This window comes from Inquilinus limosus, from assembly GCF_051487185.1.
Classification (GTDB): Bacteria; Pseudomonadota; Alphaproteobacteria; order DSM-16000; family Inquilinaceae; genus Inquilinus; species Inquilinus limosus_F.
Map to the genome: position 1 here is coordinate 1 of NZ_JAHVDK010000026.1, position 111,447 is coordinate 111,447.

General features: G+C 69.1%; 109 protein-coding genes and 1 tRNA gene (1 of these 110 only partly in view). 63 read left to right on the forward strand and 47 right to left on the reverse strand.

Annotation, left to right across the window (positions count from 1 at the left end):
• Positions 1-318: 318 nt before the first annotated feature.
• A complete protein-coding gene (locus KXR53_RS25755; RefSeq protein WP_437378161.1) occupies positions 319-936 on the reverse strand; it encodes a trimeric intracellular cation channel family protein in 618 nt (205 codons plus the stop codon).
• A gap of 181 nt (positions 937-1,117) precedes the next feature.
• Here KXR53_RS25755 and KXR53_RS25760 point away from each other — a divergent pair, with 181 nt between their 5' ends.
• The 3 genes from KXR53_RS25760 (at position 1,118) to KXR53_RS25770 (ending at position 3,817) form a co-directional block, all read left to right on the forward strand.
• On the forward strand, positions 1,118-1,876 hold the full coding sequence (locus KXR53_RS25760) for a sulfite exporter TauE/SafE family protein (RefSeq protein WP_437378162.1): 759 nt from the start codon (positions 1,118-1,120) through the stop codon (positions 1,874-1,876).
• Positions 1,877-1,944: 68 nt separating this feature from the next.
• Complete coding sequence (locus KXR53_RS25765; RefSeq protein WP_437378163.1) at positions 1,945-2,571, forward strand: HAD family hydrolase; 627 nt, start codon at positions 1,945-1,947, stop codon at positions 2,569-2,571.
• A 22-nt stretch (positions 2,572-2,593) separates the two neighbouring features.
• Positions 2,594-3,817 (forward strand): adenylate/guanylate cyclase domain-containing protein, encoded by a 1,224-nt coding sequence (locus KXR53_RS25770; RefSeq protein WP_437378164.1) that lies wholly within the window; start codon positions 2,594-2,596, stop codon positions 3,815-3,817.
• Here KXR53_RS25770 and KXR53_RS25775 read toward each other — a convergent pair.
• Positions 3,814-4,602 (reverse strand): metallophosphoesterase, encoded by a 789-nt coding sequence (locus KXR53_RS25775; RefSeq protein ID WP_437378165.1) that lies wholly within the window; start codon positions 4,600-4,602, stop codon positions 3,814-3,816. The genes KXR53_RS25770 and KXR53_RS25775 overlap by 4 nt on opposite strands.
• Positions 4,603-4,822: 220 nt before the next feature.
• On the opposite strand from KXR53_RS25775, the gene KXR53_RS25780 reads away from it, so the two are divergent.
• The 3 genes from KXR53_RS25780 to KXR53_RS25790 all read left to right on the forward strand — a co-directional run bounded on the left by KXR53_RS25780 (position 4,823) and on the right by KXR53_RS25790 (position 6,865).
• Complete coding sequence (locus tag KXR53_RS25780) at positions 4,823-5,128, forward strand: hypothetical protein (protein ID WP_437378166.1); 306 nt, start codon at positions 4,823-4,825, stop codon at positions 5,126-5,128.
• A gap of 166 nt (positions 5,129-5,294) precedes the next feature.
• Positions 5,295-6,326, forward strand: coding sequence for a methyltransferase (locus tag KXR53_RS25785; protein ID WP_437378167.1), 1,032 nt, complete (start codon positions 5,295-5,297; stop codon positions 6,324-6,326).
• A 71-nt stretch (positions 6,327-6,397) separates the two neighbouring features.
• Positions 6,398-6,865 (forward strand): heme-degrading domain-containing protein, encoded by a 468-nt coding sequence (locus tag KXR53_RS25790; RefSeq protein ID WP_437378168.1) that lies wholly within the window; start codon positions 6,398-6,400, stop codon positions 6,863-6,865.
• A gap of 2 nt (positions 6,866-6,867) precedes the next feature.
• On the opposite strand, the gene KXR53_RS25795 is transcribed toward KXR53_RS25790, so the two are convergent.
• Positions 6,868-7,899 carry a methyltransferase gene (locus tag KXR53_RS25795; RefSeq protein WP_437378169.1) on the reverse strand — a complete coding sequence of 344 codons (1,032 nt, stop codon included), beginning with the start codon at positions 7,897-7,899 and terminating at the stop codon, positions 6,868-6,870.
• A gap of 91 nt (positions 7,900-7,990) precedes the next feature.
• Positions 7,991-9,022, reverse strand: a complete 1,032-nt coding sequence (locus tag KXR53_RS25800; protein ID WP_437378170.1) for a glycosyl transferase family protein — start codon at positions 9,020-9,022, stop codon at positions 7,991-7,993.
• A 178-nt stretch (positions 9,023-9,200) separates the two neighbouring features.
• Between KXR53_RS25800 and KXR53_RS25805 the strand changes: the two genes are divergently transcribed.
• Genes KXR53_RS25805 through KXR53_RS25815 form a run of 3 tightly spaced genes read left to right on the forward strand, consistent with a single transcriptional unit; the run spans position 9,201 to position 12,050 of the window.
• On the forward strand, positions 9,201-10,814 hold the full coding sequence (locus tag KXR53_RS25805) for a GMC family oxidoreductase (protein ID WP_437378171.1): 1,614 nt from the start codon (positions 9,201-9,203) through the stop codon (positions 10,812-10,814).
• 10 nt (positions 10,815-10,824) lie between these two features.
• Positions 10,825-11,526 carry an SDR family NAD(P)-dependent oxidoreductase gene (locus KXR53_RS25810; RefSeq protein ID WP_437378172.1) on the forward strand — a complete coding sequence of 234 codons (702 nt, stop codon included), beginning with the start codon at positions 10,825-10,827 and terminating at the stop codon, positions 11,524-11,526.
• Entirely contained in the window at positions 11,523-12,050 is a 528-nt protein-coding gene (locus KXR53_RS25815; protein WP_437378173.1) for a class I SAM-dependent methyltransferase, read from the forward strand. The genes KXR53_RS25810 and KXR53_RS25815 overlap by 4 nt, the downstream gene beginning before the upstream one ends.
• 27 nt (positions 12,051-12,077) lie before the next feature.
• On the opposite strand, the gene KXR53_RS25820 is transcribed toward KXR53_RS25815, so the two are convergent.
• On the reverse strand, positions 12,078-12,542 hold the full coding sequence (locus tag KXR53_RS25820; protein WP_437378174.1) for a CHAP domain-containing protein: 465 nt from the start codon (positions 12,540-12,542) through the stop codon (positions 12,078-12,080).
• A 256-nt stretch (positions 12,543-12,798) separates the two neighbouring features.
• Here KXR53_RS25820 and KXR53_RS25825 point away from each other — a divergent pair, with 256 nt between their 5' ends.
• The 8 genes from KXR53_RS25825 (at position 12,799) to KXR53_RS25860 (ending at position 24,245) form a co-directional block, all read left to right on the forward strand.
• Positions 12,799-13,689 carry a proline iminopeptidase-family hydrolase gene (locus tag KXR53_RS25825; RefSeq protein ID WP_437378175.1) on the forward strand — a complete coding sequence of 297 codons (891 nt, stop codon included), beginning with the start codon at positions 12,799-12,801 and terminating at the stop codon, positions 13,687-13,689.
• Between the two features lie 65 nt (positions 13,690-13,754).
• Entirely contained in the window at positions 13,755-14,693 is a 939-nt protein-coding gene (locus KXR53_RS25830) for an ABC transporter permease (protein ID WP_437378176.1), read from the forward strand.
• Positions 14,694-14,698: 5 nt separating this feature from the next.
• Entirely contained in the window at positions 14,699-15,547 is an 849-nt protein-coding gene (locus tag KXR53_RS25835; RefSeq protein ID WP_437378177.1) for an ABC transporter permease, read from the forward strand.
• Positions 15,544-16,521, forward strand: coding sequence for an ABC transporter ATP-binding protein (locus KXR53_RS25840; protein WP_437378178.1), 978 nt, complete (start codon positions 15,544-15,546; stop codon positions 16,519-16,521). Before KXR53_RS25835 ends, KXR53_RS25840 begins: the two co-directional genes overlap by 4 nt.
• Positions 16,518-17,498, forward strand: a complete 981-nt coding sequence (locus KXR53_RS25845) for an ABC transporter ATP-binding protein (RefSeq protein WP_437378179.1) — start codon at positions 16,518-16,520, stop codon at positions 17,496-17,498. The genes KXR53_RS25840 and KXR53_RS25845 overlap by 4 nt, the downstream gene beginning before the upstream one ends.
• A 26-nt stretch (positions 17,499-17,524) precedes the next feature.
• Entirely contained in the window at positions 17,525-19,045 is a 1,521-nt protein-coding gene (locus KXR53_RS25850; protein ID WP_437378180.1) for an ABC transporter substrate-binding protein, read from the forward strand.
• A gap of 9 nt (positions 19,046-19,054) precedes the next feature.
• Positions 19,055-20,158 (forward strand): NAD(P)/FAD-dependent oxidoreductase, encoded by a 1,104-nt coding sequence (locus KXR53_RS25855; RefSeq protein ID WP_437378181.1) that lies wholly within the window; start codon positions 19,055-19,057, stop codon positions 20,156-20,158.
• A gap of 238 nt (positions 20,159-20,396) precedes the next feature.
• Positions 20,397-24,245, forward strand: coding sequence for a NahK/ErcS family hybrid sensor histidine kinase/response regulator (locus tag KXR53_RS25860; protein ID WP_437378182.1), 3,849 nt, complete (start codon positions 20,397-20,399; stop codon positions 24,243-24,245).
• A gap of 6 nt (positions 24,246-24,251) precedes the next feature.
• Here the strand turns inward: KXR53_RS25860 and KXR53_RS25865 are convergent, their stop codons facing one another.
• From KXR53_RS25865 to KXR53_RS25875, 3 genes are all read right to left on the reverse strand, one after another.
• The gene (locus KXR53_RS25865) at positions 24,252-24,923 is read right to left on the reverse strand and encodes a response regulator transcription factor (protein ID WP_437378183.1); all 672 of its coding nucleotides are present in this window, start codon (positions 24,921-24,923) and stop codon (positions 24,252-24,254) included.
• Between the two features lie 68 nt (positions 24,924-24,991).
• Entirely contained in the window at positions 24,992-26,659 is a 1,668-nt protein-coding gene (locus tag KXR53_RS25870) for an MFS transporter (protein ID WP_437378184.1), read from the reverse strand.
• 126 nt (positions 26,660-26,785) lie between these two features.
• A complete protein-coding gene (locus tag KXR53_RS25875; protein ID WP_437378185.1) occupies positions 26,786-27,205 on the reverse strand; it encodes a hypothetical protein in 420 nt (139 codons plus the stop codon).
• A 174-nt stretch (positions 27,206-27,379) separates the two neighbouring features.
• Here KXR53_RS25875 and KXR53_RS25880 point away from each other — a divergent pair, with 174 nt between their 5' ends.
• Positions 27,380-27,709 carry a hypothetical protein gene (locus KXR53_RS25880; RefSeq protein ID WP_437378186.1) on the forward strand — a complete coding sequence of 110 codons (330 nt, stop codon included), beginning with the start codon at positions 27,380-27,382 and terminating at the stop codon, positions 27,707-27,709.
• 6 nt (positions 27,710-27,715) lie between these two features.
• Here KXR53_RS25880 and KXR53_RS25885 read toward each other — a convergent pair whose 3' ends face one another.
• Positions 27,716-28,186, reverse strand: coding sequence for a GFA family protein (locus KXR53_RS25885; RefSeq protein ID WP_437378187.1), 471 nt, complete (start codon positions 28,184-28,186; stop codon positions 27,716-27,718).
• A 240-nt stretch (positions 28,187-28,426) separates the two neighbouring features.
• Between KXR53_RS25885 and KXR53_RS25890 the strand changes: the two genes are divergently transcribed.
• Both KXR53_RS25890 and KXR53_RS25895 read left to right on the forward strand, forming a co-directional pair.
• Complete coding sequence (locus tag KXR53_RS25890) at positions 28,427-28,705, forward strand: hypothetical protein (protein WP_437378188.1); 279 nt, start codon at positions 28,427-28,429, stop codon at positions 28,703-28,705.
• Positions 28,706-28,783: 78 nt separating this feature from the next.
• On the forward strand, positions 28,784-29,275 hold the full coding sequence (locus tag KXR53_RS25895; protein ID WP_437378189.1) for a hypothetical protein: 492 nt from the start codon (positions 28,784-28,786) through the stop codon (positions 29,273-29,275).
• A gap of 129 nt (positions 29,276-29,404) precedes the next feature.
• Here the strand turns inward: KXR53_RS25895 and KXR53_RS25900 are convergent.
• Positions 29,405-29,497: transfer RNA gene (locus KXR53_RS25900), tRNA-Ser, on the reverse strand.
• Positions 29,498-29,636: 139 nt separating this feature from the next.
• Between KXR53_RS25900 and KXR53_RS25905 the strand changes: the two genes are divergently transcribed.
• The 8 genes from KXR53_RS25905 to KXR53_RS25940 all read left to right on the forward strand — a co-directional run bounded on the left by KXR53_RS25905 (position 29,637) and on the right by KXR53_RS25940 (position 37,586).
• Positions 29,637-30,419 (forward strand): arginine deiminase family protein, encoded by a 783-nt coding sequence (locus KXR53_RS25905; protein WP_437378190.1) that lies wholly within the window; start codon positions 29,637-29,639, stop codon positions 30,417-30,419.
• A 74-nt stretch (positions 30,420-30,493) separates the two neighbouring features.
• Positions 30,494-31,708 carry a glycosyltransferase family 4 protein gene (locus KXR53_RS25910; protein ID WP_437378191.1) on the forward strand — a complete coding sequence of 405 codons (1,215 nt, stop codon included), beginning with the start codon at positions 30,494-30,496 and terminating at the stop codon, positions 31,706-31,708.
• Positions 31,709-31,716: 8 nt separating this feature from the next.
• Positions 31,717-32,484: a hypothetical protein gene (locus KXR53_RS25915; protein WP_437378192.1), complete on the forward strand. Its 768-nt coding sequence runs from the start codon at positions 31,717-31,719 to the stop codon at positions 32,482-32,484.
• Positions 32,485-32,735: 251 nt separating this feature from the next.
• Positions 32,736-33,521 carry a hypothetical protein gene (locus KXR53_RS25920; protein ID WP_437378193.1) on the forward strand — a complete coding sequence of 262 codons (786 nt, stop codon included), beginning with the start codon at positions 32,736-32,738 and terminating at the stop codon, positions 33,519-33,521.
• A 371-nt stretch (positions 33,522-33,892) separates the two neighbouring features.
• The gene (locus tag KXR53_RS25925) at positions 33,893-34,804 is read left to right on the forward strand and encodes a hypothetical protein (protein ID WP_437378194.1); all 912 of its coding nucleotides are present in this window, start codon (positions 33,893-33,895) and stop codon (positions 34,802-34,804) included.
• The gene (locus tag KXR53_RS25930; protein ID WP_437378195.1) at positions 34,797-35,690 is read left to right on the forward strand and encodes a hypothetical protein; all 894 of its coding nucleotides are present in this window, start codon (positions 34,797-34,799) and stop codon (positions 35,688-35,690) included. Before KXR53_RS25925 ends, KXR53_RS25930 begins: the two co-directional genes overlap by 8 nt.
• A 27-nt stretch (positions 35,691-35,717) precedes the next feature.
• The gene (locus KXR53_RS25935) at positions 35,718-36,638 is read left to right on the forward strand and encodes a hypothetical protein (RefSeq protein ID WP_437378196.1); all 921 of its coding nucleotides are present in this window, start codon (positions 35,718-35,720) and stop codon (positions 36,636-36,638) included.
• A 21-nt stretch (positions 36,639-36,659) separates the two neighbouring features.
• Complete coding sequence (locus tag KXR53_RS25940) at positions 36,660-37,586, forward strand: hypothetical protein (protein ID WP_437378197.1); 927 nt, start codon at positions 36,660-36,662, stop codon at positions 37,584-37,586.
• Here the strand turns inward: KXR53_RS25940 and KXR53_RS25945 are convergent.
• The 3 genes from KXR53_RS25945 to KXR53_RS25955 are packed head-to-tail and all read right to left on the reverse strand — an operon-like array spanning position 37,579 to position 40,332.
• Positions 37,579-38,577 carry a glycosyltransferase family 2 protein gene (locus KXR53_RS25945; protein ID WP_437378198.1) on the reverse strand — a complete coding sequence of 333 codons (999 nt, stop codon included), beginning with the start codon at positions 38,575-38,577 and terminating at the stop codon, positions 37,579-37,581. The two genes, KXR53_RS25940 and KXR53_RS25945, sit on opposite strands and share 8 nt — an antisense overlap.
• Entirely contained in the window at positions 38,577-39,587 is a 1,011-nt protein-coding gene (locus KXR53_RS25950) for a mitochondrial fission ELM1 family protein (RefSeq protein WP_437378199.1), read from the reverse strand. The genes KXR53_RS25945 and KXR53_RS25950 overlap by 1 nt, the downstream gene beginning before the upstream one ends.
• Before the next feature lie 22 nt (positions 39,588-39,609).
• On the reverse strand, positions 39,610-40,332 hold the full coding sequence (locus KXR53_RS25955; RefSeq protein WP_437378200.1) for a hypothetical protein: 723 nt from the start codon (positions 40,330-40,332) through the stop codon (positions 39,610-39,612).
• Between the two features lie 183 nt (positions 40,333-40,515).
• Here KXR53_RS25955 and KXR53_RS25960 point away from each other — a divergent pair, with 183 nt between their 5' ends.
• The 4 genes from KXR53_RS25960 (at position 40,516) to mak (ending at position 45,128) form a co-directional block, all read left to right on the forward strand.
• Positions 40,516-41,514, forward strand: a complete 999-nt coding sequence (locus KXR53_RS25960) for a lysophospholipid acyltransferase family protein (protein WP_437378201.1) — start codon at positions 40,516-40,518, stop codon at positions 41,512-41,514.
• 87 nt (positions 41,515-41,601) lie between these two features.
• Entirely contained in the window at positions 41,602-43,608 is a 2,007-nt protein-coding gene (gene thrS, locus KXR53_RS25965) for a threonine--tRNA ligase (RefSeq protein WP_437378202.1), read from the forward strand.
• A complete protein-coding gene (gene infC / locus KXR53_RS25970) occupies positions 43,601-44,137 on the forward strand; it encodes a translation initiation factor IF-3 (RefSeq protein WP_051249428.1) in 537 nt (178 codons plus the stop codon). Before thrS ends, infC begins: the two co-directional genes overlap by 8 nt.
• 85 nt (positions 44,138-44,222) lie before the next feature.
• A complete protein-coding gene (gene mak / locus KXR53_RS25975) occupies positions 44,223-45,128 on the forward strand; it encodes a fructokinase (RefSeq protein WP_437378203.1) in 906 nt (301 codons plus the stop codon).
• A 59-nt stretch (positions 45,129-45,187) separates the two neighbouring features.
• Here mak and KXR53_RS25980 read toward each other — a convergent pair whose 3' ends face one another.
• Positions 45,188-46,153 (reverse strand): zinc-dependent alcohol dehydrogenase family protein, encoded by a 966-nt coding sequence (locus KXR53_RS25980; RefSeq protein ID WP_437378285.1) that lies wholly within the window; start codon positions 46,151-46,153, stop codon positions 45,188-45,190.
• A gap of 145 nt (positions 46,154-46,298) precedes the next feature.
• On the reverse strand, positions 46,299-46,601 hold the full coding sequence (locus tag KXR53_RS25985) for an ArsR/SmtB family transcription factor (protein WP_437378204.1): 303 nt from the start codon (positions 46,599-46,601) through the stop codon (positions 46,299-46,301).
• A gap of 163 nt (positions 46,602-46,764) precedes the next feature.
• On the opposite strand from KXR53_RS25985, the gene KXR53_RS25990 reads away from it, so the two are divergent.
• A complete protein-coding gene (locus tag KXR53_RS25990; RefSeq protein WP_437378205.1) occupies positions 46,765-47,532 on the forward strand; it encodes an adenylate/guanylate cyclase domain-containing protein in 768 nt (255 codons plus the stop codon).
• A 6-nt stretch (positions 47,533-47,538) separates the two neighbouring features.
• Here KXR53_RS25990 and KXR53_RS25995 read toward each other — a convergent pair whose 3' ends face one another.
• From KXR53_RS25995 to amaB, 4 genes are all read right to left on the reverse strand, one after another.
• Positions 47,539-48,333: an ABC transporter ATP-binding protein gene (locus KXR53_RS25995; protein WP_437378206.1), complete on the reverse strand. Its 795-nt coding sequence runs from the start codon at positions 48,331-48,333 to the stop codon at positions 47,539-47,541.
• Between the two features lie 2 nt (positions 48,334-48,335).
• The gene (locus KXR53_RS26000) at positions 48,336-49,256 is read right to left on the reverse strand and encodes an ABC transporter permease (protein ID WP_437378207.1); all 921 of its coding nucleotides are present in this window, start codon (positions 49,254-49,256) and stop codon (positions 48,336-48,338) included.
• A 156-nt stretch (positions 49,257-49,412) separates the two neighbouring features.
• Positions 49,413-50,378 carry an ABC transporter substrate-binding protein gene (locus KXR53_RS26005; protein ID WP_437378208.1) on the reverse strand — a complete coding sequence of 322 codons (966 nt, stop codon included), beginning with the start codon at positions 50,376-50,378 and terminating at the stop codon, positions 49,413-49,415.
• Positions 50,379-50,490: 112 nt separating this feature from the next.
• The gene (gene amaB, locus KXR53_RS26010; RefSeq protein ID WP_437378209.1) at positions 50,491-51,993 is read right to left on the reverse strand and encodes an L-piperidine-6-carboxylate dehydrogenase; all 1,503 of its coding nucleotides are present in this window, start codon (positions 51,991-51,993) and stop codon (positions 50,491-50,493) included.
• Between the two features lie 200 nt (positions 51,994-52,193).
• On the opposite strand from amaB, the gene KXR53_RS26015 reads away from it, so the two are divergent.
• The 3 genes from KXR53_RS26015 to KXR53_RS26025 all read left to right on the forward strand — a co-directional run bounded on the left by KXR53_RS26015 (position 52,194) and on the right by KXR53_RS26025 (position 54,643).
• Complete coding sequence (locus KXR53_RS26015) at positions 52,194-52,892, forward strand: hypothetical protein (RefSeq protein ID WP_437378210.1); 699 nt, start codon at positions 52,194-52,196, stop codon at positions 52,890-52,892.
• 325 nt (positions 52,893-53,217) lie between these two features.
• Positions 53,218-53,628 (forward strand): RidA family protein, encoded by a 411-nt coding sequence (locus tag KXR53_RS26020; protein ID WP_437378211.1) that lies wholly within the window; start codon positions 53,218-53,220, stop codon positions 53,626-53,628.
• Between the two features lie 205 nt (positions 53,629-53,833).
• Positions 53,834-54,643 carry a class I SAM-dependent methyltransferase gene (locus tag KXR53_RS26025; protein ID WP_437378212.1) on the forward strand — a complete coding sequence of 270 codons (810 nt, stop codon included), beginning with the start codon at positions 53,834-53,836 and terminating at the stop codon, positions 54,641-54,643.
• 102 nt (positions 54,644-54,745) lie between these two features.
• Here the strand turns inward: KXR53_RS26025 and minE are convergent, their stop codons facing one another.
• The 5 genes from minE to KXR53_RS26050 form a co-directional block, all read right to left on the reverse strand.
• Entirely contained in the window at positions 54,746-55,024 is a 279-nt protein-coding gene (gene minE, locus KXR53_RS26030) for a cell division topological specificity factor MinE (RefSeq protein WP_437378213.1), read from the reverse strand.
• Positions 55,021-55,836, reverse strand: a complete 816-nt coding sequence (gene minD, locus KXR53_RS26035) for a septum site-determining protein MinD (RefSeq protein ID WP_437378214.1) — start codon at positions 55,834-55,836, stop codon at positions 55,021-55,023. The genes minE and minD overlap by 4 nt, the downstream gene beginning before the upstream one ends.
• 23 nt (positions 55,837-55,859) lie before the next feature.
• Positions 55,860-56,615 (reverse strand): septum site-determining protein MinC, encoded by a 756-nt coding sequence (gene minC / locus KXR53_RS26040; protein ID WP_437378215.1) that lies wholly within the window; start codon positions 56,613-56,615, stop codon positions 55,860-55,862.
• A 254-nt stretch (positions 56,616-56,869) separates the two neighbouring features.
• Positions 56,870-57,571: an RluA family pseudouridine synthase gene (locus KXR53_RS26045; protein ID WP_437378216.1), complete on the reverse strand. Its 702-nt coding sequence runs from the start codon at positions 57,569-57,571 to the stop codon at positions 56,870-56,872.
• A 7-nt stretch (positions 57,572-57,578) separates the two neighbouring features.
• The gene (locus tag KXR53_RS26050) at positions 57,579-58,187 is read right to left on the reverse strand and encodes a histidine phosphatase family protein (protein WP_437378217.1); all 609 of its coding nucleotides are present in this window, start codon (positions 58,185-58,187) and stop codon (positions 57,579-57,581) included.
• A gap of 125 nt (positions 58,188-58,312) precedes the next feature.
• On the opposite strand from KXR53_RS26050, the gene KXR53_RS26055 reads away from it, so the two are divergent.
• The 3 genes from KXR53_RS26055 (at position 58,313) to KXR53_RS26065 (ending at position 63,266) form a co-directional block, all read left to right on the forward strand.
• Entirely contained in the window at positions 58,313-59,197 is an 885-nt protein-coding gene (locus tag KXR53_RS26055; protein ID WP_437378218.1) for a polyphosphate kinase 2 family protein, read from the forward strand.
• Between the two features lie 85 nt (positions 59,198-59,282).
• Entirely contained in the window at positions 59,283-61,604 is a 2,322-nt protein-coding gene (locus KXR53_RS26060) for a glycoside hydrolase (RefSeq protein WP_437378219.1), read from the forward strand.
• 72 nt (positions 61,605-61,676) lie between these two features.
• The gene (locus KXR53_RS26065; RefSeq protein ID WP_437378220.1) at positions 61,677-63,266 is read left to right on the forward strand and encodes an ABC transporter substrate-binding protein; all 1,590 of its coding nucleotides are present in this window, start codon (positions 61,677-61,679) and stop codon (positions 63,264-63,266) included.
• An 18-nt stretch (positions 63,267-63,284) separates the two neighbouring features.
• Here the strand turns inward: KXR53_RS26065 and KXR53_RS26070 are convergent, their stop codons facing one another.
• Genes KXR53_RS26070 through KXR53_RS26100 form a run of 7 tightly spaced genes read right to left on the reverse strand, consistent with a single transcriptional unit; the run spans position 63,285 to position 71,197 of the window.
• A complete protein-coding gene (locus tag KXR53_RS26070) occupies positions 63,285-65,063 on the reverse strand; it encodes an ABC transporter ATP-binding protein (RefSeq protein ID WP_437378221.1) in 1,779 nt (592 codons plus the stop codon).
• Positions 65,060-66,004 carry an acetamidase/formamidase family protein gene (locus KXR53_RS26075; RefSeq protein ID WP_437378222.1) on the reverse strand — a complete coding sequence of 315 codons (945 nt, stop codon included), beginning with the start codon at positions 66,002-66,004 and terminating at the stop codon, positions 65,060-65,062. Before KXR53_RS26075 ends, KXR53_RS26070 begins: the two co-directional genes overlap by 4 nt.
• Entirely contained in the window at positions 65,994-67,616 is a 1,623-nt protein-coding gene (locus KXR53_RS26080; RefSeq protein ID WP_437378223.1) for an ABC transporter substrate-binding protein, read from the reverse strand. Before KXR53_RS26080 ends, KXR53_RS26075 begins: the two co-directional genes overlap by 11 nt.
• A gap of 34 nt (positions 67,617-67,650) precedes the next feature.
• The gene (locus KXR53_RS26085) at positions 67,651-68,571 is read right to left on the reverse strand and encodes an ABC transporter permease (RefSeq protein WP_437378224.1); all 921 of its coding nucleotides are present in this window, start codon (positions 68,569-68,571) and stop codon (positions 67,651-67,653) included.
• The gene (locus KXR53_RS26090; RefSeq protein WP_437378225.1) at positions 68,571-69,419 is read right to left on the reverse strand and encodes an ABC transporter permease; all 849 of its coding nucleotides are present in this window, start codon (positions 69,417-69,419) and stop codon (positions 68,571-68,573) included. The genes KXR53_RS26085 and KXR53_RS26090 overlap by 1 nt, the downstream gene beginning before the upstream one ends.
• Positions 69,420-69,422: 3 nt before the next feature.
• Positions 69,423-70,022 carry an ANTAR domain-containing response regulator gene (locus KXR53_RS26095; protein ID WP_437378226.1) on the reverse strand — a complete coding sequence of 200 codons (600 nt, stop codon included), beginning with the start codon at positions 70,020-70,022 and terminating at the stop codon, positions 69,423-69,425.
• A 2-nt stretch (positions 70,023-70,024) separates the two neighbouring features.
• Positions 70,025-71,197, reverse strand: coding sequence for a transporter substrate-binding domain-containing protein (locus tag KXR53_RS26100; RefSeq protein WP_437378227.1), 1,173 nt, complete (start codon positions 71,195-71,197; stop codon positions 70,025-70,027).
• Positions 71,198-71,423: 226 nt separating this feature from the next.
• Between KXR53_RS26100 and KXR53_RS26105 the strand changes: the two genes are divergently transcribed.
• The gene (locus KXR53_RS26105; RefSeq protein ID WP_437378228.1) at positions 71,424-71,666 is read left to right on the forward strand and encodes a hypothetical protein; all 243 of its coding nucleotides are present in this window, start codon (positions 71,424-71,426) and stop codon (positions 71,664-71,666) included.
• Between the two features lie 8 nt (positions 71,667-71,674).
• Here KXR53_RS26105 and KXR53_RS26110 read toward each other — a convergent pair whose 3' ends face one another.
• Positions 71,675-72,160, reverse strand: coding sequence for a Pycsar system effector family protein (locus KXR53_RS26110; protein WP_437378229.1), 486 nt, complete (start codon positions 72,158-72,160; stop codon positions 71,675-71,677).
• 147 nt (positions 72,161-72,307) lie between these two features.
• On the opposite strand from KXR53_RS26110, the gene KXR53_RS26115 reads away from it, so the two are divergent.
• A complete protein-coding gene (locus KXR53_RS26115; RefSeq protein WP_437378230.1) occupies positions 72,308-72,601 on the forward strand; it encodes a GYD domain-containing protein in 294 nt (97 codons plus the stop codon).
• Here the strand turns inward: KXR53_RS26115 and KXR53_RS26120 are convergent.
• Positions 72,598-73,899: an MFS transporter gene (locus KXR53_RS26120; RefSeq protein ID WP_437378231.1), complete on the reverse strand. Its 1,302-nt coding sequence runs from the start codon at positions 73,897-73,899 to the stop codon at positions 72,598-72,600. The two genes, KXR53_RS26115 and KXR53_RS26120, sit on opposite strands and share 4 nt — an antisense overlap.
• 179 nt (positions 73,900-74,078) lie before the next feature.
• On the opposite strand from KXR53_RS26120, the gene KXR53_RS26125 reads away from it, so the two are divergent.
• From KXR53_RS26125 to KXR53_RS26140, 4 genes are all read left to right on the forward strand, one after another.
• Entirely contained in the window at positions 74,079-75,593 is a 1,515-nt protein-coding gene (locus tag KXR53_RS26125) for a serine hydrolase domain-containing protein (RefSeq protein ID WP_437378232.1), read from the forward strand.
• 65 nt (positions 75,594-75,658) lie between these two features.
• Complete coding sequence (locus KXR53_RS26130; protein WP_437378233.1) at positions 75,659-76,177, forward strand: hypothetical protein; 519 nt, start codon at positions 75,659-75,661, stop codon at positions 76,175-76,177.
• A gap of 8 nt (positions 76,178-76,185) precedes the next feature.
• Entirely contained in the window at positions 76,186-77,091 is a 906-nt protein-coding gene (locus KXR53_RS26135) for a complex I NDUFA9 subunit family protein (protein ID WP_437378234.1), read from the forward strand.
• Between the two features lie 90 nt (positions 77,092-77,181).
• Positions 77,182-78,042 (forward strand): DUF1932 domain-containing protein, encoded by an 861-nt coding sequence (locus KXR53_RS26140; RefSeq protein WP_437378235.1) that lies wholly within the window; start codon positions 77,182-77,184, stop codon positions 78,040-78,042.
• A 489-nt stretch (positions 78,043-78,531) separates the two neighbouring features.
• On the opposite strand, the gene KXR53_RS26145 is transcribed toward KXR53_RS26140, so the two are convergent.
• The gene (locus KXR53_RS26145) at positions 78,532-79,014 is read right to left on the reverse strand and encodes a hypothetical protein (RefSeq protein WP_437378236.1); all 483 of its coding nucleotides are present in this window, start codon (positions 79,012-79,014) and stop codon (positions 78,532-78,534) included.
• A complete protein-coding gene (locus KXR53_RS26150; protein WP_437378237.1) occupies positions 79,005-79,451 on the reverse strand; it encodes a hypothetical protein in 447 nt (148 codons plus the stop codon). Before KXR53_RS26150 ends, KXR53_RS26145 begins: the two co-directional genes overlap by 10 nt.
• Positions 79,452-79,487: 36 nt before the next feature.
• On the opposite strand from KXR53_RS26150, the gene KXR53_RS26155 reads away from it, so the two are divergent.
• Both KXR53_RS26155 and KXR53_RS26160 read left to right on the forward strand, forming a co-directional pair.
• Complete coding sequence (locus tag KXR53_RS26155; protein WP_437378238.1) at positions 79,488-80,054, forward strand: hypothetical protein; 567 nt, start codon at positions 79,488-79,490, stop codon at positions 80,052-80,054.
• 260 nt (positions 80,055-80,314) lie between these two features.
• Positions 80,315-80,680 (forward strand): DUF6678 family protein, encoded by a 366-nt coding sequence (locus KXR53_RS26160; RefSeq protein WP_437378239.1) that lies wholly within the window; start codon positions 80,315-80,317, stop codon positions 80,678-80,680.
• Positions 80,681-80,848: 168 nt separating this feature from the next.
• Here KXR53_RS26160 and KXR53_RS26165 read toward each other — a convergent pair whose 3' ends face one another.
• Positions 80,849-82,891, reverse strand: coding sequence for an FUSC family protein (locus KXR53_RS26165; RefSeq protein ID WP_437378240.1), 2,043 nt, complete (start codon positions 82,889-82,891; stop codon positions 80,849-80,851).
• 231 nt (positions 82,892-83,122) lie between these two features.
• On the opposite strand from KXR53_RS26165, the gene KXR53_RS26170 reads away from it, so the two are divergent.
• A complete protein-coding gene (locus KXR53_RS26170) occupies positions 83,123-84,133 on the forward strand; it encodes an aldo/keto reductase (protein WP_437378241.1) in 1,011 nt (336 codons plus the stop codon).
• Positions 84,134-84,138: 5 nt separating this feature from the next.
• Here KXR53_RS26170 and KXR53_RS26175 read toward each other — a convergent pair whose 3' ends face one another.
• Entirely contained in the window at positions 84,139-84,426 is a 288-nt protein-coding gene (locus tag KXR53_RS26175; RefSeq protein WP_437378242.1) for a hypothetical protein, read from the reverse strand.
• A 389-nt stretch (positions 84,427-84,815) separates the two neighbouring features.
• Positions 84,816-85,277 (reverse strand): VOC family protein, encoded by a 462-nt coding sequence (locus tag KXR53_RS26180; protein WP_437378243.1) that lies wholly within the window; start codon positions 85,275-85,277, stop codon positions 84,816-84,818.
• A 206-nt stretch (positions 85,278-85,483) separates the two neighbouring features.
• Between KXR53_RS26180 and KXR53_RS26185 the strand changes: the two genes are divergently transcribed.
• The 7 genes from KXR53_RS26185 (at position 85,484) to KXR53_RS26215 (ending at position 94,312) form a co-directional block, all read left to right on the forward strand.
• Positions 85,484-86,422: a nucleoside hydrolase gene (locus tag KXR53_RS26185; RefSeq protein ID WP_437378244.1), complete on the forward strand. Its 939-nt coding sequence runs from the start codon at positions 85,484-85,486 to the stop codon at positions 86,420-86,422.
• A 341-nt stretch (positions 86,423-86,763) separates the two neighbouring features.
• Positions 86,764-87,792 (forward strand): amino acid ABC transporter substrate-binding protein, encoded by a 1,029-nt coding sequence (locus KXR53_RS26190; protein ID WP_437378245.1) that lies wholly within the window; start codon positions 86,764-86,766, stop codon positions 87,790-87,792.
• A gap of 91 nt (positions 87,793-87,883) precedes the next feature.
• A complete protein-coding gene (locus KXR53_RS26195; protein ID WP_437378246.1) occupies positions 87,884-89,074 on the forward strand; it encodes an amino acid ABC transporter permease in 1,191 nt (396 codons plus the stop codon).
• 2 nt (positions 89,075-89,076) lie between these two features.
• Positions 89,077-90,255, forward strand: a complete 1,179-nt coding sequence (locus KXR53_RS26200; RefSeq protein WP_437378247.1) for an amino acid ABC transporter permease — start codon at positions 89,077-89,079, stop codon at positions 90,253-90,255.
• A gap of 13 nt (positions 90,256-90,268) precedes the next feature.
• Positions 90,269-91,036, forward strand: a complete 768-nt coding sequence (locus KXR53_RS26205) for an amino acid ABC transporter ATP-binding protein (protein WP_437378248.1) — start codon at positions 90,269-90,271, stop codon at positions 91,034-91,036.
• Positions 91,037-91,539: 503 nt separating this feature from the next.
• Complete coding sequence (locus tag KXR53_RS26210) at positions 91,540-92,718, forward strand: porin (RefSeq protein ID WP_437378249.1); 1,179 nt, start codon at positions 91,540-91,542, stop codon at positions 92,716-92,718.
• Positions 92,719-93,145: 427 nt separating this feature from the next.
• Complete coding sequence (locus KXR53_RS26215) at positions 93,146-94,312, forward strand: porin (protein WP_437378250.1); 1,167 nt, start codon at positions 93,146-93,148, stop codon at positions 94,310-94,312.
• A gap of 37 nt (positions 94,313-94,349) precedes the next feature.
• Here the strand turns inward: KXR53_RS26215 and KXR53_RS26220 are convergent, their stop codons facing one another.
• The 5 genes from KXR53_RS26220 to KXR53_RS26240 are packed head-to-tail and all read right to left on the reverse strand — an operon-like array spanning position 94,350 to position 98,213.
• Positions 94,350-94,931 carry a GNAT family N-acetyltransferase gene (locus KXR53_RS26220; RefSeq protein ID WP_437378251.1) on the reverse strand — a complete coding sequence of 194 codons (582 nt, stop codon included), beginning with the start codon at positions 94,929-94,931 and terminating at the stop codon, positions 94,350-94,352.
• Positions 94,928-95,791 (reverse strand): 3-mercaptopyruvate sulfurtransferase, encoded by an 864-nt coding sequence (sseA, locus tag KXR53_RS26225; protein ID WP_437378252.1) that lies wholly within the window; start codon positions 95,789-95,791, stop codon positions 94,928-94,930. The genes KXR53_RS26220 and sseA overlap by 4 nt, the downstream gene beginning before the upstream one ends.
• Positions 95,788-96,513 carry an alanyl-tRNA editing protein gene (locus KXR53_RS26230; RefSeq protein WP_437378253.1) on the reverse strand — a complete coding sequence of 242 codons (726 nt, stop codon included), beginning with the start codon at positions 96,511-96,513 and terminating at the stop codon, positions 95,788-95,790. Before KXR53_RS26230 ends, sseA begins: the two co-directional genes overlap by 4 nt.
• Positions 96,510-97,538, reverse strand: a complete 1,029-nt coding sequence (locus tag KXR53_RS26235) for a cysteine synthase A (RefSeq protein WP_437378254.1) — start codon at positions 97,536-97,538, stop codon at positions 96,510-96,512. Before KXR53_RS26235 ends, KXR53_RS26230 begins: the two co-directional genes overlap by 4 nt.
• Before the next feature lie 39 nt (positions 97,539-97,577).
• Positions 97,578-98,213, reverse strand: a complete 636-nt coding sequence (locus KXR53_RS26240; protein WP_437378255.1) for an NUDIX domain-containing protein — start codon at positions 98,211-98,213, stop codon at positions 97,578-97,580.
• A 311-nt stretch (positions 98,214-98,524) separates the two neighbouring features.
• Here KXR53_RS26240 and KXR53_RS26245 point away from each other — a divergent pair, with 311 nt between their 5' ends.
• The 6 genes from KXR53_RS26245 (at position 98,525) to KXR53_RS26270 (ending at position 106,112) form a co-directional block, all read left to right on the forward strand.
• Positions 98,525-100,192, forward strand: a complete 1,668-nt coding sequence (locus tag KXR53_RS26245; protein WP_437378256.1) for an ABC transporter substrate-binding protein — start codon at positions 98,525-98,527, stop codon at positions 100,190-100,192.
• Positions 100,193-100,316: 124 nt separating this feature from the next.
• Positions 100,317-101,249, forward strand: a complete 933-nt coding sequence (locus KXR53_RS26250) for an ABC transporter permease (protein WP_437378257.1) — start codon at positions 100,317-100,319, stop codon at positions 101,247-101,249.
• Between the two features lie 10 nt (positions 101,250-101,259).
• On the forward strand, positions 101,260-102,153 hold the full coding sequence (locus tag KXR53_RS26255; RefSeq protein ID WP_437378258.1) for an ABC transporter permease: 894 nt from the start codon (positions 101,260-101,262) through the stop codon (positions 102,151-102,153).
• Between the two features lie 4 nt (positions 102,154-102,157).
• On the forward strand, positions 102,158-104,257 hold the full coding sequence (locus KXR53_RS26260) for a dipeptide ABC transporter ATP-binding protein (protein ID WP_437378259.1): 2,100 nt from the start codon (positions 102,158-102,160) through the stop codon (positions 104,255-104,257).
• Positions 104,258-104,426: 169 nt separating this feature from the next.
• On the forward strand, positions 104,427-104,867 hold the full coding sequence (locus KXR53_RS26265) for a helix-turn-helix domain-containing protein (protein WP_437378260.1): 441 nt from the start codon (positions 104,427-104,429) through the stop codon (positions 104,865-104,867).
• Between the two features lie 123 nt (positions 104,868-104,990).
• Positions 104,991-106,112 carry a DegT/DnrJ/EryC1/StrS family aminotransferase gene (locus KXR53_RS26270; RefSeq protein WP_437378261.1) on the forward strand — a complete coding sequence of 374 codons (1,122 nt, stop codon included), beginning with the start codon at positions 104,991-104,993 and terminating at the stop codon, positions 106,110-106,112.
• Here the strand turns inward: KXR53_RS26270 and KXR53_RS26275 are convergent.
• From KXR53_RS26275 to KXR53_RS26285, 3 genes are all read right to left on the reverse strand, one after another.
• A complete protein-coding gene (locus tag KXR53_RS26275; RefSeq protein WP_437378262.1) occupies positions 106,109-107,320 on the reverse strand; it encodes an RNA polymerase sigma factor in 1,212 nt (403 codons plus the stop codon). The genes KXR53_RS26270 and KXR53_RS26275 overlap by 4 nt on opposite strands.
• 46 nt (positions 107,321-107,366) lie before the next feature.
• On the reverse strand, positions 107,367-107,705 hold the full coding sequence (locus KXR53_RS26280) for a YciI family protein (protein ID WP_437378263.1): 339 nt from the start codon (positions 107,703-107,705) through the stop codon (positions 107,367-107,369).
• A 119-nt stretch (positions 107,706-107,824) separates the two neighbouring features.
• Complete coding sequence (locus tag KXR53_RS26285) at positions 107,825-108,436, reverse strand: LysE family translocator (protein ID WP_437378264.1); 612 nt, start codon at positions 108,434-108,436, stop codon at positions 107,825-107,827.
• 268 nt (positions 108,437-108,704) lie between these two features.
• Here KXR53_RS26285 and lpxA (KXR53_RS26290) point away from each other — a divergent pair, with 268 nt between their 5' ends.
• Positions 108,705-109,487, forward strand: a complete 783-nt coding sequence (gene lpxA, locus KXR53_RS26290; protein WP_437378265.1) for an acyl-ACP--UDP-N-acetylglucosamine O-acyltransferase — start codon at positions 108,705-108,707, stop codon at positions 109,485-109,487.
• A 5-nt stretch (positions 109,488-109,492) separates the two neighbouring features.
• On the opposite strand, the gene KXR53_RS26295 is transcribed toward lpxA (KXR53_RS26290), so the two are convergent.
• Positions 109,493-111,046 carry an amidase gene (locus KXR53_RS26295; RefSeq protein ID WP_437378266.1) on the reverse strand — a complete coding sequence of 518 codons (1,554 nt, stop codon included), beginning with the start codon at positions 111,044-111,046 and terminating at the stop codon, positions 109,493-109,495.
• Between the two features lie 181 nt (positions 111,047-111,227).
• Here KXR53_RS26295 and lpxA (KXR53_RS26300) point away from each other — a divergent pair, with 181 nt between their 5' ends.
• A protein-coding gene (gene lpxA / locus KXR53_RS26300) for an acyl-ACP--UDP-N-acetylglucosamine O-acyltransferase (protein WP_437378267.1) crosses the window boundary here: on the forward strand, positions 111,228-111,447 show its 5' end (the start). The gene runs 566 nt beyond the window's last position; the window shows 220 of its 786 coding nt (coding positions 1-220); the start codon lies at positions 111,228-111,230; its stop codon lies off the right edge, out of view.

The following is a 111,447-nucleotide window of genomic DNA, read 5'->3' on the forward strand; positions in this document are numbered from 1 at the left end:
GATGTCGCCGGGGCCAACGACAACGCCGGCTCGGCCGGTGACGGCACGACCGTCGCCGCTGATCTCAAGGCAGGACACGGCTGGCCTGAACAGCCGGACGCGCCCGAAGACGGCCGCCCGCCATCCAGGCCCGCGAAGCTGGACAGCAGCTGAGGGCTGCTGCGGATCACATCCAGCCATTCCATCTTTCTGCCAGCCTTCCACTCTCCCTCCCTTGCCGGAGGGCGGAGGGGTCTGCGCGCGTCCGCGCGCGATGGGCCGGTTCCGATATCGGCGGGCCTCATCGGCTCTTCGCCATCGCGCCAGGGAGGCGACGGCTCAGTGAAGATCCCGCGTATAGACGAATTTCGGCATGCTCCAGCCGAATCTGAGCGCGAGCAGGCGGAGCGCCAGGCCGATGACCATCGCGGCCGCCGTGACGAGATCGTGGCCGATCCCGGCGGCCAGCCCGGCGACGTAGATGCCGCCGGTCACCACCGACACGGTGGCGTAGAGCTCGCTGCGGAAGAGGAGCGGGATGTCGTTGCAGAGGACGTCCCGCAGGACGCCGCCGACGCAGCCGGTGATCATGCCCGAGGCGATGACGATCACGATCGGCAGGTCCAGCGCCATCGCGATATTGGCGCCGATCACCGTGAACACGACGAGGCCGATCGCGTCCAGCAGCAGGAACAGCCTGCGCAGATGATGCATGAGGCGGGCGGCGGGGATGGTGAGCAGGGCGGCGCCGCCCGTGATCAGCAGGTAGGACGGATGCTCCACCCAGGACAGCGGATAATGGCCGAGAAGGACGTCCCGCGCCGAGCCGCCGCCGAGGGCCGTGACGCAACCGAGAAGATAGACGCCGACCCAGTCCATGCTGCGCCGCCCGGCGGCCAGCGCCGCCGTCATGGCTTCGGCGACGATGGCGATCAGATAGAGGGAATGCAGAAGCATCGGCGGATCCTGACGGCTCGACCGGCGAAATCCCGAAAGTGTCGACGCGCGGTTCCGGGGCCAACCGCGGAGACCATGTCAGGCCCCCCGTTCCCGATCAAGCCAGCGGGGCCGAAATGCATTGCTCTCGGCGCAATCCGGCGGTTGAGCGAGGCGACCCGCATCGGCCATGGTCGCGGTGATGCCGACCGATCCCTTCGTCCTCGCCGTGCTGCTGGGCACCATCTTCGTCATCGCCTTCACCAAGGGCGGGTTCGGCGGGGGCTTCGCCATCCTCGGCATCCCGGCCCTGTCCTTCGTCATGCCGGCGGTGGACGCGGCGGCGGTGATCGCGCCGCTGGTGCTGCTGATGGACGTGTTCACCGTCTGGGCCTTCCCGCCGCGGACCTGGAGCCGGCCCAACTTGCGGCTGCTGATCGCGCCGCTGCTGTGCGGCATCGCTCTGGGCGGGCTGACCTTCGCCCTGGTCGAGCCGGCCTGGGTGACGCTGCTGATCGCCATCGTCACCCTGGTCTTCGCCCTGCGCTGGTTCGCCCGCCGAAAGCTCGACCGGCCGCGTGCCGCCCCCTCCGGTCGACGCGCGGCGCTGTGGGGCACGCTGACCGGCTACACCACCTTCGTCGCCCATTCCGGCGGACCGCCGCTGGCGATCTATCTGCTGCCGCAGCGGCTGGACAAGACCGTCTTCGCCGGCACCTCGGCGATCGTGTTCATGGTCTGCAACATCGCCAAGCAGGTGCCCTATCTCTATCTCGGCGTGCTGGAGCCGCGGAACCTCGCCGCCATTGCGGCAGCGGCGCCGGTGGTGCCGCTCGGCGTCTGGATCGGCCGCCGCTTCCACGACCGGATCGACGAAGCCCGGCTGTATTACTGGTTCCACCTGCTGCTGGTCGCGATCGGGCTGAAGCTGCTGGTGGACGGTCTGCTCGGCGTGCCGTGACCGCGGTTGCCGGTCCGGCTTGGCGGTACCATCCTGAACTGGACGGCAGGGACCGGCGGAGCCGCCGCATGATCACGCTCGTCCTGTTCGACATGAACGAGGTGCTGTGCCGCTACGACAAGGCGGCGCGGATCGCCGCCCTGGCGCGCCTGTCCGGTCGCAGCCCGGAGGCGATCGAGGCCGCGATCTGGGGCTCGGGCTTCGAGGATCGCGGCGATGCCGGCGAGCTCGACGCCGAGGCCTATCTGCGCGGCTTCGGCGAGTGCATCGGCCATCCGTTGAGCCGGGCGGAATGGACGGCGGCGCAGCGGGCGGCGATGACGCCGATGCCGGAGACGCTCGACCTCGCGGCCCGGATCGCCGGCGCGGCACGGGTCGCGGTGCTGACCAACAACAGCCTCTTGATGCTGCAGCAGATCGACGCGTTGTTCCCGGAGCTGCGGCCGATCTTCGGCGACGCGATCCATGTCTCGGCCGAGTTCCGCGCCCGCAAGCCGGACCCGGAGGCGTATCGGCGCTGTCTCGACCGGCTCGGCGCCGCCGCGGCCGCGACGCTGTTCGTCGACGACGGCGCCGGCAATGTCGCCGGGGCGGAGCGGGCAGGGCTGGCCGGGCACCGCTTCGTCGACGCGGCGGGCCTGGCCGCGGCGCTGCAGCGGCACGGCCTGCTGCCGCCGGCTGCGCGCTTGGTGTAAAGCTCTCCACGAAGGAGAATCGATGGACGACGCCAAGCTCACCGCTCTGGCCGGCTGGATCACCGAGGCCGGGCTGATCGGCCTGCCGGAGACCGAGCTTCTGGCCGGCTTCTGCGCCCGGGCCGTGTTCGCCGGCCTGCCGCTGGCCACCGGCCTGCTCGTGATCGACACGCTGCACCCGATCTACGAGGGCAACGCCGTGCGCTGGCGCCGCGGCGAGCCGGAGGCCAGCTTCACCGGCTATGGCCGCACCACCCCGGGCGTGAATGAGGAGAGATGGCGCGCCAGTCCGTTCTTCCACCTGATCGAGACCGGCCAGGAATGGATGCGCCGGCGGGTGACGCCGGAGAGCTGCGCCGAGTTCCCGGCCGTGGCCACGGTGGCGGAGGAGGGAATGACCGACTATCTCGGCATCCTCAACCGCTTCGAGGCGGAGGGCGCGATCGCCGACTGGGACGGGCTGTTCTCGGCCTGGACCACGGACCGGCCCGGCGGCTTCACCGATGACGAGATCGCGGCGATGCTGCGGCTGATGCCCGGCCTCGCCATGGCGATGAAGGCCACCACCCTGGCGCGGATGGCCGGCACGCTGCTCGAGACCTATCTCGGCCGCGACGCCTGTGATTCGGTGCTGTCCGGCCGCATCGCCCGCGGTGTTGCCGACCGCATCGACGCGGTGCTGTGGTTCAGCGACCTGCGCGGCTACACCCGCATCACCGACACCGCGCCACCGGAGCAGATCATCCCGTTGCTGAACGACTACGCCGACGCGGTGATCTCGGCGGTGCAGGAAACGGGCGGCGACGTGCTGAAGCTGATCGGCGACGGTGTGCTGGCGATCTTCCGGCCGCAGAACGGCGGGGCCGAGGGCCGCGCCCGGGCCTGCCGCGCCGCGCTGAAGGCGGTGCGCCGGGCCCAGGCGGCGATCGCGACGCTCAACCCGCAGCGCGCCGCGGCCGGCCAGCCGGTGACCGAGATGTATGCCGGCCTCCACATCGGCGAGGTGTTCTTCGGCAATATCGGCAGTGCCCACCGGCTCGACTTCACCGTGGTCGGCCCGGCGGTGAACGAGACCAGCCGGATCGCCGAGATGTGCCGCGCGGTCGACCAGCCGATGCTGGTCTCCTCCGCCTTTGCCGCGGCGGCGGGAGGGGCCGAGGCCGGCCTCGTCTGCGTCGGCCGCTACGCCCTGCGCGGCGTCCGAATGCCGCAGGAGCTGTTCACGCTTGAGCCGGAGTCTTCCTAGATCCGCCAGACCCTGAGGCCGCGCATCCGGTCGCCATGGATCAGCACCGCCGACAGGCAGCCGGTGGCGAAGGCGCCGGTGTCGACATCGATGCGGTGCGGATGGCTCAGATCCAGGGACTCGACCGGCGTATGGCCGTGGATCACCGCGACATTCTCCGGGAAGGGATGACGCCATTCCAGGAAGGGATCCCGGATCCACAGCAGGGTGTGGCGGTCCTGCTCCGCCAGCGGGCGCCGCGGGTCGATCCCGGCATGGACGAACAACAGGTCGCCGATCCGGTGGCTGACCGGACAGCCGCGCAGCCAACCCAGCAGGTCGGGCCCGATCGCCGCCCGCACCCGGCCGCGCCAGTCGCCGCTCAGCTCCGTGACGCCGCATTCGATCAGCACCCGCTCGCCGCCATAAAGCAGCCAGAACTCCAGGGAGCGGCGATCGGTGGCACCGTCCAGCAGCGCCACCATGCGGTCGTCATGGTTGCCCAGCAGCGTGATCGTCTCCACGCCCGGGATGCCCCGCCGCGCCAGGGCCAGGGCGCGCCGGTTTTCCGGGCCGCGGTCGACCAGATCGCCGAGATGGATCAGCGTGCAATCGGTGCCGGCCGGCAGGGCCGCGAACTCCGCCGCCACCAGCCGGTGCATGGCCTCCAGAAGGTCGGCCTGGCCGTGCACGTCGCCGATCGCCGCCACCGCGCGGCCCGGCGGCAGCGGCCGGATCGCCGGCCGCCAGGGATCGCGGCGCGGGTCGAGGTGGCGCGGCAGCCGGTCGAGGTCGTCCGGCCTCATGATGTCGCCTTGCGCGTCGGTCGGATCATCGGGCTCATCTTATCAACGGTCATTCGGGCTTGCAGGATGCGAAGCGCGGGTTACGTTCATGAATGCGGACGGCCGACATCGCACCACCTCCAGGTGGGAGGTCCCGCAACGCGCCGCGGCATGCGGCCCGGCGCGAGCCGATCGACAGGCCGCCCCGCCGAGGGGTGCGCCCCATCGACAGGAGCAAGCGATGAAGCTCAACACCGCGATGGTGGACCGGACCGTGACCCGGTTCGGGGCCCAACCCGTGCCCGACACCCATCCGGCCATGCCCCAGCTGAACACCATGTTCGGGGAGCACACCTTCTTCCTCGACGGTGACGGGCTCCACATCGTGGAGGCGGTCGAACTGGCGCCGACCGGCGCCCCGGCGGGGCAGGTGGTGAAGCTGGCCAGCTGGACGGATGCGGAGCGGACCACCCTGGCGCCGCACGAGCCCGAACCGACCGATGTCGTGATCGAGTTCGGTCCGATCGATCCAGAGGAAGAGGTCTGAGGATGACCGGGCGGCCGGGCGGGGATCCGGCCGCCCGGCCTCGCTGGAAGCGAGAGCCCGGAGGGAACTGGCGGGGCGCCGATAGGCCCCCCGAGTGGGGGGATTGTCGCGCCGTTCCGGCCCGGCGATCGTCATAGTGGTCACCACATCCGTGGGGAGGGCCGCCATGTCCGCAGACTCCGCCGGCCGGCATGCCCCGGTCACACCCGAGCTCATCATGCAGCTGGGGTTCGGCTTCTGGGCCTCGAAGACCCTGTTGAGCGCGGTCGAGCTCGGTGTGTTCACCGCGCTGGCCGACAGTCCGCTGGACGCCGAGGCCTTGCGGGTCCGGCTCGGCCTGCATCCGCGCAGCGCGCGTGACTTCTTCGACGCGCTGGTGGCGTTGCATCTGCTGAACCGGGACAACGGTCGCTATTCCAACACGGCCGAGACCGACCTCTATCTCGACCGCGGCAAGCCCACTTATGTCGGCGGTATTCTGGAGATGGCGAACCGGCGGCTCTACCCCTTTTGGGGGAACCTGACCGAGGCGCTGCGCACCGGCCGGCCGCAGAACGAGGCCAAGGCCGGCGGCGACTTCTTCGCTGCGATCTATGCCGACCCCGAAGGTCTCGCCGGTTTCCTCCACGCCATGACCGGCGTCAGCCTGCCGCTGGCGCACGCGCTCGCCGCCCGCTTCCCCTGGGCCAAGTACCGCAGCGTCATCGACATCGGGGCTGCGGCCGGATCGGTGCCGGTCGAGCTCGCCCTCGCTCATCCTCATCTCGAGGCGGGCGGCTTCGACCTGCCTCCGGTGCAGCCGGTGTTCGAGGCCTATGTGGCGCGGCGGGGCCTGGCCGGCCGGGTGCGCTTCCATGCCGGAGACTTCCTGCGCGAGGCGCTGCCCTCGGCCGAAGTACTGGTAATGGGCCACATCCTCCACGACTGGGACCTGGAGGAGAAGCGGATGCTGGTGGCCAAGGCCTATGCGGCGCTGCCGCAGGGCGGGGCGCTGATCGTCTACGACCGGATGATCGACGACGACCGGCGGGAGAACGCGGCCGGCCTGCTGATGAGCCTGAACATGCTGATCGAAACGCCGGGCGGCTTCGACTACACCGGCGCCGACTGCATCGGCTGGCTGCGCGAGGCCGGCTTCGCCTCCGTCCGCCAGGAGGCCCTGGCCGGCCCGTATTCGATGGTGGTCGGGGTCAAATAGACCATCGTATCTCGGGCCCATGCGGCTGAGGCTGTGGCAGGATCGGTCGCCGAGATTCGAGGAGGGGGACCATGACCGGGACCGACCACGCCGCCCGCACCGCTGAGCTTGAGGCCGAGGAAGCGCGGCTGGTCTTCGACCGCTTCGACTTCGCCGAGGCCTGGGCGATCGGCCGCACGCTGGTGGAGACCGCGCCGGCGCCGGTCGCGATCCGCATCCAGGTCGCCGACCGGGTGCTGTTCGCCGCGGCGCTCGACGGCACCTCGGCCGACAACCAGGTCTGGCTCGACCTCAAATCCGCCGCGGTCCGCCAGTTCGGCCGCAGCTCGCTGTGGCTGCATCACCGGCTGAAGGCGCGCGGCCGGACCCTGGCCGACAGCCCCTCGATCCGCACGCCGATGGCCGATCATGGCGGCGCCTTCCCGATCCGCATCGGCGCCCAGGTGGTCGGCGTCATCGGCGTCTCCGGCCTGCCGCATGAGGACGACCACCGGCTGATCACCAGCGCGATCGAGGCGTGGAAGACGGGCCGATCGTAGGCTCAGGCGCCGTCGGGCTGCGGGCGAGGCGCCGCCTCCAGAATGGTGACGGACGAAGCCGTCGGAATGGTGGCCGTGAGCTCGAATCCAGCGCCAGTGAGCAATTGGCTGAACTCAGCCCTGGTCCGCTCGCGGGCCCTGCCAAACATGGCCATCATCTGCATATCGATCAGATATTCGGTCGGCCGCCCCCGTGACGGGTCGGGCTCGAGGAGGGCCTCGACCACGAGCAATCGGGCTCCCGCTTCCATGGCCGAGCGGCACGAACGGAGAATTCGCAAGACGTCCTCGTCCGACCAGTCGTGCAGCACGCGGACGAGCAGGTAGAGATCGGCGCCGGACGGCACGCCGTCGAAGAAGCTGCCGCCACAAGGGGTGATGCGACCGCCGGCGAGCGCATCCGGCGGAATGGCGGCGACTACGTCGGGCCGGTCGAAGACGATGCCGCGCACCTCGGGACAGAGAGCCGATATGCGGCGCAGGGTCTCGCCGTTGCCGCCCCCGATATCGGCGATCAGGTGAGATTTCGAGAAATCATAGCCGGCTGCGATGGCGCGGTGACGGTCGTCCGAAAAGTTCGCCATGAACGCATCGAAGATGCGCGCCTCGTCGGGATTGTTTCGGAGATAGTCGAATCGGCTCACCCCCCATGCCGCCTCGTGCGGAACACCCCCATGGAAAGCGACATCGAGAGCTTCCCAGGCGCGCCAGGATCCGGCAGCTGTCCAGAAACGCGCCGAGTGATGCAGGCTGTTCGGCACATCGCTGCGCAGCAGCAGAGACCGTGGCGTATGGGCGACCATCCCTTCGGCATCGAGGCGGAAGATGCCGAAGGCGGCGAGAGCGCGCATCGCTCGGAAAAGCGGCTCCGGCAGGACCCCGCTTGCCAGCGCCAGCTCGGCAATGCTGGACGCGGCCTCCGGCGCGATCCTGTCGGCGATCCCCAGGTCGGCAACAAGCCGGATCGTCCGCGAGACCTGAAAGCCCCGGATGAGAAGATCCATCGCCTCGCGGTTGTCATCGGGACCGGCCATGGTCTTCGGAGCTCCAGCCGCAGGAGGGCGTGACGCAGCGAACCGACACAGGATATGCCAACGCCGCCTGAAGCTCCACCGCGAACCCGGCCTACGCGGTCCGCTCCCGCCACAGCGCCGCCGCCTGCTCCAGGCGGCGGGCATGGGCGCCCTCGCCGCTGTCGCCGGCGATCACGGCCAGCGCCACGGCGGCGGTGCCGATCACCGTCGCCTGGGCCGCCGGGTCCTCGGCGGCGCCCGACCACACCGCGCGGAAATGCTCCAGGTCGCTGCGCGCCAGCCTCTCGCCGCGGCCTTCGCCGGCGATCGGCGGCACCGTCTCGTCCAGCGCCTCGCCGGCCACCAGGCGCTGCAGCGCCAGCGCCTTCAGGGGTGTGCGCTCGGCTTCGCCGCCGGCGCCCTTGACCACGCACAGGTCGCTCTGGCCCAGGAGGCGCGCGGTGTCGCGGTGCAGGTCCTGATAGGCCGGGTGGAACACGCCGACGAAGCTGGCCTTGGCCGCGAACGGGTTCAGCAGGCGCGCCGCGGAATTGACCGGGCTGCGCAGTCCCAGCACCGGCCGCAGCTCCATCAGTTCGGTCAGAGTGCGGCTGACCGCGCGCAGCGGCAGATAGGCGAAGCGGGTGGCGTCCAGAATCCGTGCCGCCTCGGCCGGGGTCTCGGCCACCGGCAGGCCCAGCACCCGCACCGCGTCCTCGGTCTCGATCCCCTCGGTGACCCGGACGTTGATGCCGTGCATCAGCACCGGGTGGCCGGCGCGGGCGACCAGCAGGGCCGACAGCAGGAACCACGGCGCGCCGCGGGTCTTGCCGGCGGCATAGGAGGGCCAGTCGAGGTCCGGCCGGGTGGCCGGCGCCGCCGTCACCACGGCGCGGGCGGCGCGGATCATGCCGGCCAGCTCCGCCGCCGTCTCGCCGCGATAGCGCTCCAGCAGCAGGAAGGCGCCGACCTGCATCGGGTCGGCCTCGCCGGCCAGGATGATGGCGAAGGCGTCCTCGGCCTCGGCCTCGGTCAGCGGCCGCGACCGGCCGGGGCCGCGGCCGATCGCCGCCAGATGCGCCGCCATGCGCTGGCGCGGCTGCGAGTCCGGGGTGGCGGTCACGGTTTCGACGTCGCTGGCCATGCCGGTGGTCTCCCGCAGATCGGATGGCGAATGGTTAGCGCGGGCCGCGCGGCTCGTCGAGCGCCGCGGCGGCTCGCGCGCATTGTGCGGCCGCCGAGCTTGTAGGAAGATCGCCGCCCAAGACCAACAATCAAGGCGGATCGGGGATAGGGATGGTGCTGAAGAAGGCGTCCGGCCGATGACGCGAACGATCGGAACGTTCGACACTGTCATCGTCGGGGCCGGCTCGGCCGGCTGCGTGCTGGCCAACCGGCTGTCGGCCGACCCGAAGATGTCGGTGCTGCTGCTGGAGGCCGGAGGCAGGCCGGGCACCATCTGGGTCCATATCCCGGTCGGCTATCTCTACACCCATGGCGATCCGCGCCTCGACTGGTGCTTCAAGACCGAGCACGAGGCCGGGCTTGGCGGCCGGGCGATCAACTATCCGCGCGGCAAGGTGCTGGGCGGCTGCTCCGCCATCAACGGCATGATCTACATGCGCGGCCAGGCGCGCGACTACGACCAGTGGCGGCAGCTCGGCAATTCCGGCTGGGGCTGGGACGACGTGCTGCCCTATTTCATCAAGTCCGAGGACCATTGGCAGGGCGCTTCCGCCTTCCATGGCGCCGGCGGCGAGTGGCGGGTCGAACCGCAGCGCCTGTCCTGGAAGATCCTCGACGCCTTCCGTCAGGCGGCGGCCGAGGCTGGCATCCCGCCGGTCGACGACTTCAACACCGGCGACAACGAGGGCTGCGGTTATTTCCAGGTGAACCAGCGCCGCGGCATCCGTTGGACCGCGGCCAAGGGCTTTCTGAAGCCGGTGCTCAGCCGGCCCAACCTGAAGGTCGAGACCCATGCCCAGGTGCTGAAGCTGCATCTCGAGGGCAAGCGCGTCGCGGGCGTGGTGTTCCGCCGCCCGGACGGCACCGAGGCCTATGCCGCAGCGGGGGAGGTGATCCTGGCGGCCGGCGCCGTCGGCTCCCCCGCCATCCTGCAGCATTCCGGCATCGGCCCGGCCGACCTGCTGGCCGCGCATGACGTGCAGCCGCTGCACGACCTGCCGGGGGTGGGCGAGAACCTGCAGGACCATCTGCAGCTGCGCCTGGTCTACAAGGTCGAGGGCGTGCCGACCCTGAACGAGCGCGCGAACAGCCTGCTCGGCCGCATCGGTATGGGCTTCGAATACGCGCTGTTCCGCAGCGGCCCCTTGAGCATGGCACCCAGCCAGCTCGGCGCCTTCGCCCGCAGCGACCCGTCGCAGGAAACCGCCAATCTCGAATACCACGTCCAGCCGCTCAGCCTCGACCGGTTCGGCGAGCCGCTGCACAGCTTCCCGGCCTTCACCGCCTCGGTCTGCAATCTGCGGCCACACAGCCGCGGCTCGGTCCGGATCAAGAGCCCGGACCCGACCGCGGCGCCGGCGATCCGGCCGAACTACCTGTCTGAGGAGGCGGACCGCCGTGTCGCGGTCGACGCCATTCGGCTGACCCGGCGGATCGCCGCGGCGCCGGCCCTGGCCCGCTACGCGCCGCAGGAGGTGCGGCCCGGCCCGGCGCTGCAGGACGACGCCGAGCTGGCGCGGGCGGCGGGCGACATCGCCACGACCATCTTCCACCCCGTTGGCACCTGCAAGATGGGCCGGGATCCGCTGGCGGTGGTCGACGAAAGGCTGCGGGTGCGCGGTCTGGCAGGCCTGCGCATCGCCGACGCCTCGATCATGCCGACCATCACCTCGGGCAACACCAACTCGCCCACGATCATGATCGCCGAGAAGGCCTCGGCTATGATCCTGGAGGATCGTCGCTCCGCCTGAGGAGGTCCCGATGGAGTTCCAGGATCGTCACGTGGTGGTCACCGGCGGCACCGGCGCGCTCGGGTCGGCCGTGGTCGGGCTGCTGCTCGAATCCGGCGCCATCTGCCATGTCCCGGTCCGCGATCTCGAAGCCTCGACTGGCTTCGTCCATCGCGGCCATGAGCGGGCAGTGCTGGCGCCGGTGCCGGACCTGACCGACGAGGCGGCGGTGGCGGCGTTCTATGCGGCGCTGCCCTCGCTCTGGGCCTCGATCCATGTCGCCGGCGGCTTCGCCATGGCGCCGATCGGCGAGACCGATAGGGCGATGCTCCAGCGGCAGTTCGACACGAATCTCGTCACCGCCTTCCTCTGCTGCCGTGCCGCGGTCGGGGCGATCGGGCGCGGCGACGCCGGCGGCCGCATCGTCAATGTCGCGGCCCGGCCGGCGCTGGAATGGCGCCTGGGCGCCGGCATGACCGCCTACACCGCATCGAAGGCGGCGCTGGCCGCCCTGACCGTGGCCCTGGCGCAGGAGGTGGCGGGGCAGGGCATCCTGGTGAACGCGGTGGCGCCCTCGATCATGGATACGCCGGCCAATCGCGCCGCCATGCCCAAGGCCGGCCACGCCGCCTGGCCGAAGGTGGAGGAGGTGGCGGCGACCATCCTCCACCTGGCCTCCCCGGCCAACCGGGTCGGCCGCGGTGCGGTCGTGCCGGTCTACGGCAAGGCGTGACAGGGCCGATCTCTCCCCGGATCCTCGCCGCGGTCGATCTCCTGGCCCCGCGGCCCGGGGAGCGGTTGCTGGAGATCGGCTGCGGCACCGGCCAGGCGATCCAGGCCGTGCTCGCCCGCGCGCCGACCGCGACCGTCTTCGCCATCGACCGCTCCGAGACGGCGGTGGCGCGGGCACGCATCGTCAACGCGCAGGCAATCGCGGCCGGGCGGGTCAGCATCGCCAAGGGCAATATCGAACACGAGCCGGTCGAGCCGGGCGGGTTCGACCGCATCTTCGCCATCCGCGTGAACAGCTTCTGGACCCGCCCCGGCCTGGCCCTGCCGCATGTCGCCCGCAGCCTGCGCCCCGGAGGGGAGGTCTGGATCATCTACGACGGCCCGTCGGACCGGATCGTCAAGACGATCCGATCCTCCTTCGAAGCCTTCGGCCTGCAGCACGTCCGGATCGAAACGGCTGCCGACGCGCTTGCGGTCGCCGCCGCCTGGCCAGGCGGCCTCGCCCCCGCGCCGGCGGGGAGATGAAGGGCCGACCGGCTGGCCTGCCCGATTCTACTGGAGGCCGTGCAGCCAGCCGATTCTGTGATTGGGCGTCTGGAAGATGTCCGGGCCGGTGATCTGAATGGCATCCTTGAATTTCGTGTCATTGCCCTTGGAGCAATGAACGACATGACCGTTGTCGAGAATGATGCCGATGTGGCCCTGGCGGCCATTGGCGTCCGGGAAGACGATCACGGCCCCCGGTCTGCTCTGCGTCGGTTCGAAGATCCCCGCCGCCGAGCCGATGTCGGTCCAGACCGCGGTGGTCTCGAACCAGCCGCCGTTGAACCGGGCATAGAAGTGTTCGGTCAGCTTTCGGCTGAAGCCGAAACACCAGGCAACAAAACCGGTGCAGTCGCATTGTCCACCAGCGGCCGGCGTGGGCGAGCCCGGGTTCATGCCGCCCTTGCCCAGCTTGTAACGGATCCCCTGGCCGACAGCGGAATGCGCGCGCGCCAGAACGGCCTCCAGCATCATCGTATGTCTCCGTGGAATCGCTCTTGAGAATCAGGTTTGGAGCAAACAAGGCCGCATCATCGGTCAGTGCTGCGCCGTCGGCATCCTCCAAACATACGATGACGCGCGATTTTCCCCGGGGTCAGCCGGCGGCGCTGGTCACGAAATCGGTGCAGCGACCGACGGCAATTTTCTTCTTCTCTCGGCCGCCTTGTCTGATTTGTCCGATCAGTCTAGCGTTCGCGAACGCAAAAAAGATCATGACGGGGATGGCAGGATGTGGCGGGAGATCGCGCCGGACCGGCGGGACGAGGTTCGCGTCGACGGCTACAAGGTGGTGGCCTACAGCTTCGGCTCGGGGCCGGAGACGGTGCTGTGCCTCAACGGCGGCCCGGGGCTGCCCTGTGACTATCTGCGCGAGGCACATTCCTGCCTGATCGACCACGGCTACCGGGTCGTCGCCTTCGACCAGCTCGGCACCGGTGCCTCGGACCGGCCGACCGACCCATCGCTCTGGACCATCACCCGCTATGTCGCGGAGGTGGAGACGGTGCGCCAGGCGCTCGGCCTGGGCCGGGTGCATCTGCTCGGCCATTCCTGGGGCGGCTGGCTCAGCGTCGAGTACGCGCTGACCCACCCCGAGGCGCTGAAGACCGTGATCCTGGAGGACACCGCCGCCGACATCCCGCACCTGATCGGTGAGCTGGAGCGGCTGCGCGCCGCGCTCGGCCCCGAGACCGTGGCGATGATGCAGCGGCATGAGGCCGAGGGTACGCTGGACCACCCGGTGTACCAGGCGGCGATCACCATCCTGAACCATCGCCATGTCTGCCGGCTGGACGAGTGGCCGGCGCCGGTGCGGCGCTCGCTCGACGACTGGAACATGGGGCCCTACGGCACGATCCAGGGCCCGAACGAGTTCCTCTACACCGGCAATTTGAAGGACTGGAACCGGCTGCCGGACATGCACCGGATCACCGTGCCGGTGCTGATCACCTGCGGTGAGCATGACGAGCTGACCCCGGCCTGCTCGCTGCGCATGAAGCTGGCGCTGCCGAACGCCCGGCTGCACGTGTTCCAGAACTCCAGCCACATGCCCTTCTACGAGGAGCCGCACGCCTACTACCCGGTGCTGCTCGACTTCCTCGAGAAGCATCGGGCGGCCTGATGCCGGACTGTCTTCATGGTACAGTCTCGCCTCCGGTGCCACTGCGGCACCGGGGCTGACCGGCGATGCATCGCTTCCGCTTCGTCCTGACCCGTCCGCTGCAGCTGATTCCGGTGCTGTTCGGGATCAGCGTCATCACCTTCGTGCTGATCCGCTCGATCCCCGGCGACCCGGCGCGGGTGCTGCTGGGCACCAAGGCGACGCCGGATGCGATCGCCCGGATCCGCGCCCAGTTCGCGCTCGATGAGCCGCTGTGGACGCAATACGCCTATTTCCTCCAGAACCTCGCGAATGGCGAGATGGGCCGGTCGATCCTGTACAAGATCCCGGTGTTGCGGCTGATCGCGGAGCGGATCGAGCCGACGCTGCTGCTGGTGCTCGGCGCCGTGCTGCTGTCGCTCCTGATCGCCGTGCCCTTCGCCGCGATGGCCGCGCGCCGCCGCGGTCGGCTGGCCGATCACGCGATCCGCATCGTCTCGACCACCGGGCTCGGCCTGCCGCCCTTCTGGCTCGGCATCATGCTGATCATCCTGTTCAGCGTGACGCTCGGCCTCTTCCCGGTGGCGGGCTACGGCGACAACTGGGCCGACCGGCTGCACCATCTTGTGCTGCCCTGCCTGACCATCGCCCTGGCGCTGTCGGCGGTGCTGACCCGTACGCTCCGGGCCGCGATGATCGCCGAACTGCGCTCCGACCAGGCGACCGCCGCCCGGGCGCGCGGCCTGCCAGAGGGCATGGTGTTCTGGCGCCATGTCGTCCCGAACGCCATCGTGCCGACCATCAACCTGCTCGCCGTCAACATCGGCTGGCTGATCGGCGGCACGGTGATCATCGAGAACGTGTTCTCGATCCCCGGCATGGGCCAGCTTCTGGTCCGCGGCATCTTCACCCGCGACTACATGGTGGTGCAGGGCGTGGCGATGGCCTTCGCCGTCGCCAGCGTCACCGTGAACTTCCTGGCCGACGTGCTGACCGTCGCCATCGACCCGCGGGTCAAGCTGTGAGCGCCGTGGCTGACACGCCCGCCATCCGGTCGCGACTTCGCTTCAGGCTGCCGCGGGTGCCGGGCGCCCTGTGGTGGGGGGCCGGGATCGTCGGCTTCTTCCTCCTGGTGGCGCTGCTGGCGCCGGTGATCGCGCCCTACGACCCGATCGCGCAGGACACCGCGAATGCGCTGCTGCCGCCCGGGCCGGGGCATTGGCTCGGCACCGACAATGTCGGCCGCGACGTGCTGTCCCGGCTGATCTGGGGCACCCGGCTCGACCTGATGATGGGCGTGTTCGGCGTGCTGATCCCGTTCCTGATCGGCACCGCGGTCGGCTGCGTGTCCGGCTATTTCGGCGGCTGGGTTGACGCCCTGGTGATGCGCATCCTCGACATCGTCCTGGCCTTTCCCTTCCTGGTGCTGATGCTGGCGATCATCGCCATCCTCGGCCCCGGCCTCGGCAGCTTCTTCATCGCCATGGCCCTGGTCGGCTGGGTGTCCTACGCCCGGCTGGTCCGGGCCCAGGTGCTGGTGCTGAAGGCCAGCGACTTCGTTACCGCCGCGCGCAGCTTGGGCTACGGCCATCTTCGGATCATGGCCCGGCACATCCTGCCGAACGCGATGGTCAGCTCGATCGTGTTCTCGATGTCCGATGTGGTGCTGACCATGCTGCTCGGCGCCTCGATCAGCTATCTCGGCCTCGGGGTGCAGCCGCCGACGGCGGAATGGGGCGTGATGGTGGCGGAAAGCCAGAACTTCATCATCCGCGCCTGGTGGATCGCTGCCTTCCCGGGCATGGCGTTGGCGGTGATCGCGCTTGGCTTCAGCCTGCTCGGCGACGGCCTCGGCGAATGGCTCGGGGTGAAGGAATGAGCGCGCCGCTCTTGGAGGTCCGCGACCTGTCGGTAGCCCTGACCCGGGCGGGGGAGGAGACGACCATCGTCGACCGCGTCTCCTTCACGCTCGAGGCCGGGCAAGTGATGGGCCTCGTCGGCGAGAGCGGCTCGGGCAAGAGCGTCACCTGCCGGGCTTTGATCGGCCTGCTGCCGGGCGGCCTGCGCATCGCCGGCGGGTCAGTGCTGCTCAAGGGCCGTGACCTCGCGGCGCTGGATCCGGAGGCGTTGCGCCGGGTGCGCGGCCGCGAGATCGGCATGATCTTTCAGAACCCGTCCAGTCATCTCGACCCGGTGATGCGGATCGGCGACCAGATCGCCGAGGGCATCCGCCTGCACCGCGGCGCCTCGAAGCGCGAGGCACGCTCGGCCGCGATCGACCTGCTGCGCCAGGTCGGCATCCCCGACCCGGAGCGGCGGGCCCAGGGATACCCGCACGAATTCTCCGGCGGCATGCGGCAGCGGGCGATGATCGCCACCGCGCTCGCCTGCGACCCCGAGGTGCTGATCGCCGACGAGCCGACCACCGCCCTCGACGTCACCGTGCAGGCGCAGATCCTGCGGCTGCTGCTCGACCTGCGCGACCGGCGCGGCCTCGCCATCATCCTGATCACCCATGATCTCGGCGTGGTGGCGCAGAGCTGCGACCGCATCGCTGTGATGTATGGCGGCACGCTGTGCGAGGCGGGCGGCAAGCGGGCGGTGTTGTCGGCGCCGCGCCACCCCTACACGGCGCGGCTGATCGCCTGCCAGCCGGCCCAGGCCGGGGCCGGCCATCTGCTGCCCTTCATCCCCGGCCAGCCGCCGTCCCTGGCCGAGCTGCCCTCCGGCTGCCGCTTCCATCCGCGCTGCGACTGTGCCTTCGACCGCTGCACCGCAATGCGGCCGGACCCGTCCTGGCCGGAGCCGGGCCACATGGCGGCCTGCCACCGGGTGCCGGGGGACGCGGCATGACGCTGCTCGACGTCCAGGACCTCGAGGTCCATTTCCGCGCCGGCGGCCTGCCGCTGCCGGGTCGGCCGCCGCGGCTGGTGCGGGCGGTCAATGGCGTCTCCTTCACCCTGGCGCCGGGCGAGGCGCTGGGTCTGGTGGGCGAATCCGGCTGCGGCAAGAGCACGCTCGGCCGCGCCATCCTGCGGCTCGGCGAGATCACCGGCGGCAGCATCCGCTTCGGTGGGGCGGACGTGGCGTCGGGCGGCCGCGACGGCCTGGCCCGGCTGCGCCGCGAGACGGCGATGATCTTCCAGGACCCGTATGGCGCGCTGAACCCGCGCATGGTGGTGGGCGAGGCGATCGCCGAGGTGCTGCGGGTCCACCGCAAGGTGCCGCGCGACCGCGTCCCGGCGCGGGTGGCGGAGCTGCTGACCCTGGTCGGCCTCAGGCCCGAGCACGCGTCCCGCCGCCCGGCCGAGCTGTCCGGCGGCCAGTGCCAGCGCGTCGGCATCGCCCGGGCGCTCGCGGTCGAGCCGAAGCTGATCATCGCCGATGAATGCGTCGCCGCGCTCGACGTGTCGATCCAGGCGCAGATCATCAACCTGCTGATCGAGCTGAAGGCTCGGATGAACCTGGCCCTGATCTTCATCGCCCACGACCTCGCCGTGGTCCGGCGGCTGTGCGACCGGGTGGCGGTGATGTATCTCGGCCGGATCGTGGAGGAGGGGCCGGCCGAGGCGGTGTTCGCCGCGCCGAAGCACCCCTACACCCAGGCCCTGATCCGGGCGATCCCGGAGATCGACCCCGACCGCACGCTGCCGACGGATCTTCTGGGCGGCGAGCCGCCGAGCCCGCTCGACCTGCCGCCGGGCTGCGCCTTCCATCCGCGCTGCCCCTTTGCCATGGCCGAGTGCCGGGCCGGGGCGCCGCCGGCGCTGCGCCCGACCGAAGGCCGCTTCACGGCCTGCCATCTCTATCCTGCAACCCCCGCAAACTGAGACGGGGCAACAACCGGAGGCTCACGATGACACGGACCAGGAGACATCTCGGCATCGCTTCGGCCGCCTTCCTGGCGGCGCTGGTCGCCGGCGGCGCCGCGGCCGAGGCGGCGGGCGTGCTGACCATCGGCCGGCGCGAGGACGGCACCACCTTCGACCCGATCAAGACTTCACAGAACGTCGATTTCTGGGTGTTCTCGAACGTCTTCGACGTGCTGGTCCGGGTCGACAAATCCGGCCAGAAGCTGGTGCCCGGCCTGGCCGAAAGCTGGACCGTCTCCGACGACGGCACGGTCTACACCCTCAAGCTCCGCGACGCGAAATTCTCGGACGGCAGCCCGGTCACGGCCTCGGACGCCGTGTTCTCGCTGACCCGCATCCGCGACAACGAGGGGTCGCTGTGGAGCGACACCTACAAGGTGATCAAGACGCTGGAAGCCAAGGACAACCACACGCTGGTGATCACCCTGACCCAGCCGATGGTGCCGTTCCTGGCGACGCTGGCCATGCCCGGCGCCTCGATCGTCTCCGAGAAGGCGATGAAGGACATGGGCGAGGACGCCTTCGCCGAGAAGCCGGTCGGCTCCGGCGCCTTCGAGGTCGAGGAATGGCGCCGCGGTGAGAAGGTGGTGCTGAAGAAGAACCCGAACTTCTGGCAGGCGGACCAGGTCAGCCTCGACGGCGTCGAATGGATCTCGGTCCCAGACGACAACACCCGCATGCTGAAGGTGCAGGCGGGCGAGCTCGACGCCGCGATCTTCGTGCCCTTCGCCAAGGTGGCGGAGCTGGAGAAGGACCCGAACCTCGTGGTCCACAAGGATCCGTCGACCCGCGAGGACCATCTGCTGCTCAACCATTCGCACCCGCCGCTCGACAAGCGCGAGGTGCGCGAGGCGATCGACTACGCCATCGACAAGAAGTCGATCGTCGACACGGTGACTTTCGGTATCGGCACCATCGCCAACTCCTACGTGCCGAAGGGAGCGCTCTATTACTACGCCGACAACCTGCAGCGGCCGCGCGACCCGGCCAAGGCGAAGGAGCTGCTGAAGCAGGCCGGCGTCGACAACGTCCAACTGACCTATCTCGTCGACACCGGCGACACGGTGGCGGAGCAGGTGGCGGTGCTGGTGCAGCAGCAGCTCGCCGAGGTCGGCATCACGGCCAATCTGCAGAAGGTCGACCCCAGCCAGACCTGGGACATGGAGGTGGCGGGCGATTACGACATGGCGATGAACTACTGGACCAACGACATCATCGACCCGGACCAGAAGACGACCTTCGTCCTCGGCCACGACACCAACATGAACTACATGACCCGATACCAGAACGACCGGGTGAAGGCGCTGGTGGCCGAGGCCCGGGTCGAGGCCGACCCGGCCAAGCGCGAGGCGATGTATATCGAGCTGCAGAAGACGGCCAAGGCGGACGTCAACTGGATCGACCTGTACTACAGCCCCTACCTCAGCGTGTCGCGCAAGAACATCGAGAATTTCGGTCAGAACCCGCTCGGCCGGTTCTACCTGGAAGAGACGAAGAAGAACTGAGAGGTCGGAATGCCGTCCATCATCGTGATCGGCGCGGGCGTCATTGGCGCCTCGGTGGCGTACCGCTTGGCGCAGGGCGGGGCGTCGGTCACGGTGCTGGAGGCGACGCGGATCGGCGCCGGCACCTCCGGCACCAGCTTCGCCTGGGTCAACTCGCACGGCAAGACGCCGCGGGCCTATCACGATCTGAACGTCGCTGGGATGAAGGCGCATGCGGCGCTGCGCGAGGAGTTCGACGCGACGCCCTGGCTGCATCTGAATGGCTGCCTGGAATGGGCCGACGAGGCCGGGCAGGCGGCGCAGCGCCAGCGCTTCGAGCGGCTGCGCGACTGGGGCTATGCGGCCGAATGGATCACGGGCGCGCAACTGCGCGAGCTGGCGCCCGACATCGACCCGGCGGCCGTCGGCGACGCGCCGGTCGCTTGGTTCCCGGAGGAGGGCTGGGTCGACCCCGTGGTCTATGCCCAGGCCATGCTCGCCGCCGCCCGGCGGCTCGGCGCACGGGTTGAGATCGGCGCCAGAGTGGTGCGGGTGGAACTCCGGGCCGGCCGCGTCGCCGGCGTGACCACGGCGGACGACACGACGCATGCCACCGACCTCGTGGTCAACTGCACCGGCCGCTGGGCCGACGACGCCGGCTTCGACCCGGTGCTGCGCATCCCGCTGGCGCCGACCGCGGGGCTGCTGGCGTTCACCCCGCCGGTCGCGGTCGGGCTCGAGCACCTGTTGAAGACGCCGGGCTGTGATCTCCGGCCGGACGGCGCCGGGCGCCTCCTGGTCTGCCGCAACGACGACGAGTTCGACCCGGCCGCGGCGCCGAAGCCCAGCATCGACCTGCCGGAGCTGCGCGAGCTGATCCGCCGGGCCCGGGCGATCCTGCCGGCGATGGGGCCGGTGGAGCCGGAGGCGGTGCGGCTCGGCATCCGCGCCATCCCCAGGGACGGCTATTCCGCCGTCGGCCCGCTGCCGCAGGTTGAGGGCTACTACGCCGCCGTGACCCACAGCGGCGTCACCCTGGCCGCCTTCCTGGGCTCGGCCGTGGCCGACGAGCTGCTGCGCGGCGTCGCCCGGCCCGAGCTGGCGACCTTCCGCCCGGCCCGGTTCCTCGGCTGATCGCTTCGTTGCGGATGGGCCGGTGCCGCCCCCTCACCCGAAATCGCTGACGCGATTTCGACCTCTCCCCGAGGAGAGGTGAACATGCCCTCTCCTCGGGGAGAGGGAGGGGCCCGACGCCGAAGGCGGCGGGAGGGTGAGGGGGAGCCACGCCGCCGAAACGCTCGGCGCCGGGCTTTCATGGGCTTATGCTCGGGCATGACCGGGAGGAACGGGCGCAGGGGTCGGGGAACGGGCGGTGGCTGACTGGCTGCTCTGGATCATCGCGCTCGGCTATCTCGGCCTGCTCTTCGCCGTCGCCTTCGTCGGCGACCGCAGCCCGGGCTATTGGCGCTCCGGCCTGCGCGAGCCGCTGGTCTATGCCCTCTCGCTCGCCGTCTACTGCACCTCTTGGACCTTCTACGGCGGCGTCGGCCGGGCCGCGTCGCACGGGCTCGACTTCACGCTGATCTATGTCGGGCCGATCCTGGTGATCACCCTCGGCTTCCCGATGATGCGGAAGATCACCCGGGTGGCGCGCGAGCAGAACATCACCTCGGTCGCCGACTTCATCGCCGCCCGCTACGGCAAGAGCCGGGTCGTCGCCGCGGTCGCGACCGTGATCGCGCTGGTCGGCGTGCTGCCCTATCTGGCGCTGCAGCTGCAGGCCGTCTCGCTCAGCTTCGGCGCGCTCGCCACCGGGCCGGGACAGACGATCTCGACGCCGATCTGGGCCGACACCGCTCTGCACGTGGCCCTGACCATGGCGGTCTTCGCCATCCTGTTCGGCGTCCGGCACGTGCAGGCAAATGAGCGGCACCAGGGCATGATCCTGGCCATCGCCTTCGAATCCCTGGTCAAGCTGGGGGCGATCCTCGCCGCCGGGGTCTTCGTCACCTTCGTCATGTTCGACGGGCCGGGCGACCTGACGGCCCGGCTGCTGGCAGTGCCCGAGCTGCGGACGCGGCTCGAGGGTTTCGCCATCGGGCCGGAATGGCTGTCGATCATCGTCATGTCGGCGCTGGCCTTCCTGTGCCTGCCGCGGCAGTTTCACGTCGCGGTGGTGGAGAGCGGCCGGCCGGCCGATCTGCGCACCGCGCGCTGGCTGTTCCCGGCCTATCTCGGCGCCATCAACCTGTTCGTTCCGGCCTTCGCCATCGCCGGGCTGCTGCTGCTCGGCATCGCCGCGGACCCGGATCTCTTCGTGCTGGCGCTGCCGCTGGCGGCGGGCGACCCGCTGCTGTCACTGGCCGTGTTCCTGGGCGGGCTGTCGGCCGCCACCGGCATGGTGATCGTCGAGACCGTGGCGCTCAGCACCATGATCAGCAACGAGCTGGTGCTGCCGCTGCTGCTGCGCGGCGGCATGGCCGCGCGCGGCGACCGCGCTCTCGGCCCCACCGTGCTGCGCATCCGCCGGATCGCGATCTTCGCCATCCTGCTGCTGGCCTATGCCTATTACGCCGTGATCGGCGGGCGGCTGCCGCTGGCCGCGATCGGCTTGATCGCCTTCTGCGCCGTGGCCCAGCTCGGACCCGCCCTGATCGCCGGGCTGTACTGGCGCGGCGCGCACCGCCACGGCGCCTTCGCCGGCATGGCGGGCGGTTTCCTGGTCTGGATCGTGGTCTTCCTGGCACCGACCCTGACCGAGGTCGACTGGCTGTCCTCCGTGCCCCTGCTCGGGGTGGAGGGCGCGCTGTGGGGAATCGGCGATCATGTCGACGCCCTGACCCGAGGCGCGTTCTGGAGCCTGTCGGTGAACACTGCGCTGCTGGTCGGCGTGTCACTGCTGGCCCGGGCGGGCGAGCGCGACCGGGAGCAGGCCGAGGCCTTCGTCGGCCCGGCGGTCGAGGCCGGGCAGCGGCCGCAGGCCACCCATCGCGCCGCCGCCTTCGACGACCTCAAGACCCTGGTCGCCCGCTTCGTCGGGCCGGAGCGGGCGGAGGTGGCGTTCGGCGGGGCGGTGGCGGCGCTGCGCGACCGCGACCTCGCCGACCACACCGAACGGCTGCTGAGCGGCGCGATCGGTGCCGCCTCCGCCCGCATCATGGTCGCCGCCACGATGCGCCGGCACCGCACTGCCATCGGCCGGTCGCAGACCCTGCTGCGCGAGGCGTCGGAGGCGATCCTCTTCAACCGCGATCTGCTGAGCGCCACGCTCGACAATATCGGCCAGGGCATCGGCGTGTTCGACCGCGAGCTGCACCTCGCTGCCTGGAACCGCCGCTTCGTCGAGATCCTCGGCCTGGCCGAGCCGCAGGTCGCGATCGGCATGCCGCTGGCGGCGCTGGCGGCGCCGGGGCGGGGCGGGGCGTTCGGCCTCGACCTCTCGGTCCTGCTGGAGGAACAGCGCGACCCGGAACAGCGCAGACGAGCCCACAGCCATGAGCGGCGCGGCAGCGATGGGCGGGTGCTGGAGCTGCAGACCAACCCGATGCCGGATGGCGGCTTCGTCCTGGTCTGCACCGACGTGACCGAGCGGGTGAAGACGCTGGACGCGCTGCGCGACAGCGAGCGGCGGATCCGCATCTACACCGACAACGTCCCGGTCCTGATCGCCTATGTCGACCGGGAGGAGCGCTACCGCTTCACCAACCGGCCCTACGAGCAGGCGCTGGGGTTGGAGCGCGGAGAGACGAACGGGCTGCCGATCCGCGTCGCGCTCGGCGAGCACCGCTATGCCCGGCTGAAGCCCTATATCGACGCGGCGCTGGCCGGGCGGCGCCAGGTGTTCGAGATCGAGTTCGCCGCCGCTGGGGCCGAGCTGGCGCGCGGCACCTACATCCCGCACCGGGACGAGCAGGGCCGTGTCATCGGCTTCTTCACCCTATACCAGGACATCACCGAGCAGCGCCGGGCCGAGGCCGTGCTGCGCGAGACCGCCGAGACGCTGGAGCGCCGTGTCGCCGAGCGCACCCGCGAGCTGACCGAACTGAACGAGGCGCTGGCGGCGGCGAAGGCGGCGGCCGAGGCGGCGAATCTCTCCAAGACCCGCTTCCTGGCGGCGGCGAGCCACGACCTACTGCAGCCCTTCCACGCCGCGCGTCTCCTGACCGCCACGCTGGCCGAGCGGCTGGGCCGGCGGCCGGAGGCATCGCTGGTCGGCCATATCGACAGCTCGCTCGGCGCGGTGGAGGAGTTGCTGCAGGCGCTCCTGGAGATCTCCAAGCTCGATGCCGGCGCGTTCGAGCCGCAGCCGCGGGCGGTGTCGGCCGACGAGATCCTGCGCGCCGCCGTGCTGCCCTTCGAGCCGATCGCACGCCGCCGCGGCCTCCGCCTCAAGGCCGCGCACTCGACCGCGACGGTGCAGACCGACCCGGCCCTGGTCCGCCGCATCGTCCAGAACTTCGTCTCCAACGCTGTGCGCTACACCCGGCAGGGCACGGTCCTGGTCGGCTGCCGCCGCCGGGCCGGCGCCCTCGCGATCCAGGTCTGGGACACCGGGCCGGGGATCCCGCAGGAGCAGCTCTCCGCCATCTTCGAGGAGTTCCGCCGCCTCGGCTCCGGCGGCGAGGACGAGCCGGCGGGGCTGGGGCTCGGCCTCGCCATCGTCGAGCGCATCGCGGCGCGGCTCGGCCACCGGGTGGCGGTGCGCTCCTGGCCCGGCCGCGGCAGCGTGTTCGAGGTCGTGCTGCCGCTGGCGAAGGCCCAGGCAGCAGCACTGCCGCCCGAAGCGCCCCGGCCGCGCGTGCCGGCGATCGACTTGGCCGGGCGGCTGGTGCTCTGCGTCGACAACGACCGCTCCATCCTGACCGCGACCCGGCTGCTGCTGGAGGGCTGGGGCTGCACCGTGGTGGCGGCGACGGACGCGGCCGGCGCCGAGGAGGCGCTGCAGCCGCTCGGCCGGGCGCCGGACATGGTGCTGCTCGACTACCACCTCGCCGGGGCGGAGACCGGGCTCGACGTGCTCGCCGCGTTGGAGGCGGCGGTCGGCCGGCCGCTGCCCGCGGCGCTGGTCACGGCGGACCGCACCGAGGCGCTGAAGGCGGCCGCGCGCGCCCGCGGCCTGCCGCTGCTGCACAAGCCGCTGAAGCCGGCGGCGTTGCGCGCGCTGCTGGTGCAGCGCCTGGCGACGCGGCGGGTGCCCGCCGAGACGCCGCCGGCCGCCTGATGAGGATCAGCGGCCGCCGGCTTGGCCTGGGGATGAATCCAGGACGCCGAGCTGCCGCACCGCGATCACCGCCTGGGTCCGGTTCTGGACGCCGAGCTTGCGGAAGATCTGCGACAGATGCGCCTTCACCGTGGCCTCGGTGATCGACATCTCGAAGGCGATCTGCTTGCTCAGCTTGCCTTCGGTCAGCAAGGCAAGGACGCGGAGCTGCTGCGGCGTCAGCTCGGCCACGCGGCGGCTCAGCTCGCTGCGCTCCGGCGCGTCGGCGGACGATCCCGTCGCCGCCTCGGGGAACCAGACGCCGCCGCCCAGCACGCTTTCGATGGCATCGCCGATCTCCGCCAGCGGCGTCGATTTCGGCAGATAGCCGGAGGCGCCGAACTCCATCGCCTGTCGCATGACGCCGGGGTCCTCATTGGCCGAGACCATGACCACCGGCACGGCGGGAAACGAGGCGCGCAGCGAGGCCAGGCCGGTGAAGCCGTTCATGCCGGGCATCGACAGGTCGAGCAGCAGCAGGTCGACCGTGCGGTCGCCGAGCGTGTCCAGCACCTCAGGGAAGCTGCCCGCCTCGATGACGGCGGGGGCGGGCGACATCACCTCGGCCAGGGTCTCGGCCAGGGCGCGCCGCACCAGCGGGTGGTCGTCGGCTATCAGAACGACGGTGGCGTCAGTCATCTCGGCTCAAACAAGAAGGCCGCGCCATTCTGGGCGCGGCCTCCAGGAAGAGACAAGGTGTCTCCGGATCAATCCGCCCGGATATCGACCGACTTGGTCTCGCGGATGAACAGCGTGCCGATCACCAGGGTGATGCCGGCGACGATGATCGGGTACCACAGGCCGCTGTAGATGTTGCCGGTGGCCGCGACGATGGCGAAGGAGGTGGCTGGCAGGAAGCCGCCGAACCAGCCGTTGCCGATATGGTAGGGCAGCGACATCGAGGTGTAGCGGATCCGGGTCGGGAACATCTCCACCAGCATCGCCGCGATCGGGCCGTAGACCATGGTCACCAGGATCACCAGCACGGTGAGGATCAGCGTCACCATGACGTGGTTGATCTGGCCCGGGTCCGCCTTGGCCGGATAGCCGGCGGTCTTCAGCGCATCACCGAGGCTCTTGGCGAAGACTGGGGCCTGGGTCGCGGCATCCGCCGCCGTGCCGTCATAGGAGGCGATGCGGGTGCTGCCGACATCGACCTCGGCCTTGCTGCCGGCCGGCGCCGCCTGGTTGCTGTAGGGCACGCCGGCCTTCACCAGGGCGCTCTTCACGATGTCGCAGGAGCTGGTGAATTTCGACGTGCCGACCGGGTTGAACTGCAGGCTGCACTCCGCCGGGTCGGCGATCACCGTCACCGGCGAGGACGCCTGCGCCGACTCCAGCGCCGGATTGGCGTAATGGGTCAGCGCCTGGAACAGCGGGAAGTAGGTCAGGACCGCCAGCAGGCAGCCCGCCATGATGATCGGCTTCCGCCCGATCTTGTCGGACAGGGCGCCGAACACCAGGAAGAAGGGCGTGCCGATCAGCAGCGACGTCGCCACCAGGATGTTCGCGGTCTGGGCGTCGACCTTCAGCGTCTGGGTCAGGAAGAACAGCGCGTAGAACTGCCCCGTGTACCAGACCACGGCCTGGCCGGCGGTCAGGCCGAACAGCGCCAGCAGCACGATCTTCAGGTTCGACCAGCGGGCGAAGGATTCGGTCAGCGGCGCCTTCGAGCCTTTGCCCTCGGCCTTCATCTGCTGGAACAGCGGCGATTCGTTGAGCTGCAGCCGGATCCAGACCGAGATGCCGAGCAGGATCACCGACAGCAGGAACGGGATGCGCCAGCCCCAGGCGTTGAAGGACTCCGTGTCCATCGACAGGCGGCAGGCCAGGATCACCAGCAGCGACAGGAACAGGCCCAGCGTCGCAGTGGTCTGGATCCAGGAGGTGTAGGCGCCGCGCTTGCCGTTCGGCGCGTGCTCGGCGACATAGGTCGCGGCGCCGCCGTATTCGCCGCCCAGCGCCAGGCCCTGCAGCAATCGCAGCAGGATCAGGATCACCGGCGCGGCGAGGCCGATCTGGGCATAGCCCGGCAGGATGCCGACGATCGAGGTCGACAGGCCCATGATCACGATGGTGATCAGGAAGGTGTATTTGCGCCCGACCAGGTCGCCCAGCCGGCCGAACACCAGCGCGCCGAAGGGCCGGACGAAGAATCCGGCGGCGAAGGCCAGCAACGTGAAGATGAACGCCGCGGTCGGGTTGATGGCGGAGAAGAAATGCGCGCCGATCTGCACCGCCAGCGAGCCGTACAGGTAGAAGTCATACCACTCGAACACCGTTCCCAGCGAAGACGCGAAGATGACCTTGCGCTCCTCGGCTTTGTTCAGGGTGCGAATAGGTGATCGGACTTCGGCTTCCGATGCAGCTGTCACTGGTGCATCCTCCCTTTGGCATTATGGCTGTGCGCCGCATTTACCGGGGATGCTGTCCCCGATAATACGGCGCGTATTTGCGGAAAGTTATCAGCCGTCGAGCCGCAAGGGGTATTCGACGTTCGTCTATGCGCCCCGGACCGGCCGCGACTCCAGCACCTGCTTCAGCGTCGCCAGATCGCGCTCGACCCATTCGGCGTCGCGGGCGAAGCGGGCGTCATCCATCTCCGGCTGGCGGAAGAGATGGAACGTCACCTCGCTGCCGCCGCCATTCGCCAGCACCCGGATCGGCAAGGCGATCTCGGCGCCGCCCGGCAGGGTGACCCAATGGTCGGCGATGCGGAACGGGTTGGGCGGGGTGAAGCGCACCCGCGCGGTCCCCTCCGGCGTTTCGGCGATCCAGCCGTCGGCGTCACGCTTCAGCGAGTCGGCAAGGCCGCTGGCCCATTGCATGAAGTTCTCCGGGACCGACAGGAAGGCGTAGACGGCGTCGGGATCGCGGTCGATCCAGATGCTGAGGGTGCGGGAGGGCAGGGCTCGGCTCATCAAGATCCTCCATGGTCGATGCCCGCAGTCTGCGCCATCTCACGCCGTCCGGCTTGAACGGAACGGCCAGTTCCTGAAATGTTCTTAGTGCTGGACTCGGGCCGATGTTCCTTTTATGTTCTGTCCGTGTCGGGCCGTGGAGGCGTCGCGGCCTTGGGCAGAGGAGATCCGGGAATGGCGGTCACGCGCGAGGTCCGGGAACGGGATGGCCTGAAGCTCTACCGCAACGCCCTGTCGCGGCGCTTGCTGGCGGCGGAGGGCTCGGCGCCGATGCTGCAGGCGGCGCTGCGCGAGTTCCCCGACCTGCTCGGCTTCGACCTGTGGCAGCACCCCTCCGGCGCCCTGATGCTGTGCCGCACCGACAACCGGCCGGCGGCGCTGGCCAAGGACAAGGCCTGGGCCGCGGCCCGCCCCGACCTGCTCTTCGCCGCGACGCCGGAGGTGCCGGCCGCGGCGATGCTGCCGCACGGCTTCGGCGGAGGCGCCCGGCCGGCCTTCGCCTGAGGCGGCTCAACCGCCCAGGGCGGCGCGCCGCCGTTCCAGGCTGGCCTTCGGCCACAGGGCCTGCGGGTCGTAGTAGACCTCGAAGGCGGGGACGCCGTCCGGCAGCACCACCCAGGGCAGCTTCGACCGGGTGAAGATGTGCACGTCGGGCGGCAGCGCCGCGGGATCGTCGAGCGTGCCAACGCGGACGAAGCGAATCTGCGTGCGGCCGCCATAGATGCTCCACAGCGCCGTGCGGCAGGCCGGGCAGCGGTGGATGACATGCGGCCGGCCGCTATCGGTCGGCACGCCGACCGGCTCGGGCTCGCCCGACAGCAGCTCGACCCGATCCGCCTCGATCAGGGCGTTGAGCACGAAGGCGCTGCCGGTCTGCCGCTGGCAGTCGCGGCAGTGGCAGCAATGCACGAACATCGGCGGCGACAGCAGCCGGTACCGCACGGATCCGCAGGCGCAGCGGCCTTCGAGGGTGTTGGGCATTTCAGCCTCCGATTGGCCGAAGTCGCCGAGATTTTATCTTCGAACGGCGCGTGGCGGCTCGATCTTTTTTGAGATTGTACGGATCAGCATCGTCGATCGGGTTTGGGCGGATGAGGCCAGTTCCACGGGCCGAGAGGTCCTTCCAGCATTTCCGAATCGCGATATCGTGCAGACGTTAGCCTGCGGCTGATCGGTTGCTGGCAATAGTTGGTTGAGGATGAGATATGGGGACGATTTCAATTGAGCGCCGCAAGCGCGGCGTGTTCGGGTGGGATCATTGCGATCCTGTTCTGGGGTTTCAATGCAGTGATGGTCACGTGGCTGGTCAGAGGCATAGGCGCGACCTCAGAGCAATATGCGGGTGCTACGTCCGAAGCAGCTAAGGCTGGCACGGCAATCGGCGCCACTGTCGGCATTGGGATTTTGCTCACGATTTGGGTCATGGGCGCGATCGTGCTCGGATTGATGATGTTCTTTACCCGCGGTAAGAAAATCACCGTAACAAAGGATGTGCCGTAACGCCAAACCAAAACGAACAGAGATCATGACTGATCTAAATTGCAAGGACGCAGCGAAAAGATCTCGCAAGGTGGCAGGATGGTGGGTTTGCTAGAGGTGGCCCAATCTACTCTTGTGTCTGACAGCCGTGCCCGGCAGATCCATGTTCAATTATTTTCCGACAGGAGAGTTAATTTAGTGCGCGGATTTTGGTTCATTATTGCTGGCGCGCTAGCCGGCTGTGCCTATGCCGGAACAGATGATCTTGCGGAGAAGGGGACACTGCGAGTCCTCAATATAAAAGGGCAGGCGGCTCCTCTGGCGGATTGTCTGACAACGCAATTGGACAAGGATGACGTCAGGGGGATCAAAGTCACTCGTTCGCGCACGCTTGCAAACGGCGCCGTAGAACTACAAGCCGGGCACTATGAGGTGCCGCAGGTTTTGATGTGGACGGCCATGTTCACTCAGGTTGGGCAGGAATCTACGCGAGTGAATCTGATGACGCGGAACTTTGCCTACATTACGTTGTCTGGCAACGACATTGCTGCCAGGATCCAGAATATCTTGGCTCAATGCTCCGCGAGGTGAGGCGTATTCTCTGCAACGGCAGCCGTGTCACGACTGGATGTTGATTTCGCCAGAAGCGAGCCTAGCCCACTCCTGCTTCGCGATCGGAGAAATCCGTAATCCTGCGAAGCGCGTGAGCGCGAAGCAGGATGGCGGAGAGGAAGGGATTCGAACCCTCGATACGGCTCAACACCGTATACCCGCTTTCCAGGCGAGCGCCTTCAACCACTCGGCCACCTCTCCGCAGGCGGCGCGACAATAGCGGCGAGGGGCGGGCTCGGCAAGCAGCCGTTTGCATGACATGCACGGGCTTCCGGCATGGCCGCCCGCCGGTCCGCGCGATAGAGTCGGCCCGCACAAACTGGGAAGTCGGGAGAGACAGATGGCCGAGGTGTTCCGGTTCGATCGCGCCCTGGCGCGCCAGCCCGCCGGGGCCGCCGTCGACGGGCTGCGCGCCGTCGATCGCGGTGCGCCCGACATCGCCAGGTTCCGGGCCGAGCACGCGGCCTATGTGGCGGCGCTGGAGCAGGCGGGGGTGGCGGTCGAGGTGCTGCCGCCGCTCGAGGCCTTCCCCGATTCCGTCTTCGTCGAGGACCCGGCGCTGACCTTCCCCGAGGGCGCCATCCTGCTGCGCCCCGGCGCGCCGTCGCGGCTGGACGAGGCGGCGGAGATCGCCCCCGCCCTGGCCACCCGGTTCGAGCGGGTGCTGAGGCTTGAGGCCGGTTTTGCCGAGGGCGGCGATGTGCTGGTGACGCCGCGTGCCGTGATGATCGGCCTGTCCGCCCGCACCGACGCCCGCGGCGCCGGGGCGCTGGCAGCGCTGCTCGCCGAGCTCGGCCGCAAGGCGGAGATCGTCACGCCGCCGCCGGGCGTGCTGCATTTCAAGACCGCCTGCTCGCTGCTCGACACCGAGACGGTGCTGGCGACCGAGGCCCTGGCCGGCTTCTTCCCCGGTCTGCGCGTGGTGCGCGTGCCGGAGGGGGAGGAGGCCGCGGCCAACGCCCTCCGGGTCAACGACGTGGTGCTGGTCGGCGCCGGCTTCCCCCGCACCATCGAGGCGCTGGACCGGCTCGGCCACCGCGTCGTGCCGCTGCAGGTCGAGGAGACCGGCAAGCTCGACGCCGGCCTGTCCTGCATGTCGCTGCGCTGGCGCAGCCTTGCCTGACGATCCGGCCATGGCGCGCATCCGGCCGCTGATGTAGGGTGCGCGCCCCGTTCCGCCCGGTACGATCGGATCCCGTGACCGCTCATCCTCTTCCGCCCGACGACGCCACCGACGAACCGCCGACCACCCCGGTCGACCTGCGGGGCCGCACCATCCTGCAGGTGCTGCCGGCGCTCGGCACTGGCGGGGCGGAGCGCGGCTGCGTCGACGTCGCCGCGGCGATCGAGGCGGCGGGCGGGAAGGCGCTGGTCGCCTCCGAGGGCGGCGCCATGCTGCGCGACCTGGCGCGGACGGGGGCGGAGCACATCGCCCTGCCGCTCGTCGGCAAGAACCCGGTCACGATCTGGCGCAATATCCGCCGGCTCGAGGCGGTGATCCGCGACCGGGGCGTCGACCTGGTCCATGCCCGCAGCCGCGCCCCGGCCTGGAGCGCCTACGCCGCCTGCCGGCGCCTGGGAATCCCCTTCGTCACCACCGTGCACGCGCCTTACAACCAGCGTAGCGCCGCCAAGCGGCTGTACAACTCGATCATGGTGCGCGGCGACCGGGTGATCGCCATCTCCGACTACGTCGCCCGCACCATCATCGAGACTTACGGCGCCGATCCGGCGCGGATCCGCACCATCCCGCGCGGCGTCGACCTGCGGCACTTCGCGATCGAGGCGGTCTCGGCCGAGCGGATGATCGCGCTGGCCCGCGCCTGGCGCGCGCCGGATGACCGGCCGATCGTGCTGATGCCGGGGCGCCTGACCCGGTGGAAGGGCCAGACCGTGGTGATCGACGCGCTGGCCCGCCTGGGACGGCACGACCTGTGCTGCCTGATCGTCGGCAGCGACCAGGGCCGCAGCGGCTACCGGCAGGAGCTGATCGACCGGATCGCGGCGAAGGGGCTGAACGGCGTGGTGCAGCTGGTCGATCATTGCGACGACATGCCGGCCGCCTACATGCTGTCCGATGTGGTGGTGCACGCCTCGACCGACCCCGAGGGCTTCGGCCGGGTGGTGGTGGAGGCGATGGCGCTGGGCCGGCCGGTGATCGCGACCAATATCGGCGCCCCGCCCGAGGTGGTGGCCGAGGGCGAGACCGGCTGGCTGGTGCCGCCCGGCGACCCGGATGCCCTGGCCGCCGCGATCGGCCGGGCTCTGTCGCTGTCGCCGGAGGAGCGGGAGCGTATGGCGGAGCGGGCGGTCGCCACGGTCGCGGCGCATTACACCAAGGAGGCGATGACCGGCTCGACCCTGGCCGTGTACCGGGAGCTGCTGGGCGCCTCGCCCGCGGCGGCCGGGTAGGGGACGCGATGCTGCCGCTGCTCGCCAAGACCTATGCCCTGGCCGGGGCCCTGGCCGCGCCCGGCCGCACCCGGCGGATCATGCGGCTGAAGGACCGCCATCGCGGCGAGCGCTGCTTCCTGCTCGGCAACGCGCCGTCGCTGCTCGACTTCGACCTGTCGAAGCTGGCCGGCGAGCGCTTCTTCGTGGTCAAGAAGGGCTACAAGGCGCTGGAGCACGGCCTGCCGGCGCCGATTCCCTATTATGTGCTCAGCGATCTGCGCGGCTGGGACCGGATCAAGGCCGATGTCTCGACTCTGCCGGTCGAGACCTATCTGGTGCGCGACACCGTCGCCGCCCGGCCGGAGTTCCGGCCGTCCGCCGACCGGGTGGTGACGTTCCCGACCTATCGCGGGGGCCTGCGCAAGCAGGGCTTCCGGCATCATCCCTGGCAGGGGCTGGGCAATGATTCGACGGTGATCCTGTTCGCCGCCCAGATCGCCTATTACATGGGTTTCGCCGAGGCCTACATCCTCGGCGTCGACCTCGACTACAGCCAGGCGACCACCTACTTCTACGCGGCGGGGCAGAGCGAGACCAATCAGTACGCCCGACCCGAGGACGAGATCTATGCCCGGGAGTTCGGTATCCTGCGCCGGGCCTTCAAGGCGGATGGCCGGATCCTGCGCAATGCCGGCCGCGGCGGCGCGGTGATGGGGCTGGAGCGGGCCGATTACGACGCGGTGCTGGCCACGCCGAGACCGCTCTGCGGCGAGGTCCACCGCGTCGGGCGGTAGGACCGCTTTCGGCTGGGCGCCGGTGGCCCGCCGCGCCCTCGCGGTACTGGATCGGCGGAATACTGATCCAAAAGCCAGCACCATGGCTAAATTCCAGTCGCTGATACTTGCAGAACCCACTATGCTGGCCGCCAGTGGGGGTATTCTTAAAAGAAACGAGCATTATGACTTCTCGGGTTGCCGAGCATGGGCGCAGGTTCGCCGTGGTCACGACCTGCCATGAGTCAGGATACGAAGCCTATGGGCGGCGGATGGTCGAGACCTTCGATCGGCACTGGCCTGTCGAGGTGCCGCTCCTGCTCTATTGCGAGGGCTTCGCGCCCAGGCTTTCCGGCGGCCGGATCGTGGTGCGCGACCTGATCGAGAGCTCGCCGGAGCTCGCCGCGTTCAAGCGCCGCCACGCCAACAATCCGCTGGCCCACGGACTGACCCGGCGCCTGCGATTCCGGCTGAGCTACGATCTGGCCAGACTGCGCTTCAAACTGGGAGAGAAGCGCTGGGGGGAAGGCTACCGCTGGGACGCGGTGCGGTTCGCGCATAAGAGCTTCGCCATCTTCCACGCCGCCGCGACGACCGACGCCGACGTGCTGATCTGGATCGATGCCGACACCCGCTTCTTCGCCGATGTCGGCCGGGAGGAGATCGAAGGGTTCGTGCCGGCCGATTGCTTCGTCGGCTATCTGCGCCGCCGCATTCATTCCGAATGCGGCTTCGTCGCCTACAATCTGCAGCACCCGGCGACGCGCGGAATGCTCGCGGAATTCGAACGGCTCTACACGCGGGACGAGATGTTCCGCGAATACGAGTTCCACGACTCCTATCTGTTCGATCTCGTCCGCAAGCAGACCGAGCGCCGCGGCCACAAATCCTTCGACATTGCCGGGGGTCTCGGCCTCAAAGTTCCGCATGTGCTGATCAATTCCCGCCTCGGCCGCTTCATGGATCACCTCAAGGGCGGGCGGAAGGAGGAGGGCCGAAGCCGGGTCGACGACCTGGTCCTGGATCGGGAGGAGGCGTATTGGCGCGAATCCGGCTGAAGGCGGGGGCCGGGCGCGGTCTGCAAGGACCAGGTGCGTTCCCGTGCCGATGCATGGTGCGATTCAACGGCGCGGAATATGCTACAAGAATGTCATAATTGCTCCCTGTTGTCCCGGCAACGTGTCGTGACGGTGCCGAATCGGGCCGCTGGGGGAGCAGCAGATCGCCCGCCGGGCTCCGCCGGCGACGGGATGGTGAATCGGGATCGCTGGTCGGGCACCGACTCTCGCGGCCCAAAGCTAGTGTGACGACGAGCGCGGTGTGGTATTTCAAGAGCTGATAATCAGCTGCGGCGACACGGTTCTCTGGCCATGGATCGCAGATCGATGCGGCCGGCTTCTAGAGAGAAGCGTGTTTGGGGTAAGGTCTCATGGATGACGCTCAGCCAGAAAAGCTATCCCGCTGGTTTCTGGGGCGTCTTTTTCTCGCCGTCCTGTTCGATAATTTATTTGATGTGCGGGCGAAGCAGGCGATCAGAGATTATCACCAGAGGATCAAGGGAAATACACCCGGGGTCGGCGTGCCGGGGGTGGTCTTCTGCGGCTGCGACGACCACCGCTACAAGGCATTCGCCTCCGCATTCCTGCTGTCCGCGGAGGCCCTCGACCGGCCCTTGCACGTCCATCTCCACCTCTATGGCCCGTCGCAGGAGACATTGGACCATATCGATGAGATGAGGCGCGCGCTGTCCCAGGTGAGGCTGACCTTCACCTGGGAGGATGAGGCCCATCCGGCGTCGCCGATCTACGCTTCCGCCGCGCGCTACCTGGTCCTGCATCATCTGCTGTCGGCCTGCCGGGCGCCGGTCCTGTGCCTCGGCATCGACGGCGTCATGCATCGCTCGCCGACGGAGATCTTCGATTCGCTTCGACGCGGCGACGTGATGCTGCGGTTTCGGCCCGATGTGCACCGCTTCGGGCGCCGGGTCCTGGCCGGGGCGGTCGGGGTCGGTCACACGCGGGAGGCGCTCGGTTTCACCAAGAAACTGGCCGCGGGTCTGTGGAAGGGATTGCGGATGCGCCCTCGCAGCCGCATCGACCAGTTCGTCCTCTCCTATCTCTACGAGATTCGCAGCCGTCTGCGGCCGCGGCTGCGATGGCAGCCCGTTCCCGCCCAGCTGTTCGGCGGGCTCGACAACGACCGGGCTGTCTGGACGGCCGCCACGCCCCGCCTCGGCTACGACGTGATGCCTGCCCGCGGTGGCGTTTCGGTGCCCGGTTACGGCCGGGCCATCGAGGATCTCTACGTGGATAGGGCCTTGGGCGACGGCACCCATGGATAGGATTTTCGTGTTCTGGGGCATCTCGCTGGAGAAGCCCGGCTCGGCGCTGGTGGACGGCGCATCGCGTTTCGGCACTGTGCATATGCACACGCCCGCCCGGTTCGAGCCGGACGACGTGGCGATCATCTGGGCCCCGTTCCGCGGCACCTTCCGCAGCGACATCTATCGTCAGATCCGGGCCGCGGGAGGCCGGGTGATCATCAGCGAGAACGGGTGGCTGTCGCCGATCCGAGGGCGCCGCTACTACCAGATCGCGCTGCACGGCTGGAACGGGACCGGCCGGTTCCTCGAAGGCGATCACAACCGATGGGACGGCTGGGGGGTGGAACTGCAGGACTGGCGCCGCGACGGCGACACGATCCTGGTGGTGGAGCAGCGGCCGAAGGGCATCAACCATGATCCCCGCGCCATGCCGCCGGGCTGGGCGCAGAGCGTGCGGCCGAGGACGCGGCGGCCGATCATCCGCCGCACCCGCTTCTCGAACGCGCCGCTGGATCGGCAGATCGACCAAGCCTTCGCCACGCTGGTCTGGACCAGCAGCGTCGCGATCAAATCCCTGATTCGCGGGGTGCCCGCCTTCTACTGCGGCCCGCACATCAATTGCGGCGAGCTGATGCGGCGCGGCCTCGATGTCGAGCATCCGACCTATCCGGACCGCGAACCGGTGCTGCAGCGCTATGCCTGGGCCCAGTGGACGGAGGAGGAGATCCGGTCCGGCGAACCCTTCGCCCGGCTCCTGGAGCTGCCGCATGACGGCAGGCCGGAAGCGATCGAGGATCCGGTCGCTGTCCCTTCCCACTGGACCATGCCCGGCCGGATCAGGGCGCTGATGGCGCCTCATGACGGCAAGCCGCTGGCCCGGCTGGTGCGGCGGTTGGTGGGGTGATCCGTTCCAGCATCCACGGACAGTGTCTTGAGCATTCGGTTCTTCGTCTTCATACCGCCGGGCGGCCGCAACCAAGGCAATCCAAGGCCGCGCGGCCCGAAGCCCTGGCGGGAATGCGTCGCCGCCTGTCAGCGCATGGGGCCGACCTCGACGGAGCTGCCGGACCGGTTCGAGCCAGAAGACGTCCTGATCACCTGGTCTCCCTTCCGCGGATCCAAGCGGTGGCGGGCCTTCCAGGCGGCCAAGGCGGCCGGCAGCCGCGTCATCGTGATGGAGAATGGCTGGCTCTCTCCGATCGGTGACACCTGGTACTTCCAGATGGCCTTCGACGGCTGGAACGGGACGGGCCATTTCCCGGACGGCGGACCGGAGCGCTGGGCGTCGTGGAACGTTCCGTTGCGCCCCTGGCGGCGCGACGGGCGCCACGTGCTCGTGCTCGGCCAGAAGCAGCAACCGATGAGCGATCCCCGGCGCATGCCGCCGGGCTGGGCCCAGAGCGTCCGCCTGCCGACCAGGCGGCCGGTGATCCGCCGGATGCCGTCCGCCGGGCGGCCGCTCGCGGAGGATCTGCGCGACGCGCACTGCACCGTGACCTGGACCAGCACGGCCGTGTTCAAGGGGCTGGTGGCGGGCATCCCCGCCTTCCATTGCGGGCCGAACACGCTGTGCCCGGAGCTGTCGAAATTCGGGCTCGACGTCGAAGCGCCCATCTTTCCGGATCGCCAGCCCGTGTTCGAAAGGCTCGCCTGGTGCCAGTGGAGCGCGGCGGAGATCGCAACGGGAGAGCCCATCGCGCGCCTCCTGGCCCAGCCGCATGATGGCCTCCCGGTCCAGGTCGAGGACCTGCCGGCCGTGGCGTCGCAGTATACGGCTCTGGGCCGCCTGCGCGACCTCGCCCTGCACCTGCCCGGCGGCAATCCGGTCCGCCGCTGGCTCGGCATGTCCTGAGTCATCGAAAGAGGATACGCGGTGAGTCAGAACACTCCGGTCAAGCGGCTCATTGTCCAGGTCTTCGACCCGACCGGCGGCAAGCCGGTGCAGGACATCCACGCCGGGGCCCGGCGTTTCGGGGCGACCACGACGGAGCTGCCCGACCGGTTCACGGCGAATGACGTGCTGCTCACCTGGTCGCCGTTCCGGGCCAGCCGCCGGGCCGCTATCGTGGCCGCCGCCAAGGCGGCCGGCAGCCGCGTGGTGGTGATGGAGCGGGGATGGCTGTCGCCGATCCGCGGCGCACCCTACTTCCAGGTCGCGCTCGACGGCTGGAACGGCACCGGCCGGTTCGATCCCGGCGGGGTGGAACGGTGGCGGTCCTGGGGGGTGACGCTGCGCGATTGGCGGCGGGACGGCGAGCATGTGCTGGTGATCGGCAACAACCGGCGGCACAACACCCGCGATCCTCGCCGCACCCCCATGGGCTGGGCGGAGAGCGTGCTGTTCGACAGCCCCCGTCCGGTGGTGCGTCGCCTCACGCGCAACAAGCGGCTTCCGCTGCAGGCGCAGTTCGAGAACGCCTGGTGCACCGTGGTCTGGACCAGCACGGTGGCGATCAAGAGCATCCTCGCCGGCGTCCCCGCCTTCTATTGCGGACCGACCCTGATCGGGGCGGATCTGGCCAAGCAGGGCCTCGACATCGAGCATCCGGCGATGCCCGAGCGCGAGCCGGTGCTGGAACGCATCGCCTGGAGCCAGTGGAGCAACGCCGAGGTGGCTGCCGGCGAGCCCTTCGCCCGTCTGTTCGACCTGCCGCATTCCGGCGAGCCGGAGACGGTCGAGGAACTGCCCCCGATCCCCTCGATGTGGACGCTGGCCGGGCGGTTCCGCGCCGTAGGTGCCAGGGTACCGCGATGGAGCGGGCTCAACGGGATCGTCAGCCGGGCCTTCGGCATCACCTGAGGGACGGCGCGGCGGAGTCCTTCCTGCGCTCGAGCGCCAGCCCAGGGTGCTCCAGCCAGGCCCTGAGCTCCGGCAGGAACTGCTGGATCGTCCGGTCCTCGATCTGGTCGCTCTCCAGCGCCTGGAGAAATTTCTGCTTCTCCTCGACCAGATAGGGCTTATGGCGGGCGCGGCCGTGCTTGAGCTTGGTCTCGAACTCGCGGCGCGACCGCGAATAGTAATGGTTGATCCGGAGGAGGCGGGAGCTGTGGACCCGAGCGGCGTCGCCTTCGACAACCGGCGTCCGGTTCTCGTCACAACCGGCCACGGGATACTGGTCGAAGCCGAAGCGATGGGATCCCCAGACCGAGCGGACCAGGGCGGGGTTGACGATCGACTTGTGCAGCAGGTTGCCCGGGAAGGAGTCGACGGCCCTCATCCGGTAGCTTTCCGTCACCAGTCCGGCCGGCGGATCGCGATGGCCCGAGGTGCCGAAATTGACCCAGTAGACGATGACGGCGGGACAGGCCTCGTAGTCACGAAGGATATCGGGAAGCGGCGTGCCGGTCGGGGAGAACAGGAACTCGTCGGCGTCGATCAGGGCCAGCCAGCGCGTGGTCCGTCGCGTGTAGACGATCGCATGGGCCATGCCGGTCTTCTGGAAATCCGTGCGATCGATGAAGTGCGGCCAGGGAATGATCTCGACCACGCCCAGGGCGACGAAATCCGCCAGGACGTTGGCGAGGCCGTCGGTGCTGCCATTGTCGTAGATCAGCAGCCGGTCGACCCCCACGGCCAGATGGAACGCCACCCATTCCCGCATATAGGGGGCCTCGTTCCGCACGACGGCGGCGATGGTCAGATAGTCCTTCAGCGGTGCGGGCGGCACATCGTGGACTTCGGCGGGAATGTCGAAGGCCAGCTTGTCGAAATTCGTATGGCCCCGGGGGGAGGGGCGCGCGGCCTGGTCTCTCCGCTTCGCCCAGCGCGGCAACAGGCGCTGCAGCCGCATCACGAGCCCCGGCGCTGCCGTTTGGCGGCGAGGCGCTCCCGGACGATGCCGGCAATGCGGCCGGCTTCGTCGAGCGGAGCGTAGCCGTAGGGCTCGATCGCGCCGGTGAAGGGGCGCGTGACCCCCAGCGTCTCCTGCATGTCGCGATGGAACCGGCGGAACTTCTCGAGATAGGGGCTGGGCTTCTCGTCGAGCGGTATCGAGAACACCGGCTTGCCGGTCGACGCCGCCTCGCAGGTCATGGTGATCGAATCCGCCGTCACCAGCACCACGTCGGCGAGGGCGAGGTACTGGAAATAGGGGTTCTCGCCAGTGCGGTCCCAGACGAAGCCGCGATCGCCGTGCAGCGCCTGCTGCAGCCGCGGCAGCGCGGCGGGGTCGGAGCGGCGCGAGGTTGTGACCAGCAGGCTCCACCCCTCCGCCTGCAGCGCCCGCAGCTGCGCGACGATGGCATCGAGCCGTTCGGGGGAGAAGGTGTAGCAGCGATTGGGCCCACCGATCATCACCGCGGCCCGGCGGGCGGGCGGGGCGCCGAAGCGCTGTTCCGCCGCCGCGCGGTGGTCCGCCACCCGCGCCGCGTCGACACGGTGCGGCGCGCCCACCATCGGCAGCACGTCGTCGCGGCCGTCGAATTCCGGCCGCCAGTCGTGCCGGCCGACGAAGCACAGGTCGAAGCGGTCGAAGCCGTCGGCCGGGACCTGCAGATGGACGGTGAAGATGGACCGGCCGGACCGGCGCGACGCTTCCATCACCACGGGTTCCGCCCGCCCGCCGCAGGAGATCGTGAGATCCGGCCAGGGCGGCCGGATCCGGTTCAGATGGACGTTGCGGATATGGGCCCAGCCGGACGCCAGGCGGCGGGCCAGCTCGGTCTTCCCGCCATGCGGCTTCCGCACCAGGCGGGTCTCGGTCGCGGCGCCCAGCTTCTCGGCCACGCCGCGGCACTGGGCGATGGTGCCGGCCTTGCTTTCGCTGACGATCCAGCAGCGGAGCGCGGACCCGTCGGTCATGGCGGCGTCTGCCGGGATGGCCTTAGCCCCAATGCTCGGCCACCCACGGGGTCGGGCGGACATGCTTCGACCAGCGGCCCGGCCAATGGCCGTTGATCGCATATTCCGGCTTCGGGTCGCCGTGAAACACGATGATGCGGGCGCCCTCGGGGCGGCGCGGCGTCATGAACCAGTTGAACACGCCGAACGGGCCGCCGGGCATGCAGTGCTTCTTGAAGCTCTTGCACCAGGCGTCGGGCCACCAGGTGATGTCGCCGATATGGTCCGAGACATAGGTCTGGGAATTGCGGTAGCGGGCGAAGATCTGGCGGTGATTGGCCACCAGGTTATCGAGCACGTCCTGATGCGCCCCGATCTCGAAGCGGTAGACCGAGGTGTTGCCGACGCGGCGGTCGGGATGGGTCCAGTTGTGGATGACGCAGAACCGGCCCGGATGGTCGAAGAACGGATCCAGGGAGTCGACGATGACGATGTCGAGGTCGAGGAACAGCGTCGGCCCTTCGAGGTCGCCGAGCGGCTGGCCGAACAGCGTCACCTTGCGCCAGGGCAGATTGCGGTGCGGCTCCGGCACCTGCAGCACCGGCATCGGGAAATGCTCGACATCGGGGGCGAGGCCGGTCGGGTCGTCGGTGAAGCAGATGAAACGGTGCGGCCGCGTCAAGTTGCGGCTGACCATCGACTTCAGCCGATTGACGTATTCCGACCCGTATTTCGGGCCCCATTTCGCGCAGATGACGTTGACCATCAGGGAGTTTCCGTTCACGTGACTGCCGAGTTAGCATGCGGGTTCGGTCGGCTCAAGCGACGTGCCGCCGCGCCCCGGATGGCAGGACTTCTCCGCATGGCTCCTCGAACTTGCCTTTATCCGGCAACATTCCCAATTTTCGGCCTGAGCGAATCCCGATCCCCGATTTCCCCGATGAGCCGATTGCACGACAGACTGAACCGATGGCAGAAGGCCGTTCCGCGCCTGGTGCGGTCCTATGTCGTCCATCCGCTGCAGGCGGCCCTGGCCTATGCGGCCTATGGGCTGCTGCGCTGCGTGCCGATCGACGTCGCCTCGAACATCGGGTCCTGGGTGGCGCGGACCATCGGCATGCGGATCGGCGCCACCCGCCACGGCGACCGCAACCTGCAGCTGGTGATGCCGGAGCTGTCGGCGGCTGAGCGGCGCAAGATCCTGGCCGGGATGTGGGACAATCTCGGCCGGGTGATCGGCGAATATCCGCATCTGCGGGCGCTGGGCCGGGCCGAGACGCGCCGTGCCGACCGGATCACCGTCGACGGGTTCGAGAACTACGAGGCCGCGCGGGCCGGCGGCCGGCCGGTAATCATGGCGCTGGCCCATTTCGGCAACTGGGAGGCCGGGCCGATCGTCGCCACCCGCCACGGCGCCCCCCTGACCATCTTCGTGCGGCCGCTGAACAACCGCTTCGTCGACCGGCTGGTCCGCGGCGTGCGCAGCTCGCTCGGCACCGGCCTCTTGGAAAAGCGCATGGCCGGCAACGACGCGCGCCGCGCGCTCGGCATCCTGCGCAACGGCGGGGTGCTGGGGGTCATGGTCGACCAGCGCTACACCGGCGGGCTGAAGGTGCCGTTCATCGGCCAGGACGCTCTGACCTCGCCGGCGGCGGTGGAGATGGCCTATCACTTCAACTGCGCCCTGCTGCCGATGCGGGTGGAGCGCACCCGCGGCGCCCGCTACCGCGCGGTGATCGACCCGCCGCTCGATATCCCCCGCACCGGCGACCGCAAGGCCGATGTGGAGGAGGGGGTGATCCGGCTGAACCAGGTGGTCGAGGGCTGGATCCGCGCCCGGCCGGAGCAGTGGCTGTGGCTGCACAAGCGCTGGCGCCTGACCCCGAAGCGGCCTATCAAGCCGCCGCGGGTGATGCGCCAGCCCGCGCCGCCCTCGCAGGCCGCATGAGTGCGCTGTTGCCTGGCCGGGTTGACAGGCCTTGCCCGCCCCGTACAGTGCCTCGCCCCTTCCGGAAGACTGAACGTGGATAGACTCATGGCCGAGCCCGCCGGCATCGCCATCACCCTGCCCGACGGCGCGGTCAGACGCTTCGACCGTCCGATGTCGGGCGTCGACATCGCCGCCGACATCTCCAAGAGCCTGGCCAAGGCGGCGATCGCCATGACCATCGACGGCAAGCTGTCGGACCTGGCGACCGTGGTCGACCGGGACGCGAAGGTCGGCATCGTCACCCGCAGCTCGCCCGAGGCGCTGGAGCTGATCCGCCACGATGCCGCGCATGTCATGGCCGAGGCGGTGCAGGAGCTGTATCCCGGCACCCAGGTCACGATCGGCCCGGCGATCGAGAACGGCTTCTACTACGACTTCGCCCGCGACGAGCCGTTTACGCCGGATGACCTCGAGAAGATCGAGGCGAAGATGCGGCAGATCATCGCCCGCAACGCGCCCTTCACTCGCGAGGTGTGGGATCGGACCGAGGCGATCGAGTACTTCAAGAACAAGGGCGAGAAGTACAAGGCCGAGATCATCCAGGACTTGCCGGAGAGCGAGTCCATCTCCATCTACCGCCAGGGCGAGTGGCTCGACCTCTGCCGCGGCCCGCACATGCCGTCGACCGGCGGGGTGGGGCAGGGCTTCAAGCTGACGAAGGTGGCCGGCGCCTATTGGCGCGGCGACCACCGCAACGCCATGCTGCAGCGGATCTACGGCACGGCCTGGCGCGACCGACAAGAGCTCGACGCCTATCTGCACCAGCTGGAGGAGGCTGAGCGCCGCGACCACCGCAAGCTGGGCCGCGAGATGGACCTGTTCCATCTGCAGGAGGAGGCGGCCGGCAGCGTGTTCTGGCACCCGAAGGGCTGGACTCTGTTCCGCGCGCTCGAATCCTATATCCGGGCCAAGCTGGACGCTGCCGATTACAAGGAGGTGCGCACGCCGCAGCTGGTCGATTCCAGCCTGTTCAAGGCCTCCGGCCACTGGGACATGTATGGCGACAACATGTTCAAGGTGGCGGTCGGCCGGAAGGAGGACGGCTCGCCGGAGCGGATGTACGGCATCAAGCCGATGAACTGCCCTTGCCATGTGCAGATCTACAAGCAGGGCATCGTCAGCTACCGCGACCTGCCGATCCGGATGGCGGAGTTCGGCTGCTGCCATCGCAACGAGGCCTCGGGCGCGCTGCACGGGCTGATGCGCGTGCGCCAGATGACCCAGGACGACGCCCACATCTTCTGCACCGAGGACCAGGTGACGGAGGAGGCGCGGCGCTTCTGCGAGCTCTTGGAGGAGGTCTATGACGACCTCGGCTTCGACAAGGTCTCGGTCAAGCTGGCGACACGGCCGGAGGTGCGCGCCGGCACCGACGAGATCTGGGACAAGGCCGAGAAGGGCCTGGCCGACGCGGTGACCGCGGCGGGCTGGGAATTCGAATACTCGCCGGGCGAGGGCGCCTTCTACGGCCCGAAGCTGGAGTTCCATCTGAAGGACGCGATCGGGCGGTCCTGGCAGTGCGGCACCCTGCAGCTTGATTTCGTGCTACCGGAGCGGCTCGACGCCACCTATGTCGGCGAGGATGGGGCGAAGCACCGGCCGGTGATGCTGCACCGGGCGATCCTCGGGTCGCTGGAGCGCTTCATCGCCATCCTGATCGAGAACTACGCCGGCCGGCTGCCGCTGTGGCTGGCGCCGGTGCAGGCGGTGGTCGCGACCATCACCAGCGAGGCCGATTCCTATGCGCAGGAGGTGCATGCGGCGCTGGCGGCCGCGGGGCTCCGCGCCGAGATCGACCTGCGCAACGAGAAGATCAACTACAAGGTCCGCGAGCACAGCCTGAAGAAGGTGCCGCTGATGCTGGTGGTCGGAAGGCGCGAGGCGGAGACCCGCAGCGTGGCGCTGCGTCGTCTGGGTGGAGAGGCGCAGGAAGTCCTTGCCCTGGATCGGGCGCTTCATAAACTTGTGGCAGAGACGCGATCCCCGTTGACATCCAAGAGGGGGGAGGTGCAGACGGGGGCGCAGCAATTGACGGAGGCTATCCATAGCTAGACTACCTACAAATGCCCTGCCGACCCGCGAAGGGCCGAGGGTGAACCGCGAGATCGACACGGCCCAGGTGCGGCTGGTCGGCGCGGATGGCGAGATGATCGGGGTCGTGCCCCTGCGCGAGGCCTTGTGGGCCGCGGAGCAGGCCGGGTTGGACCTTGTCGAGATCTCGCCCAACGCCGTGCCGCCGGTCTGCAAGATCCTCGATTACGGCAAGTTCAAATTCGAAGCGCAGAAGAAGAAGAACGAAGCGCGGAAGCGACAAAAGGTCATCGATGTCAAGGAGATCAAGCTCCGCCCGAACATCGATGATAACGACTATAACGTGAAGATGCGCAGCGCGCGGCGCTTCCTCGAGGAAGGCGACAAGGTCAAGGTGACCATGCGCTTCCGCGGGCGAGAGCTGGCGCACCAGGAACTGGGCATGAACGTGCTGGTCAAGGTGCGCGACGAGCTGCAGGACCTGTCGAAGGTCGAGCAGATGCCGAAGATGGAAGGCCGGCAGATGATCATGGTGCTCGCGGCGAAATAGCCGCGGGCATGCCTGGTGACGGTGGTGCGGTCCTGCACCCGGGTGCAGGGCCCTTTTCTTGGTTTGAAGAGGGGCGGAGGCGGGTATGCGGATCGGCGTCGATCTCGGAGGCACGAAGATCGAGGCGATCGCCTTGGACGAGGCCGGGACGGAGCTGCACCGCCAGCGCATCCCGACGCCACGCCACTATGACGGCACGGTCCAGGCGATCCGTGACCTCGTCGCCGCGGTCGAATCGACGACCGGGCAGCGCGGCACCGTCGGCGTTGGCATGCCCGGCGTGCTGTCGCCGCAGACCGGGCTGGTCAAGAATGCCAACTCCACCTGGCTGATCGGCAAGCCCTTCGACAAGGACCTGAGCGCCGCCCTCGGCCGCGAGGTGCGCTGCGAGAACGACGCCAACTGCCTGGCGGTATCGGAAGCCACCGACGGGGCCGCGGCCGGCAAGGGGCTGGTCTTCGCCGTCATCATCGGCACCGGCACCGGCGCCGGCATCGCCGTCAACGGCCGTGCCCATCGCGGCGGCAACGGCGTCGGCGGCGAATGGGGCCACAACCAGCTGCCCTGGGCCACGCCCGAGGAGCTGCCGGGCCCGGACTGCTACTGCGGCAAGCAGGGCTGCCTCGAGACCTGGATCTCCGGCACCGGCTTCGGCAAGGACCACGTCCGGGTGACCGGACAGGAGATCTCGACGCATGAGGTGGTGGCGCGGGCCGAGGCAGGCGACCCGGACGCCTCGGCCAGCCTGGAGCGCTACATCAGCCGACTGACCCGCGGCCTGGCCCATGTCGTCAACCTGCTCGATCCCGATGCCATCGTGCTCGGCGGCGGCATGTCCAACGTCATGCGCCTCTATGAGGAGGTGCCGAAGCGCCTGCCGCCGATCGTGTTCGGCCGGGAATGCGCGACGCCGATCCTGAAGGCCAAGCACGGCGACAGCAGCGGCGTCCGCGGTGCTGCTTGGCTGTGGCGACCGGGCGAGGTCGGCTGAAGCCGCGCGTCGGAAGCAAGGATGGCCTGGCTGCCATGTGGCGGGCGCCAGGGCCGGGTTCAGGCCGACAGGTCGATCACGATCTTGCCGCGCAGGCCATGCGCCGAGCTGTTCTCCATGAGCTCGTGCGCCTGTGCGATCTGCTGCAGCGGCAGCGTTGCGCCAATCACCGGCTTCACCAGCCCGCGCTCGACCAGCGCGGCTAGCCCGTCGAGCTTGGACCGGTTCTGCCGGGTGAACAGAAAGTGGTAGGTGGCGTTGCGGCCCCAGGCCTTAAGCAGGTTCTGCGGCTGCGCGATGTCGACAATCGAGACGATGCGTCCGAGCGGGACGAGGGCCAGAGGGCCACGTGAGAGCGCATCGCCGCCGATCGTGTCGAACAGCACGTCGACGCCGCGCCCGTCGGTCAGCCCCAGCACCGCCTCGACATAGTCCTCCTGCGTATGGTCGATCGCCGCATCGGCGCCGAGCTCCGCGACGAAGGCATGATGGCGGGCACGGGCGGTCGTCAGCACCCGCGCCCCCATCGCCTTCGCCAACTGAATCGCGACCGAGCCTACGCCGCCGGCTCCGGCATGGATCAGCACCGTCTCGCCGGCCTGCAATTGCGCGCGGGTGACGAAGGCCTCCCAGACGGTGCCGCCGACCAATGTCAGGCTCGCCGCCTCGTGATGGCTGAGATTTGCCGGCTTGCGCGCAACGATCTCGGCATCGGCGACCTGCAACTCTGCATAGGAGCCCGGCCCGCCGAAGATTTTGGGCGTGTACCAGACCTCGTCGCCCGGCGAGAATTCGCTGACCTCGGCGCCGACGGCCTCGACCACGCCGGAAACGTCATGGCCGATGATCGCCGGCAGCGGCAGAAGGTCGGCATAGTCGCCGCGCCGCATCTGGCCGTCGAGCGGATTCAGCGCCGTGGCGCGGACCCGGACGCGCAGCTGGCGTACGCCGAGCGGCGGGACCGAAACCTTTCTGATCTCGAACACCTCCGGCCCACCGAAACGGGGCAGAACGGCGGCGGTCATGGTTTGCGACACGGCTTCCTCCTTCGATAAATCGAGAATTCCCGATGTATTCTCTGACTTCCCGGCTGGTTGGCGGGCGTGAAGTTTCGAGGACCAGCCGCTAGTTCGGTATATCCCGATATTCCGAACTTATCGGGCAAATGAGTTAGATTTCCGTCCGCACCAGCTCCGCCAGCTTCCTGATGCTGTCCTCGTCGCGCTTGTAGTAGGTCCACTGGCCGCGCCGCTTGACCGTGACCAGCCCGGCCTTGTGCAGGATGCCGAGATAGTCCGAGGTCGTCGACTGCGACAGGCCGATCCCTTCCTGGATGCTGCTGACGCACACCCCGTCGATCTCGACATCGCCTTCGTCCTGCGGCGGAAAATGCCGGGCAGGCTCTTTCAACCCGGCTAGAATCTTCAGCCGCACCGGATTGGCGAGCGCCTTGAAGGCTGTCAGCGGATCCATGAACCAGAGATATCGCGGTTTCTCGATGTAAGTCAATCGCGCCGAGCGCACTTCTCTTCTCGGCGACGCTGAAGCCCATTCTTGATGTTCTCTTAACGTTCCCGTATCTCGCGATCTTGCGGCTGCTGCAGTATGATCAGCCTCGATCTCAGTCGAGGCCGACATGCCGCCCGAACGCCGCCTGACCGCCATTCTCTGCGCCGACGTGGTCGGCTATTCGCGGCTGGTCGGGCGGGACGAGACCGGCACGCTGGCGCGGCTGGACCAGGCCCGCGATATCCTGCGGGCGGCGACCGAAGCGCAGGGCGGCCGCGTCTTCAACCTGGCCGGGGACGGGCTTCTGGCCGAGTTCCCGAGCGCGCTGGCCGCGGTGCAGGCCGCGATCTCGGCCCAGGACAGGCTCGGCGTCTGGGCGGCAGACCAGCCGGAGGACGACCGCATGCGCCTGCGGATCGGCGTCAATCTCGGCGACGTCGTGGTCAATGGCGGCGACCTGCTGGGCGATGGCGTCAATGTCGCGGCGCGGCTGCAGGCGCTGGCCATGCCGGGCGGCATCTGCCTGTCCGGCGCGGTCTACGACCAGGTCCGCGGCAAGATCGAGATCGGCTTCGCCGATCTCGGCCCGCAGCCGATGAAGAACATCGCCGAACCGGTGCGGGTCTATGCCCTCAGGATCGGGCCGGAGGCGGACCGGGTCGGGGCTATGACGCCTCCGGCCGAGGTGCCGCAGCCGTCTTCGCCCTTCGATGGTTTCCGGCGCCGGTTGCTGGGCTCCCTGTTGATCCTGGCCCTGCTCCTGGTCATCAACCTGATGACGAGTCCGGACTACCTCTGGGTACGATGGCCGGCGCTCTGGTTCGCCTTCATGCTGATCTGGCCCTTCCTGCGGACTCTACTCTGGGACCGATCTGAGAACGCCGGCAGCAAGTAGGCCGCCTTACGCCAGCAGCAGGCTGTCGTCGTCGAGCTGCTCGCCGCGCACCGTGCTGAACAGCTTCAGCAGGTCCGGCACGTCGAGGCCGTGCCGCTGGTCGCCGGCCACGTCGAAGGCAACCTGGCCCTCATGCAGCATCACCGTGCGGTTGCCGTGGTCGAGCGCGTCGCGCATCGAATGGGTGACCATCAGCGCCGTCAGCTTCTGCTCCTCAATGATCCTGCGGGTCAGCCGTAGCACGAAATCGGCGGTGCGGGGATCGAGCGCCGCGACGTGCTCGTCCAGCAGCAGGATCTTCATGCCCGCCAGCGTCGCCATCAGCAGGCTGACCGCCTGGCGCTGGCCGCCGGAGAGCTGGCCCATGGCATCGCCCAGCCGGTTCTCCAGCCCCAGCCCCAGCACCGCCAGCTTGTCGCGGAACACCTTGCGGCGCGGCCCGTCGAGGGCAGAGGCGAAGCCGCGCGCCCGGCCGCGGGCATAGGCCAGCGCCATGTTCTCCTCGATCGACAGGCCCTCGCAGGTGCCGGCCATCGGGTCCTGGAACACGCGGGCGACCAGGCCGGCCCGCTTCGGCGCCGGCCAGCGGGTGACGTCGACGCCGTCGATCTCGACCCGGCCGCGCTCCGGGCTGGCGTCGCCGCTCAGCACGTTCAGCAGGGTCGACTTGCCGGCGCCGTTCGAGCCGATCACGGTGACGAACTGGCCGCCCGGGATGGTGAGGTCGATGCCGCGCAGCGCGCGGTTCTCGAGCGGCGTGCCGCGGCCGAAGGTGACGTGGATGTCCTCGACTCGGATCATCGTCAGGCGCTCCGCCGCAGCAGGGTCTTCAACGGGTTGCGGACGCCCGGCAGCATCAGCGCGATGCCGACCAGGACGGCGGTGACCAGGTTGAGGTCCGAGGATTGCAGCCCGAGCCAGCCGGTGTTCAGCGCCAGCGCGATGGCGATGCGATAGAGCACGGCGCCGATCACGCAGGCCAGCAGCATCATCACGATCGAGCGGGTGCGGAAGATGGTCTCGCCGAGGATCACCGCGGCCAGGCCGCTCACGATCGTGCCGGTGCCGACGGTGACGTCGGCGAAGCCGGCGGTCTGGGCGAACAGGGCGCCGGCCAGCGCCACCAGCGCGTTCGACAGCGCCATGCCGACATAGATATGCAGCTTGGTCGAGATGCCCTGCGCCCGCGCCATTCGGGGGTTGGCGCCGGTGGCGCGCATGGCGAGGCCGAATTCCGAGGTCAGGAAGCGGCCGAGCGCCAGCCCGACCGCGAGCACGATGATCGCCAGCACCATCACCTTCAACGTCGCCCGGAGCGGCAGCCCCGTGGCCTCGATCACCGGCGACAGCCAGGCGAACAGGTTGATCACCGTGTCCTGGTTGATCAGGGCGACGTTCGGCTTGCCCATGATGCGCAGATTGATCGAGAACAGCGCGATCATGGTCAGGATGCTGGCCAAGAGGTGCAGGATGCCGAAGCGGACGTTGAGCCAGGCGGTGACGAGGCCGGCCAAGGCGCCGGCCGCGACTCCGACCAGGGTCGCCAGCACCGGGTCAGTGCCGCTGACGATCAGCGTGGCGGCGGTGGCGGCGCCGAGCGGGAAACTGCCATCGACGGTCAGGTCGGGAAAGTTCAGGACCCGGAAGGACAGGAACACCCCGAGCGCGACCAGGGCAAAGACCAGCCCGACTTCGATCGCGCCGAGAAAGGCGAACAGGCTCATCAACACATCCTGTGGCGCAGCCGGCGGCGGCCGCGGAAACGAGAAGGCCCCCGATATACGGGCTTCGGCCGGATCTGTCATGTCCGGACGGCCCGATCGGGGCTGTGCGCGTGCAGTCGGGTTCGCCGTGGCGAACCCGACCTCCGAGCTTGATGTTTACTCGATCACCTTCTTGGCGCGGCTCAGCACCGCCTCGGGAACGGTGACGCCCATCGCCGCGGCCGATTTCTTGTTCACGAACAGGTCGGTGCCGCTAGCGTTCTTGACCGGGATGTCGCCCGGCTTTTCGCCCTTCAGCACCCGGGCCACGACGACGCCGGTCTGGCGGCCGACCTCGAAATAGTCGAAGCCGACCGAGGCGATGGCGCCGCGGGAGACGCTGTCGGTGTCGCCCGAGAAGACCGGCAGCTTGTTCTCGCTGCCGACCGCGATCACGGCCTCGAGCGCCGAGACGATGGTGTTGTCGGTCGGGACGTAGATCACGTCGGCCTTGCCGACCAGGCTCTGCGCCGCGCCCTGGACGTCGGCCGACTTGGCGGCGGCGGCGGTGACGATGTCGACCTTCCACTCCGGCGCCATCTCTTGCAGCGCCGCCACGAGCGTCGCCGCATTGGCCTCGCCCGGGTTGTAGGGCACGCCGATCGTCTTCACCGTCGGCACGATCTCCTTGATCAGGTTCAGGTGATCGGCCAGCGGCGACAGGTCGGAGATGCCGGTGACGTTGCCGCCCGGCTTCTCCAGGTTCTTGACCAGCTGGGCGCCCATCGGGTCGGTCACCGCGGTGAAGACCACCGGGATGTCCTGGGTCGCCGCGACCACGGCCTGGGCCGAGGGGGTGGCGATCGGCACGATCACGTCCGGGCTCTCGCCGACGAACTTCTGCGCGATCTGGGCGGCGGTGGCCGGGTTGCCCTGGGCCGATTCCCACTCGAAGGCGAGATTGTCACCGTCCTTGTAACCGGCTTCTTCCAGCGCCTTCTTCACGCCGTCGCGGGCGGCGTCGAGCGCCGGGTGCTCGACAATCTGCGTGACGGCCACCGTGACCTTCTCGGCGGCGATGGCCGCCGGGGACAGAAGCGCCAGGGCCGCGCCGGCCGCCAGTGCCAAACGGCTGATGTGCATGATACCTCCCCTGTTTCTCCGCCGGCGGGCTTTGCCGGTCGTGTCTGAGCGCATTAGCGCAGGCGGCCGGGGGGCCGTCAAGAAACCCGCCGTCCGCCTGCGTTTTGTCCGATCAACCGAGGTCGAACACGATGCCCTGAGCCAGCGGCAGCTCGCGGCTGTAGTTCACGGTCGCGGTCTGCCGGCGCATATAGGCCTTCCAGGCGTCCGAGCCGCTCTCGCGCCCGCCGCCCGTCTCCTTCTCGCCGCCGAAGGCGCCGCCGATCTCGGCGCCCGAGGTGCCGATGTTGACATTGGCGATGCCGCAGTCGCTGCCCGCCGCCGACAGGAAGGTCTCGGCCTCGCGCATGTCGGTGGTGAAGATGCAGGAGGACAGGCCCTGCGGCACGTCGTTGTGCAGCATCAGCGCCTGGCTGAAGTCCCGGTACTTCATGACGTAGAGGATCGGCGCGAAGGTCTCGTGCCGCACGATCTCGCTCTGCGCCGGCATCTCGGCGATCGCCGGACGGACGTAGAAGCCGCCCTCCGGCACGCCGGCGGTGACCTGCTCGCCGCCGGTGACGGTGCCGCCCTGCTCGCGCGCCGCGGCCAGGGCCTTCTGCATGCCGTCGAAGGAGGCCTGGTCGATCAACGGCCCGACCAGCGTGCCCTGCTCCAGCGGGCTGCCGATGCGCACCGCGCCATAGGCCTGCTTCAGAGCCGGGATCAGCTTGTCGTAGACGCTGTCATGCACGAACAGCCGGCGCAGCGTGGTGCAGCGCTGGCCGGCGGTGCCGACGGCGCCGAACAGGATGGCGCGGACCGCCATGTCGAGATCGGCCGAGGGGCAGACGATCATGGCGTTGTTGCCGCCGAGCTCGAGCAGCGAGCGGCCGAGGCGCTGGGCGACGCGCGGCCCGACCTCGCGGCCCATGCGGGTCGACCCGGTGGCGGAGATCAGCGGCACCTTCGGGCTGTCGACCAGCGTCTCGCCGATAGCGCGGCCGCCGATCAGGATCTCGGCCAGCCCGTCCGGCACGCCGCCGAAGCGCTCCGCCGCCTTGCGGAAGATCGCCATGGTGGCCAGCGCCGTGACCGGCGTCTTCTCCGACGGCTTCCAGATCACCGGATCGCCGCAGACGAAGGCCAGCGCCGCGTTCCAGGACCACACTGCAACCGGGAAGTTGAAGGCGGAGATGACGCCGACGGGGCCGAGCGGATGCCAGGTCTCGGCCATGCGATGGCCCGGCCGCTCCGAGGCGATGGTCAGGCCGTAGAGCTGGCGGGAGAGGCCGACGGCGAAGTCGCAGATGTCGATCATCTCCTGCACTTCGCCGAGGCCTTCCTGCAGGATCTTGCCGGCCTCGATCGAGACCAGCCGTCCCAGCTCGGCCTTGTGGGCGCGCAGCTCCTCGCCGAACAGGCGCACCAGCTCGCCGCGGCGAGGCGCCGGCACGGTGCGCCAGTTCAGGAAGGCGTTGGACGCGCGCTCGATCGCGGCCCCGGCATCGGCGTCCGTATGCTCGCGCAGGCGGGCGATCTCGGCGCCGTCGACCGGCGACCGGACCACCAGCGTGCCGCCGGTCAGGGCGTCGGGGTCGAGCCCGAGGCCGCGGATGAGATCGTGCAGCTCCATGAAACACAACTCCGGAGAACGAGAGCGCCGAAGGCGCTGATGGGCGGCATTCGTATCGTCGCCCGGTCCCCGGGGCAAGCGCAGCGGGGCCGGGGCTGCCGGACATGGGGAGGATAGGTATACCACTAAAAATGGTATTGTCCTCCAAAAATAAATAGTGTTTATGATTTGTTCGTACCGCAAAAATGGTGGTGGCGGAGATGGGTGCGGCTTTCCTCGAAGCGCTTCATGTCGAAGCTGTGGCCATGGTCGCGGCGGTGCGGCAGACCCGCAGCGCCCGCAGCCTGCTTGATGGCACGGCCGGGGTCGCGACCTATGCGAACACGCTGCGCGAGGCCTATCACTACCAGCGTGTGCTGCCTTCTACCTTGGCCCTGGCGGCGGAACGGATGCTGGACCACGGCCGCTATGTTCCGATCGCGCTGCTGCTGCAGGAGAAGGCGGGGGAGGTGGCGGGGCTCGACCTCCGGATCCTCGCCGATCTCGAGGTGCTCGGCTTCAGCCGGGCGGATGTGGTCAACTCGGTTCCGGCGCCGCCGACCCAGGCCTATGTCGCCTGGCTCCGGTTCCTCTGCCGCAGCGACCATCCGGCCGGCTTTCTCGGCATCGCCTATGCGCTCGAATATCTCGCAGCCACCTGCGCCGGCGCGGCTGCCGACAGCCTGGGGCAGGCGGGTCGGATCCCGGGCATCCGCCGGGCGCTGAGCTTCCTGCGCAACCGGGCCGACGCGCGGGAGGGCCATGTGCGGACGCTCGCCGCCACGCTGCCGGAGCTCGACGACCCCGCGGAGATCGACTCGATCCTGACCTCGGCCCGGGTGACCCGGATGCTCTATGCCGGGTTGCTCAGGGCGGTCGACGGCATGTCGTCGATGCCGGCGCGCCGATCACCGGCTTAGGCGGCATCCGCGAATCATTAGATCGAAACATGGCGGCTGGGGTGGATGGTGTAGTTCCAGCCGCCGGGAAAGTCATGGGGCCGGGATCACCTGGACGGCGCGGCGAAATTCATGCGACCTTGGTATAGGTCCGATGGACGAAATAGGCTTGGGCTGGCGTTCGTGGGCCAACGCTCAAATGCCGCCGCTTGCGGTTGGAGAAGTTCCGTAGCGGCAGATGGAAGTCTGCGCTTCGGTGACGCTGTCGTAGGTCCGCAGATAGATCCTCTCACCTGACCTGTGCAAACCTGCCAGTTCCCGTCACCCATAGCAGGAGGCGTATTCAATGACGCTCGAATGCATAAATCCCAACGATCTGCCGATTCCTGAAATGTACACCCAGGTCGTCATCGCGACAGGAAGCAAATTGGTGTTCGTCTCGGGCCAGCAGCCAGAAGACATAAGCGGCAAGCTGGTCGGCCTCGGTAATTTCGCGGCCCAGGCGCGCCTGGCGTTTGGCAATCTTGGCCGTGCGCTTGCTGCTGCCGGCGCCCGGCCAGAGGAAGTCTGCAAGATCACAATTTACGTCGTCGACTACAATCGCGACGAACATCTGCCGATCATCGAAAAGGCCCAGACGGCGCTTTTCGGAGGTCACAAGCCCGCAAATGTGGTGGTCGGGGTAGCGGTGATGTCCCCAGGCTACCTGATAGAAGTCGATGCGATCGCGGTCATCGACCACACCACAGACAGCTAAGGCGGCATCCGCGAATAATTAGATCGATCACACAGAGAACCTACAGCCCGTGCCCGAAATACGGAATCCCGAAACCACGCCCTTCGCATCACAATCAATTCATCAACAAGCGAACGACCTCTTAGCCGGCCGTCGCGATTGTCGATCCGGTGCACCGTTTGGTAGAAGCCATGGCCAGCATAGGCTCGCGAAGGGGAGGGGACCGATGCACGAGGGCATGGCGCTCAACCGGGCCAATTGGGACGAGCGGGTCGGGGTTCATCTCCGCTCCGCCTTCTACAATGTCGACGGGTTCCGGCGCGGCGAGACCGACCTGGGGCCGATCGAGGCGGCGGAGATCGGCGATGTCGCCGGGCTGCGCGTGGCGCATCTGCAATGCCATTTCGGCCTGGATACGATGTATCTGGCCCGGCGCGGCGCGCGGGTCACCGGCCTCGACTTCTCCCCCAATGCCGTCGCTGCGGCCCGGGATCTGGCGGCCGAAACCGGCAGCAGCGCCGATTTCGTCGAAGGCGACGTCTATGACGCGCCGCGTCTCCTCGGCGCGGGGCTCTACGACCTCGTCTTCACCAGCTGGGGCACGATCCTCTGGCTGCCCGACATCGCCGGCTGGGCCCGGGTGGTGGCGGCGCTGCTGAAGCCGGGCGGGCGGCTCTACTTCCTCGACGACCATCCGGCGGCGCGGTCGCTGGACCAGGCGGGCGCGGATGCGCCGATCATGCCGACCTACACCTATTTTCGCGATACGCCGTTCGAATTCGACGCGCAGGGCACCTACGCCGACCGCGAGGCCGCCTTCACCCACACCCGCTCGGTCGAATGGATGCACCCGCTCGGCGCCATCGTCGGCGCGCTGCTGGCGGCCGGGCTGCGGCTGACGGCGCTGCGCGAGCACGACGCCACGGCGTGGCAGATGTGGCCCTGCCTGGTGCGGGGAGAGGACGGGCTGTATCGGATGCCGGCGGACCGGCCGAACCTGCCGCTCAGCCTCACCATCGAGGTGGTGAAGGGCTGAATTCCCGCCGCCGTTTTCCGATGCGATGCAGGAGGCGACCCCGGGCAGGGAACTGATCGTGTCCCCGGGGCCTCCGCATCGCCCCGTGGGACAGGTCGGACATCAGCCCCGCGCGGCAATCCGGGCGGGGCCCGCCGGGGTCGGGATCTCGATGTCGACCTCGAGCGTCGACACCGCGTCGCCGCGGTCGAGCTTGACCTGGACCTTCTCGCGGTCGACCGCGATGTGCTTGGCGATCACCGCCAGGATCTCCTCCTGCAGCGTCGCCACCAGGTCCGACCGGCCGCCGATCACCGACCGCTCATGCGCCAGCAGAATCTGCAGCCGCTCCCGCGCCACGGGGGCGGAGTTGCGCTTGGTGAAGAAGCTGAACAGGCTCATGCAACCCTCCGGCCGAACAGCTTGGCGAAGATCCCTTTCTTGTCGCTCGGGACTGTCATCTCCAGAACCTCGCCCTTCAGGCGCTTCGCCGCGTCGAAATAGGCCCGGGCCGGGGCGCTCAACGGGGCGTTGAGGGTGATCGGCGCCCCCATGTTCGAGGCCCGCAGCACCTCCTCGCTCTCCGGAATGATGCCGAGCAGCGGGATCGACAGGATCTCCAGCACGTCGTCGGTCTTCAGCATCTCGCCGCGCTCGGCCCGGCCGTGGTCGTAGCGGGTCAGCAGCAGGTGCTTCTCGACCCGCTCGCCCTTCTCCGCCTTCTCGGTCTTGGAATCGAGCAGGCCGATGATCCGGTCGGAATCACGGACCGAGGAGACCTCGGGGTTGGTCACGACCACCGCGGCGTCGGCATGGCGCATGGCCAGCACGGCGCCCTTCTCGATGCCGGCCGGGCTGTCGCAGATCACCCAGTCGAACTTTTCCTTCAGCTCGCCGATGACCCGGGACACGCCCTCCATGGTCAGGGCGTCCTTGTCGCGGGTCTGCGACGCCGCCAGCAGCGACAGGGTGTCGATCCGCTTGTCGCGGATCAGCGCCTGCGGCAGCTTGGCGTCGCCCTGGACCACGTTGATCAGGTCGAACACCACCCGGCGCTCCGACCCCATCACCAGGTCCAGGTTGCGCAGGCCGACGTCGAAGTCGACGACGACGACGTTCTGCCCGCTCTGCGCCAAGGCCGCGCCCAACGCCGCGGTGGAGGTCGTCTTGCCGACCCCGCCTTTTCCGGATGTCACGACCAAGACCTTGGCCATATTCGCTGCTCTCCTCTCTTGCCTCAGTCCAGGGCTGCCAGAACCATGGCGTCGCCGTCGAGCCAAGCCTGCACCGCCCTGCCGCGCAGCTTCGGCTCCATGTCGTCCGCGGTCTTGTAGAGCCCGTCGATCGCCAGCAGCTCGGCCTCGAGCTTGCGGCAGAAGATCCGGGCCCGGCCGTTGCCGGTCGATCCCGCGATCGCCCGGCCGCGCAGCGTGCCGTAGACGTGGATCGACCCGCCGGCGATGATCTCGGCCCCCGAGGCGACCGACCCGACCACGGTGACGTCGCCCTCGGGGAAGATCACCGACTGGCCGGAGCGCACCGGCCGGTCCAGCAGCAGCGAGGCGGCGGGCCGCGGTTCGGCCGCCGGCGCCGCCGCGGCCTGGGCGCCGTCCGGCACCTCGATCATCCCGGCCGGACGGCTGCCGGTCATCATCGGCGGCAGGCCCCAGGCCTCGGAGCCGAGCCAGGACGGGTCTGCGCCCTCGATCCCGATCAGGCGGATGTCGCGCTGCTGCAGATCCTCGATCAGCGCCGCCAGGTCCTGCTTGCGCATCGGCAGAGCCGACAGGTCGACCACCACGGGGCGGCCCTGGAAAAACGCAGGCGAGCGCTGGATCTGGGCGTCGAGCTCGGTGAGCCAGTCGGTGATCGGCGGTTCCGGCGCCAGGACGAGCGCCATGAAGGAGCGACCACGGAAGCGGATGGCGGGGCGGGTGCGGGCTGCTGTTGTCACGGTCAGGGGCGTAGCCGGGCGCGATCCGGCCGTCAACACGGGGGTTCTCGACCATTGAACCCGGTTCGATCCGGATATGCAACAGGTTGTGGTTCCCAGGGCGAAGGGCCGCCATTTGTTGTGTCGCGTTCCCTTCTGTCTCGGCCGGTTTGCAAAGCTTTCGCCGCCCCCGCGATCGGCCGGACCGCGATGCCGACCTCGGGCCCGGATCCGATCGGAAGGCGGCAAGCGAGACGGAGAGCCGGGCGACTCGGAGTCCCGTCGAATATGTCGACCGCCACCGCGGCGGTCGGTCAGCCGGCCAGGGTGGCTTGGAATCTCCGAAGGGTCTCGGCGAGATGCGGGGGCGGCGGCGCCTCGGCCGTGACCGGCGGCTTCTTCGGATACAGCGGCACCGACACGGCGCGGGCGTGCAGATGCAGCGGCGGGGCATCCGGGCCGCGGCCGGCGGTGCCGTAGATCGCGTCGCCCAGGATCGGGAAGCCGGAGGCGGAGCAGTGCAGCCGCAGCTGATGGGTGCGCCCGGTCAGCGGCCGCAGCTCCAGCCAGGCCAGGCCGCCGGCGCGGCCCAGCACGCGGAACTCGGTCTCGGCCGGCTGGCCCGAAGGATCGACCTTCATCCACCAGCCGCGCTGCGCCGACCGCCTGGCGAGCGGCAGGTCGATGCGGCCCTCATCCTCGGCTGGGTCGCCCTCGACCACGGCCCAGTAGATCTTGCCCACCCGACCGGAGGCGAACAGCTGGCCAAGCGTCGCCGTGGCCTTGCGGTGCCGGCCCAGCACCAGGCAGCCGCTGGTGTCCTTGTCCAGGCGGTGGGCGAGGGCGGGCGGGTGCGGCAGGCCGAAGCGCAGCGCGTCGAGATGCCGGTCCAGCACCGGCCCGCCCTTCGGCCCGGCATGCACCGGCAGCCCGGCCGGCTTGTCGAGGATCAGCATCAGCCCATCGCGGTACAGCAGGCGGGCCAGGATCTCGTCATCGGTCGGGGCGGCGATCATGCCGGCGTCATCGCACCGGGGCACCGTCCGGCGCAACGGTATCGATGCTTCTCCACCCGTGCAGCAGCGTGCGGTCCTCTGCCGTGAAGGCGAAATAGTGGCCGCCCTGGCCGGCCGGCTGGTCGGCCTCGCGGCTGATCGGCCGCTCCTGTAAGTGGCACAGCAGCAGCGCCCCGACCCCGCCATGCGAGACGATGGCGACGTCGCCCGCCGCTGGCGCCCGGCGCAGGACGTCGTCGACGGCGGCGACGATGCGGCGCTGGGCGTCGGCCGCGCGCTCCCAGCCGCGCACGCTCTCCTGCGGCCGGGCGAAGAAGGCGTCGGCCATTGCTTCGAACTCGAGCTTCGGCAGATAACCAGTTGAAGAGCGGTCATTTTCGCCAAGATCTTCAACTTCGGTGACAGGCAGGCCCAGAGCCTCGGCGAGGATGGCCGCGCCGTCCCTGGCCTTGCGCTCGGTGCTGCAGAACAGGCTGCGCAGCCGCGGCGCCCAGGGCTGGTCCAGCACCGCCCGCATGCGGTCCCGGCCGCGCTCGGACAGCGGCCAGTCCGGCACCGGCACCGCCGGATCGATCGCCACATCGGGGTGGGTGATGAAATAGGCGTGCCCGGTCATGCGGTCCTCGGTTCAGGAGAGCCGGCCATCATCTCCGATTTGCCAGACCGACGAAATTCCTGCATCGATCATGCCGGAGCGCGCTGTACGGCGTGCCGGGGGCTTCCGATCGCGGAGGGGAAGGAATGGTCAAGCTGGGCAAGCTGGCGAAGCGCTACCGGATCGAGGACGGCGACGGCTTCCGCCTGAAGGACTGGGATCCGGCGGACACCGCCTGGCTCGACAAGGATGACAAGGTGGCGGCGCAGGAGGCGCTGGCCGAGAGCGTCGCCAGGCTGGCGGAGATGCAGGACATGCTCTACGCCCAGGACCACTGGTCGGTGCTGCTGATCTTCCAGGCCATGGACGCGGCCGGTAAGGACAGCACCATCAAGCACGTCATGTCCGGGGTGAACCCGCAGGGCTGCCAGGTCACCGCCTTCAAGCAGCCTTCGGCGGAGGATCTCGACCACGACTTCATGTGGCGCACCACCAGGCACCTGCCGGAGCGGGGGCGAATCGGCATCTTCAACCGCTCCTATTACGAGGAGGTGCTGGTGGTCCGGGTGCACCCGGACATCCTGGCCAGGCAGCGGCTGCCGCCGAAGCTGGTGACGAAGAAGATCTGGAAGGAGCGGTTCGAGGACATCAATGCCTTCGAGCGCTATTTGGCCCGCAATGGCACGCTGATCCTGAAGTTCTTCCTCAACGTCTCGGAGGAGGAGCAGAAGAAGCGCTTCCTGGAGCGGCTGGACGAGCCGGAGAAGCACTGGAAGTTCCAGCCCGCCGATGTGGCGGAGCGCCAGCTCTGGCCCGACTACATGAAGGCCTATGACGAGATGATCCGGGCGACCGCCACGCCGTATGCTCCCTGGCATGTGATCCCAGCCGACAGCAAGTGGTTCACCCGTTTGGCCGTGGCCGCCGCCATCACCGACGCGATGGACGGGTTGGACCTCGCCTATCCGAAGGTCGCGCCGGATCTGAAGGACAAGCTGCAGGCGGCCCGGGCGTCGCTGGAGAACGAATAGCCGTGCACCAGCTCCGATCACCCACTTGAGGAAATATGTGGCGAAATCAGATTAGTATCTGATCTTCTTTCAGTGATGGGTGAGCATGGTTGAGCGGATGGCCGAAGCCGTGTCGCGGGTGGCGCTCGCCGCGCTGGCGATGCTGCTGTGGGATGGCGGTCTGCCCGCCCCGGCGGCTGACGCGGTCGTCCTCGCGGCTCCCATGGGGACGTTCCGGATCGACCCGGCGACACTGGCGGTGTCGTTCGGCCCTGCCGGCGGGGAGGAGGCGGCGCTCGCCGTTCCGGCCGTGGACCCGGGACAGGTGACGGACCGGACCGGCTCCGGCTGGCGCCTCATTTCGAGCGATGACGCCTTCACGGTCGAGGCTGCGATCGAGGGCGAGGCGCTGCGCCTGTCGATCCGCTCCGATCGGCCGGCGATGCTGGCCTGGCCGCAGACCGCCGACCCGGCCGCGGTCACCGCCTATGCCATGCCCTTCGGCGAGGGCAGCTACGTCCCGGCCGACGATCCCGCCTGGCTGGGCTGGCTGACCCGGCGCTACGAGCCCGCCGGCTTGACCGAGCAGCTGTCGATGCCGTTCTGGACAGAGCTGCGGGCCGACCTCTCGATCACCTGGCTGGTCGAGACGCCGTTCAACACCTGGTTCGCCGTCGTCGAAGACGGCGGCCGGCCGCGGCCGGTTCTGGCGCACGACTTCACCCGCCTGGCGCCGGGCGCGCCCTATGTCGTCCGGCTCGTGCCCGGTCCCGCCGATCCGCTGGCGGGAGCCCGGGCCTATCGGGCTTGGCTGCAGGCGAGCGGGGGCTTCGTTCCGTTGACAGAGAAAATCGCGGCCCTGCCGGATGTCGCCCGGCTCGGCGGCGCCTCGCACATCTATCTCTGGGGCAAGGGACCGCTGAAGCCGGAGGATGTGCTGCAATGGCGCGCCTTCGTCCGGCTGTTCCAGCGGAAGAAGGACGATCCCGGCCATCTCGCCGGAAAGCTGTGGCAGGGTTTCGAAGCAGAGACGCGGGCGGAGTTCGAGGGCGCGTTCAAGGAGGCGGCCGGCGCCGATGGCTATGTCGCGCCCTACCGACGGGCGGCCCTGATCCGCGCGGTCAATGACGGGCTGCGCCGAGCGGTGCCGATGGCGGCAGTCGATCCCCTGCCGGGCGGCCACGATCCGGCGGCAGAGGCGGCCTGGGCCGTCGGACCCCTGCGTTCGGCGCTGACCGATGCCTTCGGCCCGTTGCTGGCGCCTGCGGAGCGCTGGGGCGGCGGGCTGTCGCTCGACACCGTGGCGGCGCTGCGGAAGGCCGGACTCGCCCGCGCCTGGCTGGGCGTCGAGGACTGGCGCGACGCGCTGTGGCACCCGGAGGCGGTGGCGGCCGCCAAAGCCGGGGGCTATCTGGTCGGCGCCTATGATAGCTACGGCAGCGCCCACCCGCCGGATCTGCCGGAGACCTGGCCGACGGCGCAGATGGGGGCCGAGCTCGCCGCTGCCGGCTATCGCGACCGGGACAGCAGGCTCGCCCCCGGCTTCGCCGGCCGCGGGGTCTATGTCAGCGCCGTGGCGGCGGAGCCCTATGCCCGCCGGCGGATCGCGGCGGTGGCCAAGGCCGCCGGGCTGGACAGCCTGTTCCTCGACGTCGACGCCACCGGGCTGGTGTTCGACGACACTACGCCGGGCCGGGAGACCAGCCAGGCGCAGGATGCCGAGGCGCGCCGCCGGCGCCTCGCCTATGCCGCATCGCTCGGCCTCGTCACCGGCAGCGAGGGCGGCTCCGCCCTGTTCGCACCGCAGATCGCCTTCGCCCATGGCATGACCACCCAGCCCTTCGCCTGGATGGATCCGGACATCAAGGACAAGAGCTCGCCCTATTACCGCGGCAATTACTGGCCGCCGGAGACGCCGTCGCTGTTCTTCAAGTCGGGGCCGCTGAAGCCGGAGATCGCGCGCTTCATCGCCGATCCGCGCTTCCGCCTGCCGCTCTACGAGATCGCGCTGCACGACAGCGTGGTCACGACCCATCACTGGGAATACGGCTCGCTGAAGTTCTCGAACGAGCGCGAGGCCACGGCCCTTCTGCAGCTGCTTTACGCGGTGCCGCCGCTCTATCACCTGAACGCGGCGGTGCTGGACCGCGACCTGCCGGTGATCGCCGCCTACGACCGGGTGTTCCGGCCGCTGCATGAGCGGCTGTTCACCCAGCCGATGACCGATTTCGCCGTGCTCTCGCCCGACCGGCTGCTGCAGCGCTCCAGCTTCGGCGACGGCACGGCGGTGACGGTGAACTTCGATGCGAAGCCCAGGACGCTGCCGGACGGCACGACACTGCCGCCCCAGTCGGCCCGCATCGCCGGGCCGGGGCAGGGGACAGAGACGGTCGAGATCCCGGCCCTGCTGAACCGCCAAGCGAAGTAGGCGGATCGCTGTGGCGGCGCCACCGGGGCCGCCCTACCATCGCCCCTGCACGTCAGACAGGGGGTGCTACCAATGAGGAAATTCGTCCGCGGCGCGGTCGCCGCGATTCTGCTCGGCTGCGCCACGCTGCCGGCCCGGGCCGAGACGCCGAAGGACACCCTGGTCCAGGCCTACCGGATCGACGACATCATCACCCTCGACCCGGCCGAGGTGTTCGAGTTCTCCGCCACCGAATATGTGGCGCAGGTCTACGACCGGCTGATCTATTACAACGCCGAGGACCCGGCGAATTTCCGGCCCGGCATCGCCGAAAGCTGGGCCGTCTCCGACGACGGCCGAACCTTCACCTTCAAGATCCGCGACGGGGTGAAGTTCCACTCCGGCAATCCGCTGACGGCGGAGGATGCGGCCTATTCGATCCGCCGGGCGGTGAAGCTGAACCTGTCGCCCGGCTTCATCATCGGCCAGTTCGGTCTGACCGCCGACAATGTCGATCAGATGGTCACGGCGCCGGACGCGCGGACCCTGCTGTTCCGGACCGATAAGGCCTATGCGCCCAGCTTCGTGCTGAACTGCCTCAGCGCTACGGTCGCCTCTGTGGTCGATTCCAAGCTGGTCGAGGAGCATGCGAAAAACGGCGATTTCGGCCATGACTGGCTGAACACGCATTCCGCCGGCTCCGGCCCCTACAAGCTCGTCGCCTGGAAGCCGAACGAAAGCCTGGTGATCGAGCAGTTCGACGATTACTGGCAGGGCAAGCCGGGCTTCCGGCGGATCTTCTTCCGCCACGTGCTCGACCCGACCTCGCAATTCCTGCTGCTGCAGAAGGGCGACGTCGACATCGCCCGCGGCCTGACCGGCGAGCAGATCGAGTCCCTGAAGTCGAACCCGGACATCGCCCTGCAGGAGGTGCCGCGCGGCACGATCTGGTACCTGGCGATGAACACCCAGACCGAGCCCCTGAAGAAGGTCGAGGTGCGGCAGGCGCTGAAATACCTGATCGACTACCGGGGCATGGCCGACAGCTTCATGAAGGGCCGGGCCGTGCTGCACGAGAACTTCCTGCCCAAGGGCTTCCTCGGCGCGGTCGACGACGAGCCGTTCAAGCTCGATGTTGACAAGGCCAAGCAGCTTCTGGCCCAGGGCGGCTATCCCGACGGCTTCAAGATCACCATCGATGTATCGGACGGGTCGCCCTATCTCGAAATGGCGCAGTCGATCCAGGCGACCTTCGCCAAGGCCGGGGTGGAGGTCCAGATCATCGCTTCCGACGACAAGCAGACCACCAGCAAGGTCCGGGCGCGCAAGCACCAGCTGGCGATCGGCCGCTGGGGCCCGGACTATCAGGACCCGCACACCAACGCCCAGAACTTCGCCATGAACGTGGACAACGGCGACAACCCGCCGATGAAGACCACCGCCTGGCGCAACGCGTGGGACATTCCGGAGCTGACCCGCGAGACCGAGGCCGCGGTGCTGGAAACCGACACCGCCAGGCGGCAGGCGATGTACGAGGCTCTGCAGCGCAAGGTGCGTGACGCCGGCCCCTATGCCTTCATGTTCCAGCAGGTCGAGGCGGTGGCTGCTCGCAAGAGCGTCCAGGGCCTGGTCTGGGGGCCAGGCACGGAGAACGACTTCTTCTGGCAGGGGAAGAAGGAGTAGGCCAGAGGCGGGAGGCCGTTACGCCGCCTCCCGCGCCACCAGGTGCCCGCTGCCGACATCGGCGAGGTCGACCAGCACCGGTTGGTAGCCGACCGGCCGCACCGGGCTCGGCACCTCGCCGGACAGGCGCTGGAAATGGTCGCGCCGGCGACGCGGATCGGCGATCGGCACCGCCTGCAGCAGCTTCTTCGTATAAGGGTGGCGCGGATCCTCGAAGATCTGGCGGCGGGTGCCGGTCTCGACGATCTGGCCGAGATACATCACCGCCACCCGGTGGCTGATCTGCTCCACCACCGCCATGTCGTGCGAGATGAAGAGATAGGCGAGGCCGAGATCGGCCTGCAGCTCATGCAACAGGTCCAGCACCTGGGCCTGGACCGAGACGTCGAGGGCCGAGACGGATTCGTCGGCGATGATCGCCTTGGGCGACAGGCTCAGTGCCCGGGCGATGCAGATGCGCTGGCGCTGGCCGCCGGAGAATTCGTGCGGATGGCGGTGGCGCAGCTCCGGCGCCAGACCGACACGGCGGAACAGCCACTCGACCCGATCGGTCAGCTCGCTGCCCTTGGCGAGGCCGTGGATCACCAGCGGCTCGGCCACCAGCTCGCCCGCGGTCATGCGTGGGTCGAGCGAGGCGTAGGGATCCTGGAACACCATCTGGATGTTCCGGCGCAGCGGCTTCAGCGCCGTGGGCCCGAGGCCTGCGGCCTCGACCCCGGCGATGCGGATCGAGCCGCGCCAGGGCACCAGGCCCATCAGCGCCTTGCCGGTGGTTGACTTGCCGCAGCCGCTCTCTCCCACCAGCGCCAGTGTCTCACCCGGATTCAGGACGAAGGACAGGCTCTCGACCGCATGCACACGCCTGATGGTTCGCTGCAGCAGTCCGCCGGCGATGTCGAAGCGGACGGTCAGATCCTTGACCTCGACCACCGGCGCGTTCGCCGCGGGCAGGGCAGGGGCAGCGACGCGCAGCGGTGCGTCGCGGCCGGCCATCTGGCCCAGCTTCGGCACCGCCGCCAGCAGCCGCTTGGTGTAGTCGTGCTGCGGCGCCTCGAACAGCGGCACCACCGGGCCGCTCTCGACCACCCGGCCCTGATTCATCACCACCACCCGGTCGGCCATCTCCGCCACCACGCCCATGTCGTGGGTGATCAGGATCAGGGCGGTGCCGAAGCGGCGCTGCAGGTCGCGCATCAGCTCCAGGATCTGGGCCTGGATGGTGACGTCCAGCGCCGTCGTCGGCTCGTCCGCGATCAGCAGCTTGGGCCGGCAGGCCAGCGCCATGGCGATCATCACCCGCTGCCGCATCCCGCCCGACAGCTCGTGCGGATACTGCCGCAGCCGCCGCTCGGGCTCGGAGATGCGCACCGCCTGCAGCGCCTCCAGCGCCGCCCGCCGGGCCTCGGCCGCATCGGCCTTGCGGTGAGCGCGGATCGCCTCGCCGATCTGCCGGCCGACCGACATCACCGGGTTCAGGCTGGTCATCGGCTCCTGGAAGATCATCGCGATCTCGCCGCCGCGCACCCGCCGCATCTGTCGCTCCGACAGCTTCAGCAGGTCGCGTCCTTCCAGCAGTACCTGGCCGCCGGCGACCCGGGCCATGGGCTGCGGCAGCAGTCCCATGATCGACAGTGCCGTCATCGACTTGCCGCTGCCCGATTCCCCAGCGATGCACAGAGTCTCGCCGGGGAACAGGTCGAAGCTCAGATCCTCGACCACCAGCTTCGGCCCCGCCGGCGTCGCAACCTGCGTGCTGAGGTTGCGGACGCCCAGCAGTGGCGTCGTCCCATCGCTCATTCGAAGACGATGCGCGGGAAGTAGAACGACACCACCCAGTTCGGCTGGTCGACGATCTCGCTGATCCGCAGATCGCCGCAGACGGAGCACAGCATGTAGGCGTCGATCGGGGCCATGTTGCGGGTGCGGCACAAGAGCTCGATCATCTCGGAGACGGCGATGCGCGCCCCCTCCATCAGGTCGGGGCCGACGCCGGTCGTCACCTCATAGCCCTTGCCGTCGACATGCCGGGCCACCGGCCCGGGCGTGGTGAAGCGCGGCATCTTCAGATTGGCGCCCTTCACCAGATCGAGCCTGAGCGTCACCCTCATCGGGCTTTCGATCGCGGTGCCGCAGACCTCGCCGTCGCCCTGGGCGGCATGGGTGTCTCCGATCGAGAACAGCGCCCCCGCCACCTCGACCGGCAGGTAGAGCGTCGCCCCGGCCGAGAGATCGCGGATGTCGAGATTGCCGCCGACCCGCCGCGGCGGCACCACCGAATGCAGCCCGGGCTCCGCCAGCGCCAGCCCGATGGTCCCGGCGAAGGGCTTCAGCGGCACCTTCGCCAGGGTAGAGAACAGGGCGGGGGCCAGGGTGTCGGCCTCGTAGCGCCAGAGATGCAGCGCCGGGTCCTTGAACTGGTCTGCCAGCAGGCCGAAGCCCGGGATGTTGGCGGTCCAGCCGAAGCCGGAGGGCGTGTAGTGGTCGAGCGTGATCTTCAGCGCGTCGCCTGGCTGCGCCCCGTCGATGAAGATCGGTCCGGTCACCGGGTTGACCTTGCCGAAATCGAGCGCCGCGACATCGGCGACCGTGCTGGAGGCGCTGAGCTGGCCGCCCGAGGCGTCCAGGCAGTCGAATTCCAGCGTCGTGCCCGGCGCGACCGTGGCGACCGGCGGAATCGACCGGTCCCAGCCGAAATGGTGGTGCGCGCCGTGGACGGTGTGAGTGTGGCTACTGGACATCTTTGACATACACGTTGTCGTAGTTGACCGGGATGTGCACCGGGTCGACGAACAGGGCGTCGTCGCCGCCCATCCGCTCGGAGCGGATGGTGTAGCGCTGCTCGTTGAACACCGGGGCCCAGGGCGCGTCCTTCATGATGTCGAGGAAGATGTCCCGCCACTTGGCCTCGCGCTCCGCCGCCTTGGCCGGGTCGGCGATCGAATCCGCCTCGGCGGCGCGCTTGTTGAGGTCCTCGTTGCAGTACCAGGACCAGTTCCAGCCGCCGGGCACCGCGCCGCCGCAGCCCAGGATCGGGCCGTAGAAGTTGGACGGGTCCGGGAAGTCGGCGATCCAGGCCATGCCGCCCGACCAGATCATGGTCGACTGCTTCTCGTCGCCGCCGGCGGCGATGACATTGGCCTGCGCCAGTGCCTTGATCTCGGCCTTGATGCCGATCTGGGCCAGGTCCTGCTGGATCGCCTGGGCGATGCGCGGCTGCGGATCGGTGTTGGCGACGTAGAGCTCGGTGGTGAAGCCGTTGGCCAGTCCGGCCTCGGCCATCAGCTTTTTGGCGCCTTCGATATCGTACGGGTAGCCCTTGTAATCGGCGGCATAGCCCGGCATCGAGGGCGGCAGCGGCTGGTTCGCCGGCTTGGCCCGGCCGTTGATGATGCGGATGATCCGGTCCTTGTTGATCGCCATGTTGACGGCCTGGCGCACCCGCACGTCGTCGAAGGGCTTGGCCTTGACGTTCATGGTGACGTAGCCGGTGTGCAGCTGGTTGCCCTGGATGATCAGGCCCTTGTAATTCGGGTCCTGCGTCACCTCGAGGAACTTGGCCGGCGGGATGCCGTCGCCGGCGATGTCGACTTCGCCGCGCTGCAGCCGCAGCAGCGCCACCACCGGCTCCTGCCCGACCTCGAACACGATCCGGTCGAGATGCGGCAGCCCCTTCTGGAAATAGTCCGGGTTGCGTTCGAACACGACGCGCTGGCCCAGCGTCCATTCGGCCATCTTGAACGCGCCGGTGCCGACCGGGTGCTTGCCGAAATCAGCGCCCCACTTCTCGACCTCCTCCTTCGGCACCACATGCGCGAAGTTCAGCGCCATCTTGTGCAGGAAGGGCGCGTCCGGCCGGGTCAGGTGGAAGACGACGGTGGTGTCGTTCGGCGTCTCGATGCCGCTCAGCTCCTTGGCCTTGCCGGTGGAGACCTCCTCGAAGCCCTGAATCGAATCGAAGAAGCCGGCGCCGGGGCTCTGCGTCTCCGGCTGAACCACGCGGTCCAGCGAGTATTTGACGTCGGCAGCCTTCAGCTCGCGGCCGTTGTGGAACTTGACGCCCGGACGCAGCTTGAAGGTGTAGGTCAGCCCGTCGGCCGAGACCTCGAAGCTCTCGGCCAGGTCCGGCACCAGCTCGGTGGTGCCGGGCTTGTAGTCCATCAGCCCGTCAAACAGGCTCTTGATCATCGACCAGTTCTGCCAGTCGTAGCCGATGGCAGGGTCGAGGGTGGTGACGTCGTCCTTGTAGGTGATGGTGATCGATCCGCCCTGCTTGATCTCCTGGGCCGTGGCGGGCGTCGCCAGGGCCAGGGCGAGGGTCGCGGCGCCCGCGAGCAATACGGTCTTCAGCATGAAACCTCCTCTGGTTCGGGCGGCGGTTGGTCCGTCACCGCAGTTTGATCCTCGGGTCGATGAAGGGGGCGATCAGGTCGGCCAGGAGATTGCCCAGCACGATGGCGACGGCAGAGACGAGGGTCACCCCCATGATGATCGGGATGTCGATGCGCTGGATCGCCTGCCAGGTCAGCTGGCCGATGCCGGGCCAGCCGAACACGGATTCGACGACGACGATCCCGCTCATGAACAGGCCGATGTCGATGCCGATCATGGCGATGATCGGCAGGAACGCATTGGGCAACGCATGCGCGAGTACGACCCGCCAGGCGGCGAGCCCCTTGGCCCGGGCGGTGCGCATGTAATCCTGGCGCAGCACGTCCAGCATCGCGGATCGCATCATGCGCGAATACCACCCGGCCCCCAGAAGGCCGAGCGTCAGCGAGGGCAACACCAGATGCGCGAAGCTGCCATAGCCGCCAAGCGGGAACCAGGCGAGCTGCCAGGCGAAGACGTAGAGCAGCAGCATGCCGACCACGAATTGCGGCGCCGAGACGCCGATGAAGGAGGTCAGCATCAGCGCGTGGTCGGTCGTCGTTCCGCGCCGCAGCGCCGCAGCCACGCCCATGGTCAGGCCCAGCACCAGCTCGCACAGGATGGCGCCGACCATCAGCAGCAGGCTGGCCGGCAGACGGCTCAGGATCAGCGTCGCCACCTCGGTTCTCTGCAGGTAGGAGCGGCCGAGATCGCCCTGCAGCAAGCTGCCGAGATAGCGGAGGTATTGCTCGTGGAACGGGCGGTCGAGGCCGAGCTGGGCGCGGATGCTGGCCACCACCTCGGGCGTCGCGCTGCGGCCGGCGATCTGCCGCGCCGGGTCGGCCGGCAGAAGGTACAGCAGCACGAAGGTGATCAGGCTGACCCCGAGCAGGATCAGCACGGCCTGGGCCAGGCGGCGGAACAGATAGGCGCCCATCAGTGCCGGCCCTTCTGCGTCGGGTCGAGGATGTCGCGCAGCGCATCGCCGACCAGGTTGAAGGCCAGCGCCAGCAGGATGATGGCGGCGCCGGGGATGAACACCAGCCAGGGCGCGCTGGAGAAGTAGGTCTGGTTCTCGAAGATGATGTTGCCCCAGCTCGGCGTCGGCGGCTGCACGCCGATGCCGAGGAAGGAGAGGGTGGCCTCCAGCAGCACCGTGGTGGCGATGCCGAGCGTGCCCCAGACGATGGTGGTGGACAGGAGATGCGGCAGGATGTGGCGCAGCAGGATGCGGGCGCGGGAGGCGCCGAGGCCCCATTCCGCCTCGATGAAGTCGCGCTCCGCGATCGACCGGGTCTCGGTGTAGATGATCCGCGCGATCTGGACCCAGTTCACCATGGCGATGACCAGGGCCACGATCCACAGCGACGGCCGGAAGATCGCGGCCAGCACGATCGCCAGCAGGAGCGCCGGGAAGGCCATCATCAGGTCGGTGAAGCGCATCATCGCGGCGCCCAGCCAGCCGCCGACGAAGCCGGCGACGACTCCGAAGAAGGTGCCGATCAGCACCGCCGCGCCATTGGCGACCACGCCGATGATCAGCGAGGTCTGGGCGCCGTAGACCAGGCGCGAGAACATGTCCCGGCCCAGCAGGTCGGTGCCCATCCAGAATTTGCCGTCCGGGGGCAGCGGGGCGCCCTCCAGCGTCAGCCCGTCGAACATCTGCTCGTCGGGCGGGAAGGGCACGATCCAGGGCGCGAGGAGGGCGGCGGCCACCACGACCAGGATGACCAGGAGCCCGAACAGGGCGAGCTTGCGGCGCAGCAGCTGGCTCAGGATCGCCATGGATCAGCCCCCGCGCCGGCCGGCGGCCGGCCCTGTGATCCCGGCGACGAGGTCGAGGCAATGCTCCTCGATGCTGCGCCGCCGCTGCATCGCGGCGCTGCGGATCTCGCGGAAGGCGTCGGCCTCGCTCAGTCCCCGCTGCGCCATCAGCAGCAGGATGGCGCGGACGACCACGGGTCGGAGGCGCAGCCGGGTCTCCAGATCGGCGATCCGGGCCTCGCGGTCGCGGCGCTCGGCGAAGCCGTGCTCGGCGATGACGAGAGCGCTGAACACGCCGCCCGAGGCGACCGGCTTCAGCAGATGGGCGGTCGCACCTTGCGCCAGCACCCAGTCCAGCCTGCCCGGCGCCTCCGACCCGACCAGGGCGACCAGCGGCATCGGCGGCGAACCGGGTGGCCACGGGAACTGCCCGTCATGCGCGGCGTCGGCGTCGAACAGCACGAAATCGGCCGTGAGATCGGCCTCGGCCAGCGCCGGCCACGCCAGCCGCGCCGTGATGCCCAGCCGTTCCAGCTGGCGCAGCACCGCGTCGGCCGCGGCATGCGGCCGGTGCAGCACCACGGCGCTGCGGCCGCGGAAGTTCGGGGTGGCGGCGCGGCGCATCGTCACTTCACCCGCTTGAGCCGCGGCCCGGGTTGTGCCCCGAGCACCTGCCGGGTCAGGGCCGCGGCGTCGAATTCGACCAGATAGGGATCGGGCGCGACCGGCACCGCGGCGCGGTCGAGGATCTCGAAGCCGCCATCGGCGCCGATCCGGCCGAGGCAGGGCGTCAGCGCCGCATGGTTGGTGCGCGGGTCGATGCTGAGGGGACCGAGCGGCGTGGCGAAGCGGCGGGCGTGCAGCACCGGGCGCAGCGCCTCCGGCGCATCGGTGCCGGCCTCGCGGATCGCCTCGGCCAGCATCCGCACCGCCGCATAGCCGCCGGCGAGGAAGGCGGAACAGCGCCGGCCGGCGCCGAAGCGCCGCCGCACGCGGTCGCGGAAGGCGCGGTTCTCCGGCGTGTCGACGCTATCGAAGTAGATCGCGCTGCTGAGATGGCCGGTACCGGCCGGCCCGACCAGTTCCAGCTCGCATTCGGTCAGGTTGCAGCTGACGACCGGGCAGCGCTCCGGCCCGAAGGCCGGGTCGCTGTCGGCGAGGTCCCGATAGGCGCGAAAGAAAGAGTAGCTCGACGGGCCGATCAGATTGTTCAGGATGAAGTCCGGCCGCTTGTCCCGCACCTCCTGGACCAGCCGGCCGACATCCTCGCTGCCGATCGGCAGGTAGCGTTCGGCCAGCACCTCGCCGCCGCAGGCGCCGATCAGCTCGCGCGCCACGCGGTTGACCTCCCAACCCCAGATGTAGTTCGAACCCATCAGGTATCCGCGGGTGCCCCAGCGCGGCAGCACATGCTGGAACAGCGGCACGATGTGCTGGTTCGGGCAGGCGCCGGTGTAGATCACCGCCTCACTGCTCTCGAAGCCCTCATAGGGGCAGATGTACCACAGCAGGGCGTCATGCTTCTCGATCGTCGGCAGCACCTCTTTGCGCGACAGCGAGGTGATGGTGCCGACGATCTGCCGGCAGCCGCCCTCGCGGATCGCCGCCTCGCACAGCGCGTGGTAGCGGTCGATCACGCCGTCCGGGTTGGCGGCGAACGGGGCGAGGGAGAAGCCGAAGCCGGGATCGGCATTGACCTCCTCCAGCGCCATCAGGGCGCCATCCAGCGCCTCGCGCCCGATCGCGCCGTAGGGCCCGGTGGTCGAATAGAGAAGACCGATCGCGTAGCTCGCCCGCACGTGCCGCCTGTCCCCGAATGCATAAAGCCCCATCGCCCGCCGTCGCCGGCTTGCGGATGGGGCTTCATTGCCGCTCCTGCCCGTCGGGCAAGAAGAATGTCGTGTTGTTCCTCCCAGGATAAGGCCCGGCCGATTTCTGTCAATTGCGGTGCAACAATGCTTCGGCGCTGTCGCAGGGCTGTATCGGAGATAGCGCTGATCTCCAATCAGAGATAAATTCTCGAATATGAGAGATTCGTTTTCATCGCAGCTCCTCGCCGGCCTCGGCCACAACGGCGGCCCGCCGCTGGAGGACGAGCATCCGGATTCCGCGCCGTCCTGGCGGCATTTCTGCTGGCGCAAGGCGCATGCCGCCGTGTGGAAGACGCCGCCGCGCGAGATCGCGCTGCGCCGCCTGGCCCGGGCGGAAGAGCTCGGCATGAGCTATCGCGACTACACGCTGGCGATCCTGGAGGGGACCTATCTCTAGGCCCAGCCTCAGGCGACGACCATCAGCGCCACATAGCAGAGAATGACCACGGCCAGGCACCGGAAGGCGTAGCCGACATAGCGGTACTTGGCGTGGCAGATCGCCGCCAGGTTCCGGGCGTTCGCGGTGTATTCTGCGACGATGAAGCCGGGCTCCGTCCGGCGGGCGGCGTGGGCCAGCCGCTCCCCGGCCTCGGGCCAGGCCGCCCAGTACAGCGACACGCCGCCGTTGCGCTTGCGCGGCAGCAGCACCAGCGCCACGCAGACCAGCCCGGCGGCCAGGGCCGCGACCAGGATCAGGCACAGCACCCATCTCGCCGAGGGGAAGGGGACGGTCCGGGTCCAGGTGAACACCGACCGCATCTCCGGCGACCAGGCCACCAGCGCGATCAGGAAGGTGAAGATGTAGGCCGCCTTCTGGTCGGCGATCTTGATCTGCTCGTGGAAGGTCTGGTTGATGGTCTTCAGATAATCGAGGTGATCGGCGGCATTCATTTGCGGGGCAAATATCTGATCGAAATACGGCCAGCGTGAATAGAGGCTGCGCCCGGAAATGACAAGCCGCCGTCATCGGATCGGCGTACACTGCGGCTGCCGGCCCGTGAGGCGCAGGCTCCTCCCGGTGCCGGAGAGGATCATGCGATGTCAACCTATGTCATGCTCGGCAGCTGGACCGAGCTGGGGATCCGGAACGTCTCCGATTCGCCGAAGCGGCTCGATGCAGCCAAGGCGCTGCTCCAGGAGATGGGCGGCCAGTTCAGGGCCTTCTACATGACCATGGGCGATCATGATTTCGTGCTCGTCTACGAGGCGCCGGACGACGCGGTCGCGGCCCGTTTCACCCTGATGACCGGCCGCCTGGGCTTCATCCGGACCAAGACGCTGAAGGCGTTCCCGGAGGCGGCCTATCGCGAGGTGATCAACTCGCTGGGCTAGCCGGCGGGGCGCTCCCCGATCGGCGCGGCGCGGAACTGCCGCCCGACCAGAAGGGCGATGGCGGCGGCGACGGCCAGGCTCGCCGCCAAAAGGGCCATGCCGGCGGTGAAGCTGCCGGTTGCATCCTTGATCCAGCCCACGGCATAGGGCCCGACGAAGCCGCCGAGATTGCCGATCGAGTTGATCAGGGCGATGCCGCCGGCCGCGGCGGTGCCGCCCAGGAAGGCAGGCGGCAGGGTCCAGAACGGCCCGAGCGTGGCGTAGATGCCGATCGCGGCGACGCCGAGGAAGATCAGCGACAGCACGGTCGAGGTCGACGCGATGCTGCCGGCGAAGCCGATGGCGCTGACCAGCGCTGGCAGGGCGACATGCAGCACGCGCTCGCCAGTGCGGTCGCTGTGGCGGCCCCACACCAGCATGGCGCCGGCGCTGAACAGATAGGGCAGGGCGATGATCCAGCCGGTCTCGACGGTGGAGAAGCCCATTCCCTTGACGATCTGCGGCAGCCACAGGCCGATGCCGTACAGTCCGATGACGATGCCGAAATAGACGAGGCCGAGCAGGATGACCCGCGGATCGGCCAGCGCCGGCCACAGGTCGTGCAGCGGCGGATGCGTCGATGCCGCACGATCGCGCGCCAGGTCGGCGGCGATGGCGGCGCGCTCGGTGTCGTCCAGCCACGGCGCCTTGCGCGGCCCGTCGGGCAGCAGCGCCAGCACCAGCAGGCCGAGCAGGCAGGCGGGCAGCCCCTCGATGATGAACAGCCACTGCCAGCCCTTGAGGCCGAACCAGAGATGCGTGGCGTCGAGGATGATGCCGGAGATCGGGGCGCCGATCGCGCTGGCCAGCGGCACCGCGGCCATGAACAGGGCGACGAAACAGGCCCGCCGCGCTGCCGGGAACCAGTAGGTCAGGTACAGGATCATGCCCGGCAGGAACCCCGCCTCGGCTGCGCCCAGCAGGAAGCGCAGGATGGTGTAGCTCCAGACGCCCTCGACGAAGGCCATGGCGGCCGAGATCAGGCCCCAGGTCACCATGATCCGGCAGATCCACAGCCGGGCGCCGACCTTCTCCAGGATGATGTTGCTCGGCACCTCGAACAGGAAATAGCCGAAGAAGAACACCCCGGCGCCCCAGCCGAAGACGTATGGCGAGATGCCGAGATCGGCGTTCATGGTCAGGGCCGCGAAGCCGACATTCACGCGGTCGAGGAAGCTGACCAGGTAGAGGACCATCATGAACGGGATCAGGCGCAGGCTCACCTTGCGGTACAGCGCCTCGCGATCGACTTCGGGCACGTCGGTCCTCCCCTTCCTCCGCGCGCCGGTCCTCGGCGCCGCGGTTCCTGCGACTCGTCGCCGAGGGTAGGAACGGACCGCCGATGGAGGGAAGCCAAATCCCATGATCCCGCCTATAACGTGACATGATCCGGCGGCACAGGCCGGGATGGTCCAACGATACGAACGGGGAGGCAATCATGGCGGGCGGGGAGTTGCGCTGGTCCGCGGCGGCGGAGGCGGCGGCTGAGATCGCGGCGGCCTGGGGGCCGGGTGAGCCCGGCGGCGCCGTCGCCGCCTTCGACACGCGGGAGATCCGGGCCGAGGCCTGCGGCGGGGTCGAGAGCCTGGCCCGTGATGCCGCTTTCTCCGGCGACACGGTGGTGCGCTACGCCTCGGTCACCAAGCATGTCTTCGCGGCGCTGGCGCTGACCCAGGACGGCATCGGCCTCGACGATCCGCTCGGCCGGCTGCTGCCGGCCCTGCGCGGCGACCTGGCCGCGGTTACGGTCGGCCGCGCTCTCGATATGACCGGCGGCCTGCCGGACCTGCGCGAGACCCTGTCGCTGCTCGGCGTCCCGCAAGGCGCGGCGGTGGGGCGGGAGGAGAGCCTCGAGTTCCTGTTCCGGCTCACCGAGCTGAACTTCCCGCCGGGGCAGGAGATCTCCTACTCCAACACCGGCTATCGGCTGGTCGATGCGGCGCTGCTGCGCCGGGGCATCGGCTTCGCCGGGCTGGTGCGCGACCGCATCGCCGACCCGCTCGGCATCGGCTTCCGCGTGCCGGAGACCTGGTTCGACCCGATCCGCGGCCTCGCCCCCGGCTATTGGAAATCGGCGGACGGCACCTGGCAGCTTGCCGCCTCCGGCCAGCATCTCTCCGCCTCCGGCTGCCTGACCGGCAGCCTGCACGATCTGGTTCGCTGGCAGCAGGCGGTGCTGGCGGATCGAGGGCCGGGGCAGGGCGTGCTCGCCAGGCTCGGCGCGCCGCGCCATCTCGCCGACGGAAGGCCGACTGGCTACGGGCTCGGCCTCGCCCGGTCGCGGCTTGGGGCGCGCCGGCTGGTCGGGCATGGCGGCTCGCTGCTCGGCTACAAGACCTACTTCCTCTTGGATCCGGAGCAGGGCGTCGGCGTCGCCGTGGTCTCCAACCGCGAGGACACGGTCTCGCACGGCACCGCGCTGAAGCTGATGGCGGCGCTGCTCGGCGAGGATCTGCCCCAGCGCGGCACGTCGATCCCGGACGGGCTGTACGTGGCGGAGCAGGGGCCGCTCTGGCTCGAGCTGAAGGACGGCGTCGCCAGCTTCCTCGGCACCGGCGAGACGCTGTATCGCGGCGAGGACGGCTGGTCGGTCTCGCTCTCCGCCCATTTGCCGATGCGGCTGCGCTGGACCGGCGAGGCGGTGGAGGGCGAGATCGGCCATGTCTCACGCCGCTTCCGCCCAGCGGCGCCGGACGGCGTGCTCGACCGGGTGCAGGGCGAATGGCTGTGTCCCGAGCACCACGCCGCCTTCACCATCGCCGGCGAGCGGATGGAGACCGGCGCCGGCGCGATCCGGGCCGCGTTGCCCTTGGTGCCGCTCGGCGGCGGCCGGCTGCTGGCCGAGGGCCGGGACGAGCCCTGGCCGAAGCGCATCGGGCTCGCCTTCGACGGCGACGGCGTCCGGCTGGCGCTCAACCGCAGCCGGGTGCTGCGCTTCCGGCGGGGCGGCTAGGGCCGGAACGGCGGCCGGTCGCCTCCCGTTCTCCTCGCGGAGGGTTCTGCGAAGGAGACGACGCGATGCAGCAGGCCCGTCAATGGAACGTCACCGCCCTCTTCGACTCGCGTAAGGACGCGGAGGAGGCGGTCGAGCGACTGATCGCCGCCCGCATCCCGAAGGACCGGATCCGTCTGGTGCCGGGCAGCGAGCTCGATCCGAAGGTCGATCCCGACGCCTGGGACGAGGACGTCCCGGCGCCGGAGCAGCGCATGGGGATCCTGGAGTCCCTGCGCGGCCTGTTCTTCCCCGACGACGAGCGTTTCGTCTATGGCGAGCATCTGCGCCGCGGCTGCTTCCTGATCACGGTCCAGGTGACCGATGCGGAGCACGACCGGGTGCTGGACATCCTGGACGACGAGGGCACGGTCGACATGGATGCGCGCGAGGACCGATGGCGGGCTGGCGGCTGGACCGGCCCGGTGGTGCCGCCGACCGCGGCCAATGACGAGGACGAGATCTGGCGCCGCGACGTGGAGCGCAGCCGGCCGCGCGTCCGCTCCTATGTCGGCGGCGTCGCCGCGGTGAACACCGGCGGCTGAGCCGGCCCATGGCACGGCCTCTGGCGACGGTGTTCGGCGGGACCGGCTTTCTCGGCCGGAGCGTGGTGCGGCAGCTGGTCGACCAGGGCTTCGCCATCCGGGCCGCGTCGCGCCATCCGGATCTTGACCGTGACCAGCCGCAGGCCGGCGACGATGCGGTCGAACCGGCGCGGGCGGATGTGACCGACGACCACTCGGTCGCCCAGGCCGTCGCCGGCGCGCAGGTCGTGGTCAATGCGGTCAGCCTCTATGTCGAGCGGGCGGGAGCGACCTTCCGCTCCATCCATGTGGTGGCCGCTGCCCGGGTCGCGCGGCAGGCGCAGCAGGCCGGCGTGGCGACCCTGGTCCATCTGTCCGGCATCGGCTCCGACCCGGCGTCCGGCTCTTCGTATATCCGCAGCCGCGGCGAGGGCGAGCGTGCGGTGCGAGCGGCCTTTCCGGCGGCGATCCTGATCCGGCCCTCCGCCATGGTCGGACCCGGTGATGCCCTGCTGGTGCCGTTGGCCGAGATGCTGCGCCGGGTGCCGGTGTTCCCGCTGTTCGGCGGCGGCCGGACCCGGCTGCAGCCGGTCTATGTCGAGGATGTCGCGGCGGCGATCGGGCGAGCGGTGGCGGGGCTGGGCGGCGCCACCTACGAGCTCGGCGGCGGTTCCGTCTGCAGCTATCGCGAGCTGGTCGAGCTCGTCGCCCGGCATGTCGGCCGCCGGCCGCTGCTGCTGCCGGTGCCCTTGCCGGCCTGGCAGGCGCTGGCCCTGATCGCGGAACAGCTGCCGCGGCCGCCGATCGCGCGGAGCCAGGTGGAGCTGATGGAGCGCGACAACGTCGCCGATCCGAACAGGCCCGGCTTCCCGACCCTCGGACTGACGCCGCTCTCCGTCGATCAGGTCCTGCCGCTGGCCGTCCCACGCAGGTGACCCGGCACAACCGGCGACGGTCGCGGGTTCACGGATCCGGCGGATCGCGCCATCATCTCCCGGTCGGGGCAGACCGATCCGGAGGAGACCATGAATCCGACCATCGCCGTCATCGCCCCCGGGGCGATGGGCAGCGGCATCGCCCGGCGCCTGACCGAGCACGGCGCCGTTGTTCCGACCCTGCTCGACGGCCGCAGCGCCGTGACCGTTGCCCGGGCCAGGGTGGCGGGCATGGCGTCGGCCGACGAGGCGGCGATCGCCGCGGCCGATATCATCCTGTCGATCCTGCCGCCCGGAGAGGCGGTGGCCCTGGCGGAGCGGCTGGCGCCGGCGCTGCAGGCCGCGCCCCGCAAGCCGGTTTATGTCGACTGCAACGCCGTGAACGTCGAGACCGTGCAGGCGATCGCCGCGATCATTGCGCCGACCGGCGCCGGCTTCGCCGATGGCGGCATCATCGGCGGGCCGCCCGCGACCGGCGACGTCGGGCCGGTGCTCTATCTCGCCGGTCCGGATGCGTCGCGGCTCGGCGTGCTCGGCGATCTGGGCCTGCGCATCCGCGTGCTGGACGGGCCGGTCGGCGCCGCCTCGGCGCTGAAGATGAGCTATGCCGGCATCAACAAGGGCCTGACCGGGCTGGCCGCCGCGATGATCCTGGCCGCCGACCGGGCCGGCGCCGCGCCCGCCCTGCATGCCGAGCTGGCGGCGAGCCAGCCGCAGCTCTTGGCCCGGTTCGAGCGCTCGGTGCCGGACATGTACGCCAAGGCCTATCGCTGGGTGGCGGAGATGCGCGAGATCGCCGATTTCCTCGGCCCCGACGACCCGGCCCGGCTGATCTATCAGGGCATGGCGGGGCTATATGAGCGGCTGGCCGCCGATGTCGCCGGAGAGAAGCGGGACATTGCGGCGCTGGACCGCTTTCTCGCAACCGGCAAGGCCGACGCGGCGGCGTGACGCCGGGACCGAGGCGCATGACCTCCCCGCCTGAGACCATTTCAGAATGGCTTGCGCCCCTCCGATGTGGATTTTCATCCTCCCCCTCCCCCCGCGGGAGGGGGTAGGGGGAGGGGGTGTCTATCGAAGAGAACCGGCGCGAGATTGTCCAGGACTGCCGCCAGGCTGCGGCGATCCCTCGACATCGATCCAGGCGGCGCCAAACCCCTCCCCCTAACCCCCTCCCGCAAGGGGAGGGGGAGGATGGAAGGCATAGGCCGGTCCTTATGGCGGAATTCTGAAGAGGTCTCCGCCTGGGAGACCGTTTCGGAACGGCATGTCCTGAGCCGGCCCTGCACGGGCGGACACGCGCAGACCCCTCCGCCCTCCGGCGAGGGAGGGAAGGCTACGTCGGCTTGTCGGTTGGGTTCGCGGCAGCAAACCCAACAGCATCGGGGCCGCAAGAGCGGCGGGATGTTGGGCTCGCCAAGGCGAACCCAACCTACGGCATCAGCCCGTATCTATAGGCTTGGGCTTGCGGCCACCGGCGCCGGCCGATCGAGTGTCGGACGGGTCCCCCGGCGGCAGGTCCAGCGTCGCCAGATACCGGTCCGACTCCGCGACCCAGCGCTCCGCCTGCTCCGGCGGCAGGCCGAACCGCGGGCACAGCCGGGCCACGGCGTCCACCGCCGGGCAGCTCTCGGCGATCGCCACCAGCTCCGGCCGGTCCATCTGCCCGGCCATCTCGAAGAAGCGGCGGTCGCACTCCGCCTCGTCCTCGGTCCCGGCCCGGATCGCCGCGCCCAGCGCCATGATGACCCGCAGCCGGCGCCGGATCCCGGCCTGGTCCACGGCCCCGACCTGGACCGGGGCGGCGGCCGCGTCGTCCGACAGCTGGATGGCGAGCGCCGCCAGCGCCGCGTCGCTCAGCTCGAGCCAACGCTCCGCCTTCTCCGGCAGCCCGAACATCCGGCACAGCCGGGTCACCGCCACCGGCGGCGGGCAGGTCTCGACCAGCTCCGCCAGCTCCGCTCGGCCATCTCGAGGAAGCGCCGGTTGGCCTCGTCCTGCCCGATCTCGGCGCCGTCGATGACCGCCGCGCCCATGGCCATGGTCACACGCAGCCGGGACCGGGATCCGTCGGCCGCCGCGGCTTGCCCGGCCGCGGCCTCCCGCGGATGCTCCTCGGGCGGGCGCGAGAACCTGTCCTCCAGCAGCAGGGTCAGCCGCAGCGAGCGGGTGACGACGGCGATGCGCTGGCAATAGTCGACGCCGGGCTGCGGCGCCTCGACCGCCTCGGTGCGGGTCGCCTCCATCACCTCCATCTGGATCTCGGCCGCCCGGGCCAGCAGGCGCAGATGCCGCGCCGCCCGCTCCTCCGCGGAAGCGGCCGCCGGGTCGATCCCCCGCTCGGTCTGCGCCTGGTCCATGGAACATAGCATGAACGAAGCGCGAGCGGTTAAGCAATGAACATTGTGTTTACCGAGGGGTGGTTCGGCCTGCCCAAGGCCGGCGTTTCAGGCAAGATCGGTCGCGAACTCGGTCCCAACGCTGATTGCGGCGGATTGACCGCTTTCGACCACGTTGCGGACGTTCTCGACCAAGCTCATCATCGTTCGATGAGACTCATTTCGATTACTGCGAACCTGCACAGTTTCAATGGAGAGCTGAACTGGGCGAACCCGATCATGGTTCGCCTCGCATTTAACAATGGACGCGCAGTTCGCGTGCGTGTCGCCGCGGACGGCGAGAGTGTAATCCTCGATGATCTCCCCCTCGACCAACCATGCGATATGGGCCAATACGGACGCATAGAGGTGCACGATTTTAGCAGCAAGATTGACCCTCTGTTTCTCAACTCCGAAACCATAACATCGAGCGCCATCCATAGTGACGATGGACGAATGGTTGGGCTGGCAGTGCAACGAAGTGAAGAGGTCGCATTCTGTTTCTGGAACTACGGCGATGAATTGCACTATGGAGATTTCGGTGCGTTGCTCGCGTATGAAAGGGGAGGCAGGCGAAGCCAATGATCGGGTCTCGTATTACGCTGGTGTGAGTAGCGTCCGCATTCCGCCCTTCTCGGCCGACCCGACCAGGCCGGAGGGCGTCACAAGCGGCCGCTCTGCCGGCGCTCCGACATCGGACATCGCCCGCCCCTTAGGAGCCGGCCCTCCTGGGGCGGGCCGGCCAGACGTGGGTACGCCGAAACCGGCCATCGGAATCGGCTCCCCGAAGCGGATATGGCAGAGGTTGACCTTGCGCTCATTGCGTTCGGAGGCAGTATCGTCGAATGGGAAAGCAGAGCATTCTTGATCCAGCCGCAGTGGGCCGCTTGGCGAGAGCGCGGTTTTCCGTTGCCCTCATGTCGGATAGCAAGTGGCGCAAATTGCTGGCGGCGGTACGGGACGGGCGCGACGACATCAACCACGTGATGGTTAAGTTCATCGACGTTGATGAACCTCGACGTATGCGGTTTCCGCTGAGCCTTTCCTGTCCCCGTGCCTACGCAGACACGATCGAGTTCGGGCCGGTTGAACTTCGTGCGATTGAGTGGATTGAGTTCGCCACCGATCTAACGAGCTTGCTTGATCCAATCGGCCGATTTCCGCTCGAGCTTCGCGACGGTCAGACAAGGATAATTGGTTACCAAGAATAGAGCACCATCCCGACCGTCTGCCGTCGGGCGGCACAAAGGCGATTGCGGACAGAGGCGCATCATCTGCGCCACATCTTCTCAGGTCTGTTTTCCGCCCTTTGCAGATGATCGGCAACGACCGGCACCCTGTCCAAACCGCACGTTGGGTTCATCCGAAAGCGCGTCCGGCTATCCCGGCACCAGATGCTCCGCGGCCGCCCGCAGCAGCACGACTTCCTGCAGCAGGCGTGACCGCTCCGGATCGTCGGCCGCCCCGTCCGGCGGCGCCTTGGCCGGGGGCAGGGCGGTGCCGCGGCGCAGGGCCCCGGCCAGGGCCGCGGTCTCGGCGCCGACCCATTGCCCGAACGCCGCGTCCCCGGCCCGCGCGTCCGGCCGGTGCAGCCAGGCGGCGGTGGCGGTACCGGCCAGCTGGCGGGCCAGGATGACGATGCTCAGCGCCGCGTCCAGCGCCTCGCGCTGCCACCAGGCCTCCAGCATCGTCCGGCCGTGCACCGCCTCGGCATTGCCGCTGGCGAGGCCGGCGGCTCGCCGTGCCGTCTCGATCGCCGCCTCGTCCCGCTCGGGCGCGAAGGCCAGGGCGGCGTAGCGGCCATTCGCCTCGACCGCCTCGGCCAGGGCCGGCCGCAGCCGCCGTCCCTCGCGGCTCGGCCACAGCAGCATCCCGCCGAGCACGCCGATGGCGCTGCCCAGCACGTTGTAGAGGGCGCGCATCCAGGCCAGTGCCGGCTCGCTCGTCCCCGGCTGCGACAGCTCGATCACCAGCACGAAGAGCGGGGTCAGGAAGAAGACGAACAGGCCGTAATTGACCGAACGCACCGCCATGGTCGCGATCGCCAGCGGGAACACGGCGGCGGTCAGGGCAAAGGGCGTGTGCAGCACGAGGCCGAGCAGCGCCGCCAGCGCGCCGCCGAGCACGCTGCCGACCGCCCGCTCCAGCGCCCGCGGCCAGGTCGTCGCCACCGAGGGCTGCAGCACCAGCACCACCGCCATCGCCATCCAATAGGCATAAGGCAGGCCCAGCATATGGCTCAGCATCACCGCCCCGGCGGTGGCGACGGCGCAGCGCAGGGCGTGGCGCAGGGTCTCGGACCGCCAGCTCAGCTGTGCCCGCAGCGGCGCCAGCCATTGCGGCCGGGCATCCGGCCGGGCCGTGGAGCGAGCCTCTCCGGCCGACGGCTCCTCGGCCGACCGCAGCTGGCCGGTGATCGCCCGCAGCCCGGCCGCGACCGGCCCGTCGCCCAGCGACCCGATCAGGCCGTCCAGGCGGTCCAGCGACCGCCGCCACGGCGCCGCCTCCTCGCGCCCGGTCTCGAAGGCGTGGGCCTGGCGGTACAGCACCATCGCCAGGCGGCGCAGCGCCAGCCGCTGCTGGACCTGCTGTCCGGCCTCCAACGGGCCGGCGTGCTGGCGCAGGTCGCTCAGCGCGATCAGCCGGGCGAAGACCCGCTCCGCCCGTTCCAGGGCCAGCAGCAGCCGCTCCAGCGGGGCGGCCAGGCCGCGGCCGCGCATGGCCCGGTCCAGCGTCGCGCGGGCGGACTCGATCGCCGTGCGCACCGCCTGGCGATAGCGCTGCGCGTGCAGCACCCAGTCGCGCGGGGCGGCGTCGGCGTCCAGCCGCGCAAGGCCGGCGGCCGTGGCGGCGAGGCTGCGATAGACGGCGGCGACTCCGGCCCGGGCCGGCCGGAACGGATGGATCCGCCAGATCGACAGGGCCAGCAGCATCGCCCAGACGCAGCCGCCGAAATAGGCGGCGGCGAACTCGCCCAGCGCCGCCAGAGTGAGGGTATGGTGGTCGACCGCGACGACGCAAGCCACCACCGCCAGCGTGCCGATCTGCCGCGCCGCGGCGCCGTAGACCCGGACCGCGCTGCCGATCAGGGCGCACAGGAACACGGCCGCCGTGGCCCAGGGCCAGCCCTGGGCCGAGGCCGCGGCGCCGGCGACGGCGAAGACGCCGGACAGCAGGGTGAAGCCGCCCAGCGCCCAGAGCCGGTCGCGATTCGGCCCGCCGGGATCGGCGAGGCAGGTCCAGAACGCCGCGATCGCGGCCCAGGCCAGGATCGGCGCCTGCAGCAGGCTGCCGATGGCGACCACCACGGCGCAGGAGGCGGCGGCGCGCAGGCCTTCGCCGATGCTGAGGCTGCGCGGCGAGACGGCGATGGCGGCGCGGATCAGGGAGGGCGGGCGGCGGGCCGCCGCGGCGCGGCTCATCCGCGGCACCGCCTGGGGGCCGGAACCCGGGGAAGGCTGCTCATCGCTGTCGTCTCCATGTCGGCCGCGGGCCGCCCTTCTGCGCGCTCCTCCCCTGTCTAGCCGAAGCAGGATAGCCTGTCCGCCGGCCGAGCGGCTGCGGCGCCAGGGCACGGCTGCCCTGCGAGCGAAGGGCACCGCCGGCGGGCCGTTCCGGGCCATGATCCCGATCTCGCAGACAGGAGAAGGCCGATGGAGTACCGCAATCTCGGGCGCAGCGGGCTGAAGGTGTCGCCGCTCTGCCTCGGCACCATGATGTTCGGCGGCCCGACCGACCAGCCGACGGCGACCCACATCATCGACCATGCGCGGGAGGCGGGGATCAACTTCATCGACACCGCCGATGTCTATGCCGAGGGCCGGTCGGAGGAGATCGTCGGCCGCGCCATCGCCACCCATCGCTCCTGGTGGGTGCTGGCGACCAAGCTGGCCAACCCGACCGGCGGCGGCCCGAACGACCGCGGCCTGTCGCGCCGCCGCGCCTTCCTGGCGGTGGAGGCCAGCCTACGCCGCCTCGGCACCGACACGATCGACATCCTCTACCTGCACAAGGAGGATCCGGCCACGCCGCTGGAGGAGACGGTGCTGGCCTTGGCCGACCTGATCCGCCAGGGCAAGATCCGCTATTTCGGCGTCTCCAATTATCGCTCGTGGCGGGTGGCGGAGATCTGCCGGCTGTGCGACCGGGCCGGGGTCGAACGGCCGGTGGTCAGCCAGCCCTACTACAACCTCTTGAACCGGATGCCGGAGGCCGAGCATCTGCCGGCCTGCGCCCATTATGGGCTCGGCGTCGTGCCCTACAGCCCGCTGGCCCGCGGCGTGCTGACCGGCAAGTACAAGCCCGACGCGGCGCCGGAGGAGGGCAGCCGCGCCGGCCGCCAGGACAAGCGCATGCTGGAGACCGAGTGGCGGCCGGAGAGCCTGGCGATCGCGGCCGAGCTGGCGGAGCATGCGCGCGGCCGCGGCATCAGTCCGGGCCAGTTCGCGGTGGCCTGGCTCTTGAACAACCGCATCGTCACGGCGCCGATCGCCGGGCCGCGGACCGAGGAGCAATGGGCCGATTATCTCGGCGCGCTCGACTATGCCTTCACGGCCGAGGACGAGGCGCTGGTGAACCGGCTGGTGGTCACCGGCCACCCTTCCAGCCCCGGCTACAACGACCCGGCCTATCCGATCGAGGGCCGGGTGCCGCGGGTGGGGTAGGGGACCTAGTCGATCCAGCCGCGCGCGTCGTTGGCCGCCACCAGCGCCTTGTCGAAGGCGCGGAGATCGAAGCGGCGGACTTCCTCTTCTTCGGCGGCCGTCAGCGGGTCGCCGCGCCGCATCTCCGCCTCCGCCTCCGCATCCCGGCCCTGCCGCAGCAATTCCGTCGCGTGCTTCCAGTTGAGCCGCTGCCGCGGGGAGGGGCCGGCGCCGGTCTGCGCCCAGTCGCGCAGGCCGATGCAGAGGGACGTAAAGAGGAGAAGGCCGGGATCGTCGTTCGAATCCGGGCTCATGGGAACTCCAAACGGTTCTGTTCCGGAATGAGATGGCCCGGAGCCGCGCATCGGCAACCGAAACCGCGAACACGGGCAGGCGGCGCCGGCCCGTTCACCGCCCGGACTAGACCAGGGCGGATGGGGTCGTCAACGATCGATGGCCGCACTTCTGCCGCCGGCATGGTCGATGACGGCGGATTGGCCCCCCGATATTTCGCCTGTGTGGGCCTTCTATGGTTCCGCTCCCGGTTTCAGTGTTCCTCCGCCGCCGATGGCGCGGCGCCCTCGGGCATCGCCCGAGAAAATCGGGCGGCCCTGCGCAGCTTCGTCGAGAATCTGCGGGGAAGCGGATCGTGAGGGGCGGGGAGGGCGCTGCGGCGCCTTCCCCTTTTCTCCCTGTCAGGGTGTCAGGCCGGCTGGGCCGGCGCGACCGTGATCATCCAGGACACGCCGAAGCGGTCCGCGACCATGCCGAAGCGCGAGGAGAAGAAGGTCGGGGCCATCGGCATCTGGACCTGGCCGCCCTCGCCGAGGGCCGCGAACACCCGCTCGGCCTCGGCATCGCTCTGCGTCTCATAGGCCAGGGAGATACCCTGGAAGCTCGGCTTGCCCTGGCACATGCCGTCGGAGGCCATCAGCCTCGCCCCGCCGACAGAGAATTCGGCATGCATCACCTTCTCGGCCATGTCGGCGGTGACGGGGCCGCATCCTTCCTGGTGAGCCTCCGGCTGCGGCGGGGCGTCCTTGAAGCGGAACAGCTGCTCCACCCTGGCACCGAGGGTGCGCTGGTAGAATTCGAGCGCCTCGTCGCAGCGCCCGTCGAAGAACAGATACGGCTTGATCGCCTGGGAACCGGGATTAGCCTGCATGACGCGTTCCTCCTTCTGGGTCTGATGAGCTCGGTCCGGCGTGACAGATGCCGGCACTGATCCAAGGACGGAGAGCGGGGGCGCAGCCCGACAACGCGGCTGAATTTATCGTAAGGATAATCCGCCGATCCGACGGGGGCCAGGGGCACAGCCGGCGGGGCTGTGGTCGGTGAATTCTACAGAAGGCACAGGAAAGGACGCGACCGATGCCGAAGATCATTCTCGATTGCGACGTCGGCATCGACGACGCGCTGGCCATCCTCTGGCTGGTCGACCGGCCGGGGGTGGAGATCGCGGCCCTCGGCAGCGTGCACGGCAACGCCTATGCCGAGGGCGCCGCGGCCAACGCCCAGCACGTGCTCGACCTGGCCGGGCTGGGTGATGTGCCGGTCGCGGTCGGGGCCAGGGCGCCGCTGGCCCAGCCGGTCAGCATCAGCGGCCATGTCCATGGCGACGACGGCCTCGGCGGCCAGGGCCCGAAGGCGCCGCTGCGGCCCTTCGCGGCCGAGACCGCGGCCGAGCAACTGGTCCGCCTGGCGCGGGCAGAGCCCGGCGCCCACACCGTCCTGGCCACCGGCCCGCTGACCAACCTCGCGCTGGCCCTGCATCTCGAGCCCGACCTGCCGAGGCTGGTCGAGCGGGTGGTGGTGATGGGCGGGGCGGTGACGGTGCCGGGCAACATCACCGCCGCGGCCGAGGCCAACATCTTCCATGACCCTGAGGCGGCGGAGGCGGTGTTCGCCGCCGCCTGGCCGGTCGCGCTGGTCGGGCTCGACGTCACCATGACCGCCTGGCTGGGCGAGGCCGAGCTGGCGCGCATCGCCGCCGACCCCAGGCCGCGCGGGCGCTTCGCCTGGTCGATCCTGCAGCACTATGTCGGCTTCTATCACGGCTGGTACGGCATCCGGGGCTGCGCCCTGCACGATCCGACCGCGGCGATGCTGGCGGTCGATCCGGGCCTCGCCGACTATGCCGACTGGCCGGTCCGGGTCGAGCTGAGCGGCAGCCTGACCCGCGGCATGACCCTGGCCGACCGCCGTGCCCTGGCCGAGCCGGCAGCGGCCGGGCGGCCCTCTGTCCGGGTGGCGATGCGGATCGACCGCGACCGGGTGGTCGGGGGATTCCTCGACGGGCTGCTGCGCTGACGGCGGGAAGTCGACCCGCCATCTGTTCTTGCCGATTGTCCCGATACATGCGGTCGAGCATCGCCGGCGACTTCGCCGGCGGACGCGGCGAAGCGGGCGTGCCGAAAGAACGGTCAATCCGCTGCGCGTGGATTGGTCGGATGATTATTCGGAAAGCATGCGGCCCGGCTGACCCTTGATTGAAATTCCATGTCCCAGTGGTGTGGCCGCCACGGGAAATCAAAAAAGCCGTGCATTCGTCGAGGATGTTCCATTAAATGACCCTCCCTCCGGCGGCGCGTGCTGCCGGGACGATTTGCGGTTTCGCCTCGGCGAAGGCCGGGGCAAGAAGGGGAGGTTTCATGAAGGTTCGTACTCTGCTCGCGGCGGGGGCTGCGGTTGTCGCCGCGGCGGGCTTCTCCGCCTCGGCCCAGGCCGGGGCAACGCTCGACGCCATCAAGCAGCGCGGCTTCATCCAGTGCGGCGTCAACACCGGCCTGGCAGGATTCGCCCTGCCGGACAGCCAGGGCAAGTGGACCGGCCTCGACGTCGACACCTGCCGCGCCTTCGCCGCCGCGGTGTTCGGCGATGCCGAGAAGGTCAAGTACACGCCGCTGAACGCGCAGGTGCGCTTCACCGCGCTGCAGTCGGGCGAGGTCGACGTGCTGGCCCGCAACACGACCTATTCGCTGTCGCGCGACACCTCGCTCGGCCTGACCTTCACCGCCATCAACTTCTATGACGGCGCCGGCTTCATGGTGCCGAAGGCGCTCGGCGTCTCGAGCGCCAAGGAGCTGAACGGCGCCACCATCTGCGTCCAGCCCGGCACCACCACCGAGCTGAACCTGACCGACTGGTTCCGCGCCAACAAGCTGGAATACAAGCCGGTCGTGATCGAGAAGCTGGAGGATGTCGAGGCGGCGTTCTTCTCCGGCCGCTGCGACGCCTACACCACCGACGCCTCGGGCCTCGCCGGCACCCGCGCCGCCAAGGCCCCGAACCCGGACGACTACATCATCCTGCCGGAGCTGATCTCGAAGGAGCCGCTGGCCGTCGCCGTGCGCCAGGGCGACGACCAGTGGGCCGACATCACCCGCTGGGTGTTCAATGCCCTGGTGCAGGCCGAGGAAAGCGGCATCACCAGCCAAAACATCGACACCTTCGGGGATTCGCCGGATCCGACGGTCCAGCGCCTGCTCGGCAAGACCCCCGGGATGGGCGAGGCGCTCGGCCTGCCGGAGACCTGGGCCTACAACGCGATCAAGCAGGTCGGCAATTACGGTGAGATCTTCGAGCGCAATGTCGGCGAGAAGACCTCGCTGGGCCTCAAGCGCGGCCTGAACGCCCTGTGGACCCAGGGTGGCCTGCAATACGGGCTGCCCATCCGGTAACAGCATGTCCGGCGCCGCCGGCCTGGAAACGGGCCGGCGGTGTCGTTTCGGCCAAGGAAGAAGCAGGGCGGCTTGAGCGAGGTTTGACGCAATGACCGTGAGCGTTTCCGCGACAGCGGGAGCCGTGCGCCGTGGGTCCGCATTCAACGACCCCAGACTCCGTTCCATCGTGTACCAGGTGGTCTTGCTGGCGATCATCGTCGCGATCGGCTGGTTCCTGGTCTCCAACCTGATCCACAATCGGGAGGTCCGCGGCATCGCGACGGGCTACGGCTTCCTCGCCCGGGAGGCCGGCTTCGCCATCGCCGAGACCCCGATCTCCTACGCGCCCAGCGATCCCTATGCCCGGGCCTTCCTGGTCGGGCTGGTGAACACGCTCAAGGTCTCGATCCTCGGCATCATCCTCGCGACCCTGCTCGGGCTCGTGGTCGGCATCAGCCGGCTGTCGTCGAACTGGCTGCTCGCCAAGCTCGCCGCGGGCTATGTCGACATCGTCCGCAACATTCCGCTGACCGTGCAGCTCCTGCTCTGGGCGGGGCTGATCCGGGTCAGCGCGCCGCCGCCGCGGCAGGCGCTGAATCCGGTGCCGGGGGTCTTCGTCAGCAACCGCGGCATCCAGACGCCGGCGATCGAGGACAACCCCGTCTTCCTGTGGGTCGGTGTGGCCGCCCTCGCGGCGCTTGTGATCGGCTGGGGCATCGCGCGCTGGGCCCGCTGGCGGCAGGAGCGGACCGGGCAGCCGTTCCACAGCTTCTGGACAGGGCTCGGCCTGTTCATCGGCCTGCCGCTCGTGGTCTGGCTCGCCGGCGGCGCGCCGGCCGCCTTCGAGCTGCCGGAGCTGAAGGGCTTCAACTTCCAGGGCGGCTGGACGCTGACGCCGGAATTCGCGGCAATGCTGATCGGCCTGACCGTCTACACCGCCGGCTTCATCGCCGAGATCGTGCGCGGCGGCATCCTGTCGGTCTCGCACGGCCAGACCGAGGCCGCCCGCGCTCTCGGCCTGCATTCGGGCGTGACGCTGCGCCGGATCATCCTGCCGCAGGCCCTGCGGACCATCATCCCGCCGCTGACCAGCCAGTATCTGAACCTCACCAAGAACAGCTCGCTCGCGGTGGTGATCGGCTATCCGGACCTGGTCTCGATCGGCAACACCATCGGCAACCAGACCGGCCAGGCGGTCGAGGCGATCTCGATCTTCATGGCGGTTTATCTGTTCATCAGCCTGTCGATCTCGATCGGCATGAACATCTACAACCGCCGCATGGCGCTGAAGGAGCGGTGATCATGGCGACGACCCGTTCCCTCACCGAACCCTTCGTTTCGACCGGCGAGATCCCGGCCGAGCCGCCGCCCAACGCCACCGCCGGGCCGATCGTGTGGCTGCGGCAGAACCTGTTCAACAATTGGTACAATGCTGTCCTGACGCTGCTGATCCTCTATGCCGCGATCAGGCTGCTGCCGCCGCTGATCGAATGGGCCCTGATCAACCCGGTCTGGGGGCCGGCGACGCCGGATCAGCCGCCGGCCGAGGTGGTGGCCGCCTGCCGCGCCGTGGCGGGCGCCTGCTGGGGCTTCATCGAGGAGAAGTACCGGCTGATCTTCTTCGGCCTCTACCCCTATGAGGAGGAGTGGCGGCCGATCGTCGCCATGCTGATGCTGGTCGGCCTCGCCGTCGCCAGCACCATCCGCCGCTTCTGGGGCAAGCGCCTGATCGTCGCCTGGGTGGTGGTCATCGTCGCCGCGGTGTCGCTGATGTACGGCGCCGTCCCGCTCGGCTTCTTCGAGATCCCGATCCCGGGGCTGACCCTGGTCGAAACCGCCAGATGGGGCGGTCTGCCGCTGACGCTGGGGCTGTCGATGATCGGCCTGGCCCTGGCCTTCCCGTTCTCGATCCTGCTGGCGCTCGGCCGGCGTTCGCAGATGCCGGCGATCCGCACGATGTGCGTGACCTATATCGAGCTGGTGCGCGGCGTGCCGCTGATCACCGTGCTGTTCATGGCCTCGGTGATGTTCCCGCTGTTCCTGCCCGAAGGCTGGAACTTCAACTACCTGCTGCGCGCCCAGGTCGCGATCATCCTGTTCACCGCCGCCTATCTCGCCGAGGTGGTGCGCGGCGGCCTGCAGGCGATCCCCAAAGGCCAGTTCGAGGCGGCGGACAGCCTCGGCCTCGGCTACTGGCAGAAGCAGCGGCTGATCATCCTGCCGCAGGCGCTGCGGATCTCGATCCCGGCGCTGGTCAACACCTTCATCGGCTCCTTCATGGACACGACGCTGATCATCATGGTCGGCCTGTTCGACGTGCTCGGTGCCGCCCGCCTCGGCCTGACCGATTCGATCTGGGGGCCGTTCTATAAGGAAGCCTATCTGTTCGTATCGCTGCTGTTCTTCGTGTTCTGCTTCTCCATGTCGAAATACTCGCAGTACTTGGAGAAGTTCTTGAACATCGGCACGCGCCGCCGCTGACAGGGAGATAAGTATGACTGCGACTCAAGCGACCGCAGCCGAGCCGGAAATCCTCATCCAGATGTCCGGGGTCAATAAATGGTACGGCGAGTTCCATGTCCTGCGGGACATCAACTTCGCCGTCGAGAAGGGCGAGAAGGTTGTGATCTGCGGCCCCTCGGGCTCCGGCAAATCGACCCTGATCCGCTGCCTGAACCGGCTGGAGGAGCACCAGAAGGGCACCATCATCGTCGACGGCATCGAGCTGACCAACGACGTCAAGAACATCGACGCCATCCGCCGCGAGGTCGGCATGGTGTTCCAGCAGTTCAACCTGTTCCCGCATCTGACGGTGCTGGAGAACCTGACCCTCGCCCCGATCTGGGTTCGCAAGATCCCGAAGAAGGAGGCCGAGGAGACGGCGATGTACTTCCTCAAGCGGGTCAAGATCCCAGAGCAGGCGCACAAGTATCCGGGGCAGCTCTCCGGCGGCCAGCAGCAGCGCGTGGCGATCGCCCGCTCGCTGTGCATGAAGCCGAAGATCCTCCTGTTCGACGAGCCGACCTCGGCCCTCGACCCCGAGATGATCAAGGAGGTGCTCGACGTGATGATCGAGCTGGCGCGCGAGGGCATCACCATGATCTGCGTCACCCATGAGATGGGCTTCGCCCGCACCGTGGCGAACCGGGTGATCTTCATGGACCGCGGCCAGATCGTGGAGCAGAACGAGCCGGAGGAGTTCTTCAAGAACCCGAAGTCGGACCGCACCAAGCTCTTCCTCAGTCAGATCCTGGCGCACTGACCCCGGCGCGCCGCCGATCGGCGGCGCCCGTTTCGATCCGAGGCCGGCGAGGCGATGCCCGCCGGCCTTTTTCATGCCGGGACGCCGCCCCAGACATTCCAAATCCGGCGGCATGCCCGCTGCGCGTCGGGCGTCCCTCCCGAGTTGCCGTGGCCGTAAGAAAGTGTGGCTTCTCCGCAACAGCTCGTTGTGATTTCATCTTACATACATTCTAGGATGTATAATCCAATTGCCGCGTCTGCGGGGGCGAGACTATGGTCCCGGAAGTCTCAGGGCACCGTCCGGCCGACCAAATCACGATCGATCGGACTGTGCCTTCGACGACACAGATCGGCGCCGTTTCGGGGGGACTCGCTTTCGACACGGCCGCCATCGCCCGACCGGCAGCGTCGGGTTCTTGCCTGCAAGCCCTGGCGGACAGCCAGGACAGGACAAGCAAGCAGGCGGGCCGAGAGGCGTCTTGAGCGAATCGCTCCGCACCGATGCGGGGCATAGGAGGGAAGATGAAGAAGGTATTGCTGGGTGGTACGGCGCTCGCCGCCGCTGCTCTGATCGGTGCGATGCCGGCGTCGGCGCAGGACCAGGGGACGAATGTGACGTCCGGTCTTCAGATGAAGATCACGGGCTTCGTCGGCTTCCAGGCCGCGCTGAATCTGGGGGATAGCCAGAACTCGGAGTTCGACCGGGACTACGACTTCCAGTCCAACGCCCGGATTCAGTTCGACCTCAAGAACGTTACCGACTCCGGCCTCGAGTACGGCGCTCGTATCCGCTTGAACTCGGTCAATCGCCGCGACGACGTCGATGTCACCCGCACCTATGTCTATGTGAAGGGCGGCTTCGGCGAGGTGATGTTCGGTAACGGGCCGACGGCGGGTGACGACTTCGGCTACGTCTATGCCCACGACGCGCTCGCCAGCGAGATGGGCGCCGGCGGTATGGGTTACGGCGACCTGCTGGACAGCTACGGCATCATGGGTGGCGGCCAGTTCTACTCGATCGGCCCCACCTACCTCGCTGGCCTGAACAACGCCGACACCCGTATCAAGTATACCTCGCCGAGCTTTGGCGGCTTCAGCTTCGGCATCGACTTCACGCCGGTGGTCGGTGGCGCGGAGCACGCCGGCAACGGCGGCCGCAACGACCTGTTCAACGACGACGACACCTATTACGAGAACGTCGTCACCGGCGGTATCGCCTACGAGAACACGTTCGACGCCCTGTCGCTCGGCCTCTTTGCGTCGGCCAGCTACGGCAACGGCGTCAGGACGTCCGAATCCGGGGCCAACCCGAACGGCAACGACCTCGAGGTCTACACCCTCGGCGGCACGATCGGGTCCGGCGGCATCGTCGCCAGCGTGAACTGGACCCACAACGAGAGCGTCGCCGTCGCCGACAAGCCGGTCGACACCATCCTCGCCGACCTCAGCTACCAGTGGGGTCCGTTCCTGGCGTCGGCCTCCTACGCCTACACCTGGTCGGACAAGGGCAATGGCCTGGACTCGAGCGAGACCAGCGGCCGCGATCTCGAGGACAACCACATCGCCGGCGTGAACTTCACCTACACGGTGGCGCCGGGCCTGAACACCTACGCCGAGGTGGTGTACGAGAAGCAGAACTTCCGCCAGGGGGCGGATTTCGAGACTGGCAACCTCCTGACCGGCGTGCTCCTGGCCTTCTGAGGCCGGGAGGACGCTACCCCGGGAGGTCTCCGGGAAGACCGGGCGTGACAGACCACTCCTAACGGTCTCTGTCTCGTCCCCTCGAAGGCTGAAAAGTCACGTCCGGTCGATGGAGGATGCGCGGCTCTGCAGGCCGCGCATCCTTTTTTCTGAGCTACCTTCAGAGCGTGCTCTGCTCAATTTACATACGTTCGGGAACGTATATAGACGTTGCCATGTCCCAGCGGCGAGATTACCGTCCGGTCATCTCGCGGATGGCTCAGTCCCGGCATCTCTCCGACACGGGTGGCGCAGCCGAACCCATCCCGGGAGCCGCACTCTCTCTATCTCTTGATGCAGGCTCTCGCGGCCCCGGCGACAGCTGATTCCGGCAGCGGGCACAGTCCGGAACAAGAGGCGGCCGAGATCAACGGCAGGAGGAGGGGAAGTGAAGAAGGTCCTTCTGGGTGGTGCGGCACTCGCCGCCATGGGATTGGCCGGCTCGGCGTCGGCAGCCGACACGAACGTGACCTCCGGTCTTCAGCTGAAGATCAGCGGCTTCGTCGGGTGGCAGTCCACTCTGGTGCTCACCGACAGCCAGCACAGCGACTTCGATCGCGACTATGATTTCCAGACCAATGCGCGGCTGATCTTCGACGTCAAGAACGTCACCGATTCGGGTCTCGAATATGGCGGCCGCATCCGCTTCGATTCGGTCAACCGCCGCGACGACGTCGACATCACCCGCGTCTACGCTTATGTGCAGGGCGGCTTCGGCACCCTCACCCTCGGCGATGCGCCGACCGTCGCCGACGACATCGGCTACGTCTATGTCCATGACGAGCTGGCCGGCAAGATGGGTGCCGGCGGCATGAATTTCGGCGAGCTGCTCGACGGCGACTTTCCCTTGGGCGGCGGCGAGTTCTACTCGATCAACGCGACCTATCTCGCCGGCCTGACCAATCAGGACACCCGGATCAAATACACCTCGCCGACCTTCAGCGGCTTCAGCTTCGCCGTCGACTTCACGCCGGTGGTCGGCGGGGCGGATCATGCCGGCAATGGCGGCCGAAGCGACCTGTTCGACGACGACGAGACCTATTACGAGAACGTCGTCACCGGCGGCGTCAACTACGAGAACACGTTCGGCGACTGGTCGGTCCGCGCGGCGGCCACGGCGGCCTACGGCGCCGGTGTCCAGACGTCGGCGGACGGGGCCAACCCGGGCGGCCATGATCTCGAGGTCTACACGCTGGGCGGCCAGGTCGGCTATCAGGGCATCTGGGCCAGCGTGAACTGGACCCATAACGAGCAGCTCGCGGCTTCGGACAAGCCGGTCGACACCATCATCGGCGACATCAGCTATCAGACGGGGCCGTTCCTTGCATCGCTGTCCTACGCCTACACCTGGGCCGACAAGAACAACGGCCTGGAGTCCGAATTCACCAGCGGCGAGGACCTGAAGGACGACCACATCGTCGGTGCCAACGTGACCTACACGCTCGCACCCGGCCTGAACACCTATGCCCAGGTCATCTACGAGAAGCAGAACTTCCGCCAGGGCGGGGATTTCGAGAACGCCAACCTGATCACCGGCATGATCCTCGGTTTCTGAGGCATCGGCGGCCGCGCATCCCCGGCGCAGAAGCCTCTCAGGTCGCGAGGGGGATGTGCGGCGCGGCGGTCCGCGGCAGCAGGCCGGTCAGGCGCGGGTCTGGCCGGCGCACCACGCGCTGGGCATAGGGCACGAAGCCGGCGCGCTGGTAATGGGCCAGGGCCTTCGGATGGTCGAGGTTGCAGGTGTCGACCGTCATCCGCCGGATCGGCCGCATCCAGGCGATGTCGATCAGCGACCACAGCAGGAACGGCCCCAGCCGGCGGCCGATGAATTCCGGGATCAGCCCGAAATAGGCGAGGTCGGTGACGTCGTCGCTGGCCTGGAACAACTCGCCGAATCCGGCGGGCGTGCCGTTGACGTAGAGCACGTAGACGCCGGTGCGCTCGTCGTTCAGCCGGGTGGCGAGCCGGCTGTCGTCCCATTCCCGCCGGTCGGTCCACAGCCAGTTGGCGCCCACCGTGTCGTAGAGATAGCGGTAGAAGGAGACGGTCGGCGGCTCGGCCCGCAGCAGCACATGGCGGCCCAATGGCGGCGGCGGGGCCGGCCGCGTGGGCTTGGCCGTCATCTCCAGCTGAGTGACGGTGATCGTCAGCTCGGCGACGGGCTTGCCGCTCATCTCCGCCTCCCGGCCGCCGGGCCGGTCTCGACCGGCGTGTCGCCCGGCAGCCCCCATTCGGCCCAGGAGCCGTCATAGACCGCGGCATCCTCCCGCCCGATCCGGTGCAGGCCGAGGGCCAGGACGCAAGCGGTGATGCCGCTGCCGCAGCTCGCCGTCACCGGGCCGCTATCCGGCAGGCCGGCGGCGGCGAAGCGCGCGGCGATCGCCTCGGGCGGCAGCAGGGTCTTGGTCGCCGGGTCGAGGAGGTCGCCGAAGGGCAGGTTCAGGGCGCCGGGGATGTGGCCGCCGCGCAGGCCGGGCCGCGGCTCCGGCGCCGTGCCCTCGAAGCGCTCGCGCGCCCGGGCGTCGATCAGCGTCCCGGCCCAGCCGGCCAGGATCTCGGCCTTGCTGCGGATCAGCGCCGGCCGCAGATGCGGGGTGAAGCGCGCCGGGGCGGGTGTCGGCACGCCGTTCGCCAGCGGCCGCCCCTCGGCCTTCCAGGTCGGCAGCCCGCCATCCAGCACGGCCACGCCGTCATGGCCGAAGGCGCGCAGCATCCACCAGGCGCGGGCGGCGCTCATCAGCCCGTGCGCGTCGTAGCAGACGACGAAGCTGTCATTGCCGATGCCGAGCGCGGCCATTTTCTCGGCGAACAGCCCGGGCGGCGGCAGCATGTGCGGCAGGCCGCCCGGCGTCTTGCTTTCCGGCGCGGCGATGTCGTCGATGTCGAAGAACACCGCGCCCGGGATATGCGCCGCGGCGAACTCCGTCGCGGCGTCGCGATTGGTACCCGGCAGGTGCCAGGTGGCATCGACGATACGAACGTCCCGATCGTCGAGATGGTCGGCCAGCCAGGATGTCGAGACGATGGTGTTCATGCTTCGCCCGCGAAGGTGATGACGACCCGGCGGTTCTGCTTGCCCTTGTTCTCGATCTTGGCGACCGCCAGCTTGCCGATCTCCGCCGTGCTGCGGACATGGGTGCCGCCGCAGGGCTGCAGGTCGACCGGGGCGGCGGCGTCGCCGATCCGCACCAGCCGCACCCGGCCGAAGCCGGTCGGCGGCTTGACCGACATGGTGCGCACCAGCTCCGGCCGCGCCGCCATCTCCTCGTCGGTGATCCAGTCGGTCTCGATCGGCAGCGCCGCCTCGACCAGATCGTTCAGCCGGGCGGTGATCGCCTCGGCGTCCAGCGCGTCGCCCGGCACGTTGAAGTCGAGCCGGCTGCGCTCCGCCCCGATCTGGCCGCCGGTGACGGCACCGGGCACCGCGACGCACAGCAGGTGCAGCGCGGTGTGCATCCGCATGTGCCGGTAGCGCCGCTCCCAGTCCAGCGCCAGCTCGACCGGCGTGCCGGGGGCGGGCAGGGCGACGCCGTCCGCGATGACGTGGCGGATCTCGTCCGGCACCTCGCCCTTGCGGGTGTCGGCGACCGCGACCTCGCCGCCGGCCCAGCGGATCACGCCGGTGTCGCCCGGCTGGCCGCCGGCGGTGGCGTAAAACACGGTCCGGTCCAGGGCGATGCCGTCCGGCGCCGCGGCGACCACGGTGGCGGTCGCGCTGCGGGCATAGGCGTCGTCGCGGAACAGAAGCTCTGTCATGCGCCGGTCTCCAGCCAGTCGGGTTCCGGCAATCCCTTCTCGCGCAGGAATTGCGGGTTGTAGAGCTTGGACTGATAGCGGCTGCCGTGGTCCGCCAGGATGGTGACGATGGTGTGGCCCGGCCCCATCCGCCGCGCCATCTTCACCGCGCCGGCCAGGTTGATGCCGGTGGAGCCGCCCATCAGCAGCCCCTCCTCCTTGGCCAGGCGGAACAGGATCTCCAGCGCCTCCTGGTCGGTCGCCTGCTGCGCCCAGTCGAGCGGCATGCCCTCGAGGTTCTTCGTCACCCGGCCCTGGCCGATGCCTTCGGTGATCGAGCTGCCCTCGGCCTTCAGCTCGCCATGCTCGTACCAGTTGTAGAGGGCAGCCCCCAGCGGGTCGGTCAGCGCGATCTGCACCTTCGGGTTGCGCTCCTTCAGCGCCATGGCGACGCCGGCGAGCGTGCCGCCGGTGCCGACGGCGCAGGTGAAGCCGTCGACCTTGCCGCCGGTCTGGTCCCAGATCTCCGGCCCGGTGGTGCGGTAATGGCCGTCGCGGTTGGCGACATTGTCGAACTGATTGGCCCAGATGGCGCCGTTCGGTTCGCTCTGCGCCAGCTCCGCCGCCAGGCGCTCGGAGACGTGCACGTAGTTGCCGGGATCCTTGTAGGGCACGGCGTCGACCTCGACCAGCTTGGCGCCGGCCAGCCGGATCGCATCCTTCTTCTCCTGGCTCTGGGTCCGTGGCAGGACGATGACGCTGCGATAGCCGAGCGCGCAGCCGACCAGGGCCAGGCCGATGCCGGTGTTGCCGGCCGTGCCCTCCACGATGGTGCCGCCGGGCCGAAGCGTGCCACGCGCCTCGGCGTCGCGGATGATCGCCAGCGCCGCCCGGTCCTTGACCGAGCCGCCGGGGTTGAGGAACTCGGCCTTGCCCAGGATCTCGCAGCCGGTCTCCTCCGACAGCCGGCGCAGCCGGATCAGCGGCGTGTTGCCGATCGCACCGACGAGGCCGTCGGCGATCTGGGGGGAAGGCGTGTTGCTCATGCTCGGTCCCATTCTCGGATCGCGGCGTTTCCCGCGACCTTAGAGGGCACCACCGGCGGCTTCAAGCGACGCCCAGCGGCGCCGCAGCGACTCCCGGTTCAACGCGAACCACTGCAGCGCGATCAGGGTGATCGCGTTCTGGATCCGGCCCTCCGCCAGGAACGCCAGGGCTTCCTCGGCCGGCATCGGCAGGATGCGGATGTCCTCCTGCTCCGTCGCCAACCCGTGCAGGCTGCGCTCGGCCGGGGCCTGGACGCGGCCGCAGAACAGGCTGACCCATTCGTTGAAGCCGCCGGGGCTGGTGGCGAACTCGCCGACCGGCAGCAGCTCGGCCACCTCCAGTCCGGTCTCCTCCCGGGTCTCGCGGGCGGCGGAATGCTCCGGTGATTCGCCGGCATCGATCAGCCCGGCCGGGATCTCGAGCATCCACGCCGGCCGGTCGGCGATCCAGGCGCCGAGGCGGAACTGCTCCACCAGCACCACCCGGTCGGCGACCGGGTCGTAGGGCAAGAGGCCGACGGCCGGGCGGCGCAGCACCAGCTCGCGCGACAGCGGGTCGGTCCAGCCGCCGTCGAAGCGGCGGTGGCGCAGCTGCAGCCGGTCCAGCCGGAAGAAGCCGGCATACTCCGTCCGCCGTTCAATCAGCTCGACATCGGCGTCATTGTCGAAGGCCACTTGTTCACTCCTGCGCGGCGGGCGACGCGCGGACGATAGCGGCGCGGCTCCCCGAACGCCACGGCGCCGCACGCCGCAGACGGGCGACGGACGGGGATTAGGGTTTGACGCCGCGGCGGAACGGCCCCGATACTTCCGGCCGGGTCCGGCGGCGCGATGTCGCGGACGGGCGCTTGTTTGTCGCCACGGGAAACAAGGCTGTGGCCGGCCGGCCGTCTAATAGTCTCGGTTGCGGGCCGAGGCTTCGAAAAAAGCGCAAGAAAGCCGCCGCCCGGGCAGGGTGGTTCCAGCGTCTCGACAGGGAGAGCCTGATGGACATCAAGGATCTGGGGAAGGTTCACGTCGCGATTCCAAAACTGGCCGAGGATCTGCGCGACGGCCGGGTCGACCGGCGCGAATTCCTGCGCAGCTCGGTGCTGCTCGGCCTGGCGATCCCGACCGCATACTCCGTGGCCTCGATGGTGACCGGCGAGCCGATCATGCCGCAGGCCCTGGCCCAGGACACGCCGCGCAAGGGCGGCACGCTGCGGGTCGGCATGTTCGTGATGGATGCCAGCGACCCGGCCATCTACGACTGGTCGGAGAAGGGCAATTCGGCGCGGCAGCTGATCGAGCCGCTGGTGCGGATCGGCACCGACAACCTTGCCCATCCCCATCTCGCCGAGAAATGGACGGCGAATGACGACGTCACGGTCTGGACGCTGTCGCTCCGCAAGGGGGTGAAGTGGAGCAACGGCGACGACTTCAACGCCGACGACGTGATCAATACCTTCACCCGCTGGCTCGACAGCAAGACCGGCTCCTCCAACCAGGGCCGGTTCAGCGGCCTGACGGTGAAGGAAGGCGACACCATCAAGATGGCGCCGAACGCGCTGGAGCGGGTGGACGACCACACGGTGCGGTTCCATTTCCAGAACGCCATGCTCTCCTTCCCCGAGAGCCTGGGTGACTATCCGGCGCTGATCTTCCACCGCGACTTCGCCACAAAGTTCGAGTCGAACCTGATCAAGCACCCGATCGGCACAGGCCCGTTCACCCTCAAGGAATACGTGGTCGGCCAGCGCGCGGTGTACACCAAGAAGGCGGACTACTGGGGCGGTGAGCCCTATATCGACGAGCTGCAGTTCATCGACCTCGGCCCTGACCCGGCGGCGGAGCTGGCGGCCCTGTCCTCCGGCCAGGTCGACCTGCTGTACAAGCTCGACCCCAACCTCTTGCCCGGCTACCAGGCCAATCCGCAGCTCAAGGTCTATGACAAGGACACGGCCATCGTCGGCGTCGCCCGCATGCGGGTGACCGAGAAGCCGTTCGACGACAAGCGGGTGCGCCAGGCGGTCCAGGCCTGCGTCGACCACGACCGTCTGCTGCAGCTCGCCTATCAGGGGCTGGGCGTCCCGGGCCAGGATTTCCACGTCGCGCCGATCCATCCGGAATACACCGATCTCGGCCCGATGAAGCAGGACTACGAGAAGGCCAAGAAGCTGCTGGCCGAGGCCGGCCACCCGAACGGCCTCGACATCGAGATCAACTGCGTCGACGACCCGAAATGGGAAGGCCAGATCGGCGTGGTGCTGTCCGAGATGATGAAGCCGGCCGGCATCAATCTGAAGGTCAACATCCTGCCCGGCGGCACCTACTGGGACCGCTGGACCTCCTGGCCGTTCAGCGTGACGCAGTGGACCACGCGGCCGCTCGGCGTCCAGGTGCTCGACGTCGCCTACCGCAAGGGCGCGGCCTGGAACGAGACCGGCTACGACAACCCGGAGTTCGAGAAGCTCCTGAACCAGGCGCAGGCCACGATCGATGTGCCGAAGCGCAAGGAGATCGTGAAGCAGATCGAGCAGATGCTGCAGGACGACGCCATCACCATCATCCCGTTCTGGTTGAAGATCTACACTGCCAGCACGGACAAGGTGCAGGGCTTCGCCTACCACTTCGCCCGCGAGATGTATTTCGACAAGGTGTGGCTGTCGGCGTGACGGCTTTCGCCCGAGACAAGCGCATGACCCGAAGCGTCGCGGCTTCGATGTTGCCTCTCCCGCCATGCGGGAGAGGCCATGCGCCCGCCCTGCGCCCCGCCCAGGCAGGGGAGGCGGTCCGGCGATGCTGATCTTCCTCGCCAAACGCGTCCTCTTCATGCTCCTGACCATGCTGGCGGTGTCGCTGCTGGTCTTCCTCCTGCTGGAGGTGAACGGTTCGGCCGTGGCGGTGAAGGTCCTCGGCCCCTACAGCTCGGAGGAGCAGCGGCAGCTGTGGCTCGAGGCGCACGGCTATTTCGCGCCCTGGTACGAGCGCTACCTGGCCTGGCTCGGCCGGATGGCGAGCGGCGAGTTCGGCGACTCGCTGCGCTTCAAGACCCCGGTCGCCGACGTGCTCTGGCCCCGGCTGCAGAACACCGCGATCCTCGCCGCCTTCGTCTTCCTGATCATGGTCCCGGTCTCGGTCGTGCTCGGCGTCCTGGCCGGCATGCGCGAGGGCTCGGCCACCGACCGCTCGATTTCGATCCTGTCGATCGTCACCACCTCGGTGCCGGAATTCGCCTCGGCGACCTTCCTGTCCTTCCTCTTCGTCCTCGCCCTGAAATGGCTGCCGGGGACGAGTGGCATGAACCAGGGCTTCGATATCCTGCAGCTGGTCATGCCGGTCGCGGTGCTGGTGCTGTACGATTTCGGCTACGTCACCCGGATGATGCGCGCCTCGATGGCCGAGGTGATGCAGAGCCCCTATATCCGCACGGCGGTGCTGAAGGGCATCCCCTATCGGCGGGTGATCCTGCGCCACGCCTTGCGCAACGCGCTGATCGCGCCCTTCACCGTGATCGTGCTGCAGATCAACTGGCTCCTGTCCGGCGTGATCGTGGTCGAGGCCTTCTTCGGCTACAAGGGCTTCGGCGCCCTGCTGCTCGAAGCCTCGCTGAACCAGGACATCTACCTGATCCAGGCCTGCGCCATGGTCTCGGTCTTCGTCGCGGTCGCGACCCAGACCATCGCCGATATCGGCTACACCTATCTCAACCCACGCATCCGCTTCACCTGAGGGGGACGGAATGGCCGAGATCTCGCTGCCGCCGCCACCATCCTCGCTGGGCCGCAACCCGATCCTCCGCGCGCTGCGCTCGGTGCTGCTGCTGCGCGAGAGCTGGGTCGGGCTGATCGGCGCGCTGATCGTGCTGTTCTGGGTCGCCGTGGCGATCCTCGCGCCGGTGCTCGCGCCGTTCCCGCCGAACCAGACCCTGCTGCCGTTCAAGCCGCCCGGCACCGCGGCCCCGATGGGCGGCGTGTTCTGGCTCGGCACCGACCAGCTCGGCCGCGACATCCTCAGCCGGGTGATCTGGGGCGCCCAGCGGGTGCTGATCTACGCCCCTCTGGCCACCGCCTGCGCCTATGTCCTCGGCGTCACCATGGGGCTGTTCGCCGGCTACAAGCGCGGGCTGTGGGACGACGTGCTCAGCCGGATCGGCGACATCATCCTGTCCTTCCCGATCCTGGTGCTCTACGTCGTCATCATCACCACCTTCGGCCCGTCCGGCATCAACATCGTGCTGGCGGTCACCTGCGCCAGCGCCCCCGGCATCATGCGCATCGTCCGTGGCCTGACGCTTGACCTGCGCAACCGTGACTACGTCGCCGCGGCGCAGACCCGCGGGGAATCCTCGCTCTACATCATGTTCGTCGAGATCCTGCCGAACGCGCGCGGGCCGTTGATCGTCGATGCCTGCCTGCGTCTGGGCTACACGATCATCACCATCGGCGTGCTGGGCTTCCTCGGCCTCGGCCTGCCGCCGCCGGACCCGGACTGGGGCGGCATGGTCAACGAGACCCGCGCCATGGCCACCTTCGCGCCATGGATGACGGTCTTCCCCTGCATCGCCATCTCGTCGCTCGTCCTCGGCCTGAACCTGCTGGCCGACGGTCTGCGCGAGATCTCATTGAAGGATTGAGGCGATGACGGTCGAGCTGATCCCGCCGCGCGACAGCACCTCCCCGATCCTCGAGATCGACCGGCTTTCGATCTCCTACCTCACCCGCGCCGCCGAGATTCCGGCGGTGGTCGACTTTTCGCTGACCATCCGCCCCGGCGAATGCGTCGGGCTGGTGGGCGAGAGCGGCTGCGGCAAGTCGACCGTGGCGATGGCGATTATGCGCTATCTCGGCCGCAACGGCCGGATCGCCGGCGGCAGCATGAAATTCCGCGGCCGAGACATGCTGGCGATGCCGGAGGAAGAGCTGCGGCGGATCCGCGGCGCCGAGATCGCCATGGTGTATCAGGAGCCGATGGCGGCGCTGAACCCGGCGATGCAGATCGGCGACCAGCTGGCCGAGGTGCCGCTGTGCCACGAGCCCGGCTGCAGCCGCGAGCAGGCGCTGGCCCGGGCGCGCGACATGCTGGCCCGGGTCCGGCTGGGCGATCCCGACCGGGTGCTGCAGGCCTATCCGCACCAGATCTCGGGCGGCCAGCAGCAGCGCGTGGTCATCGCCATGGCGCTCCTGTCGAACCCGTCGCTACTGCTGCTCGACGAGCCGACCACGGCGCTCGACGTCACCGTCGAGGCCGGCATCGTCGACCTGATCGCCGAGCTGGGCCGGACACTGGGCACCGCCATGCTCTACATCAGCCACAATCTCGGGCTGATCCGCGAGACCTGCGACCGGGTCTGCGTCATGTATGCCGGCCAGGCGGTGGAGGAGGGGACGATCGACCAGATCTTCGCCGCCCCGCGCCACCCCTACACCCAGGGCCTGTTCGGCTGCATCCCGACCCCGGCGCGCGACAAGACCAGCCGGCCGCTGGTGCCGATCCGCGGCCAGCTGCCGCTGCCGCAGAACCGGCCGCAGGGCTGCTGGTTCGGTCCGCGCTGCGACCATTTCCAGCCCGGGCGCTGCGACGCCGCGCCGGTGCCGATGCTGCCGGCCAGCGAGACCCGGCGGGTGCGCTGCCTGCGCTGGGAGGAGATCGAGGCGCAGCCACCGGCCGCGGCGCCGTTCGAGGCCGCGCCCACCGCCGTCGCCAACGACCAGCCGGTGCTGGAGGTCGCGGCCATGCGCAAGCACTACCCGGTCTACGACAACTCGATCGCGGCCCTGCTGGGCAGCGAGCGCACCCGCTATGTCCGCGCCAACGAGGCGATCAGCTTCGAGGCCCGCGGCGGCCAGACCGTCGCCATCGTCGGCGAGAGCGGCTGCGGCAAGTCGACCTTCGCCCGGGTGCTGATGGGGCTGGAGACCGCGACCGACGGCACCGTCTCCTTCCGTGGCACGGACATCGGCCGCAAGCCGGTGCAGCGCCGCGACGCCGAGCTCCTGTCCTCGCTGCAGATGGTGTTCCAGAACCCGAACGACACGTTGAATCCCAGCATGACCGTGGGCCAGCAGATCGGCCGGGTGATCCGCAAGTTCGGGGTCAAGAAGGGCCGGCGCGAGGTCGAGGAGGAGGTGCTGCGCCTGCTCGACCTGGTCAAGCTGCCGCACGCCTTCATCGACCGCAAGCCGCGGCAGCTCTCCGGCGGGCAGAAACAGCGCGTCGGCATTGCCCGCGCCTTCGCCGGCGCCCCGGCGATGGTGGTGGCGGATGAGCCGGTCTCGGCCCTCGACGTCTCGGTCCAGGCCGCGGTCACCGGCCTTCTGGTCGATATCCAGCGCCGCTCCGGCACCACACTCCTGTTCATCAGCCACGATCTCGGCGTGGTCCGTTACCTGGCCGACCGGGTGGTGGTGATGTATCTCGGCCAGATCATGGAGCAGGGGACGACCGACGCCGTCTTCCAGCCGCCCTATCACCCCTACACCGAGGCGCTGCTGGCCGCCGTGCCGGTCGCCGACCCAACGATCGAGAAGAAGCGCATCATCTTGGAGGGGCCGCTGCCCAGCCCACTCGACCCGCCGCAGGGCTGCCCCTTCCACACCCGCTGCCCGCGCAAGCTGGGCGGCATCTGCGAGACCCAGGCGCCGCCCGAACGCGCCAACGGCGACGGCCATGTCATCCGCTGCCACATTCCCCTGCCGGACCTCGCGGCGGTGGAACCAGTACTGGGGCGTGCGGGTTAAGGGTCGCGGTGCAGATCGCCTTGTACGGGTATTGCGGCCCGGTTCTTCGCGACATACTATAGTATGAGGCGGGCCGGGTTCGACGCTGCGGCACCGGGGGACCGCACCAGATCGGTCGTTCGCGATCGTATTCGGTGTCGGGCCGAGGCCCGCAGGAGGATAGACCAGAATGGCCAACCGCGGCACGGACCGACAACGCCGGCGCAAGACCATCACGGAGGATGGCCCGGACCCGGTGGACGTCCACGTCGGTGCCCGCCTGCGCCAGCGCCGCACCCTGCTGGGAATGAGCCAGGAGAAGCTGGCTGCGGCCTTCGGCGTGTCGTTCCAGCAGATCCAGAAATACGAGCGCGGCGCCAACCGCGTCAGCGCCAGTCGGCTGCACCAGCTGACGCGCATCCTCAACGTGCCGGTCGGCTATTTCTTCGAGGGCATGTCCGACGCTCAGCCGAATGGCGGTGCCGGGCCTCCGGTGACCGATACCGAGATGGTGGCGAGCCGAGAGACGCTGGAGCTGGTGCGCGCCTATTACCGGATCGAGGACCCGACAGTCCGCCGCCGCCTGGTCGACCTGCTGCGCTCGCTCGGGCCGGATGCGCCCGAGCACTGAGGCGGCCCAACCCCTGAGACGGCCCAACCCCTTAGACGGTTTGTCCGGATCGCAGTTCCGGCTGGCGTCATGGCCGGGGCGGGGCTACATCAGCCCCGATTCTGATTCAGCCGAGGCTCGCCCGTGTCGCTTCCCTTCGTCGACCTCAAGCAGCAATACGCCCGCCTGAAGCCTTTGATCGACGCCCGCATCCATGCGGTGCTCGATCACGGCCAGTACATCCTGGGGCCGGAGGTGGCGGAGCTGGAGGGCGAGCTGGCGCGCCGCGCCGGCGCCCGCCACTGCCTGACGGTGTCGAGCGGCACCGACGCGCTGATCATGCCGCTGATGGCGCGGGGGATCGGCCCGGGCGACGCCGTCTTCGTGCCGGCCTTCACCTTCACCGCGACGGCGGAGGCGATCCTGCTGCTCGGCGCGTCGCCGGTCTTCGTCGATGTCGATCCCGAGACCTACCTGATCGACCTGGCCGATCTGGAGCGCCGCATCGCCGCTACCAAGACGGCGGGCAAGCTGGCGCCGAAGGCGGTGATCGCGGTCGACCTGTTCGGCCTGCCGGTCGACTATCCGAAGCTGCAGGCGATCGCCGACGCGCAGGGCCTGTTCATCATCGCCGATGCGGCGCAGAGCTTCGGCGGCGCCTTCCATGGCCGCCCGGTCGGATCGCTGGCGCCGGTCACCGCCACCAGCTTCTACCCGGCCAAACCGCTCGGCTGCTATGGCGACGGCGGCGCCGTCTTCACCGATGACGACGAGCTGGCCGCGGTGCTGAAGTCGATCCGTGTCCATGGCGAGGGCAAGAGCCGCTACGACACGGTGCGGGTCGGCCTCAACGCCCGGTTCGACACCATTCAGGCGGCGGTGCTGCTGGCCAAGCTGCCCAGCTTCGGCGAGGAGCTGAAGGCCCGCGACCGGCTGGCGCGGCACTATTCGGCCCGCCTGTCCAACCGCGTCCAGACGCCGGTGATGCCGGACGGGCTGAGCTGCGCCTGGGCGCAATACACCATCCGCGTGCCGGAGCGCGACGCGGTGCGGGCGAAGCTGGGCGAGGCCGGGGTCCCGACCGCGATCTACTATCCGACGCCGATGCATCTGGCGGAGGCCTACCGCGCCCATGGCGAGGGCGAGGGCTCGCTGCCGGTCAGCGAGGCGCTGAGCCGCGAGGTGCTGAGCCTGCCGATGCACCCGTTCCTGTCCGACGCCGACGCCGACCGCGTCTGCGACGCGGTGATCGCGGCGGTCGGCTAGGGTCGGCGGACGCCCTCGGCAAGCCTCTCGATCCGCGCGCGCAGATAGGTCCGCACGGCGGGATCGTCGGCGAGGCCGAGCGCCCGGGTCAGCGCCTCCCGCGCCTCGGCCGTCCGGCCGGCGCGGGCGAGGAGGGCCCCGCGCGCCGCCCAGTAAGGCTGGTAGCCGGCCAGCCTGTCATCGGCCGCGAGCGGGTCGAGCGCGGCGAGCGCCGCGTCCGGGCCGTCCGTCTCCGCGAGGGCGGCCGCACGGTTGAGCGCGACGACCGGCGAGCCCGTCAGCGCGAGGAGATGATCGTAGAGGGCGACGATCGCCGGCCAGGTCGCCGCGCCGCCCAGCCGCCGCGCGACATGGGCCGACTGGATCGCCGCCTCGATCTGATACCGGCCGCTCGGCCCGGCCGCGCTCGCCTCGCGCAGCAGCCGCTCCGCCGTGGCCAGCGCGCCGCGGTCCCAGCGGGCGACATCCTGCTCCTCCAGCGGCACGAACGTCCCGTCTTCGGCCCGCCGCGCCAGCCGCCGGGCCTCGGCGTAGGACATCAGCGCCAGCATTCCCTTCGCCTCCGGCTCGTCCGGAAGAAGGCCGACCACGAGCTGGCCGAGCCAGATCGCCTCCTCGGCGAGCCGCGGGGCGCCGTCGTCGAGCTCGTGCCAGCCCCGCGCATAGATCGCGTAGATCGCCTCGAGCACGGCGTCGAGCCGCTGCGGCAGCTCCTCGCGGTCGGGCACGCGGAAGGGGATGCCGGTATCGCGGATGCGGGTCTTCGCCCGAACCAGACGCTGGCCCATCGTCTTGGGCGGCACCAGGAAGGCGGCCGCGATCTCGCTGGCGGAGAGGCCGAGCACCGTCTGCAGGATCAGCGGTGCGCGCATCCCGCGCTCGATCGCCGGATGCGCGCCGGCGAACATGAGGGCGAGGCGGCGGTCGGGGATCGCCTCGGGCGACGAGGCCGCCGCCTCCAGCTCCTCGGCCATCAGCGCGAGGCGGTCCGCGCCGGCGGTCTCGACGGCGCGTCGCCGCGCCGCGTCGATGCCGCGCCGCCGCGCGATGGCGAGAAGCCATGCGGCGGGGTTGTCGGGAACGCCGCTCTCGGGCCACTGGCGAAGCGCCGCGGCGAAGGCCTCCGCCAGCGCATCCTCGGCGGCGGCCACGTCCCTCGTCCGCGCGGCGAGGAGGGCGACCAGCCGGCCGTAGCTCTCGCGCGCCACGCGCTCGGCGGCTCGCCCGGCCTGATCTCCCGTCCCCGCCGGCACGTCAGGCCGGGGCGATGGGGCGGATCTCGATGCTGCCGTAGCGCGCGCTCGGGCAGCGGGCCGCCCAGGCGATCGCCTGGTCCAGGTCGGGCACATCGATCAAGAAATACCCGGCGAGCTGCTCCTTGGTGTCGGCATACGGCCCGTCGAGGACCTCGGTCCGGTCGCCGGTGACGCGGACGGTGCTAGCCGCCGAGCTCGGCTGCAGCCGGATGCCCGGTTCGAACGAAATGCCAGCCTTCGCGGCTGCCTCCTTGAAGGCGGCATAGTCGCTCCAGAGCGATGGCGGCGCCTTGGCGAGCGCGGCGTCGTCGTGGTGGATCAGCATCATATAGCGCATCGGAACCTCCGCTTCGGTGCCCGGGACAGCCTGTCCCGTCATGTCGATGTCGGGGACGGGCGGGCGCTTTCGACAGCCGACGCTGAAAAATCGTCCGCGAGTGTCGCGACGGGCGAATCTTAGCGCGTCGCCACCGCCACCGCGGCGCCGGCCATCACCGCGCCGGTGCCGCGGTTGATCGCCTTGAGCGCCCGCGGCGACCGGAACATCCGGCGGGCGCGCAGGGCCAGCATGACATAAAGCGCCAGCACCGCGCCGTAGACCACGACCAGTGTGGCGGCGAGCTCGGCGAAGCCGATCCAGCTCAGCCGCGGCAGGTCGATGATGGTCGGCAGCAGCGCCAGGTAGAACAGCGTCGTCTTCGGGTTCCCGAGGCAGACCGAGATGCCGGTCAGGAACAGCCGGATGCCTTCGCCGCGCACCGGCTGCGCCTCGACCGGCCCTGTCGCCGGGGTGGTCCACAGCCGCCAGGCCAGATACAGCAGATAGACGGCGCCGGCATATTTGATCGCGACGAAGACCGGCTGCAGCGTCGCCGCCAGCACGGCGAGGCCGAGCGCGGTGGCGCCGAGCCACATCAGGTCGCCGGCCACCAGCCCGAGACAGAAGGCCAGCGCCCCCCGGCTGCCGCGGCCGAGCACGCGCGCCACCAGCGCCGCGGTGGTCGGGCCCGGCACGGCGCAGGCCACGCCGAGCGTGACGGCGTAGATCACCAGAGTAGACAGGTCCATCGGCTTCCCCTCGTGAGTCTGCCCAGGCAGCATTGAGAAATCTATTACGCCAGGACGAATTCTTCTCGTCTCGCATCCCGTTGAAAACATGCGCTGTTTGGAATTTTTCTATTTGGTTGCGTCTGTACAATGGTTGCGGGAGGATTTCGATGTTCCGTTATTGGCCGTTTGGGCGCAGTATCGGCGCCGAGAAAAGCACACTGCCAGTCTAATCCAGAGGTCGGTCTGGTTCTATCCATGCATTCCGGGGGCAGCCGAGGTCATGTCTTTGTCGAGTCTGCTCCATCCCACCTCCATCATTGCCGCCGGCGCCGAGATCGGCCTCGGAACCCGCATCGGGCCCTACGCCGTCATCGGCGCAGGCGTACGGCTTGGGCGTGACAACGTCGTCGGCCCCCATGCCGTGGTCGAGGGCGACACCGAGATCGGCGATCGCAACCACATCTTCCAGTTCGCATCCGTCGGCGCGCCGCCCCAGGACCTGAAATGGGACAGCGGCAACAGTCGGCTGCGGATCGGGAACGACAATGTGTTCCGCGAACACGTCACCATCCATTCCGGCGCCGCGCGGCCCCTGGGGGTGACGAGGATCGGCGACGGCAACCTGTTCATGGCCAACGCCCATGTCGGCCACGACTGCCGCATCGGCAGCCACACCCGCTTCGTCAACGGGGCGATGATCGCCGGCTATGGCGAGGTCGGCGACCATGCCTTTCTCAGCGGCCTGGTCGCGGTTCATCAATTCACCCGGATCGGCGCCTTCGCCTTCGTCGCGGCCGGCGCGATGGTGTCCCAGGACGTGCCGCCCTTCTGCCTGGCGCAGGGCGACCGGGCCCGGCTGGTGTCGCTGAACGAGGTCGGGCTGCGCCGCAACGGCTTCATCGAGGCGGATGTGCTGATGCTGCGCAAGGTGTTCCGCATGCTGTTCCGCGGCGTGGGCACCAAGGCCGAGCGGATGGCGGCGGTCGATCATGCTTATGGCGAGCGCCGCGGGATCGATCTGCTGCTGCGCTTCCTGTCGGATACGAAGCGCGGCCTGGCAGCGGCCTGAGGGCCTCACGGGTTGAGGGTCGGTGGCCGGCGGTGCCGGGTGGCGCTCTCGTAGTCGTAGGCGAAGGACAGCAGGTCCGCCTCGCTCCACATCGGGCCGATGAAGATCAGGCCGAAGGGCGCGCCCGACGCATAGGTTCCAGCCGGCACCGTCACGCCGGGCAGGCCGGCGATGTTGATCTCGGAGACCGAGGTCTCCTGCACCGATCCGGAACTTCCCAGGGGCGGCAGCTCCTCGCGCATCTGCGGGAACACCAGCCCGTCGAGCCTGTGCCGCGCCATGACCTCGGTGAAGATGGCGAGGTAGGCCTCTTTCGCTTCGAGGAAATCGGCCAGATCGGGCGGCGCCAGCGGGTCGGCCAGGCTTGCCCGGAACGCCGGCCGGTCCGCCATGAAGGCGAGCACGCCTCCGGGGGCGAAGGGATCCTCCGCCGCCACCGCGGTCCTGAACGCCTCGAAGGACTGGAGCGTGGCTTTCGGGCCCAGCCGCTTCAGGTAGCGGTCCAGGTCGTAGGGCAGGGCCTCGATGCCGCGCGGGTCGAAGCCGTCGGCGCCCGGCGCCGGTCGGGCGATGTCGGCGAAGCCCGTCCCCGCGAAGGGATCCTCGACCAGGATCGCGCCCCGGGACTGCAATTCGCCGATCGCCCGCCGGTACAGCGCCGCCGATTCGGCGGAGAGCGGCTGGTGGCGCCATCCCGGCCCGTACAGGCCGAGGCGTCTGCCGCGCAGCGATCCGGCGTCGAGACCGGTGGCATAGCCACCCCGCGGCCGGTGGCCGATGCCGGCCACGGTCTTGGGATCCTCGGGGCTGAAGCCGGCGATCGCGTCCAGCGCCAGCGCCGCGTCGCGCACGCAGCGCGCGATCGGGCCGACGACGTCGCGGGTGCTGCCGGCGAGCGGCATGACGCCGGCATTGGGCACCAGGCCGAAGCTCGGCTTGATCCCGACCAGATCCTGGGCCGAAGCCGGGTTCTGGATCGAGCCGCCGGTTTCCTCCGCCAGGCCCAGCACGGCGAGGCTGCCGGCGACCGCGGTGGCGGTTCCGGCGCTGCTGCCGCCCGGCTTGCGGCCGGGGACGGCGGCGTTGAGCGTCGCGCCGGCCCAGCTGTCGTCGGCATGACTGCCGGACGCGCTCAGGACGGGGACATTGGTCTTGCCCAGGATGACGGCGCCTGCGGCGCGCAGCCGCGCCACGACGGGCGAGTTCATCGCCGGGATCAGGTCGATGCCGCCGGCTCGCGCGCTGAGCAGCCGCCAGCCACCGGTGCTGGGAAGCCCGGCCATGTCCATGGTGTCCTTGACCACGACCGGCACGCCGGCCAGCGGGCCCAGCGCCTCACCGGTCGCGCGCCGCCGGTCGATCTCGCGGGCCTCGCGCAGGGCGTCCGGGTTCATCGTGATCAGGGCGACGTAGCGCGGATTGTAGCGGGCGATGCGGTCGAGGAAGGCCTGTGCCAGGGCCTCCGCCGTGACGTCGCCCCGGGCGAAGGCGGCCTGCGCATCCGCAACGGTCATCTCGACGGGATCGACAGCGGACGGAACCGATGCGGCGGTGGTCATGGCAGCTCCCGGCGGTTGCGCGACCATAGCGTGCCGGTGCCCGCCGGCCAAGCCGGCCCGCGCTGCGGCGCCGGCGGCCAACGCAATGATTTGTAACAAATTTTGAGTTTGCCCCTGGTGTTCCGGGCGGCAGGATCAGCGGCGTGCCGGACCGTCCGGCGCTCTCCGTTCGGGACTCCGCATGACGTCATCCCTGATCCACCGAACCGCGATCATCGAGCCCGGCACCGAGATCGGCGAGGGCACCCGCATCGGCCCCTATGCCGTGATCGGCCCGAAGGTCCGGCTGGGCCGTGACTGCATCGTCGGCCCCCATGCGGTGATCGAGGGCCGGACCGAGATCGGCGACCGCAACCAGATCTTCCAGTTCGCCTCGGTCGGCGCGCCGCCGCAGGATCTGA

Coding starts and splice junctions, on each gene's coding strand:
- KXR53_RS26200 (WP_437378247.1), top strand. CDS start 89,077: ATGGCGACGACCCGTTCCCTCACCGAACCCTTCGTTTCGACCGGCGAG.
- KXR53_RS26000 (WP_437378207.1), bottom strand. CDS start 49,256: ATGAGCCTGTTCGCCTTTCTCGGCGCGATCGAAGTCGGGCTGGTCTTT.
- KXR53_RS26160 (WP_437378239.1), top strand. CDS start 80,315: ATGGGAAAGCAGAGCATTCTTGATCCAGCCGCAGTGGGCCGCTTGGCG.
- KXR53_RS25795 (WP_437378169.1), bottom strand. CDS start 7,899: ATGGCCGGTCCCGATGACAACCGCGAGGCGATGGATCTTCTCATCCGG.
- KXR53_RS25920 (WP_437378193.1), top strand. CDS start 32,736: ATGGTCGAGACCTTCGATCGGCACTGGCCTGTCGAGGTGCCGCTCCTG.
- KXR53_RS25945 (WP_437378198.1), bottom strand. CDS start 38,577: ATGCGGCTGCAGCGCCTGTTGCCGCGCTGGGCGAAGCGGAGAGACCAG.
- KXR53_RS25955 (WP_437378200.1), bottom strand. CDS start 40,332: ATGGTCAACGTCATCTGCGCGAAATGGGGCCCGAAATACGGGTCGGAA.
- KXR53_RS26205 (WP_437378248.1), top strand. CDS start 90,269: ATGACTGCGACTCAAGCGACCGCAGCCGAGCCGGAAATCCTCATCCAG.
- KXR53_RS26080 (WP_437378223.1), bottom strand. CDS start 67,616: ATGCTGAAGACCGTATTGCTCGCGGGCGCCGCGACCCTCGCCCTGGCC.
- KXR53_RS26055 (WP_437378218.1), top strand. CDS start 58,313: ATGGTCAAGCTGGGCAAGCTGGCGAAGCGCTACCGGATCGAGGACGGC.
- KXR53_RS26085 (WP_437378224.1), bottom strand. CDS start 68,571: ATGGGCGCCTATCTGTTCCGCCGCCTGGCCCAGGCCGTGCTGATCCTG.
- KXR53_RS26235 (WP_437378254.1), bottom strand. CDS start 97,538: ATGAGCAACACGCCTTCCCCCCAGATCGCCGACGGCCTCGTCGGTGCG.
- KXR53_RS25800 (WP_437378170.1), bottom strand. CDS start 9,022: ATGGCCAGCGACGTCGAAACCGTGACCGCCACCCCGGACTCGCAGCCG.
- KXR53_RS26175 (WP_437378242.1), bottom strand. CDS start 84,426: ATGAGCCCGGATTCGAACGACGATCCCGGCCTTCTCCTCTTTACGTCC.
- KXR53_RS25765 (WP_437378163.1), top strand. CDS start 1,945: ATGATCACGCTCGTCCTGTTCGACATGAACGAGGTGCTGTGCCGCTAC.
- KXR53_RS26060 (WP_437378219.1), top strand. CDS start 59,283: ATGGTTGAGCGGATGGCCGAAGCCGTGTCGCGGGTGGCGCTCGCCGCG.
- KXR53_RS25770 (WP_437378164.1), top strand. CDS start 2,594: ATGGACGACGCCAAGCTCACCGCTCTGGCCGGCTGGATCACCGAGGCC.
- KXR53_RS26170 (WP_437378241.1), top strand. CDS start 83,123: ATGGAGTACCGCAATCTCGGGCGCAGCGGGCTGAAGGTGTCGCCGCTC.
- KXR53_RS26095 (WP_437378226.1), bottom strand. CDS start 70,022: ATGCGCCGCGCCGCCACCCCGAACTTCCGCGGCCGCAGCGCCGTGGTG.
- KXR53_RS26150 (WP_437378237.1), bottom strand. CDS start 79,451: ATGGACCAGGCGCAGACCGAGCGGGGGATCGACCCGGCGGCCGCTTCC.
- KXR53_RS25810 (WP_437378172.1), top strand. CDS start 10,825: ATGGAGTTCCAGGATCGTCACGTGGTGGTCACCGGCGGCACCGGCGCG.
- KXR53_RS26115 (WP_437378230.1), top strand. CDS start 72,308: ATGTCAACCTATGTCATGCTCGGCAGCTGGACCGAGCTGGGGATCCGG.
- KXR53_RS26195 (WP_437378246.1), top strand. CDS start 87,884: ATGACCGTGAGCGTTTCCGCGACAGCGGGAGCCGTGCGCCGTGGGTCC.
- KXR53_RS26005 (WP_437378208.1), bottom strand. CDS start 50,378: ATGCACATCAGCCGTTTGGCACTGGCGGCCGGCGCGGCCCTGGCGCTT.
- KXR53_RS25850 (WP_437378180.1), top strand. CDS start 17,525: ATGACACGGACCAGGAGACATCTCGGCATCGCTTCGGCCGCCTTCCTG.
- KXR53_RS25865 (WP_437378183.1), bottom strand. CDS start 24,923: ATGACTGACGCCACCGTCGTTCTGATAGCCGACGACCACCCGCTGGTG.
- KXR53_RS26180 (WP_437378243.1), bottom strand. CDS start 85,277: ATGCAGGCTAATCCCGGTTCCCAGGCGATCAAGCCGTATCTGTTCTTC.
- KXR53_RS26140 (WP_437378235.1), top strand. CDS start 77,182: ATGAATCCGACCATCGCCGTCATCGCCCCCGGGGCGATGGGCAGCGGC.
- KXR53_RS26135 (WP_437378234.1), top strand. CDS start 76,186: ATGGCACGGCCTCTGGCGACGGTGTTCGGCGGGACCGGCTTTCTCGGC.
- KXR53_RS25805 (WP_437378171.1), top strand. CDS start 9,201: ATGACGCGAACGATCGGAACGTTCGACACTGTCATCGTCGGGGCCGGC.
- KXR53_RS25950 (WP_437378199.1), bottom strand. CDS start 39,587: ATGACCGACGGGTCCGCGCTCCGCTGCTGGATCGTCAGCGAAAGCAAG.
- minD (WP_437378214.1), bottom strand. CDS start 55,836: ATGGCCAAGGTCTTGGTCGTGACATCCGGAAAAGGCGGGGTCGGCAAG.
- KXR53_RS25775 (WP_437378165.1), bottom strand. CDS start 4,602: ATGAGGCCGGACGACCTCGACCGGCTGCCGCGCCACCTCGACCCGCGC.
- KXR53_RS26090 (WP_437378225.1), bottom strand. CDS start 69,419: ATGGCGATCCTGAGCCAGCTGCTGCGCCGCAAGCTCGCCCTGTTCGGG.
- KXR53_RS26220 (WP_437378251.1), bottom strand. CDS start 94,931: ATGAGCGGCAAGCCCGTCGCCGAGCTGACGATCACCGTCACTCAGCTG.
- KXR53_RS26110 (WP_437378229.1), bottom strand. CDS start 72,160: ATGAATGCCGCCGATCACCTCGATTATCTGAAGACCATCAACCAGACC.
- sseA (WP_437378252.1), bottom strand. CDS start 95,791: ATGAACACCATCGTCTCGACATCCTGGCTGGCCGACCATCTCGACGAT.
- minE (WP_437378213.1), bottom strand. CDS start 55,024: ATGAGCCTGTTCAGCTTCTTCACCAAGCGCAACTCCGCCCCCGTGGCG.
- KXR53_RS25880 (WP_437378186.1), top strand. CDS start 27,380: ATGGCGGTCACGCGCGAGGTCCGGGAACGGGATGGCCTGAAGCTCTAC.
- KXR53_RS25820 (WP_437378174.1), bottom strand. CDS start 12,542: ATGATGCTGGAGGCCGTTCTGGCGCGCGCGCATTCCGCTGTCGGCCAG.
- KXR53_RS25995 (WP_437378206.1), bottom strand. CDS start 48,333: ATGATCCGAGTCGAGGACATCCACGTCACCTTCGGCCGCGGCACGCCG.
- KXR53_RS26185 (WP_437378244.1), top strand. CDS start 85,484: ATGCCGAAGATCATTCTCGATTGCGACGTCGGCATCGACGACGCGCTG.
- KXR53_RS26065 (WP_437378220.1), top strand. CDS start 61,677: ATGAGGAAATTCGTCCGCGGCGCGGTCGCCGCGATTCTGCTCGGCTGC.
- KXR53_RS26245 (WP_437378256.1), top strand. CDS start 98,525: ATGGACATCAAGGATCTGGGGAAGGTTCACGTCGCGATTCCAAAACTG.
- KXR53_RS25830 (WP_437378176.1), top strand. CDS start 13,755: ATGCATCGCTTCCGCTTCGTCCTGACCCGTCCGCTGCAGCTGATTCCG.
- KXR53_RS26130 (WP_437378233.1), top strand. CDS start 75,659: ATGCAGCAGGCCCGTCAATGGAACGTCACCGCCCTCTTCGACTCGCGT.
- thrS (WP_437378202.1), top strand. CDS start 41,602: ATGGCCGAGCCCGCCGGCATCGCCATCACCCTGCCCGACGGCGCGGTC.
- KXR53_RS26165 (WP_437378240.1), bottom strand. CDS start 82,891: ATGAGCCGCGCCGCGGCGGCCCGCCGCCCGCCCTCCCTGATCCGCGCC.
- KXR53_RS26190 (WP_437378245.1), top strand. CDS start 86,764: ATGAAGGTTCGTACTCTGCTCGCGGCGGGGGCTGCGGTTGTCGCCGCG.
- KXR53_RS25790 (WP_437378168.1), top strand. CDS start 6,398: ATGACCGGGACCGACCACGCCGCCCGCACCGCTGAGCTTGAGGCCGAG.
- KXR53_RS26280 (WP_437378263.1), bottom strand. CDS start 107,705: ATGCGCTATATGATGCTGATCCACCACGACGACGCCGCGCTCGCCAAG.
- KXR53_RS25875 (WP_437378185.1), bottom strand. CDS start 27,205: ATGAGCCGAGCCCTGCCCTCCCGCACCCTCAGCATCTGGATCGACCGC.
- KXR53_RS25905 (WP_437378190.1), top strand. CDS start 29,637: ATGGCCGAGGTGTTCCGGTTCGATCGCGCCCTGGCGCGCCAGCCCGCC.
- KXR53_RS26025 (WP_437378212.1), top strand. CDS start 53,834: ATGCACGAGGGCATGGCGCTCAACCGGGCCAATTGGGACGAGCGGGTC.
- KXR53_RS26050 (WP_437378217.1), bottom strand. CDS start 58,187: ATGACCGGGCACGCCTATTTCATCACCCACCCCGATGTGGCGATCGAT.
- KXR53_RS25980 (WP_437378285.1), bottom strand. CDS start 46,153: ATGACCGCCGCCGTTCTGCCCCGTTTCGGTGGGCCGGAGGTGTTCGAG.
- KXR53_RS26255 (WP_437378258.1), top strand. CDS start 101,260: ATGGCCGAGATCTCGCTGCCGCCGCCACCATCCTCGCTGGGCCGCAAC.
- KXR53_RS25985 (WP_437378204.1), bottom strand. CDS start 46,601: ATGGATCCGCTGACAGCCTTCAAGGCGCTCGCCAATCCGGTGCGGCTG.
- KXR53_RS25755 (WP_437378161.1), bottom strand. CDS start 936: ATGCTTCTGCATTCCCTCTATCTGATCGCCATCGTCGCCGAAGCCATG.
- KXR53_RS26260 (WP_437378259.1), top strand. CDS start 102,158: ATGACGGTCGAGCTGATCCCGCCGCGCGACAGCACCTCCCCGATCCTC.
- KXR53_RS25855 (WP_437378181.1), top strand. CDS start 19,055: ATGCCGTCCATCATCGTGATCGGCGCGGGCGTCATTGGCGCCTCGGTG.
- KXR53_RS25930 (WP_437378195.1), top strand. CDS start 34,797: ATGGATAGGATTTTCGTGTTCTGGGGCATCTCGCTGGAGAAGCCCGGC.
- KXR53_RS25840 (WP_437378178.1), top strand. CDS start 15,544: ATGAGCGCGCCGCTCTTGGAGGTCCGCGACCTGTCGGTAGCCCTGACC.
- KXR53_RS25760 (WP_437378162.1), top strand. CDS start 1,118: ATGCCGACCGATCCCTTCGTCCTCGCCGTGCTGCTGGGCACCATCTTC.
- KXR53_RS26285 (WP_437378264.1), bottom strand. CDS start 108,436: ATGGACCTGTCTACTCTGGTGATCTACGCCGTCACGCTCGGCGTGGCC.
- KXR53_RS26210 (WP_437378249.1), top strand. CDS start 91,540: ATGAAGAAGGTATTGCTGGGTGGTACGGCGCTCGCCGCCGCTGCTCTG.
- KXR53_RS25990 (WP_437378205.1), top strand. CDS start 46,765: ATGCCGCCCGAACGCCGCCTGACCGCCATTCTCTGCGCCGACGTGGTC.
- KXR53_RS26250 (WP_437378257.1), top strand. CDS start 100,317: ATGCTGATCTTCCTCGCCAAACGCGTCCTCTTCATGCTCCTGACCATG.
- KXR53_RS26295 (WP_437378266.1), bottom strand. CDS start 111,046: ATGACCACCGCCGCATCGGTTCCGTCCGCTGTCGATCCCGTCGAGATG.
- KXR53_RS26015 (WP_437378210.1), top strand. CDS start 52,194: ATGGGTGCGGCTTTCCTCGAAGCGCTTCATGTCGAAGCTGTGGCCATG.
- KXR53_RS25925 (WP_437378194.1), top strand. CDS start 33,893: ATGGATGACGCTCAGCCAGAAAAGCTATCCCGCTGGTTTCTGGGGCGT.
- KXR53_RS25885 (WP_437378187.1), bottom strand. CDS start 28,186: ATGCCCAACACCCTCGAAGGCCGCTGCGCCTGCGGATCCGTGCGGTAC.
- mak (WP_437378203.1), top strand. CDS start 44,223: ATGCGGATCGGCGTCGATCTCGGAGGCACGAAGATCGAGGCGATCGCC.
- KXR53_RS25780 (WP_437378166.1), top strand. CDS start 4,823: ATGAAGCTCAACACCGCGATGGTGGACCGGACCGTGACCCGGTTCGGG.
- KXR53_RS26075 (WP_437378222.1), bottom strand. CDS start 66,004: ATGTCCAGTAGCCACACTCACACCGTCCACGGCGCGCACCACCATTTC.
- KXR53_RS26125 (WP_437378232.1), top strand. CDS start 74,079: ATGGCGGGCGGGGAGTTGCGCTGGTCCGCGGCGGCGGAGGCGGCGGCT.
- KXR53_RS26230 (WP_437378253.1), bottom strand. CDS start 96,513: ATGACAGAGCTTCTGTTCCGCGACGACGCCTATGCCCGCAGCGCGACC.
- KXR53_RS25845 (WP_437378179.1), top strand. CDS start 16,518: ATGACGCTGCTCGACGTCCAGGACCTCGAGGTCCATTTCCGCGCCGGC.
- KXR53_RS26105 (WP_437378228.1), top strand. CDS start 71,424: ATGAGAGATTCGTTTTCATCGCAGCTCCTCGCCGGCCTCGGCCACAAC.
- KXR53_RS25785 (WP_437378167.1), top strand. CDS start 5,295: ATGTCCGCAGACTCCGCCGGCCGGCATGCCCCGGTCACACCCGAGCTC.
- KXR53_RS25895 (WP_437378189.1), top strand. CDS start 28,784: ATGGTGGGTTTGCTAGAGGTGGCCCAATCTACTCTTGTGTCTGACAGC.
- KXR53_RS25915 (WP_437378192.1), top strand. CDS start 31,717: ATGCTGCCGCTGCTCGCCAAGACCTATGCCCTGGCCGGGGCCCTGGCC.
- KXR53_RS26070 (WP_437378221.1), bottom strand. CDS start 65,063: ATGAGCGATGGGACGACGCCACTGCTGGGCGTCCGCAACCTCAGCACG.
- KXR53_RS26020 (WP_437378211.1), top strand. CDS start 53,218: ATGACGCTCGAATGCATAAATCCCAACGATCTGCCGATTCCTGAAATG.
- KXR53_RS25825 (WP_437378175.1), top strand. CDS start 12,799: ATGTGGCGGGAGATCGCGCCGGACCGGCGGGACGAGGTTCGCGTCGAC.
- KXR53_RS26265 (WP_437378260.1), top strand. CDS start 104,427: ATGGCCAACCGCGGCACGGACCGACAACGCCGGCGCAAGACCATCACG.
- KXR53_RS26155 (WP_437378238.1), top strand. CDS start 79,488: ATGAACATTGTGTTTACCGAGGGGTGGTTCGGCCTGCCCAAGGCCGGC.
- amaB (WP_437378209.1), bottom strand. CDS start 51,993: ATGGAGCTGCACGATCTCATCCGCGGCCTCGGGCTCGACCCCGACGCC.
- KXR53_RS26045 (WP_437378216.1), bottom strand. CDS start 57,571: ATGATCGCCGCCCCGACCGATGACGAGATCCTGGCCCGCCTGCTGTAC.